The organism is Neptuniibacter sp. QD37_11, assembly GCF_047778105.1.
In the GTDB taxonomy this organism is placed as follows: Bacteria; Pseudomonadota; Gammaproteobacteria; order Pseudomonadales; family Balneatricaceae; genus Neptuniibacter.
Genome location: NZ_CP180552.1, coordinates 2,709,186 through 2,824,528 on the forward strand (window position 1 = coordinate 2,709,186; position 115,343 = coordinate 2,824,528).

Annotated in this window: 105 protein-coding genes, 4 tRNA genes, 6 rRNA genes and 2 riboswitches (2 of these 117 cut by a window edge); of the genes, 33 read left to right on the forward strand and 82 right to left on the reverse strand. The window is 44.5% G+C overall.

Features of this window, described 5'->3' with window-relative positions:
* Together ACMXYT_RS12605 and ansA are read left to right on the forward strand one after the other, a co-directional pair.
* On the forward strand, window positions 1–161 hold the final stretch of the coding sequence (locus ACMXYT_RS12605) for an EAL domain-containing protein (RefSeq protein WP_415911510.1). It extends 2,308 nt beyond the left edge of the window; 161 of the gene's 2,469 nt are visible here — the last part of the coding sequence; the start codon falls outside the window, past its left edge; it ends in the stop codon at window positions 159–161.
* 60 nt (window positions 162–221) lie between these two features.
* Complete coding sequence (ansA, locus tag ACMXYT_RS12610; protein ID WP_415911511.1) at window positions 222–1,238, forward strand: asparaginase; 1,017 nt, start codon at window positions 222–224, stop codon at window positions 1,236–1,238.
* 3 nt (window positions 1,239–1,241) lie between these two features.
* Here the strand turns inward: ansA and ACMXYT_RS12615 are convergent, their stop codons facing one another.
* Both ACMXYT_RS12615 and ACMXYT_RS12620 read right to left on the reverse strand, forming a co-directional pair.
* Entirely contained in the window at window positions 1,242–1,646 is a 405-nt protein-coding gene (locus ACMXYT_RS12615) for a phnA protein (RefSeq protein ID WP_415898967.1), read from the reverse strand.
* A 190-nt stretch (window positions 1,647–1,836) separates the two neighbouring features.
* Complete coding sequence (locus tag ACMXYT_RS12620; RefSeq protein ID WP_415896778.1) at window positions 1,837–2,361, reverse strand: hypothetical protein; 525 nt, start codon at window positions 2,359–2,361, stop codon at window positions 1,837–1,839.
* Between the two features lie 118 nt (window positions 2,362–2,479).
* Between ACMXYT_RS12620 and purT the strand changes: the two genes are divergently transcribed.
* Both purT and ACMXYT_RS12630 read left to right on the forward strand, forming a co-directional pair.
* Window positions 2,480–3,661 (forward strand): formate-dependent phosphoribosylglycinamide formyltransferase, encoded by a 1,182-nt coding sequence (gene purT, locus ACMXYT_RS12625; RefSeq protein ID WP_415911512.1) that lies wholly within the window; start codon window positions 2,480–2,482, stop codon window positions 3,659–3,661.
* 114 nt (window positions 3,662–3,775) lie between these two features.
* Window positions 3,776–3,976 carry a transcriptional regulator gene (locus ACMXYT_RS12630; protein WP_415898969.1) on the forward strand — a complete coding sequence of 67 codons (201 nt, stop codon included), beginning with the start codon at window positions 3,776–3,778 and terminating at the stop codon, window positions 3,974–3,976.
* 15 nt (window positions 3,977–3,991) lie between these two features.
* Here ACMXYT_RS12630 and ACMXYT_RS12635 read toward each other — a convergent pair whose 3' ends face one another.
* The 6 genes from ACMXYT_RS12635 to ACMXYT_RS12660 form a co-directional block, all read right to left on the reverse strand.
* Complete coding sequence (locus tag ACMXYT_RS12635) at window positions 3,992–4,924, reverse strand: nucleoside recognition family protein (RefSeq protein WP_415898970.1); 933 nt, start codon at window positions 4,922–4,924, stop codon at window positions 3,992–3,994.
* A gap of 103 nt (window positions 4,925–5,027) precedes the next feature.
* Complete coding sequence (locus ACMXYT_RS12640) at window positions 5,028–5,573, reverse strand: DUF3299 domain-containing protein (RefSeq protein ID WP_415898971.1); 546 nt, start codon at window positions 5,571–5,573, stop codon at window positions 5,028–5,030.
* A gap of 11 nt (window positions 5,574–5,584) precedes the next feature.
* Window positions 5,585–6,844: an ABC transporter permease gene (locus ACMXYT_RS12645; protein ID WP_415898972.1), complete on the reverse strand. Its 1,260-nt coding sequence runs from the start codon at window positions 6,842–6,844 to the stop codon at window positions 5,585–5,587.
* Window positions 6,841–7,542 (reverse strand): ABC transporter ATP-binding protein, encoded by a 702-nt coding sequence (locus ACMXYT_RS12650; protein ID WP_415898973.1) that lies wholly within the window; start codon window positions 7,540–7,542, stop codon window positions 6,841–6,843. Before ACMXYT_RS12650 ends, ACMXYT_RS12645 begins: the two co-directional genes overlap by 4 nt.
* A 13-nt stretch (window positions 7,543–7,555) precedes the next feature.
* Entirely contained in the window at window positions 7,556–8,182 is a 627-nt protein-coding gene (locus ACMXYT_RS12655) for a ZrgA family zinc uptake protein (protein ID WP_415898974.1), read from the reverse strand.
* A gap of 76 nt (window positions 8,183–8,258) precedes the next feature.
* On the reverse strand, window positions 8,259–9,689 hold the full coding sequence (locus ACMXYT_RS12660) for a PLP-dependent aminotransferase family protein (RefSeq protein ID WP_415898975.1): 1,431 nt from the start codon (window positions 9,687–9,689) through the stop codon (window positions 8,259–8,261).
* 109 nt (window positions 9,690–9,798) lie between these two features.
* Between ACMXYT_RS12660 and ccoG the strand changes: the two genes are divergently transcribed.
* Window positions 9,799–11,205 (forward strand): cytochrome c oxidase accessory protein CcoG, encoded by a 1,407-nt coding sequence (ccoG, locus tag ACMXYT_RS12665; protein WP_415898976.1) that lies wholly within the window; start codon window positions 9,799–9,801, stop codon window positions 11,203–11,205.
* Window positions 11,206–11,362: 157 nt separating this feature from the next.
* Here the strand turns inward: ccoG and ACMXYT_RS12670 are convergent, their stop codons facing one another.
* On the reverse strand, window positions 11,363–11,599 hold the full coding sequence (locus ACMXYT_RS12670) for a GIY-YIG nuclease family protein (protein WP_415898977.1): 237 nt from the start codon (window positions 11,597–11,599) through the stop codon (window positions 11,363–11,365).
* A 523-nt stretch (window positions 11,600–12,122) separates the two neighbouring features.
* On the opposite strand from ACMXYT_RS12670, the gene ACMXYT_RS12675 reads away from it, so the two are divergent.
* Window positions 12,123–12,404 carry a hypothetical protein gene (locus ACMXYT_RS12675; protein WP_415898978.1) on the forward strand — a complete coding sequence of 94 codons (282 nt, stop codon included), beginning with the start codon at window positions 12,123–12,125 and terminating at the stop codon, window positions 12,402–12,404.
* A 22-nt stretch (window positions 12,405–12,426) separates the two neighbouring features.
* On the opposite strand, the gene nth is transcribed toward ACMXYT_RS12675, so the two are convergent.
* The 14 genes from nth to cysD form a co-directional block, all read right to left on the reverse strand.
* On the reverse strand, window positions 12,427–13,062 hold the full coding sequence (nth, locus tag ACMXYT_RS12680; RefSeq protein WP_415898979.1) for an endonuclease III: 636 nt from the start codon (window positions 13,060–13,062) through the stop codon (window positions 12,427–12,429).
* 21 nt (window positions 13,063–13,083) lie between these two features.
* Window positions 13,084–14,052 (reverse strand): diguanylate cyclase, encoded by a 969-nt coding sequence (locus ACMXYT_RS12685; protein ID WP_415898980.1) that lies wholly within the window; start codon window positions 14,050–14,052, stop codon window positions 13,084–13,086.
* Window positions 14,049–15,029 carry a response regulator gene (locus ACMXYT_RS12690; RefSeq protein WP_415911513.1) on the reverse strand — a complete coding sequence of 327 codons (981 nt, stop codon included), beginning with the start codon at window positions 15,027–15,029 and terminating at the stop codon, window positions 14,049–14,051. The genes ACMXYT_RS12685 and ACMXYT_RS12690 overlap by 4 nt, the downstream gene beginning before the upstream one ends.
* Before the next feature lie 119 nt (window positions 15,030–15,148).
* Window positions 15,149–15,712 carry a PsbP-related protein gene (locus ACMXYT_RS12695; RefSeq protein ID WP_415898982.1) on the reverse strand — a complete coding sequence of 188 codons (564 nt, stop codon included), beginning with the start codon at window positions 15,710–15,712 and terminating at the stop codon, window positions 15,149–15,151.
* Window positions 15,713–15,727: 15 nt separating this feature from the next.
* Window positions 15,728–16,858 carry a M48 family metallopeptidase gene (locus ACMXYT_RS12700; protein ID WP_415898983.1) on the reverse strand — a complete coding sequence of 377 codons (1,131 nt, stop codon included), beginning with the start codon at window positions 16,856–16,858 and terminating at the stop codon, window positions 15,728–15,730.
* A gap of 1 nt (window position 16,859) precedes the next feature.
* Window positions 16,860–17,624: a hypothetical protein gene (locus ACMXYT_RS12705; protein ID WP_415898984.1), complete on the reverse strand. Its 765-nt coding sequence runs from the start codon at window positions 17,622–17,624 to the stop codon at window positions 16,860–16,862.
* Between the two features lie 78 nt (window positions 17,625–17,702).
* Window positions 17,703–18,404, reverse strand: coding sequence for an electron transport complex subunit E (locus ACMXYT_RS12710; protein WP_415898985.1), 702 nt, complete (start codon window positions 18,402–18,404; stop codon window positions 17,703–17,705).
* Entirely contained in the window at window positions 18,404–19,057 is a 654-nt protein-coding gene (gene rsxG / locus ACMXYT_RS12715) for an electron transport complex subunit RsxG (protein WP_415911514.1), read from the reverse strand. Before rsxG ends, ACMXYT_RS12710 begins: the two co-directional genes overlap by 1 nt.
* Complete coding sequence (gene rsxD, locus ACMXYT_RS12720; protein WP_415898987.1) at window positions 19,057–20,118, reverse strand: electron transport complex subunit RsxD; 1,062 nt, start codon at window positions 20,116–20,118, stop codon at window positions 19,057–19,059. Before rsxD ends, rsxG begins: the two co-directional genes overlap by 1 nt.
* A gap of 14 nt (window positions 20,119–20,132) precedes the next feature.
* The gene (gene rsxC / locus ACMXYT_RS12725) at window positions 20,133–23,306 is read right to left on the reverse strand and encodes an electron transport complex subunit RsxC (RefSeq protein WP_415898988.1); all 3,174 of its coding nucleotides are present in this window, start codon (window positions 23,304–23,306) and stop codon (window positions 20,133–20,135) included.
* Window positions 23,303–23,899: an electron transport complex subunit RsxB gene (gene rsxB / locus ACMXYT_RS12730; protein ID WP_415911515.1), complete on the reverse strand. Its 597-nt coding sequence runs from the start codon at window positions 23,897–23,899 to the stop codon at window positions 23,303–23,305. Before rsxB ends, rsxC begins: the two co-directional genes overlap by 4 nt.
* Before the next feature lie 9 nt (window positions 23,900–23,908).
* Window positions 23,909–24,490, reverse strand: a complete 582-nt coding sequence (gene rsxA / locus ACMXYT_RS12735; protein WP_415882090.1) for an electron transport complex subunit RsxA — start codon at window positions 24,488–24,490, stop codon at window positions 23,909–23,911.
* Window positions 24,491–24,643: 153 nt separating this feature from the next.
* Window positions 24,644–26,314 carry a sulfate adenylyltransferase subunit CysN gene (gene cysN / locus ACMXYT_RS12740; protein ID WP_415898990.1) on the reverse strand — a complete coding sequence of 557 codons (1,671 nt, stop codon included), beginning with the start codon at window positions 26,312–26,314 and terminating at the stop codon, window positions 24,644–24,646.
* A 121-nt stretch (window positions 26,315–26,435) separates the two neighbouring features.
* Entirely contained in the window at window positions 26,436–27,353 is a 918-nt protein-coding gene (gene cysD, locus ACMXYT_RS12745; RefSeq protein WP_415885517.1) for a sulfate adenylyltransferase subunit CysD, read from the reverse strand.
* A gap of 317 nt (window positions 27,354–27,670) precedes the next feature.
* Here cysD and ACMXYT_RS12750 point away from each other — a divergent pair, with 317 nt between their 5' ends.
* The 5 genes from ACMXYT_RS12750 (at window position 27,671) to cysG (ending at window position 33,155) form a co-directional block, all read left to right on the forward strand.
* Window positions 27,671–28,456, forward strand: a complete 786-nt coding sequence (locus ACMXYT_RS12750; protein WP_415889003.1) for a sulfite exporter TauE/SafE family protein — start codon at window positions 27,671–27,673, stop codon at window positions 28,454–28,456.
* Between the two features lie 53 nt (window positions 28,457–28,509).
* Window positions 28,510–30,168 carry a nitrite/sulfite reductase gene (locus ACMXYT_RS12755; RefSeq protein ID WP_415898991.1) on the forward strand — a complete coding sequence of 553 codons (1,659 nt, stop codon included), beginning with the start codon at window positions 28,510–28,512 and terminating at the stop codon, window positions 30,166–30,168.
* Entirely contained in the window at window positions 30,152–30,625 is a 474-nt protein-coding gene (locus ACMXYT_RS12760) for a DUF934 domain-containing protein (RefSeq protein ID WP_415898992.1), read from the forward strand. The genes ACMXYT_RS12755 and ACMXYT_RS12760 overlap by 17 nt, the downstream gene beginning before the upstream one ends.
* Before the next feature lie 26 nt (window positions 30,626–30,651).
* Complete coding sequence (locus tag ACMXYT_RS12765; RefSeq protein WP_415898993.1) at window positions 30,652–31,374, forward strand: phosphoadenylyl-sulfate reductase; 723 nt, start codon at window positions 30,652–30,654, stop codon at window positions 31,372–31,374.
* A gap of 356 nt (window positions 31,375–31,730) precedes the next feature.
* The gene (gene cysG, locus ACMXYT_RS12770; RefSeq protein ID WP_415911516.1) at window positions 31,731–33,155 is read left to right on the forward strand and encodes a siroheme synthase CysG; all 1,425 of its coding nucleotides are present in this window, start codon (window positions 31,731–31,733) and stop codon (window positions 33,153–33,155) included.
* 378 nt (window positions 33,156–33,533) lie between these two features.
* On the opposite strand, the gene ACMXYT_RS12775 is transcribed toward cysG, so the two are convergent.
* Window positions 33,534–33,713 (reverse strand): PCP reductase family protein, encoded by a 180-nt coding sequence (locus ACMXYT_RS12775; protein ID WP_415882098.1) that lies wholly within the window; start codon window positions 33,711–33,713, stop codon window positions 33,534–33,536.
* 184 nt (window positions 33,714–33,897) lie between these two features.
* Here ACMXYT_RS12775 and ACMXYT_RS12780 point away from each other — a divergent pair, with 184 nt between their 5' ends.
* Window positions 33,898–34,338, forward strand: a complete 441-nt coding sequence (locus ACMXYT_RS12780) for a BLUF domain-containing protein (protein WP_415911517.1) — start codon at window positions 33,898–33,900, stop codon at window positions 34,336–34,338.
* Here the strand turns inward: ACMXYT_RS12780 and ACMXYT_RS12785 are convergent, their stop codons facing one another.
* Window positions 34,339–35,628: a DEAD/DEAH box helicase gene (locus ACMXYT_RS12785; protein ID WP_415911518.1), complete on the reverse strand. Its 1,290-nt coding sequence runs from the start codon at window positions 35,626–35,628 to the stop codon at window positions 34,339–34,341.
* Window positions 35,629–35,664: 36 nt separating this feature from the next.
* Window positions 35,665–37,113, reverse strand: a complete 1,449-nt coding sequence (locus ACMXYT_RS12790; protein WP_415911519.1) for a PLP-dependent aminotransferase family protein — start codon at window positions 37,111–37,113, stop codon at window positions 35,665–35,667.
* A 109-nt stretch (window positions 37,114–37,222) separates the two neighbouring features.
* On the opposite strand from ACMXYT_RS12790, the gene ACMXYT_RS12795 reads away from it, so the two are divergent.
* Window positions 37,223–37,819 carry a pyridoxamine 5'-phosphate oxidase family protein gene (locus ACMXYT_RS12795; protein WP_415896800.1) on the forward strand — a complete coding sequence of 199 codons (597 nt, stop codon included), beginning with the start codon at window positions 37,223–37,225 and terminating at the stop codon, window positions 37,817–37,819.
* 68 nt (window positions 37,820–37,887) lie between these two features.
* On the opposite strand, the gene ACMXYT_RS12800 is transcribed toward ACMXYT_RS12795, so the two are convergent.
* Window positions 37,888–39,105, reverse strand: a complete 1,218-nt coding sequence (locus tag ACMXYT_RS12800) for an alpha/beta fold hydrolase (protein WP_415911520.1) — start codon at window positions 39,103–39,105, stop codon at window positions 37,888–37,890.
* Between the two features lie 241 nt (window positions 39,106–39,346).
* Between ACMXYT_RS12800 and ACMXYT_RS12805 the strand changes: the two genes are divergently transcribed.
* The 3 genes from ACMXYT_RS12805 (at window position 39,347) to ACMXYT_RS12815 (ending at window position 42,850) form a co-directional block, all read left to right on the forward strand.
* Window positions 39,347–40,312, forward strand: coding sequence for an ABC transporter substrate-binding protein (locus tag ACMXYT_RS12805; RefSeq protein WP_415911521.1), 966 nt, complete (start codon window positions 39,347–39,349; stop codon window positions 40,310–40,312).
* A 563-nt stretch (window positions 40,313–40,875) separates the two neighbouring features.
* Window positions 40,876–41,643: a class II aldolase/adducin family protein gene (locus ACMXYT_RS12810; RefSeq protein ID WP_415899001.1), complete on the forward strand. Its 768-nt coding sequence runs from the start codon at window positions 40,876–40,878 to the stop codon at window positions 41,641–41,643.
* A 31-nt stretch (window positions 41,644–41,674) separates the two neighbouring features.
* Window positions 41,675–42,850 (forward strand): mandelate racemase/muconate lactonizing enzyme family protein, encoded by a 1,176-nt coding sequence (locus ACMXYT_RS12815; RefSeq protein ID WP_415899002.1) that lies wholly within the window; start codon window positions 41,675–41,677, stop codon window positions 42,848–42,850.
* Between the two features lie 60 nt (window positions 42,851–42,910).
* Here the strand turns inward: ACMXYT_RS12815 and ACMXYT_RS12820 are convergent, their stop codons facing one another.
* The 14 genes from ACMXYT_RS12820 to rpoE form a co-directional block, all read right to left on the reverse strand.
* Window positions 42,911–43,762: an amidohydrolase family protein gene (locus ACMXYT_RS12820; protein WP_415899003.1), complete on the reverse strand. Its 852-nt coding sequence runs from the start codon at window positions 43,760–43,762 to the stop codon at window positions 42,911–42,913.
* Window positions 43,763–43,802: 40 nt separating this feature from the next.
* Window positions 43,803–44,531 carry an SDR family NAD(P)-dependent oxidoreductase gene (locus ACMXYT_RS12825; RefSeq protein WP_415895683.1) on the reverse strand — a complete coding sequence of 243 codons (729 nt, stop codon included), beginning with the start codon at window positions 44,529–44,531 and terminating at the stop codon, window positions 43,803–43,805.
* An 8-nt stretch (window positions 44,532–44,539) separates the two neighbouring features.
* Entirely contained in the window at window positions 44,540–44,914 is a 375-nt protein-coding gene (acpS, locus tag ACMXYT_RS12830) for a holo-ACP synthase (protein ID WP_415899004.1), read from the reverse strand.
* Complete coding sequence (gene pdxJ / locus ACMXYT_RS12835; RefSeq protein WP_415901124.1) at window positions 44,911–45,681, reverse strand: pyridoxine 5'-phosphate synthase; 771 nt, start codon at window positions 45,679–45,681, stop codon at window positions 44,911–44,913. The genes acpS and pdxJ overlap by 4 nt, the downstream gene beginning before the upstream one ends.
* A gap of 13 nt (window positions 45,682–45,694) precedes the next feature.
* Window positions 45,695–46,384, reverse strand: coding sequence for a DNA repair protein RecO (recO, locus tag ACMXYT_RS12840; RefSeq protein WP_415899005.1), 690 nt, complete (start codon window positions 46,382–46,384; stop codon window positions 45,695–45,697).
* A gap of 6 nt (window positions 46,385–46,390) precedes the next feature.
* On the reverse strand, window positions 46,391–47,326 hold the full coding sequence (gene era / locus ACMXYT_RS12845; protein WP_415882154.1) for a GTPase Era: 936 nt from the start codon (window positions 47,324–47,326) through the stop codon (window positions 46,391–46,393).
* Window positions 47,327–47,328: 2 nt separating this feature from the next.
* Window positions 47,329–48,009, reverse strand: coding sequence for a ribonuclease III (gene rnc, locus ACMXYT_RS12850; protein ID WP_415899006.1), 681 nt, complete (start codon window positions 48,007–48,009; stop codon window positions 47,329–47,331).
* Window positions 48,006–48,383, reverse strand: a complete 378-nt coding sequence (locus tag ACMXYT_RS12855; RefSeq protein WP_415899007.1) for a DUF4845 domain-containing protein — start codon at window positions 48,381–48,383, stop codon at window positions 48,006–48,008. Before ACMXYT_RS12855 ends, rnc begins: the two co-directional genes overlap by 4 nt.
* A gap of 11 nt (window positions 48,384–48,394) precedes the next feature.
* Window positions 48,395–49,207, reverse strand: coding sequence for a signal peptidase I (gene lepB, locus ACMXYT_RS12860; RefSeq protein ID WP_415899008.1), 813 nt, complete (start codon window positions 49,205–49,207; stop codon window positions 48,395–48,397).
* A 22-nt stretch (window positions 49,208–49,229) separates the two neighbouring features.
* Window positions 49,230–51,029 carry a translation elongation factor 4 gene (gene lepA, locus ACMXYT_RS12865; protein ID WP_415899009.1) on the reverse strand — a complete coding sequence of 600 codons (1,800 nt, stop codon included), beginning with the start codon at window positions 51,027–51,029 and terminating at the stop codon, window positions 49,230–49,232.
* Window positions 51,030–51,139: 110 nt separating this feature from the next.
* Window positions 51,140–52,546 (reverse strand): DegQ family serine endoprotease, encoded by a 1,407-nt coding sequence (locus ACMXYT_RS12870; protein WP_415911522.1) that lies wholly within the window; start codon window positions 52,544–52,546, stop codon window positions 51,140–51,142.
* Between the two features lie 33 nt (window positions 52,547–52,579).
* Window positions 52,580–53,014 carry a SoxR reducing system RseC family protein gene (locus ACMXYT_RS12875; RefSeq protein ID WP_415904288.1) on the reverse strand — a complete coding sequence of 145 codons (435 nt, stop codon included), beginning with the start codon at window positions 53,012–53,014 and terminating at the stop codon, window positions 52,580–52,582.
* Window positions 53,011–53,838, reverse strand: coding sequence for a MucB/RseB C-terminal domain-containing protein (locus ACMXYT_RS12880; RefSeq protein ID WP_415911523.1), 828 nt, complete (start codon window positions 53,836–53,838; stop codon window positions 53,011–53,013). The genes ACMXYT_RS12875 and ACMXYT_RS12880 overlap by 4 nt, the downstream gene beginning before the upstream one ends.
* 29 nt (window positions 53,839–53,867) lie before the next feature.
* Window positions 53,868–54,449, reverse strand: a complete 582-nt coding sequence (gene rpoE / locus ACMXYT_RS12885) for an RNA polymerase sigma factor RpoE (RefSeq protein ID WP_415885542.1) — start codon at window positions 54,447–54,449, stop codon at window positions 53,868–53,870.
* Between the two features lie 280 nt (window positions 54,450–54,729).
* On the opposite strand from rpoE, the gene nadB reads away from it, so the two are divergent.
* Complete coding sequence (gene nadB, locus ACMXYT_RS12890) at window positions 54,730–56,325, forward strand: L-aspartate oxidase (RefSeq protein ID WP_415899014.1); 1,596 nt, start codon at window positions 54,730–54,732, stop codon at window positions 56,323–56,325.
* On the opposite strand, the gene ACMXYT_RS12895 is transcribed toward nadB, so the two are convergent.
* The 10 genes from ACMXYT_RS12895 to ACMXYT_RS12940 all read right to left on the reverse strand — a co-directional run bounded on the left by ACMXYT_RS12895 (window position 56,306) and on the right by ACMXYT_RS12940 (window position 67,053).
* Complete coding sequence (locus ACMXYT_RS12895) at window positions 56,306–56,761, reverse strand: protein YgfX (protein WP_415911524.1); 456 nt, start codon at window positions 56,759–56,761, stop codon at window positions 56,306–56,308. The genes nadB and ACMXYT_RS12895 overlap by 20 nt on opposite strands.
* Entirely contained in the window at window positions 56,745–56,999 is a 255-nt protein-coding gene (locus tag ACMXYT_RS12900; RefSeq protein WP_415896833.1) for a succinate dehydrogenase assembly factor 2, read from the reverse strand. The genes ACMXYT_RS12895 and ACMXYT_RS12900 overlap by 17 nt, the downstream gene beginning before the upstream one ends.
* Window positions 57,000–57,199: 200 nt before the next feature.
* Window positions 57,200–57,315 (reverse strand): 5S ribosomal RNA (gene rrf, locus ACMXYT_RS12905).
* A 142-nt stretch (window positions 57,316–57,457) separates the two neighbouring features.
* Window positions 57,458–60,342: ribosomal RNA gene (locus ACMXYT_RS12910) — 23S ribosomal RNA — on the reverse strand.
* Window positions 60,343–60,558: 216 nt separating this feature from the next.
* Window positions 60,559–60,634, reverse strand: a tRNA-Ala gene (locus ACMXYT_RS12915).
* Window positions 60,635–60,657: 23 nt separating this feature from the next.
* A tRNA-Ile gene (locus ACMXYT_RS12920) sits at window positions 60,658–60,734 on the reverse strand.
* A gap of 68 nt (window positions 60,735–60,802) precedes the next feature.
* Window positions 60,803–62,342: ribosomal RNA gene (locus ACMXYT_RS12925) — 16S ribosomal RNA — on the reverse strand.
* Together the 16S, 23S and 5S rRNA genes with 2 tRNA genes alongside form the textbook arrangement of a ribosomal RNA operon.
* 604 nt (window positions 62,343–62,946) lie before the next feature.
* Window positions 62,947–63,372, reverse strand: coding sequence for a universal stress protein (locus ACMXYT_RS12930; RefSeq protein WP_415904292.1), 426 nt, complete (start codon window positions 63,370–63,372; stop codon window positions 62,947–62,949).
* Window positions 63,373–63,375: 3 nt separating this feature from the next.
* Entirely contained in the window at window positions 63,376–65,910 is a 2,535-nt protein-coding gene (locus ACMXYT_RS12935) for a TRAP transporter permease (RefSeq protein WP_415912203.1), read from the reverse strand.
* Window positions 65,911–66,072: 162 nt separating this feature from the next.
* Complete coding sequence (locus ACMXYT_RS12940; RefSeq protein ID WP_415893493.1) at window positions 66,073–67,053, reverse strand: TAXI family TRAP transporter solute-binding subunit; 981 nt, start codon at window positions 67,051–67,053, stop codon at window positions 66,073–66,075.
* Window positions 67,054–67,424: 371 nt separating this feature from the next.
* Here ACMXYT_RS12940 and pfkA point away from each other — a divergent pair, with 371 nt between their 5' ends.
* Window positions 67,425–68,432: a 6-phosphofructokinase gene (gene pfkA / locus ACMXYT_RS12945; protein WP_415899017.1), complete on the forward strand. Its 1,008-nt coding sequence runs from the start codon at window positions 67,425–67,427 to the stop codon at window positions 68,430–68,432.
* Between the two features lie 18 nt (window positions 68,433–68,450).
* Here pfkA and ACMXYT_RS12950 read toward each other — a convergent pair whose 3' ends face one another.
* Window positions 68,451–69,080 carry an MBL fold metallo-hydrolase gene (locus tag ACMXYT_RS12950; RefSeq protein WP_415899018.1) on the reverse strand — a complete coding sequence of 210 codons (630 nt, stop codon included), beginning with the start codon at window positions 69,078–69,080 and terminating at the stop codon, window positions 68,451–68,453.
* Between the two features lie 162 nt (window positions 69,081–69,242).
* Between ACMXYT_RS12950 and ACMXYT_RS12955 the strand changes: the two genes are divergently transcribed.
* Window positions 69,243–69,503: a DUF5062 family protein gene (locus ACMXYT_RS12955; RefSeq protein ID WP_415899019.1), complete on the forward strand. Its 261-nt coding sequence runs from the start codon at window positions 69,243–69,245 to the stop codon at window positions 69,501–69,503.
* Window positions 69,504–69,514: 11 nt separating this feature from the next.
* A riboswitch (cyclic di-GMP riboswitch) is annotated at window positions 69,515–69,589 on the reverse strand.
* Between the two features lie 226 nt (window positions 69,590–69,815).
* On the forward strand, window positions 69,816–70,301 hold the full coding sequence (locus ACMXYT_RS12960) for a MarR family winged helix-turn-helix transcriptional regulator (protein WP_415899020.1): 486 nt from the start codon (window positions 69,816–69,818) through the stop codon (window positions 70,299–70,301).
* Window positions 70,302–70,315: 14 nt separating this feature from the next.
* Here the strand turns inward: ACMXYT_RS12960 and ACMXYT_RS12965 are convergent, their stop codons facing one another.
* From ACMXYT_RS12965 to mutM, 8 genes are all read right to left on the reverse strand, one after another.
* A complete protein-coding gene (locus tag ACMXYT_RS12965) occupies window positions 70,316–72,985 on the reverse strand; it encodes an EAL domain-containing protein (RefSeq protein WP_415899021.1) in 2,670 nt (889 codons plus the stop codon).
* Between the two features lie 271 nt (window positions 72,986–73,256).
* Entirely contained in the window at window positions 73,257–73,490 is a 234-nt protein-coding gene (locus ACMXYT_RS12970; RefSeq protein WP_415896839.1) for a hypothetical protein, read from the reverse strand.
* A 60-nt stretch (window positions 73,491–73,550) separates the two neighbouring features.
* Entirely contained in the window at window positions 73,551–75,443 is a 1,893-nt protein-coding gene (gene thiC, locus ACMXYT_RS12975; protein WP_415885555.1) for a phosphomethylpyrimidine synthase ThiC, read from the reverse strand.
* 43 nt (window positions 75,444–75,486) lie between these two features.
* Window positions 75,487–76,302 carry a bifunctional hydroxymethylpyrimidine kinase/phosphomethylpyrimidine kinase gene (thiD, locus tag ACMXYT_RS12980; protein ID WP_415899022.1) on the reverse strand — a complete coding sequence of 272 codons (816 nt, stop codon included), beginning with the start codon at window positions 76,300–76,302 and terminating at the stop codon, window positions 75,487–75,489.
* A gap of 55 nt (window positions 76,303–76,357) precedes the next feature.
* A riboswitch (TPP riboswitch) is annotated at window positions 76,358–76,449 on the reverse strand.
* 1,086 nt (window positions 76,450–77,535) lie between these two features.
* Window positions 77,536–78,573: an MJ1255/VC2487 family glycosyltransferase gene (locus ACMXYT_RS12985; protein WP_415911525.1), complete on the reverse strand. Its 1,038-nt coding sequence runs from the start codon at window positions 78,571–78,573 to the stop codon at window positions 77,536–77,538.
* 4 nt (window positions 78,574–78,577) lie between these two features.
* Window positions 78,578–79,117 (reverse strand): phosphatase PAP2 family protein, encoded by a 540-nt coding sequence (locus ACMXYT_RS12990; RefSeq protein ID WP_415882179.1) that lies wholly within the window; start codon window positions 79,115–79,117, stop codon window positions 78,578–78,580.
* An 86-nt stretch (window positions 79,118–79,203) separates the two neighbouring features.
* Window positions 79,204–80,136, reverse strand: coding sequence for an alpha/beta fold hydrolase (locus ACMXYT_RS12995; protein WP_415899024.1), 933 nt, complete (start codon window positions 80,134–80,136; stop codon window positions 79,204–79,206).
* Between the two features lie 12 nt (window positions 80,137–80,148).
* Window positions 80,149–80,961 (reverse strand): bifunctional DNA-formamidopyrimidine glycosylase/DNA-(apurinic or apyrimidinic site) lyase, encoded by an 813-nt coding sequence (gene mutM, locus ACMXYT_RS13000; RefSeq protein ID WP_415911526.1) that lies wholly within the window; start codon window positions 80,959–80,961, stop codon window positions 80,149–80,151.
* A gap of 133 nt (window positions 80,962–81,094) precedes the next feature.
* On the opposite strand from mutM, the gene ACMXYT_RS13005 reads away from it, so the two are divergent.
* Window positions 81,095–82,678, forward strand: a complete 1,584-nt coding sequence (locus ACMXYT_RS13005) for a cation:proton antiporter (RefSeq protein ID WP_415911527.1) — start codon at window positions 81,095–81,097, stop codon at window positions 82,676–82,678.
* A gap of 70 nt (window positions 82,679–82,748) precedes the next feature.
* On the opposite strand, the gene rpmG is transcribed toward ACMXYT_RS13005, so the two are convergent.
* The 3 genes from rpmG to radC all read right to left on the reverse strand — a co-directional run bounded on the left by rpmG (window position 82,749) and on the right by radC (window position 84,052).
* A complete protein-coding gene (gene rpmG, locus ACMXYT_RS13010) occupies window positions 82,749–82,916 on the reverse strand; it encodes a 50S ribosomal protein L33 (RefSeq protein ID WP_415885565.1) in 168 nt (55 codons plus the stop codon).
* An 11-nt stretch (window positions 82,917–82,927) separates the two neighbouring features.
* Window positions 82,928–83,164 (reverse strand): 50S ribosomal protein L28, encoded by a 237-nt coding sequence (gene rpmB / locus ACMXYT_RS13015; protein WP_415885566.1) that lies wholly within the window; start codon window positions 83,162–83,164, stop codon window positions 82,928–82,930.
* 213 nt (window positions 83,165–83,377) lie between these two features.
* Window positions 83,378–84,052: a RadC family protein gene (radC, locus tag ACMXYT_RS13020; protein ID WP_415911528.1), complete on the reverse strand. Its 675-nt coding sequence runs from the start codon at window positions 84,050–84,052 to the stop codon at window positions 83,378–83,380.
* Between the two features lie 215 nt (window positions 84,053–84,267).
* On the opposite strand from radC, the gene coaBC reads away from it, so the two are divergent.
* The 5 genes from coaBC (at window position 84,268) to ACMXYT_RS13045 (ending at window position 89,359) form a co-directional block, all read left to right on the forward strand.
* On the forward strand, window positions 84,268–85,500 hold the full coding sequence (gene coaBC / locus ACMXYT_RS13025) for a bifunctional phosphopantothenoylcysteine decarboxylase/phosphopantothenate--cysteine ligase CoaBC (protein WP_415911529.1): 1,233 nt from the start codon (window positions 84,268–84,270) through the stop codon (window positions 85,498–85,500).
* A 42-nt stretch (window positions 85,501–85,542) separates the two neighbouring features.
* Window positions 85,543–86,931: a phosphomannomutase/phosphoglucomutase gene (locus ACMXYT_RS13030; RefSeq protein ID WP_415911530.1), complete on the forward strand. Its 1,389-nt coding sequence runs from the start codon at window positions 85,543–85,545 to the stop codon at window positions 86,929–86,931.
* Between the two features lie 65 nt (window positions 86,932–86,996).
* Window positions 86,997–87,896 carry an acetylglutamate kinase gene (gene argB / locus ACMXYT_RS13035; RefSeq protein WP_415885571.1) on the forward strand — a complete coding sequence of 300 codons (900 nt, stop codon included), beginning with the start codon at window positions 86,997–86,999 and terminating at the stop codon, window positions 87,894–87,896.
* A 9-nt stretch (window positions 87,897–87,905) separates the two neighbouring features.
* Window positions 87,906–88,499 carry a nucleoid occlusion factor SlmA gene (gene slmA, locus ACMXYT_RS13040; protein ID WP_415911531.1) on the forward strand — a complete coding sequence of 198 codons (594 nt, stop codon included), beginning with the start codon at window positions 87,906–87,908 and terminating at the stop codon, window positions 88,497–88,499.
* Window positions 88,500–88,576: 77 nt separating this feature from the next.
* Window positions 88,577–89,359: a sulfite exporter TauE/SafE family protein gene (locus ACMXYT_RS13045; protein WP_415911532.1), complete on the forward strand. Its 783-nt coding sequence runs from the start codon at window positions 88,577–88,579 to the stop codon at window positions 89,357–89,359.
* A gap of 4 nt (window positions 89,360–89,363) precedes the next feature.
* On the opposite strand, the gene ACMXYT_RS13050 is transcribed toward ACMXYT_RS13045, so the two are convergent.
* From ACMXYT_RS13050 to gpmI, 4 genes are all read right to left on the reverse strand, one after another.
* Window positions 89,364–90,209, reverse strand: coding sequence for a divergent polysaccharide deacetylase family protein (locus ACMXYT_RS13050; protein ID WP_415911533.1), 846 nt, complete (start codon window positions 90,207–90,209; stop codon window positions 89,364–89,366).
* A 1-nt stretch (window position 90,210) separates the two neighbouring features.
* A complete protein-coding gene (locus ACMXYT_RS13055; RefSeq protein ID WP_415911534.1) occupies window positions 90,211–91,512 on the reverse strand; it encodes a S41 family peptidase in 1,302 nt (433 codons plus the stop codon).
* Window positions 91,513–91,531: 19 nt separating this feature from the next.
* Window positions 91,532–92,533 carry a murein hydrolase activator EnvC family protein gene (locus tag ACMXYT_RS13060; protein WP_415911535.1) on the reverse strand — a complete coding sequence of 334 codons (1,002 nt, stop codon included), beginning with the start codon at window positions 92,531–92,533 and terminating at the stop codon, window positions 91,532–91,534.
* 197 nt (window positions 92,534–92,730) lie between these two features.
* Complete coding sequence (gpmI, locus tag ACMXYT_RS13065) at window positions 92,731–94,281, reverse strand: 2,3-bisphosphoglycerate-independent phosphoglycerate mutase (RefSeq protein ID WP_415911536.1); 1,551 nt, start codon at window positions 94,279–94,281, stop codon at window positions 92,731–92,733.
* A 227-nt stretch (window positions 94,282–94,508) separates the two neighbouring features.
* On the opposite strand from gpmI, the gene ACMXYT_RS13070 reads away from it, so the two are divergent.
* Genes ACMXYT_RS13070 through secB form a run of 3 tightly spaced genes read left to right on the forward strand, consistent with a single transcriptional unit; the run spans window position 94,509 to window position 95,702 of the window.
* Window positions 94,509–94,922 (forward strand): rhodanese-like domain-containing protein, encoded by a 414-nt coding sequence (locus tag ACMXYT_RS13070; RefSeq protein ID WP_415882194.1) that lies wholly within the window; start codon window positions 94,509–94,511, stop codon window positions 94,920–94,922.
* An 8-nt stretch (window positions 94,923–94,930) separates the two neighbouring features.
* Window positions 94,931–95,188 (forward strand): glutaredoxin 3, encoded by a 258-nt coding sequence (grxC, locus tag ACMXYT_RS13075; protein WP_415911537.1) that lies wholly within the window; start codon window positions 94,931–94,933, stop codon window positions 95,186–95,188.
* A gap of 22 nt (window positions 95,189–95,210) precedes the next feature.
* On the forward strand, window positions 95,211–95,702 hold the full coding sequence (secB, locus tag ACMXYT_RS13080) for a protein-export chaperone SecB (RefSeq protein WP_415882196.1): 492 nt from the start codon (window positions 95,211–95,213) through the stop codon (window positions 95,700–95,702).
* A gap of 62 nt (window positions 95,703–95,764) precedes the next feature.
* Here secB and ACMXYT_RS13085 read toward each other — a convergent pair whose 3' ends face one another.
* The 6 genes from ACMXYT_RS13085 to glnA all read right to left on the reverse strand — a co-directional run bounded on the left by ACMXYT_RS13085 (window position 95,765) and on the right by glnA (window position 101,824).
* Window positions 95,765–96,646 (reverse strand): M14 family zinc carboxypeptidase, encoded by an 882-nt coding sequence (locus tag ACMXYT_RS13085; protein WP_415911538.1) that lies wholly within the window; start codon window positions 96,644–96,646, stop codon window positions 95,765–95,767.
* A gap of 52 nt (window positions 96,647–96,698) precedes the next feature.
* Window positions 96,699–97,049, reverse strand: coding sequence for a hypothetical protein (locus tag ACMXYT_RS13090; RefSeq protein ID WP_415911539.1), 351 nt, complete (start codon window positions 97,047–97,049; stop codon window positions 96,699–96,701).
* 66 nt (window positions 97,050–97,115) lie between these two features.
* On the reverse strand, window positions 97,116–97,586 hold the full coding sequence (gene trmL / locus ACMXYT_RS13095) for a tRNA (uridine(34)/cytosine(34)/5-carboxymethylaminomethyluridine(34)-2'-O)-methyltransferase TrmL (RefSeq protein WP_415911540.1): 471 nt from the start codon (window positions 97,584–97,586) through the stop codon (window positions 97,116–97,118).
* Between the two features lie 79 nt (window positions 97,587–97,665).
* Entirely contained in the window at window positions 97,666–99,099 is a 1,434-nt protein-coding gene (glnG, locus tag ACMXYT_RS13100) for a nitrogen regulation protein NR(I) (RefSeq protein ID WP_415885582.1), read from the reverse strand.
* The gene (gene glnL, locus ACMXYT_RS13105) at window positions 99,083–100,165 is read right to left on the reverse strand and encodes a nitrogen regulation protein NR(II) (protein ID WP_415911541.1); all 1,083 of its coding nucleotides are present in this window, start codon (window positions 100,163–100,165) and stop codon (window positions 99,083–99,085) included. Before glnL ends, glnG begins: the two co-directional genes overlap by 17 nt.
* A 252-nt stretch (window positions 100,166–100,417) precedes the next feature.
* Window positions 100,418–101,824 carry a glutamate--ammonia ligase gene (gene glnA, locus ACMXYT_RS13110; protein ID WP_415901891.1) on the reverse strand — a complete coding sequence of 469 codons (1,407 nt, stop codon included), beginning with the start codon at window positions 101,822–101,824 and terminating at the stop codon, window positions 100,418–100,420.
* Window positions 101,825–102,270: 446 nt separating this feature from the next.
* Here glnA and typA point away from each other — a divergent pair, with 446 nt between their 5' ends.
* From typA to dtd, 3 genes are all read left to right on the forward strand, one after another.
* Window positions 102,271–104,082 (forward strand): translational GTPase TypA, encoded by a 1,812-nt coding sequence (gene typA / locus ACMXYT_RS13115; protein WP_415893465.1) that lies wholly within the window; start codon window positions 102,271–102,273, stop codon window positions 104,080–104,082.
* Window positions 104,083–104,205: 123 nt separating this feature from the next.
* Entirely contained in the window at window positions 104,206–105,156 is a 951-nt protein-coding gene (pip, locus tag ACMXYT_RS13120; protein ID WP_415899044.1) for a prolyl aminopeptidase, read from the forward strand.
* Between the two features lie 27 nt (window positions 105,157–105,183).
* Window positions 105,184–105,621 carry a D-aminoacyl-tRNA deacylase gene (gene dtd, locus ACMXYT_RS13125; protein ID WP_415899045.1) on the forward strand — a complete coding sequence of 146 codons (438 nt, stop codon included), beginning with the start codon at window positions 105,184–105,186 and terminating at the stop codon, window positions 105,619–105,621.
* 14 nt (window positions 105,622–105,635) lie between these two features.
* Here dtd and ACMXYT_RS13130 read toward each other — a convergent pair whose 3' ends face one another.
* Window positions 105,636–106,319, reverse strand: a complete 684-nt coding sequence (locus tag ACMXYT_RS13130; RefSeq protein WP_415899046.1) for a tRNA-uridine aminocarboxypropyltransferase — start codon at window positions 106,317–106,319, stop codon at window positions 105,636–105,638.
* Window positions 106,316–106,813 (reverse strand): hypothetical protein, encoded by a 498-nt coding sequence (locus tag ACMXYT_RS13135; protein ID WP_415911542.1) that lies wholly within the window; start codon window positions 106,811–106,813, stop codon window positions 106,316–106,318. Before ACMXYT_RS13135 ends, ACMXYT_RS13130 begins: the two co-directional genes overlap by 4 nt.
* A 153-nt stretch (window positions 106,814–106,966) precedes the next feature.
* On the opposite strand from ACMXYT_RS13135, the gene ACMXYT_RS13140 reads away from it, so the two are divergent.
* Complete coding sequence (locus ACMXYT_RS13140; protein ID WP_415899048.1) at window positions 106,967–107,809, forward strand: HDOD domain-containing protein; 843 nt, start codon at window positions 106,967–106,969, stop codon at window positions 107,807–107,809.
* A 193-nt stretch (window positions 107,810–108,002) separates the two neighbouring features.
* Here ACMXYT_RS13140 and rrf (ACMXYT_RS13145) read toward each other — a convergent pair.
* The 7 genes from rrf (ACMXYT_RS13145) to der form a co-directional block, all read right to left on the reverse strand.
* Window positions 108,003–108,118, reverse strand: a 5S ribosomal RNA gene (rrf, locus tag ACMXYT_RS13145).
* A 142-nt stretch (window positions 108,119–108,260) separates the two neighbouring features.
* Window positions 108,261–111,145: ribosomal RNA gene (locus ACMXYT_RS13150) — 23S ribosomal RNA — on the reverse strand.
* 216 nt (window positions 111,146–111,361) lie between these two features.
* A tRNA-Ala gene (locus tag ACMXYT_RS13155) sits at window positions 111,362–111,437 on the reverse strand.
* Between the two features lie 23 nt (window positions 111,438–111,460).
* A tRNA-Ile gene (locus tag ACMXYT_RS13160) sits at window positions 111,461–111,537 on the reverse strand.
* Window positions 111,538–111,605: 68 nt separating this feature from the next.
* Window positions 111,606–113,145, reverse strand: a 16S ribosomal RNA gene (locus tag ACMXYT_RS13165).
* 603 nt (window positions 113,146–113,748) lie between these two features.
* Entirely contained in the window at window positions 113,749–114,594 is an 846-nt protein-coding gene (gene murI, locus ACMXYT_RS13170; protein ID WP_415899049.1) for a glutamate racemase, read from the reverse strand.
* Window positions 114,591–115,343, reverse strand: the 3' portion of a protein-coding gene (der, locus tag ACMXYT_RS13175) for a ribosome biogenesis GTPase Der (RefSeq protein ID WP_415899050.1). The gene runs 693 nt beyond the window's last position; the window shows 753 of its 1,446 coding nt (coding positions 694–1,446); its start codon lies off the right edge, out of view; the stop codon is at window positions 114,591–114,593. The genes murI and der overlap by 4 nt, the downstream gene beginning before the upstream one ends.

The following is a 115,343-nucleotide window of genomic DNA, read 5'->3' on the forward strand; positions in this document are numbered from 1 at the left end:
GTGTAGAAACTCAGCAACAACGAGGTTTCCTGCTAACCCAAACCTGTGATGAGCTACAAGGTTTTTACTTTAGTAAACCACTTCCTTCTCACGAAATATCCAAACTCATCAACCAATCTCGCTACCTCACCCCTGATGATAGAAGCCAAAAATCCGATTGAACCGCTTTTAATCTTCTACCGTTCAACGTATATATAACGGGTTAATTCTGGAGATTTAAAATGAGCCAAAACGTTCTACTCATCTACACTGGCGGCACAATCGGCATGCAAGCCTCTGATAAAGGCTATGTACCTATGGGTGGATTTGAGGATGTCATTCGCAGCAGACTGGCACATTCTCACCATTCAGCCCTGCCTGATTTTGAGATGATTGAACTCAATCCGCTCATCGATAGTGCTAACCTTGAACCATCACACTGGAACAAGATCGCTGATTTAGTTATCCAACACTATGATAAGTATGATGGTTTTATCGTCCTGCATGGCACTGACACCATGGCTTACAGTGCCTCTATGCTGTCATTTATGCTTCAAGGGTTAAACAAACCTGTGATATTTACAGGTTCGCAAATCCCTCTGTCTGAGTTACGTAATGATGCGCTAGATAATCTAATCACATCGATGATTTTGGCGGCATTTCATCCTGTAAATGAAGTTTGCATCTACTTTAGCGGAAGACTTTTACGCGGAAACCGCGCGAGTAAAGTGAAAGCAACTGGACTAGATGCCTTCGATAGCCCTAATTTCCCTTGGCTTGGTCAGATCGGTTTACATATTGAGTTACACAGCCGGCTTTTTATTCCTGCAGATAAAGAGAATTTTGTCTCACCAACTTTTGATCCTAAAGCGGTGTCTATCTTGCCGATCTATCCTGGCATCTGTGGACAACTAGCATCTAGCATTCTCGAAAGTGAAGGATTAAAAGCAATTATCCTTAGAAGCTATGGCGTTGGTAATCTGCCCGATAGCAACAAAGCGTTATTGAGTGCTTTACGTAAAGCTCACGAAAATGGGATTGTTATCGTTAATATCAGCCAATGCTTACAAGCGGATATTCTCCAAGGACAATATGCCTGCAGCGAAGCTTTAAATGAGATCGGTGTTATTTCTGGGGAAGAGATGACCTTAGAAGCAGCCTTCTGCAAGCTTCATTATCTGTTAGCAAACAAGTTATCTGCGGAAGATATTCGGAAACAGTTCCCTAACAGTCTGTGTGGTGAAATAGATACTGATTAGCAATTAGGGGATATCAATTTCCTCTAACCATGCTTGTTCATCAGGCTCTAAATATACCTGCTCAAGCAGTTCAACCGCCCAACGTTCCTGCTGAGCAATGTTTTGCAACATAGCAATCGCCATCACTTTTACAGCAGGTACAGGGCTCCAAATAGAACTATTAAGGCAGCGCCAGTGATTATTATCACGTATTTTAGGACGCTCAATCTGTTGCGTGCAAACATCACAAATCATGATGCAATGTTCAAAGTTTGGCTCCGTCAAAATAGGAGGCACCTCAAATATGCCTAATTTAACGCCTTGGGCATTACATAATTCACAATGAGAACTGCAACGGCGCACCAGATCTTTGCCAAATAACGATAAACCGTGATGTCTCTCCTGATATCGTGCGTGACCTCTGGACATAATACATCTCCTTCTCCTTCCCTATTTAAGAAATAGCATAAACGCTGTTATATGAAAGAAATCTAAAGAAATAATGGCGAGAGTCTCTGAGCCTTAAATAACAAGGGGCGATACCATGAACGGTATCGCCCCTTTCTGCCGGATGGATACTCCGACTAATCGGCCTTCTCAGGCAAAAGGTCTATCTATATCATGCAGCCTGTTGATGATCCCAGTGCAGGTGAATAATCTCGACTAACGCTTTAGGGCAATGCTGCCGTATCAACTTATGAGTTTCCGTCATTCGCTCTGCGGGAATATCCACCATGACTAGCACACCCCCTTGCTGTAAAGCATGCTTATACTTTGCCAACAAATGTACCGGAGTGTCTTCACCAACCAGCTTTCCGAGCCATCCTCCTAAACCTATTCCAAGGATGCTACTTATGACCACTGTGCCACCGCTGACTACTGAGCCAACCGGACCTAGCACTGTGGTTGCCACAAGGCCAGCTGCGAGGCCAAAACTGCCTCCTGCAACCATGCCCCAATCTAGATCATTTTCACGTTCAGTTGTTTCTATGTCGGTCGCGGCGCGCGCTGATATTTTCTCGATTAGAGATGCGTCTTCAGCAATAAAGTGAATAGATTCGTCTTCGATCCCAACCGCCAGAAAGTCAGCCACAACAGAATTTACTTGTGACACCGTAGGGGCGAGAAACACTAGCCTTCTCATAACCCTTAACCCTAGAAACAACACTTTTAGAGTATAGTTTATACCCTTTTTTCTGCTGGTGATTAGCGCGATTTGCACCGTATAATGCTTGAAATTTTTTCACGCAGAGGATTGGACAATGCTGCACATAGGGACCCCTTTATCAACTTCAGCTACCCGTGTATTAATGTGTGGTGGTGGCGAACTAGGTAAAGAAGTTGTCATCGAATTACAACGTTTGGGAGCGGAGGTTATCGTTGTAGATCGCTACCCAAATGCGCCAGGAATGCAGGTAGCTCATCGTAGCCACGTTATCTCCATGCTAGATGGCGAAGCACTTCGTAAAGTGATCGAAGAAGAGAAGCCAGATCTTATCGTTCCAGAGATCGAAGCGATCGCTACAGATACACTGGTTGAGCTAGAAAACGAAGGCTTCAAAGTAGTACCTACGGCTCGCGCTGCTCAACTGACGATGAACCGTGAAGGCATCCGTCGCCTAGCTGCTGAGGAGTTGGATATTCCAACATCTCCATACCAGTTTGCAGAAACCTACGAAGAATACAAAGACGCGATTACAAACGTAGGGATCCCATGTGTTGTCAAACCTATCATGAGCTCTTCTGGTAAAGGTCAAAGCACGATTAAATCAGAAGGCGAAGTAGAAGCAGCTTGGCAATATGCTCAAGAAGGCGGTCGCGCTGGTAAAGGTAAAGTGATTGTCGAAGGCTTTGTCGATTTCGATTATGAGATCACGCTTTTGACTGTTCGCCACGATAGCCAAACAAGCTTCTGTGAACCCATTGGTCACGTTCAAGTGGGTGGTGATTACCGCCAGTCTTGGCAACCTCAAGAGATGAGCGACAAAGCGCTAGAAGTCTCTAAAGATATCGCAGAGAAAGTCACAGCAGCACTTGGCGGTCACGGCATCTTTGGTGTTGAGCTATTCATCAAGGGCGATCACGTTTACTTCAGCGAAGTATCACCTCGCCCACATGACACAGGCATGGTAACGATGATCTCTCAAGATCTATCCGAATTTGCGCTACATGCACGTGCAATTCTAGGTTTGCCAATCCCGAATATTCATTTCCACGGCCCTTCTGCATCCAGTGTTATTTTGGTTGAAGGTGAATCCAAACAAGCACGTTTTGGTAACCTTCAACAGGTACTTGCAGAACCTAACACTCAACTACGTTTATTCGGCAAGCCTGAAGTAACAGGCCAGCGCCGCATGGGTGTGGTATTAGCGCGAGACAACAGCGTGACAGAAGCTAAAGAGAAAGCGATTCGTGGTTCTACCGCGATGAATGTTGAGCTTTAATAGTTCAAACTTTCCTAATTCAGGCAGATATTCGTATCTGCCTGAATTTTATGGAACCTTTAGCGTTTCTGGATTACTAAGTACAAACGCTCAAAACTAATAAGGATAAGCGAAATGGCTGAACCAAAATGTCCAGAATGTATGGTAGAAGGTATTGAACACATTGTCTCTAAAGACAGTACCGAACAAGCCAAAGACAGCCATGCTTGGTTCCAAGTCGCTTATTGTGACAGCTGTGGACATATCTACGGCGTATTTGCAAAACACACCATTCCAGCAGGCAAGAAAGGTCCGCAACTTGTCCTGAACCGCTAAAAAAGTGGACCTGATTTAGAAAATAATCAGGTGCATGATTCCCCTAACTGTCATACCAAACAAACCACCGTATACGGCATATCTAATGACTTGCCCAATACGTTTGCCGGCAGCTGCAAAGATAGCGACACCGAGAACATCAAGTGGGTTAGTTGCAAAACCAGCCATACGGTTTAGCTCATTGATGGTGATTAAGCCCTGATTGACCAAATCGATCGTCACGCCCATAAAGGCCGTGCCACCAGCAATAAACTTAGTCACCAATGGAAGTACTGTGGCCTCAGGTAAACCAATCAAACCCAGCACAGGCGCCAGTGCCGAGCTAAGCAAACCAATCGCTCCAGTTACCTTTAAGATATTGACGAAGCAGATCGCTAAAATCAGCATAGGCAGCATATCGAGAACAAGCTTCATCCCCTCTTTACCACCTTCGCCAAGTAGCTGCATAACCGACTTTTTACTGCCTGCATCCGCTGCTATCTCAGTTTCTTGAGTATCTGGATCGGTCAGGTTTCGCGTTAAAAGGTAATAGGTAAACGCTGCAGCGGCTAAGCCCCCCACAACAGAGGTAAGCAGAGTAACACCCAAATCCAAACCCACTGCACTTAGCGGAAAAGTCGCATTAGCTTGTGACATGGCTAACACCATCGCTAATGTAGCTGCGATATAACGGCGCGAAGTACCGTTTTTATCCATTAAAGTTAAGGTGGCTAAAGGCGCGATAAAGCTGACAAACAGTAGCTTCAACATCGCCAAAACACCTAGACCCGGAATACCAAAGATGCGAGAAACTGGGGCCAACATATTAGAGATCCAGCAAAGTACACCTTTTGCCTCTAACAGCTTCATGAGTGACAACATCACAACCATGATAGGCAGTAGGATATACAGCCCCATATCTAAGCCAGAACGGCCAGATTCAAGAATTAGCTCAACAATTTGATCCACAAGGGCAAGGTCTCTGAAAAGTGGTTAGGTCGGGAATTTTACCTAGCCCTTACCCCTTAAACCAGCTATTCCTAATATTTTTTGTCAATTGGTAAGACCAATATTAAAGATCGTAAGGTTCGATCTGGAAAGCTTCCATGATATAACCCGAAGTAGCCATATCATTGCTGACGGTCTCAGTGTTAATACGCCCAGTTACCCAAACGGCATCATAAAGGTTTTCAACATGAGTGCCCGGCTCAAAATTGACGTGGATGATTTGGTTCGACGGTGGTGGTGGAACATGAATACAGGCTCCAAAATAAGGCACCAAAAAGAAGGTCGTTACGGTTTGGCCTTCCGATTCTAGAGGTACAACATACCCAGGAATTTTAATCATTTTCCCATCGACCTCAGGAACGACTGGGGCAGACTGCATTGCAGCCATCATCTGATCCAACAACTCCTGCGCCTTGGGATCAAAATCATCGATCATGGCCATCTCATCAGTGATACCCAAAAGCTCATCTAACGAGAAGTCCGCAGGCATTAATTGTTCCCACTCAACCTCTTCTACTTTCTCACCATTCAGCATATTTGCTGTGGTCGCATTACTTAACGCCAACAAAATTAGGCTAAATAGCCAAACGGGGAATCGCCCACTGAGCATTACACTCTCCACTAAATTTTAACTGCTACACCATCCGCTAGGGATTGTTTGTACGCTCGATATCCAGGTACAGCACCAACCACTGTGCCAGATACCAATAGCACAGCAATGAGCTGCCATTGCCATAAGGTAGGCCCAGTAATACTTAACCAAACACCAAATTCTGTCTGGAGCCAAGGTGCTAATAATAGCAAGTTTAAGTACAACAAGAGCATGCCCAATATAATACTGATCGCTGTAACGAAAAAAGATTCCAAAATTAGTAAAGATAATATTTGCCAGAGACGCGCACCAACCGAACGAAGGATCGCTATCTCCCTGCGTCGCTCATTAAGGCTGGCTAGCAGCAAGGTCATCAAACCTAGCATGCTGGATATAATCACAAGGCCAGACACCACCAGCAAAGCTTGTTCTGCCAAAGAGAACATCTGCCATAAAGACTGTAAGGCCAACCCGGGAATAATCGCTTGTAATGGTTCTTTTGGGAATTGATTGATAGATCTTTGCAGGTGGAAAGTAGAAAAGCGGGATGTTAGCCCGAGCATAAACGCAGTGATCTGCTCTGGCTGTAGCTTGCTGAGTTGCTCTTCCGTGTAAGCCCCGCCAGATCCGGGTATTTGCACCCCTGCTTTCCAATCGATATGAATCGCTTCAATAGCCGCTAAACTCACATGCAGTGTTTGATCTACAGGGGTCCCTGTAGACTCAAGAATACCAACGACTTTGAAAGGCTTATCATCATGCTCAACCAGAGAGGCGTTACCGCGACCATGAGCGATCACAACAGAATCGCCTAACTTGTATTGCAGTTTCTCGGCGACATCAGAACCAATGACAACATCAAACACGCCCTCAAACTCTTTGCCTTGCTCCAAAGCTAAAGGTTGTTTTTTGCCGTAACGAAAGTACTTAAAGTAATCAGATGAAGTTCCTAATACTGGGTAACCACGATGGGAATCACCCAATGAAAAAGGAATGCTCCAAGCAACCTTTGAATGACGACTAATTGCCTGATAGCTACTCCACGAGAGATTATTGGTCGCATCGCCTAAGCGGAACACCGAATAGAGCAATAAGTTTATGGAACCACCCTTAGCCCCAACAATCAGGTCGGTACCAGATACAGTGGAGGTGAAACTACTTTTAGTTTGAGTCCTCAGCGTGTCTACCGCCATAACCAGCATGATACTTACGCTGAGCGACAAGACTGTGAGTAGGATAGTACTCTTACGATTAAGTAAGCTCTGCCAAGTTAAACGAAATAAGATCACAACGCGAAGCCCCCTTCAGTACTAGGAACTAATCGTTCAACCCTCGAGAAGTACTGCTCTAAGTTTGGATCATGACTTACCATCATCAAGGCAGCCCCAACCGATTCACACTGCTTACATAAAAGCTGCATAAACATATCTCTATGTTCAGTATCTAAAGCAGAGGTTGGTTCATCCGCAATGATCAGCTCGGGCGAGCCAAGCATCGCCCTAGCCACAGCCACACGTTGCTGTTGACCTGTTGAAAGCGCTAGCACCTTGCGTCCTTTGGTAAGGCTATCGCCCAACCCCAATTCCTGCAGAAGATAGTTAGCACCTTCGCTAACGCTGCCGTATTTTTCTTCGGCTCTCGTTTTACGCGAAGCGGAGAAATGACAGGGCAACGCGACATTGTCGATCAGATCAAGATGAGGTAACAGATTAAACTGCTGAAATATAAAACCGATGTGGTCGGCACGAAAACGATCCATCTTCCGAGACGTAAAAGTGCCCACATCTTGCTCTAGTATTTTGATAGAACCAGAAGATGGAGCAATCATACCGCCCAACAGATTGAGCAATGTACTCTTACCACTTCCTGAAGGGCCTTTAATAAAGACACTTTCAGCCTGCTTTAACTCAAAATAAGGAACCGTGATCCCGTGTGTATGACGGTTCCATCTAAAAGTTAAGGCATCAATTTCAACAGCGCTTGGCATTTTGATTCCTTGATTAAAGCTCTAAGACCCTCTGCATAGGCGTGAGTTCCACAGAGCGGATATCGGCACCATTTAGCACGTTTACTTTCACAGTTTCCATATGAGGGAAATGGCTAAAGAAATCTAATGTTACTGCATTTATTTTCGCAGGGTTAACACATTGGAAGTGATAATGCGCTGTAATGTTGCGATGCTTTTCATGGTCATGATGATCTGCGTGATCGTGGTGCTTATCGTGGCCATGATGGTCTTCATGTTTATGATCGTGGTGCTTATCATGATGAGCTGCATGTTCATGATGTGCGTGCTCATCTTCCTCTTCACCGATCGTTACTTTAGTGTCATCAACAATACATAGCGCATCGTCTGGAAATTTAATGCGAGCATAAGCATCTTTTAGCTGCTTAGTGGCACTCTTAATTTTTTGTTTGTCTTCAGCACTGACCGCTTCGTGCTCAAAACCGGCAATGTTCATTAGAGGGGAACGTAGTTCCATCTCCGCAACGTTACCTTCAATAACAAAATTTAGCTCAGCAATACCATGAACATGAGCTTCATGTTGATGGCTTTCAGCCATAACAGAACTTGCTAACACGGCTGTAGATACCGCCGCTAAACGAAAAACTTTATTTAAAATCATTCTAAACCATCGACACAGTTAAAGTTGTTATAACATAACAATATACTATAATTACTCAGCTTAAATCCATGACCGTTTACTCGGTACCCTCATCAGTTTGAGTCTGTTTAATTAAGCTAGCTAAACGAATCAAAGCGCCGCGACGAGCCTCATTCCAAGCATGAGCAAAACTTAAACGTAAACAATTACGGTACTGATTTTGCGCTGTAAACAGATTACCCGGGGTAATTAATATGCCTTCACTTCGAGCTTTTAAATACACCGAAGTCAAATCGTAGCTATCTTCCAATTCTACCCATAAGGTCAAACCACCTTGCGGTTGGCTCACTCTAATCACACCTAATTCGCCCCACTCCTGAGAGAGTAACTGAATAAGCTGATCTCTCTGCTGCTGCAAAAGCATCTTTTGCTTTTTCAGATGTTTCTCATAAGCACCCTCTTTGAGGAAATCGACCAAACCTTGTTGAGTAAATTTATTTAGGGCGAGAAGGTTCACCATTTTAAGGCGCATCAACTGCTTCTGTTCAGCTGCAATAATCCAACCCAAACGAAGCTCTCTTGAAACGGACTTAGAGTAAGAACCACATAGAATCACACGGTTTTCACGGTCCATACTTTTTAATGGTGGGACGCGCTGACCAAAGGCTAAGTCGCCGTAAATATCATCCTCAACCACAACAAAATCGTGTTTACTCGCCAAAGATAAAAGATGCTCACGCGCAGAGACCGACATCAAAGCGCCACTCGGCGTCGCAAATGACGGCGTCACTATGCAGGCTTTAATCTCCCACTCTTCTAACGCCTGTTCCAGCGCCTCTGTCGACATGCCAGTATGGGAAGAGACGGGGATTTCCAGCACTTTTAACCCCATGCTTTCGATAAGTTGTAACACGCCATAAAAGCCTGGTGATTCAACCGCAACAATGTCTCCAGGTTCACAGCTTAATTGCAAAGCCAACGAAAGCGCATGCTGACAGCCAGCGGTAATAGTGACGTCTGCGGCACTAAAATGACAACCAGTCCGACGATATCGTTCCGAGAGATGCTCTCTCAACTCCAATAAGCCAGATGGTTCATCATAATATTGATGGTCATTACATTTCTGTCGGCGTAACGCTCTGCCAATACTGCGATTCAGCTCAGTAATACCCACCGGCATATCCATATAGCCTTGCTCTTGGGGAAAGATATCGAAAGCCGCATTACGCTCCATAATGTCGCGAATAAGATCACTCATATCGACAAGCTGAGGCGCTACGGAGAGTTCAGGGCGAGAGGGTGTAGGATGGGCTTTAGGCAAACTACAGACATAAAAGCCTGATTTAAAACGAGACTCGATCAAACCCGCCGCTTCCAAGCGCTGGTAAGCATGAATCACCGTTGCTTTAGACAAGCCTTGTTGTTCACACTGAACGCGAATCGAAGGCAGTTTACTCCCCGCGGGCAGATCGCCATTTTTTATCGAATCAGCCAACGTCTGCTCTAAGTTTTGGTACAGAAAATCCATAATCCCTCCACTATCTGTACCTATTATAATTATTTTTTTTAAACCTGCCCCTATAATTTGCATTCCTGTACAGTTGTTCACAATCACCGATGAGCAAAGTGAGCACAACATGCAACAACAAGGTAACAGTGAGATTCCTGTCACTATGATTCAGGAAGCTCCCCCTCTTCCCGGCAACGGAAAATTTCATGTTCGTCTAGTCGAAGGCTTCTATCAAAACCTAAGGCGTTTCACCAGTTGGCCAATGCTGGCACTCTTCTTTGGACTTGTATGGGTTCGTATCAATGGTGATCCACTAGTTTTATTTGACTTTGAAAGCCACCGTATTTTCCTTTTTGGTGCAGAATTTTCTTGGTATGACCTACCGGTATTAGCGGGGTTATTGATTGCGGGGGCCAGCCTGTTGTTTTTTATGGCCGTCGGCTGGGGGCGTATTTGGTGTGGTTTTGCCTGCCCTCAATCAATCTGGACTTGGATCTTTATCCGCATTGAAGATTGGACCGAAGGGCGCGCCGCACTACGATCAAAATCTGAAGAAAAATCCCTAACCGGTATTCGACTGGTTCGACGCGTTCTGAAACATGCTCTTTGGCTTCTCGTTTCAGTCGCTACAGCGATTACGTTTAGCGGTTATTTCGTCCCTATCGAGCAGCTTCTGCAATCGATCTTCAGCTTGGAAGCTTCGCTCTTTGTATTTACGTGGATTATCTCCATGGCACTGCTCACTTACTTCAATGCAGGCCTTGTCCGCGAAAAAGTCTGTTTGCATATGTGTCCCTACTCCCGTTTCCAAGGGGTAATGTTTGACGAGGATACACGTACCGTCGCTTATAACTCGCTACGCGGAGAACCACGTACCCACCTTCGCGGTAAAGAAGATAATCCTGGCGATTGTATCGACTGTGGTATCTGCGTGCAGGTTTGCCCTACTGGAATAGACATTCGAGATGGGTTACAAGCCGCATGTATCGATTGCGGTGCCTGTATTGATGCCTGTGATAACGTCATGACTAAGTTAGGTCGACCAACTGGACTCATTGAGTTTTATTCTGAAAAACAGCTACAAGCTATTGAGACGAATACACCGAAAGAAGCACCGCCGAAACAACCAATCCTGCGCCCAAGATTGATTGCTTATATGACCATTCTGATTATTACCGTATGGGGTGTTGTTTACGGTATGCATAACCGCACAGAGTTGTTAATTGAAGTAGCTAGGGAACGTGGTCAGCTTTACCAAGTGGTAGGTAATGAGGTCTGCAATAGTTACCAAATCGAGTTGGAATCCTTCTTGCCTGATTTGAAACAGCTCTCTGTTAGCGTTCAAGGTGTGGATAGCGATCAGCAGTTCAAACTTAAAGGTCCTGCAAAAATCGAGCTAAACCAACAAAATGCGATCAAGATTTATCAAGTCTGTGCGGTACCGAGCAACTTAGATAAAAGCACGCAGATCCAGTTTAATTTTAGAAACGAGACTTTCTATACCTATAAAGCGAGTACTTTCCTTACTCCCTAATGTAGGACAACCTCTTCGATCATAATCAGGTGAATTTTAGGGTGCCTACCAACCCTACCCCACAGCGGTTGGTAGGATCTACAGTTCGAGAGGGCCTGATTATGATTTTCCCCAATTGCCGGTAATCACTGCCGGCAATTTTTTTATTTTGTTCAAACTACCCTTCAGCTAAACGTTCTTTTTTCTGACGTGACAGACGTTTGATTTCGTACTCGCGCTTAGATGCACTGGAACGATCAATATGTTCCTCTTGCCAATAAAGTGATACTGGCCTGCGTACCCTTGTGTATTTAGCCCCGCCCACCAGCTCGCCATTATGCTGGCGAATGCGACGTTCAAGATCTGTCGTGATACCTGTGTATAGGGTTTCATCCGCACAACTCAGAATATACACATACCAATTGCTCTCTTTATCCTTCAAAAATTCACTCTCACTCTAAACACATAACCTAAGCAGTATATTTTCCCCATGAGTTTCTTAAAACCAGAAAAGCATTCAAACACAAGACGGCTATAGGAAGCACCAATGTAAGTACCTACATACACTATAGATCCAATAATACCTAAGCTTTATTTTCCCTTTCTACATAAATTAAAACAATGATTACACACAATGAAAATCTACGTAAAAACGATGTGGACAGAATCTGCTAGCTCTTTTTGCTGGAGAATCAAGTGGAAATTAACCGATTGAAAAATAAGCATTTTAAATAGTGAATAATTTTACAACAACTAACGCAAACTCCGCGCCTATGCTACTTGCAGCAAGCTACCCAAAACTTATTAAGAAAGTTATCCACAGATTTTATGTATAACTAAATATGACCGCCATCGGTTTATTCTCATCCCTAAAAATACTTCTACGAATAACTGCTAGTCTAAAAATAACTGGATCATTTGTTTATAAAGGCATAGCGATGAAACAAACAACCTTAAGCGCTGACTGGCAAAGCTGGGTCGAGGAAAATAGAGCTCGTAACTGTGACCTTGATGAGATGGTTGAGATTCTCAAACAAAATGGGTTTAGTAGTGAAACTGCTATGAGTGCCGTTTATAAGCAACAAGACAAGGCTAATTCATCACCAAAACCACTATTTACTGGAATCGTTTTCTACACAAGCAGAGCGATGGTGCTCATCTCTCTGTTGTTTAAGATAGAAAACTTAGCTAAGGGAGCTACTTCCATTTGTTGGGTGTAGGAGGAGATAAAAAGAAAAACCTTTAAAAATCAGTCTTTTCTTTGTACTCGCACAAATCTTCGATTAGACAAGAACCGCATTTAGGCTTTCGAGCAACACAGGTATAACGACCATGTAAAATGAGCCAATGATGCGCATCGATCAGAAACTCTTTTGGAACAAAACGCATAAGCTTCTGTTCAACTTCATTCACGTTTTTACCTGGTGCTATCTTAGTACGGTTTGAGACCCGAAAAATGTGAGTATCTACAGCCATGGCTGGCTGACCAAAAGCGGTATTTAAAACCACATTTGCTGTTTTACGCCCTACACCAGGCAGCGCTTCTAAATCAGCACGGTTATCTGGTACTTCTGACCCATGCTTGTCGACCAAGGCCTTACAGGTCTTGATCACATTCTCAGCTTTAGTGTTAAACAAACCGATGGTTTTAATATATTCCTTTAAACCATCTACACCCAAGGCATAGATCGCCTCTGGAGTATTCGCTATGGGGTAAAGCTTGCGAGTTGCTTTGTTCACGCCCACATCCGTCGCCTGAGCAGAAAGGATAACGGCAATCAGAAGTTCAAATGGGGAGCTGTATTCTAGCTCAGTCGTAGGATGAGGGTTATCTTCACGCCAACGGGTGAAGATTTCGTGCCTTTTTTGCTTGTTCATTACTAAATATCTTGAAGTGCTTTAGTTGTAATCACCGAAAAGACTGACCCAATTACGGCCGCTCTGTTTAGATTTGTAGAGCGCCTGATCAGCTTCTTCTAGCCATTGCGTAGGCGTTTGTTGCTCGTAATTTAGCTCAGAAACACCCAAGCTAATGGTAACTTTTAATTGATGTTCGGCATAAGGCACAACGAGGCTCTCTATACGAGAACGTAGGCGCTCAGCAAAGATCATAGCATTTTCACCATTCGTACCCGTCAAAATCGCTCCAAACTCTTCACCGCCATAACGCCCTAGAAAATCGGTTTTACGCGCCTGATCTTTTAAAGCTTGAGCCACAGCACGAATGATTTCATCGCCGGCTTGATGCCCATAGGTATCGTTCACTCGTTTGAAGTGGTCGATATCAAACATCACTAAACTACTAACTTCCTGACTGCGATTGAAGCGCTCAAACTCTTGATTAAGGCACTCTTCCCAATAGCCTCGATTGTTTAAGCCGGTTAACCGATCTTCTCGGCTTAACGCTTTTAACTGATCGTTAGCCTGCTGCAATTCGATCTGACCAACCGCCGTATCTGTTACGTCATAAATCAAGATACCAACATGATCCACTTCACCAGTGGGTGACGTTAGCGGGATCAAAGTAACATTTTGATACATGAATGGCGCACTGCCTGTAATCGGGCGATTACTCTTGAAATGGAACAGATAGGGTCGTTGTTCCCAAGAGATATAAGCAGGGTTCTTTAACAGAAAAACTGACTCTAATTTTTGCTTTAACCAACGACAAGGAAGCTCAGGAAATTTAGCAAATATAGAATGATCTGCTAGCTTGACTCCGGATATACCTGAATGGTTTTCCATAAAACCATTCCACAGCTTAATAAGGCCCGCTCGATCAACAACCACCAAGCCCACTTCAAGGTTTTGAATCAGCCCTAAAGTCCAATGTAACTCATCGATCTCTTGGAAATTCTGACTATTCATTCAAAATAACTCGCAATCTTCTGTAGTACAGGTAAGGAATCAGGGGTAAACGCCAAAATCAGCTCACACTGAAAGTCATATTCAGGTAGCTGATAATCAACTGAAATAGTCATGGTTTGGCCTAAAGATCCTACTTGATCACAAACCCTTTCAACATCATGCAAAATACTAGGGGTTGCTCGACTAAATACAAGGTCCAACTGTTGCGCAAAACCAGAAATAAATGCACCAACAAGTGCATTCGCAAGTGACATTAATAAATCAGATTCTGAATATTCCCCATTCTCTGTCATCCCCATCAGCCTTGCCACACGGTCTAAATTACCCGTTTGCAGCAATAACAATGCCTCACCTGCTACACCCGAGCCAATAAAGCCCTGACTAATGAGTTCATGCTGATTATCTGACGCAATCTTAAGCTGATTCGCTAGTTCTGAAGTTGCAACCATTTTCACAACAGGAATAGGCAGATGGACGAAAGTCTTTAATAAACTGCCTAGCATACTGCCCGCTTGGCCCATCGCAACATTGGCGATCTCTTGATAATACTCAGGCAAAGCAAGCGGAGTGTCGATCTGCTCTTCAACAATGACTGGATGTTCCAGCTCGCTTAACAAACCAAAACGTTGGAGAACTTCAGAGATCACCTCTGGAGATGTGGGCTTTTTGATAAAAGCCAGTGCACCTAACTCTTCTACCCTTGATTGCGCTTCCGGCTGAATATCACCGGAGACAACTATCACCATTGTGGGAAGATCATCTTGGCGGATACGCTCAAGCGCCTGATAGCCATCCATAATTGGCATGGTTAGATCAAGGAATAGAATATCACCCTTGCCGGCTCTAATTGCTTCAAGCCCTTCTAGACCATGTTCAGCAAACGTTACTTCGACATTCCACCCACGAAGAGCGGATGCCATTTGTTTACGTGCTAAACGGGAATCATCACAAATAACTACAGGAACAGGCTGGCTCACAATCCTTCCTAAAGAATAATAACCAAGGAAAACAGTAAGCTAACAGCCTAATGTATGCCTTAGCAGAAAACAATTCTGCTAAGGCAATAGAAAGGAAATAAACGAGATTTAAGGTTTGTTTATTTTTGACTTAGGATCTGGAAAGAGTTTGCCATCGTTTCAAATTCAGGGAGCTCTTTGTCAAAGAAATACAACGCTGGCGATTTATAGCTTAAAATGTAGAGACTTTTTTCCATAATGGTGCCGTAGACCAGCACCTTAAAAACTAAGCCGTTGGGGTTAGTTACATTTAATGTCAATTTAAACCCATCATTTCCATTAATATCCATAGGAACTAATTGGTTTTTCTCAACCGTTAAACCAGATTGTTGTGCTTTGAGGTTTTCTACGAAATGATCCGCGACCTCATTCACTAGAGTATCAGACTTTAATTTCACATCGATAAATTCAAAAGGCTTGTCTAAAGAGCTTTCACGAAAGTTTACCCATTGAAGTGCAGGCCCCTCTTTTGTTAATACAATAGTGTTTTCTTTGGAATCATTGTATTCAACCCACCCTCCAGGGATAGTTACTTCAAAATCTTTGCCTTTATTTTGTACAGTAGACTGCGTCTCTGGCAAGCGTGTAAAGACTTGGCACCCCGCTAGTACAAACATTAAACTAAGGATGACTAACTTCTTCATAATACGATTCCTTTCTTACTGCATTTTCTTTAAATAGTATTCCGCAAAGGCTGTATCAGCCGTGGCAGATGCAAATTTTAAATATTGTTCTAAATGATTTTTGGCTAATTCATTTTGTTTACGTTTAATAAAATGAAAACCAAGTGCTTTATGTGCCTCAGCAAACTGCGGTTTCTTTTCGACTTCAGCAATCAATAGCTGTTCCGCCTTATCAGAACTGGCATCATCTGCCTTCTTTAGTAACGCTAGTGCCTTCAGAAAGTTTAACCTATCCTGATAGATTCTTTCCGCACCTTGGTCTTCCAAGGTAGCTAATACAGCATTAACTCGACCTGCCGCTAACTTTTCCTTTATAACTGGCACTCGGATTCCACCAACAATTGATTGATAGCGTTCAAAGCCAATCTCACCTTTGGTTTGATCAGTTAAATCGGCATTTAATGTTTTAAAGTTACCAATACGCTCTTGCAGCTTAGGGTGACTTGCAAAAAAGTAAGGCTCATCAATATCGTTAGCTTTGACTTCACGAGCTAGAATTTCAAAAGCTCTGGTTGCTTCAGATGTTGCATAGCCTGCCTTTCTCAAACGTTCAAAACCCAAATTATCAGCTTCCGTTTCATGCTCTTGTGAATAACCACTTATAGAGTTCATCGCAACAAGTTGACCAGCAAGCGGGATACCAATCATAGAAACAGCAAGCGCCCACCCCTGACTATTCTGGTTATAAATTCTCTGCTTAGCACTGTGTTTTTGTAAAAAGTGAATGCCTTCATGGGCTAGAACAGAAGCAATTTGAGCTTCATTTTCCAATGAAGCCAGCATACCCAAATTGATATAAATACTTCCATTAGGCAAAGCGAAGGCATTTAAAACTGGTGCACGATGTAAATCGACTTTAATGTGCCCTTTAAATTCCGGGTAAAGACGATCCATGATTTCCTGCAAATAAACTTTTATTTTTGGAAGATCTGGAATTTGTCGCCCTTTCTGCATTGCAGTATCAAACTTGTCAGCCTGAAACCAAAGGCGATTCTCACCTTTGGTTTTAGCCTCAATTTCATCACCCGCCTCAAAGGACTTTATGTTAGTCGCCTTGCACCCCACCATTAGGAATACAAAACAACATAACAACACATGACGCCACATATTACTTTTCCGCTAACTGCACTACGGTTTTACCGACCGACTCCGCAGGTAGGGTTTCTAAAGCCTTAGTCACTGCTTGAGATACTTGCTCTTCTTCCAAGAAACCAACTTCTTGAGAGAATACAAAGTTGTTCCACACCACATTGCCGGTCTCTGTTTCGACAATACCGACAGTCAGGTACGAAAATCCCATCGGGATACCAACACCAAACAGGGCTGCTGCAATCATAGCAGCCTTCCGACCACCGGTACTGATATAGTCCTGCCCAGATACAAACACAGCGTAATCAACATTGTATTTATTCTTTAAGAACGAAAGTCCCGGCCCTAATGTCGTTTTTGTTTTAAGTTCATCATGCTTCCAAGCTGGAAAGCGACTTCTAATGATTTCGGAATCAACAACAGGATAATAAAGTTGAGTATATTGCTCTAACAGGTTTTCCTCTTCATCTGTTAAAGCAGGCTTATTAATCATATGAAAGCGTTCAAATGCTCCAAACTCTTTGTTAACCGCTTTATCGACTAACTTGGTTCCTGTCTCAGTCCATTCTGGAACTTCTTCCGAGTCACTGACTCCTAGTTCGAATATCTGAACATCGGCAGAGGTAACCAATAATTGGTGGGTATCTTTTGATTGTAAGGAACTTTCTAGTTGCTCGTGCTGACCTTTGTGAACAGACGTAACACAGCCTGAAAGCTTGAGAACACAAAGAAAAACTGAGAGGAATTGCAGTAAGCTAAACTGCTTGGAATTAAGGTATGCCATTAGCCCCATCCTTGAAACATTTCAGAAAATGGGGCAATGATACGGATTATTTATTTAGGTTTTCAATAGGCAATTTGCCTAACCTGTAATACGAACACGTTCAGGTTTAGTCCCTTCATCAGGCGTCTGCTGAGCCAAACGCTCTTTTGCACGGGCATCAATGATGTTTTTAAGCGCAATTAATAAACCCATGCCAACAAAGGCACCTGGTGGTAAAACGGCAAACAGGAAACCAGTGTAGTCATCAACAACGGTAATTTTCCAATCAGCTGCCATTGGACCAAATAGCAGATGCATATCGCTAAATAGCGTACCTAAACCTAGTAATTCGCGCATCGCACCTAAGATCACCAATACTGCGGTGAAGCCAAGCCCCATCATTAAGCCATCTAACAAAGACTCTTTAACAGGGTTCTTACATGCAAAAGCATCAGCACGCCCCATAATGGCACAGTTAGTTACAATCAATGGGATAAAAATACCTAAGATTAGGTATAACTCGTAAGTAAATGCCTTCATCAATAACTCAATTGCAGTAACAAATGAGGCAATGATCATTACAAAGATCGGAAGACGAACAGAATCGGGTACAAATTTACGGAACGCCGATACCGTGAGGTTAGAACCCAGTAATACCAGAATACTAGCAATACCCAAACCGATAGCATTAACAACTGTACCAGTTACTGCAAGCAACGGGCATAGACCAAGTAATTGAACTAACGCAGGGTTATTGTCCCACAAGCCATCCAAAGAGATTTTCTTATAATCAGCAGCCATTAGTTAGATACCTCCTGATTGTTATCTTGCTGTTCGGGCTTAACTTCTAGCAATGCAATGCGGTTGTCTTCAAAGTAATCTAGTGCTCGACCTACCCCGTTTACGATCGCGCGTGGCGTAATCGTGGCACCGGTAAACTGATCAAACTGACCGCCATCTTTTTTAACTGCCCAAACACCGCTGTTTTCTGTCGCTTTAGCACGGCCGTTAAAACTGTAGATCCAATCAGACTTCTTGGTTTCGACTTTATCCCCTAAGCCAGGTGTTTCTTTATGCGCTAATACGCGAACACCAGCTACAGAGCCATCAGCATTGATGCCAACAATAAAACTAATATTGCCACTGTAACCATCAGGTGCAACAACCGGCAAAATAACGGCTTTAACTAAACCATCTTTGCGCGCTCGATAAGCCGTGACCGGCATTTTATGCCCTAACTCAGCGACCTGAATATCCAAAGTATCTTGTAGTAACTGATTGTCGATCGTGTCACGAGGAACGATTTCATACAGAGCTTTTGCTTTAAACTCGCGCTCGTTATCAGCAATTTTATCTTGAGTAGATGCTTGTGTAATCGCGATGACCGCCGCACAGACAACAGCAAATAAACTAATCGCAACCGTACTCGATTTAATCGCACTAAATAACTGCATTATGAGCCCCCCTTCATGCCACGCTTAGCTTTTGCATGGCCATAAGTTCGAGGCTGGGTGTATTGATCAATAAAAGGCGCTGACAAGTTCATCAGCAATACAGCAAATGCAATCGCATCAGGGTATCCCCCCCAACCGCGAATAATATAAACCAATACGCCAATACCGATACCAAAATAGATCTTGCCACGATTACTAGTTGCAGATGTTACTGGGTCCGTTGCAATAAAGAACGCACCTAGCATGGTTGCTCCCGCCGTTAGGTGGAAAAACGGTCCAGCAAACGAAGATGGATCAATAATATGAAACAGCGTTGATATAACCGCTAGCGAACCTAACACAGCCATAGGCGTGTGGATGGTAAAAACTTTACGGTAAATTAAGAAGATACCACCCATCAGATAAGCAGCACTTACTGCATGCCACGCACCCATCCCTTCAGATAGGACAGGAACCGAGCGCCAGACTTCCTCTGTTGTTAATCCACTACGATGGCGCATGGCATCAAGCGGTGTCGCACCGGTGTAAGCATCTATTAGCGCAGGATCAACCGATCCAAAGATCACACCAAGTGTTTGTCCAAAACTTAGGACATTCCAGCTTCCTTCTGGGCCATTGAGCACAAAAGGCTCTGTCCAACTCGTCATCTGTACAGGGAAAGAAACCAGCAGCAACGCATAAGCAACCATTGCTGGGTTGAAAGGGTTCTGCCCCAGACCACCATACAAGTGCTTAGCAATCACAATAGCGACGAATACACCGACCATTGTCACCCACCATGGCGCAAATGGAGGTAAGGCTAGACCTAACAGCAACGCCGTAACGATTGCACTGTAGTCTTTTAGGTAAAAACCTAATGGGCGCTTACGTAGTTTAACTATGGCAGCTTCAAAACCTACTGCAAGCAAACATGCCCAGATAACATTGATTAAGGTGCCCCAACCAAAAAAGAACGTCATCGCAGCCAAACCAGGTAAGGTTGCGAGTATCAATAAACGCATTACATCAGCCGTACTGCTGGCCTTATGTAAATGGGGGGAGCTAGTGCGTATTAACGCCATCTGCTAACAAATCCTTAATCGCTAAAACGACTTAACGTCTGGTTTAATTTCTCTGCTTCTTGTTGAGCGGCTACTAACTGCTCTTCCATAGTAGGCAGATCATCAACATTATCTTCTCGAGCTTTAGTTAACGCTCTTTCCGCTTTGGTAACGGCCGCGCGAGCCATCGCAGCATCAATCTTTAACTGTTTAAGATCGATACCCTCTCCTGCAGCTTTCTCTATCAGCTGAATTTCATAAGCATCAAACGCCCCTTTAGCTTCATCGTGCAACTTAGTTAAACGCTGCACTTCTGCTTCCAACTCAGCTTGATCCGATTCTTCTGCATCATCTAAAGCATTCTGCGCCTTCTTCAGCTTGGTACGCATAATGGAAACATTCTGCTTCAAAGCTTTAGGGTCAACAGGTTCTGATTTTGCAGGCTCTTCTAACTCACCACCTGCTTGTAGATATTCCTGCTTCAGCTCTTCATGCTTACCACGCAGTTTTTCCACACCGGCTTTCATCTTCTCAGCCGCTGGGCTACCAGATTGAATCGCTTTGTCTAAAGCAACTTGAGCTTTATCTACTTTGGCCTGCATTGCATCCATATCAGCTTTAAGCTCATCTAGATTAACTGCTGGAGCGACAGGAGCAGCCGCAGAAGCTAGAACCGCTTTATCATATTCAGCTTTAGCTTCTTCGTATTTACCTTGCAGCTTCTCGACACCGGCTTTCATTTTTTCAGCCGCTGGGCTGCCAGATTCAATCGCTTTATCTAAGGCAATTTGAGCTTTCTTAACTTTGGCCTTGATAGCCTCCATATCTTCTTTAAGCTCATCTAGATTGACTGCAGGGGCTACGGGTGCAGAGGTTGGCGTTTGAGCCGCCTTATCATATTCAGCCTTAGCTTCTTCGTATTTACCTTGAAGCTTCTCTACACCTGCTTTCATTTTTTCTACAGCTGGGCTACCTGAAGCAATAGCTGCATCTAAGGCTTTTTGCGCTTTTCCCACCTTAGCCTTCATTGCAGCCATATCAGCTTTCAGCTCATCTAGATTAACAGCTGGAGCTACAGGTACAGAGGCTGGCGCTTGAGCTGCTTTATCATATTCCGCTTTAGCTTCTTCGTATTTACCTTGAAGCTTTTCTACACCCGCTTTCATTTTTTCTACAGCAGGGCTGCCTGAAGCAATAGCGGCATCCAAAGCTTTTTGCGCTTTTTCAACTTTGCCCTGCGCTGCATCCATCGTCTCTTTTAGCTCAGCTAAATTAACCGCTGGTTGTGTCGGCGCTGGTGCACCGCCAGATTCAGCTTGATCATACGCAGTTTGAGCCGCTTCAGTTTTAGCTTTCTGTTCAGCAACTTTGGCTTTAAGCGCTTCGAGATCACCATCACCAGACTCTTCGGCTTTGGCTAGCGTTTTTTCAGCTTGCTTCAACTTGGTTCGAGCAACGGCTGCATTGGTTTTAAGCTGTTTAACATCTACAACTGGTGCAGACGCGCTCGCTGGATTCTGAGCCTGATCGTAGGCCTCTTGTGCAGCCTTAGCTTTCGCTTCTAGCTCAGTCACGGTTTGACGTAACTGCTCAATACCATCTAACCCTTTAGACTCAGCATTTTCTAGTGCTTTCTGTGCTTTCTTCAGTTTGGTACGCGAGACTGCAGCAGCTGTTTTAAGCGCTTTAATATCTGGCTCACCCGATGGTTTAGCAGCTTCAGCAGTTTTACCTGACGCTAGTTTGTCTTTCTTAACTGCTTGCGCCTTCGCAGCTTCTTCTGCTCGTTGTTTACGACGCAGTTCTTTCTCTAACTTCTCTTGCTCCAAGCGAGCCTGACGAGCTTCGAAACGCTGACGTGCATGATCTGCTTTACGCTGCTCAGCTTCTTCTGCGCGGATCTCAGATTTAGCAAAACGGTAGTACTGTACCAACGGGATATTACTTGGACAGACATAAGAACAAGCACCACACTCTATACAATCAAATAAGTTATGGTGTTTGGCTTTTTCAAACTCTTTACCTTTCGCAAACCAATGCAATTGTTGCGGTAGTAACTCAGCAGGACATACCTGCTCACACATACCACAACGGATACAAGGGTTCGCTGCCGGTGCAGGCGGCATTTCGTCGTAAGTTGCGGCAATAACACAGTTGGTGGTTTTGATCATCGGGATAGATTGACTATCCACGGTATAGCCCATCATTGGACCACCAATAACTAAACGATAAAGCTCAGACTGACGTACTTCAGCAGCTTCCAACAAGCTTTCTAGTGGAGTACCGATCAATGCACGCATATTATGCGGATGACCTAAAGCGTCGCCTGTAACCGTCACAACACGGGAGATCAGAGGTACACCGTTATAAACAGCATCATAGATAGCAGAAGCTGTACCTATGTTTTGGCATACGATACCGACATCGGCAGGGATCTTTCCGCTTGGAACTTCGACACCTGTCAGCAGCTTAATCAACTGCTTTTCACCGCCCGATGGATAAACAGTTGGAACAACGACAATATCAATATCTTGCTTGGATTCTGCTACAGCAAGCTCGAGCGCACGGATAGCCTGAGGCTTGTTATCCTCAGTGCCAATCATAATGTGATGCGGTTTTAACAGGTGCGCGATAACCTCAATACCTTTGACGATGTCGTCTGCACGTTCACGCATCAACATATCGTCAGCAGTGATATAAGGCTCGCACTCCATCGCGTTGATAATCAACGTATTAACAATATGATCATCACCCAGATGAAGTTTCACATCGGTTGGGAAACCTGCGCCACCCATACCACTGATACCGTGATAGCGGATAAAATCGATCAACTCTTGTTTATTGATCGCCGTATAGTCTTCCAGACCTTTATGATCGCACCACTCATCTAAACCGTCGGTTTTAATCACCACACACGGGGCTGACATACCGGACATATGCGGTACAGGGCGAGACTCAATAGCCTCTACTACACCAGAGCTCGGCGCATGAACGCTAACACTTATGCGACCTGCTGCCTCAGCAATAACCTGACCTTTAAGCACTCGATCACCAACGGATACAACAAGCTCTGAAGGCGCACCGATATGCTGTGATAAGGGTACAACAAGCTGTTCAGGGATTGGCGCTATCTGAATCTGACCGCCGGTAGACTGATGCTTATTTTCAGGTGGGTGCACACCACCGTGGAAAGAATGCTTAGTACTCACGCTGCACCTCTCTCCACAACTTCACCACGCTGATCCGTTGCAATAAGTTGAACACCCGGCTTAGGCATATCCCACTTCCACGTTTGTAACGTGGTTTCAACTGGTAACATATCAATACAATCTACTGGGCAAGGCTCTACACAAAGGTCACAACCTGTGCATTCAGATGTAATAACCGTGTGCATCTGCTTAGCTGCACCTAAAATGGCATCAACTGGGCACGCCTGAATACATTTAGTACAACCGATACATTCATCTTCACGGATATAAGCTACAGCTTTAACGGGCTCTTCTTCCGCGCCACCTTCAAGAGGAATCGCTTCCACATCCAGAAGGTCGGCTAAAGTTTCTACTGTGCTTTGGCCACCTGGAGGGCATTTATTAATTGCGTCACCCTCTGCAATTGCCTCTGCGTAAGGACGACAACCAGGGTAACCACACTGACCACACTGGGTCTGCGGCAAAATACTGTCGATTTGATCGACTAGAGGGTTACCTTCAACTTTGAAGCGTACTGAGGCAAATCCCAATAGCAAACCAAAAGCTAAAGCTAAGCCTAAGAGAGCTAATACGGCGATGATTACGATATCCACGGTCGGCTCCTAAATCTGTACCAGACCGGTGAAGCCCATAAATGCCAAGGACATCAGACCAGCAGTCACCATACCGATCGCAGCCCCCTGAAATGGCATAGGGACATCAGCCACCGCAATACGCTCACGCATTGCAGAGAAAAGAATCAAAGCAAGTGAGAAGCCGATTGCAGCGCCAAAACCGTAAACAATAGAATCAATAAAGCCATTCAGCTTTTTGATATTTAGTAACGCAACCCCTAGAACTGCACAGTTAGTGGTAATCAACGGCAAGAAGATACCTAACACTTTGTACAAAAGCGGGCTGGTTTTACGAACAACCATCTCAGTGAACTGTACAACAACCGCTATCACTAAGATAAATGTAATCGTTTGCAGATACTCTAACGCAAGAGGCTGCAGGAGATATGTGTACGCAAGATAACTACATACGGACGACAGAGTCAGTACAAACGTGGTCGCCAAGGACATACCCATCGCGGTTTCCAGCTTATTGGAAACCCCCATAAATGGACACAATCCAAGGAATTGAACCAGTACAAAGTTGTTTACCAGCACAGTGCTGATAACAATCAGAAGATATTCTGTCATAAGATCCGTATAGCTATCGAAACCTACCCCTAAAAGAAAATTAGTAAAATCTAATCTTACTATCTCTTATAAGGTTTCGGTATAGCGATATTCTGATTTAAAACAATAAACCGGGAGATCAAGCTCCCGGTTTTTCCATTCGAGAATGGTCTTTTATTTCAATAGCTCTAGTGCGCTTGCTAGTTTCTCAACGTCAGTAGACCCCTGAAGTTGATCAACGTTCAACGCAACTGCACCTTCAACTGCATCGTCAGTTTCAAGCAGAGAAATAAGACCTGCTTGATTTAGAACAGCAGACGCATTCTGAGCACCGCCCTGAAGTTGTTCAGCGTTAAGCGCTACAACTGCACGACCTTGTTCGAACAATACTGACTCTAGGCTAAACAATAGTGTTTGACGCTGTTCAGCACTACCACCAGCGATAGTCGCTGTAGCAGCCTGCTGACCGAAACGAATTGTACGATCAGATGTTGTAACTGCAGAAGCACTAACTAGCTTAGATTCCAGATCAGTCTGCTCATCACCACCCTCGATGATCATACCCGCAGCAACAGTTGCATTAGTTAGACGATCAACGATGATGAAAGAACCTGTACCATGGTGAGCACGGTAATCATCAGCAACAACTGGACGCTCTAGCGTAATCTCACAACGTGCGATTTCGTTTAGCTCTAGAGAGTCAGCAGCAGACTGTTCTAGGGTATTAACGTCTACACGGTGACGAACGTTACTGATACCACCAGCAATACGCGTAGTGTTCAGTTTAACTTCGTACTGACGACCTTTCTGCAAAGGTTCCTCAGACATCCATACGACCATGGAGTCAAAACGGTTTGTTGTTTCTGGAACATCGTTGCTGTGAACAAGAATATCGCCACGAGAGATATCAATCTCATCTTCCAAAGTTAGCGTTACTGCCATTGGTGGAAATGCTTCTTCAATTTCACCTTCGTAAGTAACAATCGACTTAACCTTGCTGGATTTACCAGAAGGCAGCACAGTTACTTCGTCGCCTGGGCGAACGATGCCGGAAGTCAAAGTACCGCAGTAACCGCGGAAGTCTAGGTTAGGACGGTTAACGTACTGCACAGGAAAACGTAAGCTATCGAAGTTTTGGTCGTTAGCCAGCTCAACTGTTTCCAGTGTTTCCATCAATGGCTCGCCTTTAAACCAGCTCATTGGTTCAGAAGGTGTTACAACGTTATCACCCTTCAATGCAGAAATCGGTACAAACTGAATATCAGGCAGATCTAGCTGCTTAGAGAACTCAAGGTAATCAGCTTTGATCTCTTCAAAACGCTCTTCACTGAAATCAACTAGGTCCATTTTGTTGATAGCAACAATAGTGTGCTTAATACCTAGTAGAGAAACGATAAAGCTGTGACGTTTAGTCTGAACCTGTACACCGTGACGTGCATCGATAAGGATGATCGCAAGATCACAGGTAGATGCACCTGTTGCCATGTTACGTGTGTATTGCTCATGGCCCGGAGTATCCGCGATAATGAACTTACGCTTAGATGTAGAGAAGTAACGGTAAGCAACGTCGATAGTGATACCTTGCTCACGCTCTGCTGCAAGACCATCAACTAGAAGCGCAAGGTCAAGCTCTTCACCAGCATTACCAACACGCTCATTATCCTTCTGGATAGCAGCAAGCTGATCTTCATAAATCATTTTAGAGTCATGTAGTAGACGGCCAATCAATGTAGATTTGCCGTCATCCACGCTACCACAAGTCAAAAAACGTAATAGCTCTTTGTTCTCGTGCTGGTGCAGATATGCTTGGATATCAGATTCAATCAGTTCGCTTTGGTGACTCATTTTTTTCCCCTTAGGAAAGCGGCAAGCTGGTCATTTAGATAGCTTGTCGCTGAATATTCTTTTCAATATGGATGTAAGGTGTGGCCTATAAACTCATACCGCCACGTTTCTAAGTAGAGTTCTAGAAATAACCTTCCATCTTTTTCTTCTCCATCGAACCAGAACTATCATGGTCGATCGCACGGCCCTGACGTTCAGAAGTCGTTGTCAGCAACATCTCCTGAATAATGTCCGGCAAAGTTGCCGCGTCAGATTCCACTGCACCTGTTAGTGGGTAGCAGCCAAGAGTACGGAAACGTACGCTCTTCATTTCTGGCACTTCGCCCTCTTCCAATGGCATACGCTCATCATCAACCATGATCAACATACCATCGCGCTCAACCACTGGGCGCTTAGCAGAATAGTAAAGAGGAACGATAGAGATATTTTCTAGATAGATATACTGCCAGATATCCAGTTCAGTCCAGTTAGATAGAGGGAATACACGGATACTTTCACCTTTATCTACACGTGTGTTGAACACGTTCCATAGTTCAGGGCGCTGGCTCTTTGGATCCCAACGGTGATTCTGGTCACGGAAAGAGAATACACGCTCTTTCGCACGAGATTTTTCTTCATCACGACGAGCACCACCAAACGCAGCGTCAAACTGGTATTTGTCTAGAGCCTGCTTAAGTGCTTGAGTCTTCATGATATCAGTGTGCTTTGAAGAGCCGTGAGTAAACGGACCTACCCCCATATCAACACCTTCTTGGTTGATATGAACTAGCAGCTCCATACCCGCTTCTTTTGCCATCTTGTCACGGAATTCAATCATCTCTCTGAATTTCCATGTAGTATCAACATGCAAAAGAGGGAAAGGAGGTTTACCTGGCGCAAACGCTTTACGTGCAAGATGAAGCATTACCGCTGAATCTTTACCTACAGAGTAAAGCATAACTGGGTTATCAAACTCAGCTGCCACTTCACGGATGATATGGATACTTTCAGCTTCAAGCTGCTTAAGGTGCGTCAAACGGTGTTCAGGCAAAGCACTCATTAGAAAATACTCTCTTTATATAAACAGTTTGGATACCAAGCATGACCACCTCCCGCAGAAGCCTACATAAAAGGTCGAATTAATATACCTAGCTATCCTATAATGCGGCGCATTATCGCAGCCCTCTCAATAAAACGCAAAAGAATATATAATTACTTTTTTATAGCCTTTAGCTATATAAGATAACCTATCTATTACTTTTCAAATTGTTACCTCTCGTTATCACCAAAAGAAATAACAAGATTCCCAATTATTATTTTGAGTTATAACAAACCTCCTTTATCATGCCGCCAGTTTATTCTTGGACAGGTCTATCTATGGAACTTGCGTACAGTTTTGCAGGATTAGTTGTTGGCTTTATCGTCGGCCTCACCGGTATAGGTGGTGGTGCTTTGATGACGCCTATCCTGATTGTTGTATTCGGAATTCCGCCAGTTACAGCTGTAAGCACCGATTTACTGTATGCAGCGGTTACAAAATTCGGCGGTACTTTCTCTTATGCAAGAAAGAAACTTATCGAGTGGAAAGTCGTTCTTCTTTTATTACTAGGCAGTATTCCTGGCAGTTTGCTAACCCTAAGCTACCTAAAAGGTCTAGATGGACTAGAACAAATAGAACACATAATGAACATGACGCTAGGCGTATCATTAGTGTTAACGTCCATCGCTGTATTCTTGCGTAATCAAATTCGCAATCAAGCCATGAAATGGCAGCATACATCAGCAGCAAGCCACGCAAAAAAATGGCGTCCCGCTATTACGGTGTTGATGGGTATTCTACTGGGAGGTCTGGTAACATTGTCGTCAGTTGGCGCAGGGGCCCTTGGTACAGCTATTTTAATTTTATTGTATCCACGTATGAGTATGCCAACCATCGTGGGTTCCGACCTAGTTCATGCGGTAGTGCTTACATCAGTTGCAGGCGCAGGTCATTATGGAATGGGCAATGTCGATCTTAGCCTGCTCCTATACCTATTAATCGGCTCTTTGCCGGGTGTATTTGTGGGTAGCCATCTCGGCACACGATTATCACCAAAAATTATGCAGCCTATTATGGGCTCAATATTATTAGCCATCGGTCTGCGCTTCGTAATCGCAGGTTAAAACCCGAAAAGTGAGGTGTTGCACCCGATTAAGGGTCCAACAAGGGAAAAGTTATGTATCAGTATAACTCTGTCGACCAGAAACTGGTTGACGAACGTGTTGAGCAATTTAGAGATCAGACTCGCCGCTTCCTAGCAGGCGAACTGCCAGAAGATGACTTTCTAGCACTACGTCTGATGAACGGTTTGTATGTACAACGTCACGCGCCAATGCTGCGTGTAGCGGGTCCATACAACATGTATAACTCAACCCAATTCCGTAAACTGGCTCATATCGCACGTACTTATGACAAGGGCTATGCGCACTTTACTACGCGTACTAACCTGCAGTTTAACTGGCCGAAGCTAGAAGAAGTGCCTGATATTCTTGCTGAGCTTGCTGAAGTTCAGATGCACTCGATTCAAACGTCTGGTAACTGTATCCGTAATACAACGACGGATCAGTTCGCAGGTGTAATCCCAAATGAGATTGAAGATTCTCGTCCGTACTGTGAAATCATTCGTCAGTGGTCATCACTTCACCCTGAATTTGCGTATCTACCTCGTAAGTTCAAGATTGCGATCTCTTCTTGCGCAAATGACCGTGCAGCAACACAAGTTCATGATATCGGTCTTCACATCGTTAAAAACGATGCTGGCGAAGTTGGTTTTGAAGTACTTGTAGGTGGTGGCCTTGGCCGTACTCCTATGATCGCTAAGCAGATCAATCCGTTCCTAGCTAAGGAAGATCTACTTTCTTACCTAGAAGCTATCATCCGTGTTTACAACATGAATGGTCGCCGCGATAACAAATACAAAGCACGTATCAAAATTTTGGTACAAGCTGTAGGTATCGATAAGTTCCGCGAGCAAGTTGAGGAAGAGTGGGCGCACATTCGTGACACTGACCTTAAACTACCAATGGAAGAGATCGAGCGCGTAAAAGCATTCTTTAAACCATTCGATTACGATGCATCAGCTGCTGCAGATACTTCACTTGAAGCTAAACTTGCAGAGAATGAAGATTTCAACACTTGGTATGAGCGTAACACTGTAGAGCATAAAGTAGATGGTTACCGCATCGCTTATGTATCGCTAAAACCATACCTAAAACCTGCTGGCGATATCACTGCTGATCAACTAGATCTAGTAGCTGATCTTGCTGACAAGTTCAGCTTCGGCGAAATTCGTGCTACTCACAACCAAAACTTGGTTTTGGCTGATGTTAAGAAAGCTGACCTATACGCAGTATGGGAAGTGCTTGCAAATGCAGATCTAGCACGTCCAAACATCGGTACACTTACAGACATGACTGTTTGCCCGGGTGGTGACTTCTGTGCTCTAGCTAATGCTCGTACTCTGGGTGTAGCAGATCAGATCAACAAGAAATTTGAAGACATGGACTTTGTTCATGACCTTGGTGATCTGAAACTGAACATGTCTGGCTGCATGAACGCTTGTTCTCACCACCACGTTGGTCACATCGGTATTTTGGGTGTGGATAAGAAAGGTGAAGAGTGGTACCAAATTACCCTAGGTGGTGATGATGGTTCTGATGCAGCATTAGGTAAGGTTATTGGCCGTGCTGTAGCTTCTGACGAAGTCGCTAACACCCTAGAAAAAGTGCTGGAAGTATACGTTCAACAGCGCTTTGAGAACGAACGTTTCATTGATACATTCCGTCGTATCGGTATTGCACCATTTAAGGAGTACGTATATGCCCCTGCTAATTAATCGTGAAGTTGTTGCTGACAACTGGACTCTGATCAACGAAGAATCACTTGATCAAACGGGTGACATCATCGTACCGCTAGCGCTTTACTTGGAAAACCAAGACGCACTTACTAACCGTGAAGGCCAAGTAGCTGTGAAAGTGAATGGTGATGACGATATCGATTTTCTAGTTGAGAACTTAGACAAATTCCCACTAGTAGCGATCGACTTCCCTGCTTTCCGTGACGGCCGTGGATTTAGTATTGCACGCTTACTTGTTCGCGCTGAGTATAAAGGTGAAATCCGTGCAACGGGTGATATTGGCCAAGACCGTTTTGCTTATCTAGAGCGTTGTGGCTTTACAGCTATTGAAGTTGCTGATGACGTATTTAAGCCTGAAATGCTTAAGTCCTTCGATGAGATGAGCAACTATTACCAAAGCGCTGCGGATAAAGTTCGCGCAGTTTATCACCAGTAATTAATAGTGACGGTGAGGTCCTATTTATGAGTGAGCAAATTACTGCAGAGCTACAAGCAAAGGTTGAAGCCGTTGCAGCTCTACTAAAAAAAGGCTATCAGGATCACGAGGGATCCCTAGTCTTCGCAAACAGCCTAGGTGCTGAGGACGTAGTTATTGCTGATCTGATCAGCAAATTCTGCCCTGAGATCAGCAACTTTGTATTGGACACAGGCCGCCTGCCAGAAGAAACACTTAAGCTTCTTGCGGACGTGCAAAAACAATATCCTAATGTAACATTTAACGTTTACTACCCAGAGGGTGCGGACGTTGAAGCTTATGTTGCAGAGAACGGTGTTAATGCATTTTACGAGTCACAAGAACTACGTAAAGGCTGCTGCTTTGTTCGTAAAATCAAGCCACTAAAGCGTGCACTTTCTGGCAACAAAGCTTGGATTACAGGCCTTCGCCGCGAACAGTCAGTCACTCGTGACGAGATCCAGTTCGAAGAGTGGGATGAAGGTAACAATATGCACAAGCTAAATCCTCTGGCGGATTGGTCAGAGAAAGAGGTTTGGGCATACATCAAAGCTAATGATGTTCCTTACAACGAACTACATGACAAACACTATCCAAGCATCGGTTGTGCACCATGCACACGCGCGATCTCTATGGGTGAAGATGTACGTTCTGGCCGCTGGTGGTGGGAAAACCCAGAAAACCGTGAATGCGGTTTACACCCAGCAACGCCGCTAAATTTCAAAAAGTAATACCTAGAGAGAGCAGGACGCTTTCTCGTACAGGAGATCCCCCTGCGCCATTCAGTAGATCTGTTTGGTGCAGGATCATCTTAATTCTAAGACGCACCATTTTTAAGCACCGAAAATATGCACGCCCCAATTCGGTGAATTAACTCCCTTTCTATACGCCCAAAACTTAAATCTACTGGTAAACTAATAGATATAAATACGGTTGGTTGCAGCTCTGTATAGCTATGCACTTGGCTTTAAATAGATAGCTATTAAACCAATCATTATTAGGCATATAGGTTGCATAACTTATTCATAAATAAAGACAACCGACCTATCAGGCATATAAAACCTGAGTCATTTTCTGGAGAGATTTTGTGGATTACCTACCGCTATTTTTTAAGCTGACCAATCAGAAAGTCTTGCTTGTAGGTGGAGGAAACATAGCCTTACGTAAAGCTAAATTACTGTGCAGAGCAGGTGCTCATGTCACCGTTATCTCTCATAAGATATGCGACGATCTACAAGACCTTTTAGATGAAAATCAAGGTACCGCGATCGTTGGTGAGTATCATACCGCCCTTTTAGATGACAAAATCTTAGTCATCGCTGCTACGGATGATAACCCACTGAACGAGCGGGTTCATTTCGATGCAGTCGAAAAGAATATTCCGGTAAATGTTGTCGATAGCCCTAAACTTTGCACCTTTGTATTCCCAGCTATTGTCGATCGCTCTCCTATCGTCATAGGCGTGTCATCTGGTGGTAGCGCACCTGTTCTTGCTCGATTGCTAAGAGCTCGATTAGAAACATGGATTCCCAAATCCTATGGTAAGCTTGCGAGTATCGCGAACCATTTCCGCGATCAGGTGAAAGAGACGTTCAGTACGGTTAACCATCGACGTGTTTTCTGGGAAAACGTGCTGCAGGGCCAAATCGCCGAAAAAGTATTCGCTGGGCGTGATGAAGAAGCGGCGAAAATGATCGCGGATAAACTTGCCAATGAAGATCCCGAACATCAGGTAGGCGAAGTTTACCTAGTCGGTGGAGGCCCTGGAGATCCGGAGTTATTAACATTTAAAGCACTACGCCTGATGCAACAAGCCGATATCGTCCTCTACGATGCGCTTGTTTCCCCAGAAGTGTTAGATCTTTGCCGTCGTGATGCCGATCTGATTTTTGTCGGTAAAAAACGTGATAATCACGCTGTACCACAAGAAGGTATCAACGAACTTCTAGTAAAGCATGCCAAACTGGGACAGAGAGTTGTACGTTTAAAAGGTGGTGATCCTTTTATCTTTGGCCGCGGTGGCGAAGAGCTACAAACTCTTAAAGAACATAATATCCCTTTCCAAGTGGTACCAGGCATCACAGCTGCTAGTGCTTGTTCAACTTTTGCGGGCATTCCGCTGACGCACAGGAACTATGCACAGTCGGTTAAATTTGTAACCGGCCAGCTTAAAAACCGTACGACCGATCTGAACTTTAACGAGTTAGTTCACCCTAACCAAACGGTCGTTTTTTACATGGGTCTACATACCTTGCCTCAACTCGCTGCTAAGATGATTGAGCATGGCAAACCGGCATCTACACCTGCAGCAATCATCTCCCGTGGGACATCAGCAGATCAAAAAGTACTGACCGGTACTTTGGAAACGCTACCTCAGCTACAAGAAGAAGCTCAACTCCCAGCCCCTGCACTGATCATCGTGGGTGAGGTTGTTGAACTACATGAAAACCTAAGCTGGTTTGGCGAAGAAGTCTTAGCTCAAAACCTAACGCCAGTTAAAGCCGAACCTTAATTTTCTATAGGAAATACGATCAAACCAGTTACCCCCAAATTCTGGGGGTAACTCTATTTACAACCCGTGGATATCTTTGGTTTAGATCGCTAAGGCCCTTGTTATATCTAGCCTCAAAGCAAATGCTGCTTTTCTAAACACTTTGCCAACAACATCACTTCCTTAGCTATTATTCAACCAGATAGACGACATTGTGAGTAAATTACAAACGAAAATCTGCACTGATATTTATCAGGGAGACGGGGCTATCGCTGACTGAGGTTATCGAGGGGATAAAAAACATAGAAGGAAGAAAGTTTGGTCACAGGCAGAATAACCTGCTTTGAGATAAGCGGTTGAGCAATAGCATGGTCAACCGCTCTTATTGAGGCTAACCGCTTACTTTTGGCTATCCATCTGCTTTTTCTTGACCTTATCAAGCAACTCTTCAGTGATACGCTCTAAGCCTTGCTGACGAGCAGCCTTCTCTACCTTATGACGAATTAGCTTACGTACAAAGAAAGGTGCTGCATCTACACGCTGTTTCGCAGCTTCGTCCCACTCTAGTTTGCCTGACATTACTTTTTACCAATTAAGAATTAAAGCCGCACATTATACGCACTCTGGCCTGAACAGAAAACAAACAATGCCTTGGGGTTTTGTTTACTGGTTTGTACTCGCTAGCCCTAGAAAAAGACTATGCTGTAGATGAATCAATAGATCAGCACTTGTCGTAAAACGCAGATATTAAGTGGAGCTTTCTATGTACCGCCTCATCTACAAAAGTGAACCCATTAGCAAAATGGATTGGGAACAAGTCCGCAACATTCTGCACCAAAGCGAGAAAAATAACGAAACAAATGAGATAACAGGTGTCTTACTGGCATCTCAACAAAACTTTCTTCAAGTAATTGAAGGTCGCTATGAATCTGTAAATAAACTTTTTATGACATTAGTGCACGATCCAAGGCATACAAATATTCAACTTATCTCTTTTGAAATAATCGACAGCCGGCTTTTTGCAGGGTGGGGCATGAAAGGCCTAGGTCTACTCGACTTTAATACCGATCAAGTCGAGCAACTAAAAGCAAAATACGGCGAAGATAAGGGAGATATTCGCTTCCCTCTCGAAGGCTGGAAAGCACTTGCTTTAATCGATGACCTTAAGATGATGCAAGCGCTCCCCGAATGGAAACAAAGCTAATTATTTCTTAAATAAACCCGGTCTAATAGCACGTTTGGATGTATCAGGCTGGTAAGCTTCTACTTGTTCACGCTTAACTTGTTTTTTACCTTTTACCGGCCGCTTTTTCATTGGTCGGTCTGCAAAGTCTTCGATCTCGATGCGTTTACCATTCTCGATTCTAGGTACCGGCCTTAATCGAATTTTCTGTTTAATCAGTTGCTCAATACGCTTAAGAAAGTCTCGTTCTGCCGGCGCAACTAGCGAAATCGCTTCACCACTCTCCCCCGCTCGTCCTGTACGGCCGATACGATGCACATAAGCTTCAGGGACATTAGGCAAATCATAATTCACGACATAAGGAAGCGCTTCAATGTCTAACCCTCGCGCCGCAACATCGGTAGCAACCAGAACATGCAATTCACCACTTAAAAACTCTTTGAACATGCGCTCTCGTTCACGCTGAGTTTTGTCGCCATGAATTGCAGCGGCGTAGATATCTTCTTTATTCAGATACTGAACAAGTTCATCAACGCGCTTTTTAGTTCGTGCAAATACGAGGGTTTGGCCCCACTTCTCTTCCTGAATCAGATAACTCAGGATCTCAGACTTATCGCTGTTATCTACGGCATAAGCGATCTGTTTGACCTGCTTTGCAGTCGAGTTACGCGGAGAGACTTTGATCTTCTGTGGATTATTGAGGTAAAAGTCGGCCAGTACTTCGATGCTTTCATCTGCAGTCGCGGTAAATAAAAGTGTCTGGCGAGGCTCTGCAGCATAATCCATGATCTTTTGAATTGGATCGATAAAGCCCAAATCAAGCATTCGATCCGCCTCGTCCAAAACTAAAAATTCTAGATGATCGAGGTTAATTACTTTTTGCTGCAATAGATCCAATAAACGCCCCGGCGTTGCAACTAGGATATCGGCACCGCGTTTCAACTTACGAATCTGGTTATCCAAACGTACGCCGCCATAGATAGACATCACACGCATACCTAAAGCACGACCATACTCCAACGTATTATCTGCAACTTGAATGGCCAATTCACGCGTAGGTGCTAAAACCAGTGCTCTAACTTGACGATAGTTTTGTTGCGGCGGTGTTTTACTTAACTTCTCAATGATAGGCAACGCGAAACTAGCCGTTTTACCTGTACCCGTCTGCGCTTCCGCTAGTAAATCTTCACCTTTTAACACTAAAGGGATTGCTTTAGCTTGAATTGGTGTTGGCTGGGTATACCCGAGTTTTTCCAAACCAGACAGCAGTTCAGGGCATAAATTCAGATCAGAGAAAGCAGGGGTAGTCATCGCAACAAAGTACTCACAAGTTATTAGCTATTCATTTTAACCTAACTTAGAGTGGCTCCGAACATTTTTGTAGTGTTTACCAATTAACTGAATACCTTGGCTAATCTGCTCTTCAGATTCCGCACAGTACCCAATCACCAAACCATTTAGCTTTGGCCCCTCTTGGGTATAACCCGATAATGCTCTTACGCCCAGACCATCTTGTTTTAACTGCTCAACCAGTCGCTTGTCTTCTATCTCATCTGGCAACCCCAATACCAGATGCATTCCTCCTTCAGCACCCAAAATAGGCAAGTCAGACAAACAGCTAGCTTTAACCTCTTGAGATAGAACGCTAAGCCGCTTCTGATACAAACCACTCATCTTTTTAATATGCCGTGCAAAATAGCCTTGCTCCATAAACTCAGCCATGACCACTTGAGTCACGCCGGATAAACCACCATCCATATAGCGGCGCGCTCGATTAAATAAAGGCACCAAAAGTTCAGGCAGTACCACATAACCTAAACGTATTGCAGGAAACATCGATCGACTAAAAGTCCCGGTATAGATGACCCGTTGATAATCACTGATTGCAAATAGTGAAGAAACAGGATGACCTAAGGCAAACTCTGAATCGTAATCATCCTCTAAAATCCAAGCATCTTCTGCTTCAGCCCAACGAATAACCTCCAACCTTTCTGCAAGCGATATCGTATGCCCTAAAGGAAAGTTACGAGAAGGCGTCAAACTCAATAACGCAGCCTTCTGTTTTAGCGCATCAATTAGAGGAAACTGAACCGTATCAATCTTGCACCCCGCTGCTTTAAAAGCACCAGATATGCCTGGAAACCCCGGAGTTTCAACCACCACCCGATCACCTGAATTAGTGAGTAACTGAGCAACCATATAGATCGCTTGCTGGGAGCCGGAGGTCACCAAAATCTGATCGGCTTTTACCTCTATTCCTCGGTGTCGCAATAAATATTTTGAGATCTCCTCCCGCAGTCTTAAATCACCTGCCGGAGGCGATGACTCTAGTAACTTAAACGATGCGGCTCTCGCTAAACAGCGTTTCCATTGCTCTATCGGAAACTGATCGATTGCGGGTATTCCCGGTTGCAGTAACTTTCGCGTATCTGGATTTAAAGGCGTAAAACCTAAGAATTGCTTTGCATATTCCGAAACCGACAAACCGGGGTCTTGCTTCGTTTTCGAAGGCTTATTTCTCAACACTGACTCAGGTAAGTGAGCGACATAACTCCCTGAACCTGTTACCGTTTCAACATAACCCTCGGCAACTAACATTTCATAGGCAGTTTTAACTGTATTACGGGCAACACCAAGCGCACTCGATAACTCTCGCGTTGCAGGTAAACGAGTACCACCCACCAGCGCCCCCTGCAAAATAGCCAACTGCAGACGTTTAAAAATAACCTGATAACGAGCCCCCTCATCAACGCTTTCAGGGGACTTAAGAATGTTTAGCAGCTGCGCACTCAACAAAATTGGGCCCATTAAATATACAAATATTGGATCTTATGTAGACCAATTATAACCATTACTCTTCCACCATCTAAACCAATCAACCCATAAATATGAGGAGGACAAGCAGATGAGTCACTTTACCCCTACGCCAAAAACACAGGTTAAACGTGGGTTGAAAAAAGCGACCTATAATCAAGAAACAATTTATCAGATCATGGATGAAGCACTTGTCTGCCATGTTTCATGCAATTGGCGCGAGCAAACAATGATTCAACCAACACTCCACTGGCGCGAAGGCGATTACCTCTATATCCACGGTTCAAGTAAAAATGGTTTGTTCCAAGCATTACTCGCCGGAGAGGAAGCAGCAATAGGAATTACCTTGCTGGATGGATTAGTGTTTGCGCGCTCTGCTTTCCACCATTCAGTCAACTTTCGAAGTGTAATCATGTATGGCAAGGCTAAGCTAATCGAAGAAGAACAGGAAAAGCGCCGACAATTAGACTTGATGCTAGAAAAGGTCAAAACCGGAAGATCACAAGAAGCGAGACAGGCCAATGATGTCGAGCTCAAAGCCACTGCGGTTTTGGAATTTAAAATCGAGCAAGTCTCAGCAAAAGTTAGAACCGGAGCACCTGTGGATGAACCTGAAGATATGGAATTGGATGTTTGGGCGGGTGTTCAACCAATCCGCCAAGTATTCGATGAGATTATTTACGAATAGGTAGATCTATATGAAAGGTTTTACAGCGCTATGCTGTAAAACCTTCACTTACCTAGCCATTTGAATGGCTAGCTAGATAACGCGGTCTTAATATTGATCTCACCTTCCAAGGTTTTATGAACGGGGCATCGATCTGCAATATCAAGCAAACGTTGTCGCTCTTCCTCAGATAAGTCACCGATCAGCGTTATACGCCTCACAAACTGATCTACTTTGCCCCCTGATTGTTCACAGCTAGAACAATCCTCTGCATGGATTTTGTCATGGATAACATCCACCTGCACATGCTCCAGTGGCAACTGTTTATGACGCGCGTACATGCGAATCGTCATTGAGGTACAAGCCCCTAAACCAGCAGCAACTAATTGGTAAGGTGTGGAGCCTAGATGATTACCGCCATAACTCACCGGTTCATCTGCAATTATATGATGACCTGCTGCGCTGATATCCTGAGTAAAACTGTCCGGATCAGCTTCACTTACCCGAACAACACCCTCAGGGGCATTCATCTGTTTTGGTAACAGTTCAACGTCTATATAACGCTGCACCCAAGTTGAAATCACTTCAGCGGTATACTCGGCATCCTCAACACGCGTAAGCAGATGATCAGCATTATCTAGGGTGATAAAGCTTTTGGGGTGTTTAGCCATTTGGAATATACGTGCGGCATTATCCAAACTTACGGTTACATCCATGGGTGCATGCAGCACCAGTAGCGCTTTTTTCAGATGCTTAACCTTAGTCTCTATGGATACATCTGAAATATCTTCAATAAACTCACGGCGAATGGTAAATGCCCTACCACCCAGCTCCACTTCTGCCGAACCTTGGTTACAGATTGTATTTACATGATCACCAAAATTATGAATAACATGTCCAGGTTCAGCTGGAGCACCAATCGTAACTACAGCTTTCGCCTCTCCTATTCTATCTGCCGCAGCTAAAACGGCAGCACCACCCAGAGAGTGACCTATCAACAATTGCGGTGCCTGATAGTTGTCTCGTAAATAATCAGCCGCTAATGCCAGATCGGCTACGTTAGAACTAAACCCCGTATTTGCAAATTCCCCACCCGAATGCCCCAAACCGGTAAAATCAAAACGAAGCACAGCGATCCCTAAAGATGCTAGACGTTGAGCTATTCGCCTAGCGGCAGGTATATCTTTGGAACAGGTAAAACAGTGCGCAAACAATGCATAAGCAGCAGGTTTGCCAACGGGTAGATCCAAGCGAGCCGCTAGCACTGATCCATCGTGGCCTTTAAATTCTAAACGCTCTGTTTTCATGTTCATTCCTCACAAACTCAACCAATATAGAAACAGTATTCATCAAGCATTCAACAAGCTCCATTTGCTTCTCTCTATAGATTGGATAGGTAAGATTTATGACCTAAGGCTTTAAAGATTGTTCAAGCACTTAGGCTAAAGAGACTGAGAAAAGCTCACTATTAAATAGTAATAGCTAAATGGAAGGCTTCTAGATACCTGCCTATATTGAAAATAACACTCGCAGGTAGATGAGTCAGAGATGAAGCTATTTACAGGGATCTTACTTTGTTGCTTTTGCTTACCAGCATATTCACTCGATGTGTTTTTTGTTCATAGCTATCACCATGCCTACCCTTGGGTTCAGGAATACTACACCGCATTCAAAGATCGTTTAGGGACCGCAAGTTTAGAAGATTATCAAATGGATACTAAACGTATCCCACATCAAGGTTTTCAAACGAAAGCAAACGAGGCAATCCAACTTATCCAACAGAAAAAGCCCAAAGTGGTTGTGGTATCAGATGACAACGCACTTCGCTTAGTTGGCAAACCGGCCCTGCAACAAGGTTATAAGGTTGTTTTTCTCGGGATAAATGGAAATCCAAGGCTTGTCCTTCCAATAACATCCAACCTTGCTGGCGTACTAGAGCGCCCTCTTCTAAAACGTTCTGTAGCAGAACTAACTCGCATAGTGCCTGAATTAAGAAGAATCCTAGTGTTGATGGATGATGGTCCTACAACTACAGCAATTATTAATACATCTTTCGATTCTAAAATGCGCCAGGAAATTGCAGGTGTTCAAGTCAACGTCAGACGCTTAAAACACCTTCAGGAATGGCAAGCGGAGATTGAACAGAGCAAAGCTAAAGGCTACGACCTAATTATTATCGCTAATTACGCAAAGTTATTGGATAACAATGGAGTCGCTGTTGAGCTTGATATAACGAGCCACTGGAGTAGCCAACACACACAAATCCCCTTATTTGGGTTTTGGGGATACTCGATTGGTAAAGGAAAAGCTGTCGGCGGCCTCGTTTTATCGGGGGCCGATCAAGGCAGATCCAGTGCAGATATAGTCAATCATTACCTTAGAGAAGAGCGTTTCCCTAATCCTTCTATCGTTACCCCAAAGAAAGGGCGATATCTATTTTCAAATTCTGAATTAGAAAGATGGCAGCTGGAGTTACCCTCTGATGTTTATAAACAAGTTGAGTGGTTGGAGTAAAACTGCCTATCAGCCTCCATTGTACTCATAACAGGCTTATGCCTTGTATTTAACCTTATCAGCAGAATTGCAGGCTTTTATGGAAGCGATGGTGGGTATGAATGAGCAATGCTATGCCTAGGTGGAAGCCAAGCAATCATGCTACTTGGTGAGGGAAACTTTTCTCTATCGACTTTAGTTAGAGCTGTAAGCACAGAACAAAGTAGATCGATCTAAAAGAAAGAGCTTTAGCTAGCTCACAACAACCAAACTAGAATTTAGTCGTTTAGCTAAAGAAAATATTAGCCAACAAATGGAAGAAACATAAAGCCTAGTGCGACAGCACCAACAAGCGCAATTACAGGAAATTCCAAAACAGATTTGTTCGCTGGGTTATTCATAACAATCCCCTTACCAGTAATAGGAATCATTATTATCTAACAAAAAAACAAATACAAGTGATTCTTATTTATTGATATTCATTTCATTGAGCATCATATTCTTTATTTCGTGACTCCCTGTATAATTCCCTCGATAACTCACATTCTTCAAATGGCACGTCTATTAAAGCCAGAGGATTTAATATGTTGGAACTTCCACAACTCGATCTCAAAAACAAAGTTTCCCCAGAGGAATGGCAGGTACGGATAGATCTAGCTGCCTGCTACAGGCTAGTGGAAGATTTAGGCTGGGGAGATCTAATCTATACCCATATTTCAGCAAAAGTACCTGGAACAGATCACTATCTGGTAAATGCATTTGGCCTGACATTTGACGAAGTTACTGCATCAAACTTAGTTAAGGTTGATCTTGAAGGGAATATTCTCGACGATACCCCTTTCAAAATTAACCCTGCTGGTTTTACTATACATAGCGCCGTTCACTCTGTGCGTAGTGATGCGCACTGTGTTCTTCACCTACATACCAAAGAATCCATTGCGGTAGCTTCCCTAAAATGCGGGCTATTACCCCTTAGCCAATATTCCTGTTTCCAATTGGCTTCATTGGGTTATCACCAGTATGAAGGGCTAGCTGTAAATCAGGATGAGAAAGCGCGTTTAAAAGAAGACTTAGGTAATAAGAACCACCTTTTACTTCCTAACCATGGCGCACTCACCGTTGGTCCGACCGTAGGTGATGCATTTATGCGCATGTATGACCTACAACGTGCTTGTGAAATTCAATTATTAATTCAATCAACAGGTCAAGATGCTATAGAAGTGGCTCCAGAAATCGTTGATGGCATATCTAAACAAGCAAATGTCGTTCATTCAGGAACTACCGGTGGACAGAAGTCATGGCCTGCAATGCTTCGTAAAGCCTACCGACTTGATCCAAGCTTTGCGCAATAATCTGAAAATTACCGAATAATAAGGCTGATTCATGAAAATAAATCGCGTAGAAATTTTTGATATTCACTGCCCGGACCGTCCTGTTTGGAATCCGGTATTTGTTCGCGTACACACAGATGAAGGCATCAGCGGTGTAGGTGAAGCTGGCTTAGCTTACGACCTAGGGCATAGCGCTGCAGCTCATATGATTAAAGAGTTTGCAGAAGAGATGCTGCTTGGTCGTGACCCATTCCAAACTGAAGACCTTTGGAACTTGATGCTGCGTGGTAGCTTCTGGGGCTTAGGCGGAGGCCCAATTATTTATTCAGCAATGAGTGCTATCGATACAGCTCTCTGGGATATTAAAGGTAAAGCTCTAGGACTTCCTGTTTACCAACTGCTTGGCGGTAAAGTTAACGATAAACTACGCACTTATGCCAGCCAGCTGCAATTTGACTGGGATTCTGAGTTTAAAGCTCTGACTGATCCTGAAGATTATGCAAAAGCAACTGAAAAAGCGCTAGCAGAAGGTTATGACGCTGTAAAAGTCGATCCGATCATGTACAACGAGAAAGGTGAAACATTCTTCGACCGCACCAAACTCTTTACTAATAAAGAGATGAAGATGTTCCGCGACCGACTAATGGCTATTCGTGAAACCATGGGTGATGACGGTGATATCATTTTTGAATGTCACAGTTTGCCGGGCGCTTCAACCGCAATCCAATTAGGTGAGCTGGTCGAGGAAGCGCGCTGCATGTACTTCGAAGAGCCGGTAAATTACCTAAACTCGGAGCTACATAAACGCGTAGCTGACAAAGTGAATGTTCCTATTGCTGGTGGTGAGCGTTTGTATAATCGCTGGGGGGTACGCCCTTATCTAGAAGATCAAAGCCTAGATGTACTGCAGCCAGATATCGGTTTATGCGGTGGTTTCACAGAAACTAAAAAGGTTTGTGATTACGCTGATGTATACGATGTTCGCATTCAGGCACATGTTTGTGGCGGCCCAGTAGCAACAGCTGCATCTCTACATTTAGAAACGGCTATTCCAAACTTCTTAATCCATGAACATCATACCTATGCTATTAAGCAGTGGAACCGCGAGCTTTGCGTTCAAGACCCGCAGCCTGTAGATGGTTTCTTCCAAGTATCAGAAGAACCAGGCATTGGCATCGAATTGAATGATGAAGTAGTAAAGCGCTCTCCGCGTATTGAAGTGAAGTAATTTTCACACTCCATACAAAAGGGCGCTATATTTAGCGCCCTTTTTAATTTGGTCATCATATTATTCAATATCTAACTGATAGATACGCTTTGCATTTTCAAATATCAGCATATCCTTTTCAAAACCCTTCCACTTCATCTCTTTGAGATACCTTTGCCACACTTCAGCATAGGTGCAAGCTAATTCAGAAACAGGGAAGTTACTCGCTAACATCACGCGCGTAAGCCCAAACTGCCTGATTGCAAAACTTATAATGGGTTTAGCTTGTTCCACACGCCAATCACGATTGAACATCTCCCAACCAGAGCACTTGATATAACACTCAGGATGATGCGCAAGCCGGGTAATCGAGTTCATCCACTGCTCATTTAGTTGTAAAGGAGAACCACAATGATTAATCACGACTTTCAAATTGGGCAACTGCTGCATCATATCAGCAAGCGCACAAGACGCACCTTGATCTGGCAAAGATAGTTGGGCCTCAAAAATCAGCTGATTATCAGACAGCATTTCAAGACGCTTAAGTACATTCGGATCGGACAACACTTCTTGAGCGGCATTATCTAAGATATATCTCACACCAACTAAGGATGTGAACCCTTTAAGCTTTTCAAGATGCTCGCCAAAACGATCAGAAGTCAGATCTAGATAAGCGATGGATCGGAAAGGTAACTCACAATGGCACTCAAGCCACTCCAGTTCTCGCCACGGTGAAGAGTTATCAAAACCAGCCTCTATATGAACAAAACCAACAATATCTGCTGAGCCAGATTGATTTAAATCGCTTTCGTTATAACTGCGTCTAATTTTATTTTTATCAGACCATTCAGGCTCATGCCCTTCTTGCAACCAGTGGTAATCTCCATCTTCAAGATTAAACAGGTGCACATGCGGGTCTATCACTCTACTCATATACCGCCTTTAGATCGCAAGTTTTACTTCTACAGCTCAATTACTGGGTTGTATATCCACCATCAATTAACTGCAAACTACCGGTAATAAAACGAGCATCATCACCAATCAACAATGCAACGAGTGCAGCAACTTCTTCAGGCTGACCTATGCGCCCTAATGGCTGCAAAGCTGCTTCTTCTTGATGTATAACACTTTTTTCACTTCCACTTCTTTCACAATAGCGGTCAATCGCATTATGGTAAAGCGGTGTTTCGATTGTTCCCGGGCAAACAGCATTAGCTCGAATACCAAAAGATGCGTAATCTAATGCTGTGGTTTTAGCCATTGAAGCTAAAGCAGCTTTACTCATGTTATAAGCAAAAGAGTTTCTTTTAGCTACGACCGACTGATCAGAGCCTAATAATACGATTGAGCCAGCGCCCTGCTCTCGCATTTGAGGAAGCACAGACTGTAAAAGAAAATAAGCACCTTTGACATTAATAGCCATCACTCGATCAAAGTCCTCTTCCGAGGTATCTTCTAAGTTTGCAGAAAAATGCACACCTGCATTAGATACAACGCCATCGATCCGACCAGATTCCTTGATGACCTGATCAATAGCTTGTGAGACCTGAGTAGAATCGGTCATGTCACATTGAATAAATTCGCCGACCTCAGATTCATTTAGGTCTAAGTTATAAACCTTGTAACCATCATCTAATAAACGTTCAACGACAGCTCTACCTATACCAACAGAACCACCTGTAACTACACAAACCCTAGTCATAGAACTCTTCAACCCTCGGCAACAACAAACGCAACGATATAATCTTTCTCGTCACTGTAACTTAGATGCATAGATGTAATTTCAAGCCTTTCGGCACGCTCTGCTGCACCTCCTGATAGGCTCACTTCAGGACGACCATTCATATCTTTGGTAATTTCAATATGTTTCCAACTAACGCCTCGCCCAATACCTGTGCCTAAAGCTTTAGATACCGCTTCTTTGGCACAAAAACGTTTAGCTAGAAACAGAGGAGGATTGGATACTTTGAGGAACTGTTCATATTCGGAAGTAGATAAGATACGTTGCGGCAAGGCAGGCGTTCTTTCCAACGCCTGCTCCATGCGGCTGATCTGAAGAATATCGGTCCCGATACCTCGAATCATCGCTTCAATGCATCTCTTTGCGGCTGAATTCGAGCTTGAGCCTGAAGCATCTGTTGCTTAATTTCAGATACAGCTTCTTTTAAACCAACAAATAAAGCGCGAGCAATAATACCGTGGCCAATATTTAGCTCATTCATCTCAGGGATTTCAGCAATCTGCTCAACATTATGATAATGCAAACCATGACCAGCGTTTACTACTAGCCCTTTTTGATAAGCATAAGCAGCAGCTTCACGAATACGCTTCAGCTCTTCGGCCTGTTCTGCAGAAGATTCAGCTTCTGCGTAGGCACCTGTATGCAATTCAATCACAGGAGCACCACAACGAATAGTTGCATCAATCTGTGCTGGCTCCGGATCAATAAATAGAGACACCTCGATACCTGCCCCAGCTAATCGATCACAGGCTTCTTTCACCCGCCCTTCTTGACCAGCGACATCCAATCCACCTTCGGTCGTCAACTCTTCGCGCTTCTCTGGAACCAAACAACAATGAGCAGGCTTTACATCTTCAGCAATGGCAATCATCTCTTCAGTAACAGCCATCTCAAAGTTCATACGTGTCTGCAATGTCTCTTTGAGCAAATAAACATCACGATCTTGAATATGGCGGCGATCTTCTCGCAAATGAATAGTAATGCCATCCGCACCGGCCTCTTCCGCTAGCGCAGCAGCCTGAACAGTATCTGGGTAGCGTGTACCTCGCGCTTGGCGAATCGTAGCCACATGGTCAATATTGACCCCTAATAACAAACGGGACGGTTCAATCACACCACTTTCCTCACATTTTTTGAAATAGCTCTCGGCTACGCAAGGGCTTATGCCCTAAAGCACGATCAATTAAATTTCGCATCAACCGCTTAGCGGCTCTGCGAACTTGAATGTCTGAATAATCATCGACAGCAATCGCTGATAACTGCCAACCATAAAAGCAAGACGCCTTGTTTTTCTCCGTTACTTCGCTAACAGGAACAAAGCCATGCTCAGGGTTAAAACAATATACTGACTCTGCAGATGTCTGCTCCAGTTCCGGTAACACCCCAAGCTCATCAAGCAAACGATGCTCAAAGGTGCGTAGTGCCCCCTCTATATCTTCTCCAGATACTAACTCATTTAAAACATACTGATAATAAACATAGAGCTTAGGGTGACCATCAAAAGGCTGCAACAACCGCTCTAGCAACTCATTGACGTACAGGCCACAGAGTAATGCATCGCCATTCAAGAACAGCATAGCAGCCACAGGTTCAGCTTGAGTCAATGTTTTGAGGTCGTTACGCCCACGCCAACTAACTTGAATGGGCACAAAAGGCTGTACCGATGCACGTAATTTAGATTTGGGCCTACGCGCGCCCTGAACAACAGCGGAGACTTTACCATGTTCTAGAGTGAAGAAATCAACGATAAGGCTAGTATCGCGATAAGGGCGGCTATGGAGGACATAAGCCGCCTGCGGATCAGAATGACTCATGCTGTGTTAGGTGTTGTCATAACCCAAACTACGCAATGCTCTTTCATCATCCGCCCAACCACGACGAACTTTAACCCATAGGTTAAGCATTACTTTAGCATCAAACATACGCTCCATATCCATGCGAGCATCACGACCAATTGTTTTGATGCGCGAACCTTTATCACCGATAACGATTCGTTTCTGTCCATCACGTTCCACAAGAATAAGCGCACTCACATGAAGAACACCGTTTTTGGCGTATTTAAACTCTTCGATCTCTACGGTAGTACCATAAGGAATCTCATCGCCTAAATTACGCATCAACTTTTCACGAACCATCTCCGCAGCCATAAAGCGTGAGCTTTTATCTGTTAGCTGGTCTTCAGGAAAGTGATGCATACCCTCAGGAATATGCTTGGCGATTAGCTCTTCAAGTTGCTCGACGTTATGCCCATCTTTAGCAGAAAGAGGAATCATTTCAGCAAAGTCCATACGCTCAGAATGCGTCTGCATCTGAGGTAATAACGCCGTTTTGTCTTTAAGTTGATCGACTTTATTTACAGCTAAAATAACCGGACAACGAGCATGTTTGACCTTGTCCAGTACCATCTGGTCTTCTTCAGTCCAAGCAGTACGGTCAACAATAAAAACAACAACATCAACATCACGTAATGCGTCTGATGCAGCTTTGTTCATATAACGGTTTAAAGCTTTTTTCCCGTCATCTTTATGTAAACCTGGAGTATCCACATAAACAATCTGTAGATCATCTTCCGTTTTGATACCCATAATCTGATGACGAGTTGTCTGAGGCTTACGCGAAGTAATACTCAACTTCTGTCCCAATATATGGTTCATCAATGTCGATTTACCAACATTTGGACGACCAACAATCGCTACGAATCCACATTTTTGATCTGGATTGCGAGGTTCCAGCAGGTGCATTAAATCTTCAGCCATAACTATTTCTCCACCTGCAGCTCTATCAGCGCATGTTTTGCGGCTTCTTGTTCAGCTTGACGGCGACTGCTACCAATACCTTTAGCAGGCTTAGCTAACCCAGTCACTGTACAATCAATGTAAAAGGTTTGATCATGAGCTTCGCCTTCTACATTGATTAACTCATAAGTTGGCAAAGCTAAACGGCGCGATTGCAAAAACTCCTGCAAACGTGTTTTAGAGTCTTTAAGAGTCTCATTTAGGTCTAATTTTTCTAAACGAGCTTTAAACCAAGAAAGAATAAATCCACGGGCCGTTTCCATATCGGAATCTAGATAGATGGCGCCGATAATAGCTTCTACAGCATCAGCTAAGATTGAATCTCTACGGAAACCACCACTCTTAAGCTCACCACTACCTAAACGCAGGTAATCTCCTAAACCTAATTCACGTGCGACTTCGGACAAAGTAACACCTTTAACCATACGTGCACGCAAGCGGCTTAATTCGCCTTCTTTAGCCTGCGGGAAGCGCGCGAACAGATCATCAGCAATAACAAAGTTCAAAATTGAATCACCTAGAAACTCTAGACGCTCATTATTCTTCTTACCGCAACTACGATGCGTGAGAGCCAACTCAAATAATGATTCATCGGCAAATGGGTGCCCTATACGACGGGCTAGATCGGATACAGGTTTAATCAAGGGGTTTCAGCTTCATATTCATTTGTAAAAAATACAACTGCATCAATATTTCCAAACATTGGAACACGAACTTCATAATCAAGTATTGCAGTAATAATGCCGTCATCTTCAAAGACTGTTAACGAATCTTTTTGCGGTAAATTCAGTTGATTTATCACCAGTTTTTTCCTGACACTAGCTTTTATACCTTTAGGCCCTTTAGCAAGTTCTTCAGGATCGTTCATAGCGTCAACTAGAACCGAATTAAAAGTCCTATTATCTACGTATGCAGGAAATAACTTGAATGCAATAGAAAACAAAAAACCAGCTACAATAAGTACTAACAAATTAGCAAAAATTGACGCACCAGCTTGTTTCTTAAGAGTAGATCTCATAAGAGCCTCCATTACTCAATTACGCGAACATCACCAAATGACGGTATACTTAAAAAGGTAGGCCAATGCATCCAAACTGCAAATGCCTTACCTACTAGAAGATCTTCAGATACAAAACCCCACCTGCGACTATCATTACTATTATCGCGATTATCTCCAACCATAAAGTAATGACCTTCAGGTACAGTCCACTCCATATTCTGAGCTGGTCTGCGAACATCTCTATACATTTGATGTTCAACACCATCTAAATTTTCATTAATTAACAAACGCTGTGGATTATGTGGTGGTAATTGAGCCAACAACTGTTGGGATTGCTCTTTTCCGTTTATAAACAACTTCTTGTTTTGGTAACTAATTACATCACCCGGAAGCCCCACTACTCTCTTAATATAGTTAATAGATGGTTTTTCAGGGAATTTAAATACAACCACATCACCACGCTCAGGATCATTAATCTCAATAAACTTAGTATTCAAAACAGGTAAACGAAGCCCGTAGTGAAATTTATTTACCAAAATAAAGTCGCCAATCTTCAACGTCGGCAACATTGAGCCAGATGGAATCTGAAAAGGCTCTACTAGGAATGACCTTAATACCAAAACGATGAAAAGCACTGGAAACATTGATCGACCCGTATCGACCCAACCCGATACACGATTAATCTGTTCAATGGCTTCATCAGGAAGCGGGCCTTCCGCCTGGGCAGAAGCAACTCTCAGCTGTTCATCTCTTTGTGGTTTCAAAGAGATTCGGTCGTAAAACCAAACGATGCCGGAGATGAAAGTTAACGCAACCAGCACTAATGCGAAATCAAAATCCATCTAACAATGCCCTTCCTGATAATTAGCTATCAACTTTAAGTACTGCAAGGAACGCATCCTGTGGGATCTCTACACTACCCACCTGCTTCATACGTTTCTTACCTTCTTTCTGCTTCTGTAGCAGTTTCTTCTTACGGCTTACGTCACCGCCATAACACTTCGCGGTTACGTTCTTACGCAATGCTTTAACTGTTGTACGAGCAATGACCTTACCACCAAGAGCAGCCTGAATTGCCACATCAAACATCTGACGAGGAATAACCTCTTTCATCTTTTCACATAGCTGACGGCCACGGAATTGAGCATTATCACGATGCAGAATAACGGCTAAGGCATCGACCTTATCACCATTGATAAGAATATCCATACGCACCAATTTCGCTGGATCAAAGCGTACGAAATTATATTCAAGAGAAGCGTAACCACGACTTACAGACTTCAAACGGTCGAAGAAATCCAAAACAACTTCCGCCATCGGTAGTTCATAAGTAATCTGTACTTGGTTACCTACGTAGTTCATCTGTTTTTGAATACCACGCTTCTCAACACATAGTCCGATCACCTGTCCTAGATAATCTTGTGGAACAAGGATATTCGCTTCAACAATTGGCTCACGCATCTCGTTGATTGAACCAGGATCAGGAAGCTTAGAAGGGCTATCAATCTGTATAACATCACCATTATTCATCTCCAACTCATAAATTACAGTTGGAGCTGTAGTGATCAAATCCAGATTATATTCACGCTCAAGACGTTCTTGAATGATCTCCATGTGCAGCATACCCAAGAAGCCACAACGGAAACCGAAACCAAGTGCATCTGATGTTTCGGGCTCAAAGAACAACGAAGCATCATTCAAGGTCAATTTATCTAATGCTTCACGGAAATCTTGGTAATCATCAGAGCTTGTTGGGAATAGACCAGAGTAAACCTGAGGTTGTACTTTCAGGAAACCAGGTAGGCTTTCGACATCTGGCGTTTTAACATGGGTCAATGTATCACCTACAGGTGCACCATGAATGTCTTTAACACCCGCAACAATAAAGCCTACTTCACCTGCATGCAAAACACCGGTTTCTTTCTGCTTAGGTGTAAAAATACCTACCGATTCTGCTTGATAGTTTTGACCCGTAGATTTAACTAGAATTTTGTCTTTCTTACGCAATGTACCCTGAGTTACACGCACCAGAGAAACAACGCCTAGGTAATTATCAAACCAAGAATCAATAATTAGGGCTTGTAGAGGAGCATCAACATCACCTTCAGGCGGTGGAATTTCCTTAACTAACTGTTCAAGAACGTCTTCTACACCCATACCGCTTTTAGCAGAACAAGCTACTGCGTCGGTAGCATCAATACCGATAACTTCTTCAATCTCGACACGAACTCGCTCCGGCTCAGCCTGAGGCAGGTCCATTTTGTTTAGAATTGGGACAACCTCTAAACCTTGCTCGATTGCTGTATAGCAGTTAGCAACTGACTGAGCTTCTACACCCTGCGCAGCATCAACGATCAAAAGCGCACCTTCACAAGCGGCTAAAGAACGAGAAACCTCATAGGAGAAATCTACGTGGCCCGGTGTATCGATAAAGTTAAGCTGGTAAGTTTCACCATCTTGCGCCTTGTAATTCAGAGTAACACTCTGCGCTTTAATGGTAATACCACGCTCACGTTCCAAATCCATGGAATCAAGAACCTGAGCTTCCATTTCACGGTCACTTAAGCCACCGCACATTTGGATAAAACGATCGGCCAAAGTCGACTTACCGTGGTCGATATGGGCAATAATAGAAAAATTTCGGATATTTTTAAGGTTGCTCACGTGCAGGCTACCGCTACTCTAATACTCGCTGGAAAGGCGCAAGTTTACAGCATTTGCTTAAACTGGGCTACGAAAAAGGGGGCCTTAGCCCCCTTAGAATTTTATACAACTTAATCCGATACTCGTAATGGAATAAATAACGGACTTCCTCGCCTAACAATCCGCATCGGAACCGACTTTCCAGATGCTATATCGGTAGATACTCTATTGAAGTCAGAAACACTGGAGATCTGTTCGCCATTTAGCATAGTGATGACATCACCAACCATCAAACCTGCATCTGAACCTGGCCCTTGTAGAACTTTACGAACAACAACGCCTTTACTCACTTGCCATTTTTCTTTACGTTTTTGGTCAAGTTCAGCGACCTGAATATTTAGACGATTGCCTTTATCCTCTTTTGGCTTTCGAACGTTAGTTTTAGCAAGTTCATCCTGCGTTGGTAATGCCTCGATTTCGACCTTAATGGTCATTTCACGCCCCGCACGAATGACTGAAACCTTAGCTTTTTTACCTGGTTTAACTCGACCTACATGGTGAGGTAAATCTGAAGATCGAATAATATCCGCACCTTCAAATTTAAGAATAATATCGCCCTCTAGAAGACCAGATTTTTCTGCTGGACTATTAGGTAACACTTTTGCCACTAAAGCCCCAGCCGGCTTTTCTAACCCAAATGATTCAGCAAGATCACGGTTAACCTCTTGAATGACCACACCAAGCCAACCGCGGGTAACATAACCATGTTTCCTTAATTGATCCGCAACATCCATCGCGACATCAATAGGTATAGCAAAGGATAGCCCCATAAAACCACCGGAACGAGTGTAAATCTGAGAGTTAATTCCAACAACTTCACCATCCAGATTAAATAATGGACCTCCAGAATTACCCGGATTAATAGCTACATCAGTTTGGATAAACGGAACATAAGTATCTCCTGCTAATGCACGTTCTTTAGCACTAACAATCCCTGCTGTCACACTATGATCAAATCCAAATGGAGAGCCTATCGCTAGTACCCACTCACCGACATCAAGCGCTTTAGACTCTCCCAGCTCAACTGTCGGTAGATCCTCAGCATCGATTTTTAACAACGCTACATCAGAGCGCTCATCAGAACCGATGACTTCAGCTTCTAACTCCCTACGATCAGCTAAGCGCACGATAACCTGATCAGCTTCCGCAATAACATGATGATTTGTTAGTAAATAACCATCTTCAGAAATAATAAAACCAGACCCTAAGGATTGAGGAGCCCTACGACGTGGGCGCTCACCCTGTTCAAATTCAGGCATACGAAAGAAATGACGAAAGATTTCCGGAATTTCTTCTCCATTTGGTCCCTGAAATGGGTGCGACTGCCCCTGATGCGGTTTGTTTTGAACAGTACTAATATTCACCACTGCAGGTGAAGCCTCTTTTACCAGCGATTTAAAATCAGGCAAGCTTGCAGCATGAATAGGTAGTGCAATAAGGATAATCGTTGCGACAATGAATTTTGATATAGATTTCATAAAACAAACACCTATGTCTATCAAAAAACGGGGTTAGATAACTTTAATTAGCGTCGGTTGATATTGGCAGGAACTAAAGAAAGCGGAACTACTAAAGCGAACAAAAACAAACCCTGCGATAAGAGAAATAAAGGAAGATGCGATCACAACCAGCTCATCTCCCCAGATAAAATCCCCTATCACGGCCCCAAGAAATAGCGCTAGCAATGGCAACAAATACATAAAGACAGTTGCTTTAACAAATGCTCCTTCCTCTATGCCTAAAAGCACACTATCGTCAGCTTTTACGTGAAGAGAAGTTGGATTATTAACGAGAAAAATAAACCGTTTCTCTTGTCCAGCCTGCACTAACAGCTTTTGTCCACAACCATTTCGAGCAGCACAACTAGCACAAGCGCTCTGGCGCATGGTTTCAACCCATACGCCTTGCTCATTGACCTCTACAACTTTCCCGCTTTCTTCAATCATTTACGTTCTACTGAAGTAGCAATACGTTCCGCAATCATTAGAGGAACATCGCCAACGACTGTTACAAATTGATCACCAATACGCTTACCTACAGTCACCATACCGTCTGACTGAACAGCACCTTCAGGAACGGACTGACGACCATATTTTTCAACACAAACGGTAAATGAATGACGTCCATTGCTGAACATTTGTACTTCAGCGTGCGCCATCACATCTCTACGTTTACCCGAAAAGCCTTCTGGCAACCATGTTGCTTCCCAACCAGATTCTTGGTGTGAAAGCATATGTTTATGCTGAGATACATAACGCTCTACACCTTCAGATAAACGAATAATTTCAGGCTCTTGCCCCTGTGATGAAATCATCGAACGGTTACCAAACTGCGCTCTGACTAGATCATCGGAAACTGTATTGCCTGGAAGAACATAGTTCGGGCGATTATCAGCAATCGTATCGTTCTCAGGCTGATTATAAGTTTGAGCGCCCAAGATCACCATTGCCGTCACAGAAGCGGCTGCAGTCATGCTAGCAAGCGGCTTCCAAAAAGAATTTCCTTTAATTTCGGACTTAACTTCGGGTGCCGCAGTATCAACTTCTAAATCAGGCTCTTGTTCCAGAGCCTGCATAACCTGACTACTAATATCAAAATTACTTAATTCAGCTTCTTCATTTTTCATTACTGAACGGACTAAATGATATCGTTGCCATTGTTCAGCCAATTCTGGCTCCTGCTCTATGCGATCAAGAGTACGTCGTAACTCAAAGTCTGCAACTTCGCCATCCATCAATGCCGAAACAGATTCTGTAGATCGATCATCCATAGAATTTACCTCAATTTACCTTTGCAGGATCAGCTCGCTAAAAGCGGCATAATTTCTTTATCAATTGCTTCACGTGCTCTAAAGATACGTGACCTCACAGTGCCTACGGGACAATCCATAACCCCAGCAATCTCCTCATAACTCATACCTTCAAACTCTCTGAGTGTTAAGGCCACCCTCAAGTCTTCAGGTAGTTTATTCAGAGTTTTCCGAATCACTGCTTCCAGCTCATCCTTGTACAATTTGTTTTCCGGTGTCTCAATATCTTTCAAAGCATTATCACCTTCAAAGAACTGCGCATCGTCAACATCCACATCAGCAGGACGCCTACCACGAGCGACAAGGTGATTTTTGGCTGTGTTGATAGCAATTCTGTAAAGCCATGTATAGAAAGCACTATCTCCGCGAAATTTAGGTATCGCTTTATAAGCCTTAATGAAAGTTTCTTGCGCCACGTCCAATGCTTCATGTTGGTCGTAAACATAACGACCAATCAACGCAACAATTTTATGTTGGTATTTTTTTACCAGAAGATCAAAAGCACGTTTATCGCCCGCTTTTACCCGCTCGACTAGCTTTTGATCAACTGCTGTCTGACTTTCACTCGACACTCAATATTCCTTAAACTGTCCTTAATACCTATCTCTATAAATATAGAAGCTAAAGCAGCAATAACTTTCAACTAATACAACATATTACCTCATCAGAGTGCCGGAACACTTCTATGAGCATTCAAAACTGCTTAAGTTCCCTAAGTCCAAAAAAAAATGCAAAATTGTTGCCCAATTCCGATGAAACGCATCTAATAAGCTAGTTTTATCCTCAAACTTACCACTAAAATATACACTCACTTTTTCAAGCCAAGAACCCTCTAGTTAAGAAGAGCACAGCATGACGCAACACTATCACTACGACGCTTTAATTATTGGCAGTGGCGCTGCTGGACTCAGCATGGCCCTCCACCTAGCTCAAAATGCGCGTGTTGCAGTTCTTAGTAAAAGAGAACTTAAGAGTGGTTCCACATGGCTAGCTCAAGGTGGTATCGCAGCAGTACTCGATACTGAAGATAGCACACAAGCACATATCGAAGACACCATGTCTGCTGGCGGACACCTTAGTCATAAAGACGCAGTGGAATTCACAGTCGAACACGGCAAAGAAAGCATTGACTGGCTAATTGAACAAGGCGTTCCTTTTACCCAAGATAGTGACGACTACCATCTAACCAAAGAAGGCGGACACTCTCATCGTCGCATCATCCATTCTGCAGATGCGACAGGAAAAGCGCTTCAGCAAACATTGATAGAGAAAGCCAAAGCCTCTGAAAATATCGATCTATTCGAACACCATATTGCGGTCGACTTAATCACACGAAAAAAACTAGGCTTAGCACACAACCGCTGTGTAGGTGCATACATTCTTAATGACGAAACAGGACACGTAGAGGTGTTTCAAGCTCCTCATGTTGTGTTAGCTACAGGCGGTTCATCGAAGGCCTATCTTTACACGAGTAATTCAGATGGCGCCACGGGGGATGGCATCGCCATGGCTTGGCGTGCTGGCTGCCGTGTCGGTAACATGGAATTTAATCAGTTCCACCCTACCTGCCTGTATCACCCACAAGCCAAATCCTTTTTGATTACAGAAGCCGTTCGCGGTGAAGGCGGAAAGCTTTTACTGCCTGATGGCCAGCCGTTCATGCATAACTTCGATGAACGAGGCGAATTAGCACCGCGAGATATCGTTGCTCGCGCAATAGACCACGAGATGAAAAGGCTAGGTAGTGACTGCTTATTTTTAGATATCAGCCACAAATCTAAAGAATTTATTAAGTCTCATTTCCCAACCATCTATAAGCGTTGCAAAAGCTTAGGCATCGACATCACTAAAGAACCAATTCCAGTTGTACCTGCTGCCCATTACACTTGCGGTGGTGTCGTGACAGACGAAAAAGGCCGCACCGATATTCCGGGGCTTTATGCTATTGGCGAAACTTCATTTACGGGGCTTCATGGCGCCAATCGATTGGCTAGCAACTCTCTTCTTGAATGCCTTGTCTATGCAAAATCCGCTTCAGACGATGTCGTACAATCTCTAACGGCACCTCTAGACGAATCAATCATACCAGCATGGGATGAGTCTCAAGTAACCAATTCAGATGAAGATGTTATTATCTCTCACAACTGGGATGAAATACGTCGTTTCATGTGGGACTACGTAGGCATTGTGAGAACGACCAAACGACTACAACGAGCTAAGCATCGCATAGATCTTTTACAGCAAGAGATTAGCGAATATTACAGTAACTACAAAATCAGTAACGATCTACTGGAGCTTCGTAACTTGGCCGTCGTTGCTGACTTGATTATTCGCTCAGCGATGCTAAGGCAGGAAAGTCGTGGACTCCACTACACACTGGATTTCCCAGATCAGGGACCTGAAGCACTAGATACAATTTTAACGCCAATCAATTTTCATTGGAATTAAGGCCATAAAGCGGACTGTATAACAACAGAACCCGTAGCCGTCTAAAAGCATTTTCATTGAAGCTCTGACGCATTATTACAACAGGTATAGTGTAAAAGCGACTGTCGCTGTTGCACAACATGACGATCACAAAGGGAGTGATCACCTTTTGCTTAATTCGGGTCACATCAATCCGTTGCTGGTTTCTCTGGAGTAATGAAATCACTCCCTCTTCCCCATTCCAAGTAATAGCAACAATGGACAGAGGGGATGTTAATAGCACCCTTTCATTTAAATAAAACAGAAAACTACATAGAAGTGCCAATGTAGCTAAAACAGCTATGTGTAAAGGAATCGCAGAGTAAAAAAGAGCAAAGCACGCACTAAGATGCACCCCACTATATATAACCAGCAGGGTACAGGAAGGAGAGATAGGTTCGTTATTTAGGCTGAACACGCTCCAGAATAATCCTCACAATCCTTTGCAAGTCAGGATCAGCTGGTACTTCTCGCTCCATAAGCCACACAAATAGATCCTGATCTTCCTCATCTAATAACTTAACAAAACGATCTTGATCAGCCTCGTCTAAGTCCGCAAAAGCCTCTTCCACAAACGGAACAAAAAGAACATCAAGTTCCAACATACCACGTCGACTCTGCCATTTAAGGCGGCGAATATCATCTTCAGTATACATCTATCAATTTTTCCTTAGAGGTTTCGCATTGCGCGCTAAGCATACCAGAAATGAAGAGTAAGACACTAGCGACAAGAGTCTATAGCAATTGTTAGTTGCTAGTTGTGGATTAAGCTTGGTTAAATACTTGGTTAAGTAGTTTTATCCCAAAACGAAAAAACCCCGATCACAGCGTGACCGGGGTTTTCTCTTAATTAAATGCTTGGCGATGACCTACTCTCACATGGGGAAGCCCCACACTACCATCGGCGATGTTGCGTTTCACGTCTGAGTTCGGGATGGATTCAGGTGGTTCCACAACTCTATGGTCGCCAAGCAAAACTGTTACAACTTAGATCTGATTCTTCTTTTATTTGATCTAGATAGTTTATCGACTGTAGCTTAACTACGCGCTAATTCGTTACTCTCTATCGTCTTACATATCTTACAAGTCACTTGCCAAACGCCTTGGGCGTTATATGGTCAAGCCTCACGGGCAATTAGTATTGGTTAGCTCAACGCCTCACAGCGCTTCCACACCCAACCTATCAACGTCGTAGTCTTCAACGGCCCTTTAGGGGAATCAAGTTCCCAGTGAGATCTCATCTTGAAGGAGGCTTCCCGCTTAGATGCTTTCAGCGGTTATCCCGTCCGAACGTAGCTACCCGGCAATGCAATTGGCATCACAACCGGTACACCAGAGGTTCGTTCACTCCGGTCCTCTCGTACTAGGAGCAACTCTTCTCAAATCTCAAACGCCCACGGCAGATAGGGACCGAACTGTCTCACGACGTTCTAAACCCAGCTCGCGTACCACTTTAAATGGCGAACAGCCATACCCTTGGGACCGGCTTCAGCCCCAGGATGTGATGAGCCGACATCGAGGTGCCAAACACCGCCGTCGATGTGAACTCTTGGGCGGTATCAGCCTGTTATCCCCGGAGTACCTTTTATCCGTTGAGCGATGGCCCTTCCATACAGAACCACCGGATCACTAGAACCTACTTTCGTACCTGCTCGACGTGTCTGTCTCGCAGTCAAGCACCCTTCTACTCTTGCGCTCATTGCATGATTTCCGACCATGCTGAGGGTACCTTCGTGCTCCTCCGTTACTCTTTGGGAGGAGACCGCCCCAGTCAAACTACCCACCACACAATGTCCCCGATCCCGCTTAGGGAACTGGGTTAGAACCTCAACATTACCAGGCTGGTATTTCAAAGGTGGCTCCACCTGAACTGGCGTCCAAGTTTCAAAGCCTCCCAGCTATTCTACACAAGTAATGTCAAAGTCCACTGTGAAGCTGTAGTAAAGGTTCACGGGGTCTTTCCGTCTAGCCGCGGGTAAACTGCATCTTAACAGCTATTTCAATTTCACTGAGTCTCGGGTGGAGACAGTGTGGCCATCGTTACGCCATTCGTGCAGGTCGGAACTTACCCGACAAGGAATTTCGCTACCTTAGGACCGTTATAGTTACGGCCGCCGTTTACCGGGGCTTCGATCAAGAGCTTCGCACAAGTGCTAACCCCATCAATTAACCTTCCGGCACCGGGCAGGCGTCACACCCTATACGTCCTCTTTCGAGTTTGCAGAGTGCTATGTTTTTAATAAACAGTCGCAGCCACCTGGTATCTTCGACCGGCCTCAGCTTAGGGAGCAAGTCCCATCACCAAAACCGGCGCACCTTCTCCCGAAGTTACGGTGCCATTTTGCCTAGTTCCTTCACCCGAGTTTTCTCATACGCCTTAGTATTCTCTACCTGACCACCTGTGTCGGTTTAGGGTACGGTTAGTCATAACCTGAAGCTTAGAGGATTTTCCTGGAAGCATGGCATCAACTACTTCAGTCCATAAAGGACCTCGTCATCGGTTCTCGGTCTTAAGGACCCGGATTTGCCTAAGTCCTCAACCTACTACCTTAAACGCGGACAACCAACGCCGCGCTAGCCTAGCCTTCTCCGTCCCCCCATCGCAGTTATGAGCAGTACAGGAATATTAACCTGTTTCCCATCGGATACGCTCTTCAGCCTCTCCTTAGGGGCCGACTCACCCTACCTCGAATAGCGTTGGATAGGAACCCTTGGTCTTCCGGCGGGGAGGGTTTTCACCTCCCTTATCGTTACTCATGTCAGCATTCGCACTTCTGATACCTCCACGGTGCCTTACAGCTTCCGCTTCAACAGCTTACAGAACGCTCCTCTACCATGCACAAAGTGCATCCGTAGCTTCGGTGTTATGCTTAGCCCCGTTATATCTTCCGCGCGGGCCGACTCGACTAGTGAGCTATTACGCTTTCTTTAAAGGGTGGCTGCTTCTAAGCCAACCTCCTAGCTGTCTAAGCCTTCCCACATCGTTTCCCACTTAGCATAAACTTTGGGACCTTAGCTGACGGTCTGGGTTGTTTCCCTTTCCACGACGGACGTTAGCACCCGCCGTGTGTCTCCCGTGATTGAACTCATGGGTATTCGGAGTTTGCATCGGGTTGGTAAGTCGGGATGACCCCCTAGCCGAAACAGTGCTCTACCCCCATGGTTAGACACGAGGCACTACCTAAATAGTTTTCGAGGAGAACCAGCTATCTCCGAGTTTGATTAGCCTTTCACTCCTATCCACAAGTCATCCGCTGGCTTTTCAACGACAGTCGGTTCGGTCCTCCAATGCATGTTACTGCATCTTCAACCTGCCCATGGATAGATCACTCGGTTTCGGGTCTACTCCTAGCGACTGGACGCCCTATTAAGACTCGGTTTCCCTACGGCTCCGCAAATGCTTAACCTTGCCACTAAAAGTAAGTCGCTGACCCATTATACAAAAGGTACGCAGTCACCGTCCGAAAACGGCTCCCACTGCTTGTACGTACACGGTTTCAGGGTCTATTTCACTCCCCTCACAGGGGTTCTTTTCGCCTTTCCCTCACGGTACTGGTTCACTATCGGTCAGTCAGGAGTATTTAGCCTTGGAGGATGGTCCCCCCATATTCAGACAGCGTTTCACGTGTGCCGTCCTACTCGATTTCACTTTAAAAGACCTTTCACATACGGGGCTATCACCCACTATGGCCACACTTTCCAGAGTGTTCTGTTAAATCTAATAAAGCTTAAGGGCTGGTCCCCGTTCGCTCGCCGCTACTTAGGGAATCTCGGTTGATTTCTTTTCCTCTGGGTACTTAGATGTTTCAGTTCCCCAGGTTCGCCTCTAATAACCTATGTATTCAGTTAAAAGATACCTATAAATAGGTGGGTTTCCCCATTCGGAAATGTCCGGATCAAAGGTTGTTTACCACCTCCCCGAACCTTATCGCAGGTTACAACGTCCTTCATCGCCTCTGACTGCCAAGGCATCCACCGTGCACGCTTAGTCACTTGACCATATAACCCGAAGGCGTCTGGAATCACAGTAACTTGTATTGCTAGTAACGATAGATTTCGCCGAATTGGCGCATGCAGTAAAACTACATGTCTTAAATCTAAATCAAATGAATCAAATCCAAATTGTTAAAGAGCGTTTAAAGCAAAAAAGCTTTAAAAGATAATGTCTTAACCGACAATATGTTTTAAAACTCTTCCTTCTCATCCTTAGGATGATGGTGGAGCTATGCGGGATCGAACCGCAGACCTCCTGCGTGCAAAGCAGGCGCTCTCCCAGCTGAGCTATAGCCCCAAAGAAAACAGTAAGGCTATTATTGGTAGGCCTGAGTGGACTTGAACCACCGACCTCACCCTTATCAGGGGTGCGCTCTAACCAGCTGAGCTACAAGCCTACACCGTTGCTCTTAACTTCTCTGATCAGATAATTCGTGTGAACGCTTGCCGAGAATCGGCTTTCGTTTAAGGAGGTGATCCAGCCCCAGGTTCCCCTAGGGCTACCTTGTTACGACTTCACCCCAGTCATGAACCACACCGTGGTAACCGCCCTCCCGAAGGTTAAGCTAGCTACTTCTGGTGCAATCCACTCCCATGGTGTGACGGGCGGTGTGTACAAGGCCCGGGAACGTATTCACCGCGACATTCTGATTCGCGATTACTAGCGATTCCGACTTCATGGAGTCGAGTTGCAGACTCCAATCCGGACTACGACCGGTTTTCTGAGATTAGCTTACCCTCGCAGGTTCGCGGCCCTCTGTACCGGCCATTGTAGCACGTGTGTAGCCCAACTCGTAAGGGCCATGATGACTTGACGTCGTCCCCACCTTCCTCCGGTTTGTCACCGGCAGTCTCCTTAGAGTTCCCACCCGAAGTGCTGGCAAATAAGGACAAGGGTTGCGCTCGTTACGGGACTTAACCCAACATTTCACAACACGAGCTGACGACAGCCATGCAGCACCTGTCTCAGAGTTCCCGAAGGCACGAAACTATCTCTAGTAACTTCTCTGGATGTCAAGAGTTGGTAAGGTTCTTCGCGTTGCGTCGAATTAAACCACATGCTCCACCGCTTGTGCGGGCCCCCGTCAATTCATTTGAGTTTTAACCTTGCGGCCGTACTCCCCAGGCGGTCTACTTATCGCGTTAGCTGCGCCACTAAAAGATCAAGTCTCCCAACGGCTAGTAGACATCGTTTACGGCGTGGACTACCAGGGTATCTAATCCTGTTTGCTCCCCACGCTTTCGCACCTCAGTGTCAGTATCGGTCCAGGTAGTCGCCTTCGCCACTGGTGTTCCTTCCTATATCTACGCATTTCACCGCTACACAGGAAATTCCACTACCCTCTACCGTACTCTAGATTAGCAGTATCAGGTGCAGTTCCAAGGTTGAGCCCTGGGCTTTCACATCTGACTGACCAATCCACCTACGCGCGCTTTACGCCCAGTAATTCCGATTAACGCTCGCACCCTCCGTATTACCGCGGCTGCTGGCACGGAGTTAGCCGGTGCTTCTTCTGCAGTTAACGTCACAGCTAGCAGGTATTAACTACTAACCTTTCCTCACTGCTGAAAGTGCTTTACAACCCTAGGGCCTTCTTCACACACGCGGCATGGCTGCATCAGGCTTGCGCCCATTGTGCAATATTCCCCACTGCTGCCTCCCGTAGGAGTCTGGACCGTGTCTCAGTTCCAGTGTGGCTGATCATCCTCTCAGACCAGCTAGAGATCGTCGCCTTGGTGAGCCATTACCTCACCAACTAGCTAATCTCACGCAGGCTCATCCAATAGTGCAAGGTCCGAAGATCCCCTGCTTTCCCCCGTAGGGCGTATGCGGTATTAGACCAAATTTCTCTGGCTTATCCCCCGCTACTGGGTAGATTCCTACGCGTTACTCACCCGTCCGCCACTCGTCATCAACTAGCAAGCTAGTCATGTTACCGTTCGACTTGCATGTGTTAGGCCTGCCGCCAGCGTTCAATCTGAGCCATGATCAAACTCTTCAGTTTAAATCATTTGTGTTACCAGGAATGTGGTAACGGGCTCTAGTACTAAACAACCGGATAACATTCTTAAGAACGTTAAACCTTTGTAAATCGCTTTAAATGAATTCACTTGGTTGCTTGTCTAGAAAAAGTTTGCTTCTTCTCAACAAGCGCCCACACGAATTATCTGATCAAATTGTTAAAGAGCGTTGCTTTTTTGACTCTCCGCTGACTCAGCGTTTCGTCTCAAGCGAGGCGCATATTCTACTGTGCGCTCATTCAAAGTCAACCGTTTATTTTGCAATTTTGTAAAATTTTTTACTCAGCAACCGGACTTTGAATCCTGCCCCGTAAGCAATCTAAAAAACCAATATTTTCAATCACTTACTAAGCACCTCACTTAGCTCAATAAGCCCCGTTTTGGCGGCCTCCCTAAGCAAGGACGGCGAATTCTACAGACATCTGAAAAAGGGTCAACACCCAATCTTAAAAAAAGTGCAAAAAGTTGAAAAAAACTTACAAACCACCACAAATCGATCAAGCATTAATCAACAGCGTTTAAATAGTAGTCAACAGATACAAAAAAGGCGCTGAGTTTTACCTCAACGCCTTTTACTTAGACTTTAATTTAGCCTTTTAATACTAGAACAGAGCATTTTGCTCTCTCCGTTACCTTTGCAGTAACAGAACCCAGCATTACCTTTTCAACAGCTCCGTGCTTTTGCGCACTCATGATAATTAGATCGGCCTCTATTTCTTTAGCACGCCTAACAATCTCTTTGTGCGCTTTACCCTCTCTAACATCAACTTCAAAGCCTCTATTATCTAAAGCTTTTGCACCGATTGTTTGCAGCTCTTTACGCATAGCCTCCAATGCTTTCTCAACTGCACCTTTAGGAAAGTATGACGCCACCATTGGCATTTGATAGCCAGATAGAATAGTCATCAGATGAAGCTCGACACTTTCATCTATATATTCTTTTACAGTCTGTAACGTTTGCTCAACAGCTTTCCCGTCTTGAAGGTCTAGTGGTACCAATATTTTTTTAAACATTGTTTAGCAACCCTGTTCTGCCTTACGGCGTCTGTTTTGCATCCATCCCATTGCTATTAGTAGTAGCAACACTGGAATCCACACTAGCTGTTTCGGTGGTCGATCGGCCTCTACCTCAAGTGTTTTGATCTCCCAATCGAAATCCAAGCCTACTTTCTGAGCATCTGAATCAAAGGTAACGAGGTCGACAATTACACGCTCACCCTCTTCCCGTAACATTAGTCCTGCAGCTTCAATTTTCTCAGCGCCTGTACCTTCATTGGCTAGCGGTAACTCAACCGTTTTATTCACAAAATCACCATCAATAGTTTCACCGGCCACAATCATTCTTAACGGTCTACCATTTGGCATATCTTCTGCGACTTGCTCTAGCTTGGTTGGGGATACTTGCTCAATAGCAGGATAAATTTCATCCCATATTGCTCCGGGCCTAAACATCAAGAACGCGATAGCTAATAACAGAACGGTTTCATACCAACGAGTTTTCACTATCCAGTATCCTTGTGTCGCCGCTGCAAACACTAACATTGCCACTAATGCGCCAAAGATAGTAAGCAGAAGGTGCATTGGCCCTTCGATACCTATCAATATCAATTCAGTATTGAAGATAAACATAAACGGCAATACCGCTGTACGAATATCATAGGTAAAACCTTGAACACCCGTCTTAATAGGGTCTGATTGCGCTATAGCGGCACCTGCAAACGCCGCTAAGCCAACGGGTGGTGTATCATCCGCGAGAATACCAAAGTAAAAAACAAACAAATGAACAGCAATTAAGGGGACGATCAAGCCATTTTCAGCACCAAGCGTGACAATAACTGGAGCCATTAACGATGACACTACGATGTAGTTTGCTGTAGTTGGTAAACCCATACCTAATATCAAACTGATAATCGCTGTAAACAACAGCATCAAAAAGATACTACCGCCTGAGATAAACTCCACAAACTCAGTCATCATTTGCCCTAGGCCTGTCAAAGTGACTGTACCTACAACAATACCCGCTGCAGCAGTTGCCACACCGATTCCAATCATATTTCTTGCGCCGCCAACAAGACCATTCAATAGATCTTCGACGCCATGCACTATCTGGCTACTCCAAGCGAGTGGCTCTCTGAAATAGGTTTTGATTGGCTTATGGGTTAACACAATGAAGATCATAAACACCGTTGCCCAGAAAGCAGACAAACCTGGCGAAAATCGTTCAACCGTTAAACACCAAACCAGCACAACAACGGGTAGGAGATAGTACAAACCTGATTTAACTGTAGGCCCTACTTCTGGCAGCATTACAACTTCAGAATTCGGATCGTCCATATGCAGATCAGGAAACTTAGCCGCATATCGCACGAGCCCAATATAAGCTATAAGAATCACAAGACCAGCAATTAGATATGACCAATTCCCCATGTAACTCTTAGTCCAACCTAATCCGTGATACACGGTCAATGAAATGACACATACACCCACGATAATCATTGCCCACACTGACAGCTTTTGTGCCAACGAGGCATGATTTCGAGTCGGTAAGCCTTTCATTCCAGCCTTTACCGCTTCTAAATGAACAATGTAGATCAAAGCGATATAAGAAATCAGCGCGGGTAGGATTGCATGCTGAATTACTTCGATATAAGAAATACCAACAAACTCCACCATCAAGAATGCTGCCGCACCCATAATTGGTGGTGTTAACTGACCATTGGTTGAAGCAGCAACCTCAACCGCACCTGCTTTATACCCTGGAAAACCTACACGTTTCATCAGCGGGATAGTAAAAGTACCTGTAGTTACTACATTGGCTATAGATGAGCCTGATACCAACCCACTCAAGCCGGAGGAAACAACAGCAGCTTTCGCAGGACCGCCGCGCATATGCCCTAATAGTGAAAAGGACACTTGGGTGAAATAATTACCAGCGCCCGCTTTATCCAGCAAAGCACCAAATAAGACAAACAGAAATACAAAACCTGTCGATACCCCAAGCGCTACCCCAAATACACCTTCGGAGGTTAGCCATTGATGCGACATAGCCTTATTTAAACTTGCACCTTTATGCGAAATTACATCCGGCATATAAGGTCCAGCAAAGGTATACAGCATGAAAATGCCAGCCACGACCATCAATGGTGGCCCTAACGCCCTTCTTGTCGCCTCCAACAACAAAATCATACCGCTGACGGCAACAACAATATCCATTGTTATTGGTGCACCCGCCCGTCCAGCTAGCTCCGCGTGAAATATGACTAAGTAACTAGCGGCAAACGCTGCTACTCCAGCAAAAATCCAATCATGCCATGGCACAACCGATCTAGAAGATCGTTTAAATGCTGGAAATGCGGTATATGCCAAAAAGACTGCAAAGCTAAGATGAATGGCTCGAGCCTGAGTATCATTGAATACACCAAAATCGAGCATAAAAGGTAGAGGCGAAGCATACCAAAGCTGAAAAAGAGCCCAGCAAAGCGCTACACCCCATAGCAATTTACCAGGAAGCCCTTCTGGAGCACGCGCCCCAGAATCTGCCTGAGCAACCATCTCCTGTACTTCTTGGGAAATGCTAGCCGAAGAACTGTTCTGATTATCCGTCACACAATCACCGTTTGAAACAGCTTATAATAGTTTTGTAGAGCCAAGCCTGAGCAAAAGCCGTAAAGCAAAACGGGGACATTAAGTCCCCGTTGCCTATCAAGCCAACTCTTATAGAAGACCTGCTTCTTTGTAGTACTTAATTGCACCAGGATGCAGAGGCGCAGACAAACCATCTTTAACCATCTGCTCTTTCTTCAGGTTAGCAAAAGCTGGATGTAGTTTGCGGAAAGTATCGAAGTTTTCAAAGACAGCCTTAACTACCTCGTAAACCACTTTTTCTGGCACTTTTGCGGAAGATACAAACGTTGCACCAACACCGAACGTTTGCGTATCAGCATCATTACCGCGATACATACCTGCTGGAACAGTTGCTGTACGATAGTAGCTGTTATCGCTGATCAGTTTTTGAACTGCTGCACCATCCACATTTACAAGCGTACTGTCACAAGAAGTTGTCGCTTCTTTGATTGCACCACTTGGATGTCCTACTACATAAACCATGGCATCGATTTTATTGTCACATAGAGCACTAGCTTGCTCAGACGCTTTAAGTTCAGAAGTTAAAGCGAAATCATCCATCGTCCAGCCTTTAGCTTCCATCAGCACTTCGATAGTACCGCGCTGACCAGAACCTGGGTTGCCGATATTTACACGCTTACCTTTAAGGTCATCAAAGTTTTTAATACCAGAATCAGCACGAGCGACAACAGTGAAAGGCTCAGGGTGTACAGAGAAAACTGCGCGTAGATCTTTGTTAGCACCTGTATCTTTAAATTTGCTAGTGCCATTATAAGCATGGAACTGCCAATCAGACTGAGCTACACCCATATCCAATTCGCCGGCGCGGATAGTATTCAGGTTGTAAACAGAACCGCCTGTAGACTCCACAGAGCAGCGGATACCGTGATCCTTACGGTTTTTATTCACCAATCGGCAAATTGAACCACCTGTAGGGTAATAAACGCCGGTTACACCGCCTGTGCCGATAGTGATAAATTCTTGTGCTGATGCTGCAGTCGAACCACCCATGGCAGCTAAACCAACACCCATCGCTAACAAACTAGAGGTAACCGTCTTACGAAATACCATAACAAACTCCATCTATTATATTTTTATAATTCGAGCTTTGCTTCGAGCTCTTTTTAAACCCATCTCTCTTGATACTAGTATCACCACTCGTATGTTTCAAAAAAAACAGAGACGGTAAAACAACAAACCAAGTAAAGGCTGATGATAGATAACATGCCTAGGAACACTTCATCAATACGAACTAATACTTAGAGACAACTTCAACTGATTATTCTGTTAGACCAATAGAAAAAAGTGGATATCCCTGCAATCACATAGATAGACCACTCATCTTTGATAAAAAATCAACTAGTCTGCATCCAGATACAATCTGAGCTCTTAGGAAGTACGCTAAACTTAACTGCGATAAAGCAGCTAATAGGCTCGATACTATGTCCACAGAGTTAACTACGCTTACTAAAGAAGACAAACCAACAGCTATTGCAGTGCTGACCAGCGGAGGGGATTCACCCGGGATGAACCCAGCCATTCGAGGCGTAGTTCGTTCTGCTCTGCATAAAAACATTCAAGTGTATGGCGTAAACAAAGGTTACAGCGGCTTAATTATCGGAGATTTATTTGAAATGAACTCCGCATCTGTAACCAACATTGTCCAACGAGGGGGGACATTACTCAAAAGTGATCGCTGCCTAGCTTTTCTTGATCCAGCGGTTAGGCATCAGGCAGCCGAGGTTTTGCTCAAAAAAGGTATTGATAGCCTAGTCGTAATTGGCGGTGATGGCTCTTTAACTGGGGCTCACATGCTAGCCTCGGAAAGCTCGATTCGTGTGATTGGTCTGCCTGGCACTATAGATAACGATATCTACGGCACTGATGACACAATTGGTTTTGACACAGCCGTTAACACTGCTCTCGATGCTATAGACAAAATCCGTGATACAGCCCTATCTCACGAGAGCTTGTTTTTAGTAGAGGTCATGGGCCGAAACTCCGGCTTTATAGCTACCCATGTAGGGATAGCCTGTGGTGCAGAGTTGGTCGTTATTCCTGAGTATGAAGTTAAAGTAGACGCTATCTCATTTCAGCTTGCCAACAACCGCGCACAAGGCAAAGGATCAAGCGGGATTATTGTTGTAGCGGAGGGACCTACCCCGGGCCTTACATACAATTTAGCTAAACAATTAGAGCAGCATGGCCAGCAACCTAAGGTCTGTATTTTGGGTCACATACAAAGAGGCGGCCGCCCTACAGGGCATGACCGAGTACTTGCATCCTGTCTAGGAGCTGCGGCTGTAGATTATCTTTGCGGTGGTTATAACGATGTAATGATTGGCATAAAAAACGGAGCCATCAATGAGACTCCGTTACAACATATTATCGACAAAAAGAAACAACTAGACGCTCAACTATTTGAGCATGTGCAACTGCTGCACAAATAATAAATCAGGCTATCAAGCCTATCGAACATACGGGTTGCTTTGCATCTCTCGACCAAAGGTTGAGCCCGGTCCATGCCCTGGAATAAACTCGATCGACTGACCTAGCGGGAACAGCTTCAACTTAATTGAATCGATCAATTCTTGGTGATTTCCCTGAGGAAAGTCGGTACGACCAATAGAACCATTGAAAAGAACATCCCCCACCAGCGCCATCTGATCTTCTACATGATGAAACACAACGTGACCTGGCGTATGACCTGGGCAGTGAATAACGTTTAGCGTTGATTCACCTACCTGAACAGTATCACCATCATCTAACCAGCGATCCGGAGTAAAGGTTTCACAAGGCGGAAAGTTAAACATATTGCACTGCTGTGCCATACCTTCAATCCAAAATCGGTCGCCTTTATGAGGCCCCTCGATTGGTAATTTTTTGGATGCAGCTAATTCAGCCGTTCCACCAGCATGATCGATGTGCGCATGAGTCAAAAGAATTTTCTCTAATTCAACACCCTCTTCCTCTGCCGCAGCTAGAATTCGATCTAGATCACCGCCTGGGTCAACCACCGCTGCTTTCATGGTTTGTTCACACCAAATAAGGGAACAATTCTGCTGAAACGGAGTAACCGGAATAATTCTGTATTTCATACGATCGCCAATGGAAGTAGATACTGATAAACCGCAAGTATATCAGGCCTGAGTTAAAGGCAAAGCTTTACGCACCAAAGCACTAGAGCGACCGCTTGTCTTTTTAGAAATTTAGATTCAAAGTTAGTAGATATTTATCTACAAGGACTTTGGGAAGAAGCCATGAAAAAACATAAGCATGAAGCAGAGCTAGTAAAAGAAGCCCTTAAGATAGGTGCTATCTACTTTGAAAAGCGCGGTGCAGGCCACTTTGAAGCCACTGATAGTGCTTCAAGCAAAATTAAAGCAATTTATCGCTTACTAGTGAATGACGGACTTATTCAAGCCTTAGCAAAGGATCAAGTCTCTGAGCCCAACATGAAACATAAATTAGCTTTATGGGTAGAAAGGCAGTTACCGGAGAATCATCCGCTGAAGAAATAAAAAATCTCTCTTTCGATAGCCCAGCCATCCACGTGGGATCTGTGACTTTGCGTCCCAGAATTGCTTCTGGTTTGCCTTTATCGAGAGAGGATCTATTCGCTGGAAACAACTCAACAATCCAAAAAAACCAAAAGGTTAGTCCAGATCTCATTGAGCCTGACTGTAATAGTAGCAGCATTATTTGTAATTACTAAATACGTATTTGAAATTATGCGCAAACAAACGCTCATTAATGTGCTTTTTCTTTGCTATTACGACAGATTCAGGATTACTATTTAAAATACGAATATTGATATCAAGGCTTACAATTCAATGAGTTCACAACAATCAGAACTAAGTTCAAACAATAAAACGGATTTCCTAGATTGCTTGAGACTGATCGAACGGTTACACCGTAGAATCCTTGATATTCTTAAATATCGCCTTGAAGCGTTAGGCTATACCGATATAAATAGCGTTCAAGCTCTCCTACTGCATAACATCGCTGATCGAGAAATGACAGCCAGCGAGTTAAGAACACGAGGCTATTATCTAGGCTCTAATGTTTCATATAACTTAAAGAAAATGGTCGGCAACGGTTATATCAAGCAAGAACGTTCAGAACACGACCTACGTTCAGTCCGTATAAAGCTCAGTCAAAAAGGCTTAGCTGTCCACAACCTGATTGCAGAGCTGTTTGATCAACAATTGGAAGAGATCAGTGCAGAGCGCTTAATGGAAGAAAACGATATGTCTACATTGAGGTCTAACCTGCGACAACTGGAACGCTTCTGGGATCAGCAGATGAACTCTTATTAAACCCTATTGCAGGTTTAACTTGCTAAGGGCTTTTTAGAGCTGGCAGTTTCAAATTCATCCACAGGCAACGGTTTACCAAAGAAGTAACCCTGGTAATCTGTACAATTATGTTCCGCTAGGAACATACACTGCGCCTCAGTTTCAACACCTTCCGCTATAACATTTAATCCAAGATTATGACCCATGGCGATTATTGCTTGGACAATCTCTGCATCATCTTTGTCTTGAATTACATCACGAATGAAGGAGCGATCAATTTTAATTTGATCCAGCGGTAAACGTTTCAAATGTAACAGTGAAGAATACCCTGTACCAAAATCATCTAAAGAGAAACGGATACCCAACTTACGCAGCTGATGCATTTTATCAACCGTGTCTTCGATGTCTTGTAATACAAGGCTTTCTGTTAACTCCAACTTCAAAAGATCAGGTTGAATACCATAGCGGTGGATACAATCAGCAACTTCAGCAACAAAGTGCTCCTGCATAAACTGGCGCGCACTGACATTCACAGCAAGACTCAAAGTGGGCAGATTGGGATCAGTTTGCCATTTCTTAAGCTGCTGACAAGCTTGGGATAGAATCCAATCCCCGATAGGTACAATAAGGCCTGTATCTTCCGCAAGAGGAATGAACTCAGCAGGTGAAACTAAACCTCGCTCTGGGTGGTGCCAACGCACCAATGCTTCAGCACCAATCAATTCGTCTTTATGGTACTGAGCCTGATAATGCAGCTCTAACTGCTGTTCAGATAAAGCTTTACGAAGATCTGACTCCAACGCCGCCATACTACAGAGCGCCTTTTCAGCTTCTGGATCATAAAATCTATAGGTATTTTTACCTGACTCTTTCGCCTGATACATCGCCATATCAGAACGTTTCATCACACTGTCTACCACATCGTCGCTATCAAACAGTGTTATACCAACACTACATGCAGTGTGGTATTGAATACTATCGAGAGAGACTTGTTGCTGTATCGCTACAATTAACTTATCCACAATCCCACCAACTTGAGCTAAAGCGATGCTTTCTTCTATACCCAAGTTTTCCAATACGATAATAAATTCATCACCGCCCAAACGAGCGACCATATCGGCATTACGAACACAGTTATTCAGCCTGTTTGCTACTTCGATCAACAGCAGATCGCCTTGATCATGGCCTTGAGTGTCATTCAAATTTTTAAAATTATCTAGATCAATAAAGAGAACAGCCCCCAATTGATCTGTTATCCGGCAAGAATGAATGGCACTACTTAAACGCTCTTGCAATGAACGCCGATTAGGCAGCCCCGTAAGCACATCATAAAAAGCCAATTTATGGATGTTTGCTTCATCTCTTTTTCTCTGAGTGATATCCGTAAACGCTCCAACGTAGTTGGTAATTTCTCCTGCATCCCCTTGTACAGCGGTTATCGTCAGATACTGTGGATAAATTTCCCCTGATTTACGCTTATTCCAAATTTCGCCCTGCCAGTACTTTTCTTCGTGTAACTGCCCCATCATATCTTTGTAAAATGAAGCCGAATGCTGCCCTGACTGTAATATCGAAGGTTTTTTGCCTATCACCTCATCAGGTTCGTAGCCAGTAACACGTGTAAAGGCGCTATTAACCCTAAGAATGGAATACTCGGAATCTGTAATTAACATTCCCTCTTGCGAATCAAAAGCCGTTGCCGCTATATGCAGCTCTTTTTCAGCACGTTTACGCTCAGTAACATCTCTAGAGAGCACAATAAAATGCGGTAGTTCATGACCAGCACCTACCTTTAACGACACTGATAACTCAAACTCCCTTTCCCCTTTTGCTAAAGGTAAGCGTATTTGGTGACCTCTGGATAGACCATTTTTTTCTGCATCATTCAAAGCTTGCACCACTGTTGTAGCAGCAGCAAAAGGCATGACATCAAACACAGTCTTACCAATAAGCTCTGACTCTGACGCGATTAGCTCATCTTTCTGGGCACTATGGCAGGCGTAATAACGCCCCTGACTATCCATTTCAAATAACAGGTCAGGAATCGCCGCAAAAATTGCTTCTAATTTTTGCCGGGAAAGATCACTTTCATATTCACTCTGTTTCAGCGCTAACTCAGCTTTACGGCGTTCTATCTGATGCGTTAATAAAATCCCGAGCAACACCGTCACTATAGGGAACATCAGCATAATAGGTAATGCTAACTCACTCAGTAACAGATCCACCGTCGAAAACGGAAGAACCAGCAGAGAAAACAACATCACGATGTGGACAACTACACCCAATAAATACAACTGCCACCAAGCGACCGCCCTACTCTCATTTAGGTTCACCCGCCAATAGTGGCACAACAACCCTAGGCCTGAAGAACTGACAATAATGAGAAATCCTGCAAAGATGCCTTGTCCACCTTCGAACAATCGAAAAGCAACCGTAATCGCTACAGCGATAACTGTGGGGATAAAACCGAAAAATAAGCCGGTTACAGAGAGGAGAATGGAACGCGCATCAATCAACACACCACTAACAATGGATAGCGGCATCGACATAATTGCGATCCCGATTACACCTATTAGAATTCCACTGATAACTTTCTTAAGAACAGATAACCGCTTGTGTTCAAAAGAAAAAATATCATACAACGCACCCATCGCTAGCAACAGAGCAACGTTATTGATCAGTGGAATAAAAATACCGTCATTCATCAGTCAAAAGAACCGACCAGACAGTTTGCATTCTTTACCCCAAAATGCGTAAAACGATTAAACATAGAGCGAAATCACATTATTAATGGTAAACGGGATAAATGCTAACCACTAGAAAACGTATACGCTATAGGATATTTAGGGAGAACGGCCTGCAATTGTTGATATACATCAAGAAAATCAGCATCAAAATTTTAGGCCGTGCGATATAGGTCAAATTAGGCATTACAAACCTGCTTTTCACCTAACTTGATAAGAATTGACATCAATTCTATTTTTTAGATTTTTTCTCTTCCTGCGCCTTTGCATACTCTTCGTCTAACTTACCATATTGGCGCTGATATGCTTCTGGGTCCGAACGCCATAATCGGTAAAGTTTACGATCATTCGCTGCCATGGGCGGTGGGTTTTCGCGGGATCGGCGAATCGCATTCAAGGTAACAGGAATAAAAGCAAACAGTACTAATAATCCCACCAGCAGATATTTAAGTAGTTCATCACTCATCAGTGATTCCTCTAATATACAAAAAAAGCCGCACGAGCGGCTTTTTTATAAACTCAGTGGCTAGACCTTATGATAGATCTCAGCGCCTGTTTCTTTAAATTCAGCTGATTTCTCCTGCATCCCTTGATCAGCTTTCGCATTAATTGCTGCTACTTCCTCATCATCCAGCTCACGAACCTCTTGCGAGATTTTCATAGAACAGAATTTAGGTCCGCACATAGAACAGAAATGCGCTACTTTCGCAGACTCTTTAGGCAGAGTTTCATCATGGTAAGCACGCGCCGTATCTGGGTCCAAGCCAATGTTGAACTGGTCTTCCCAACGGAATTCGAAGCGAGCTTTAGACATCGCATTATCACGAATCTGAGCACCTGGATGACCTTTCGCTAAATCGGCAGCATGAGCAGCAATCTTATATGTGATGATTCCTTCTTTTACATCAGCCTTGTTAGGTAGACCCAGATGCTCTTTAGGCGTCACATAACATAGCATGGCACAGCCGTACCAACCGATCATCGCAGCACCAATACCTGATGTAATGTGGTCGTAACCCGGTGCAATATCGGTCGTCAATGGACCCAGCGTGTAGAAAGGCGCTTCGTGACATTCTTTCAACTGCTTATCCATGTTCTCTTTGATCATATGCATAGGTACGTGACCTGGGCCTTCGATCATTACCTGAACATCATACTCCCAAGCGATCTTAGTAAGTTCGCCTAAGGTTTCTAGCTCTGCAAATTGCGCTTCATCGTTCGCATCATAAACAGAACCTGGACGCAGGCCATCTCCCAAAGAGAAAGATACATCGTATGCCTGACAGATTTCACAGATCTCACGGAAGTGCGTGTACAGGAAGTTTTCTTCGTGATGCGCCAAGCACCACTTCGCCATGATAGAGCCACCGCGAGATACGATACCAGTCATACGCTTAGCAGTCATAGGTACATAGCGTAGTAGTACACCCGCATGGATCGTGAAGTAATCCACACCCTGCTCAGCTTGCTCAATAAGCGTATCTTTAAAAACTTCCCAATTTAGGTCTTCAGCTACGCCATTAACTTTTTCAAGAGCCTGATAGATTGGTACCGTACCAATTGGGACTGGCGAGTTACGCATGATCCACTCACGTGTTTCATGAATATTCTTACCTGTGGACAGATCCATGATGGTATCTGCACCCCAACGTGTGCCCCAGGTCATTTTCTCTACCTCTTCTTCGATAGAAGAAGTTACAGCAGAGTTACCAATGTTACCGTTGATTTTAACCAAGAAGTTACGACCGATAATCATCGGCTCAACTTCAGGGTGGTTAATATTGGCAGGGATAATCGCACGGCCTTCAGCAACTTCCTGACGTACGAATTCAGGCGTAATCTCTTCTGGAAGGTTTGCACCAAAATTAAAACCTGGATGCTGTTCTGCAACCACATTACCTTCCGCTTTTGCTTTCGCTAGCTTCATGTTTTCGCGAATAGCAATATATTCCATTTCAGGAGTAATAATACCTTTACGAGCATAATGCAACTGCGTCACATTTTTACCCGCTTGAGCGCGGCGCGGCTTACGCGTTAGCTCAAAACGCAACTCATCAAGGCGCAGGTCAGCTTCACGAACACGACCATATTCAGAAGTCAGCTTGTCCAACTGCTCAGTATCTTCACGCTCTAGAATCCAAGCCTCACGAACAGGCTGTAAACCTTTACGTACATCGATAGCTACTTCTGGATCAGTGTATGGACCTGATGTGTCGTAAACATAAAGTGGATCATTCTTCTCACCACCAAAACCTGTTGGCGTGTCATCTAAACTAATTTCGCGCATTGGAACACGAATATCAGGTCTAGAACCTTCAACATAAACTTTGCGCGATTTAGGAAACGGCTGTACAGAATCTGTATCCACCTTAGCCGTCTGGCTCAATGCCTGATTTTGCTCTGAATTATTATCTACCATCGTTCAACCTGTTCTTATATTGCTTTCATCAGCGTCGATACAACTACGACCAATACGCATGAAAATGATTAACTGGGCCATGACCTGCACCCACGTTCAGTTTGTCCGCCCCTCGCAAAGCAGATGTAATATAGTCTTTAGCCAGTTTTACCGCCGTTGCAGGCGACTCCCCTTTGGCTAGGTAAGCGGTAATAGCCGCTGCCAATGTGCACCCTGTACCATGGGTGTTGTTCGTATTTACCCTAGGACTAAGGAACTCGATGAACTCCTGCCCATCATAGTAAATGTCCGGGCACTCTTTACCCTGCAAATGTCCGCCTTTCAACAGCACCTGCTTAGCGCCTAATCCCAGCAATTCAGCAGCCATGTCAGCCATACCCGTGCGATCTTTAGGTTCGGATTGGCCAAGCATTGCAGCTGCTTCAGGCAAATTAGGCGTGATAATGTCCGCTATCGGAATCAAATGTTTTACTAAGCTATCAATACCATCATCGCTCAGAAGTTTGCTGCCACTAGTCGATACCATAACGGGATCAATAACCAGCGGAACATTTTTACTTTTCAAGAACGACGCAACAGTCAAAACCATATCGGAATTACCCAACATCCCCGTTTTAACCGCATTGATTTCAATATCATCAAATACAGCATCTAACTGCTGTAATAAAAAATCAGCCGAAACAGGGTAGACACTTTTAACTGACTGAGTATTTTGTGCAGTTAAAACGGTAATAGCGGATGTGCCGTAAGCCCCTATTGCTGAGAAGGTTTTTAAATCTGCTTGAATACCTGCACCACCACCGGAATCAGACCCAGCAATAGTAAGCACATTAGGGATTGCGGAAGAAATATTAGCCATCATAACCCCTTATAGCAGGAGCTACATGAACCAAATTTAAAATACATAAATACATAGAAATGAAATCTCGATTTCCTACGCCGGAACAAACCGGATCAGGTTCAACGGGTTTACTCTCAGCCCCAAAGGGCACCCCGACCAAGACAAAATCCAAGTTTAAAGACTCACCTGTATTCTGTCCAGAAAAGCACCTGAAACTCCTTCATCTAGACAAAAATCAGATAAAAAAATATACAAATAAGAAAAATTAGGAATTTTTCTTATTTTTTTTAGCGTATATACGTTCATAATGAGTTACATGGATCTCCTGTTCATGGAAAGAATACAAGGAAGGCCTCGATAAGCGGAACGGATGGCATTGATGCCCTAGGACAAAGACCGCAAGGATTATGGAAGCCATAGAAAAGGGCGCCTCATTGGAAGAGGCGCCCTTTTCGTATCTACCCTACACAAAACAAGCATCTTACCCATCAAATACAGAATTCTTTAAATTAAGAATTTTTCTTATTTCTTTTCCCGTATTTCCAGCCATACTTGATGACATGGATCTCCTGTTCACGGAAAGAATACAAGGAAGGCCTCGATAAGCGGAACGGATGGCATTGAAGCCCTAGGACAAAGACCGCAAGGATTATGGAAGCCATAGAAAAGGGCGCCTCAATGGATGAGGCGCCCTTTTTGTTTATATACACTTCTCCACTTCCCCTACAATTCCCACTATTCGGGAATTATTCCCTGAATTTTCGGGATGACAGAAATTAAGAATAATTCTTATTTTTTTTTACGTATTTCCAGCCATAATTAGCTTCATGGATCTCCTGTTCACGGACTGAATATAAAGGACGGCCTCGATAAGCGGAAAGGATGGCATGACGCCCTAGGACAAAGACCGCAAGGATTATGGAGCCAAAGAAAAGGGCGCCTCATGGATGAGGCGCCCTTTTTGTTTATATTGTGATCATTCCTGCGGGCATATTGCCCGAGTTAGACCTTACAAATGAAATTAAGAATTTTTCTTATTTCCTTTCCAGTGGCAGAAGGCATAATTAGAAACGTGGATCTCCTGTTCATGGAACGAATACAAAGGACGGCCTCGATAAGCGGAAAGGATGGCATTGATGCCCTAGGACAAAGACCGCAAGGATTATGGAAGCCAGCAAGGGGGTTGCTTCACGGAAGGAGCAACCCCTTACTTTTTCCCTACAAATATTCCCGCTCTCTTTACTAAAAACCTTATGCCGTTACGTAAGTAGGCTGCGCCAACCACGTTTCTTCAATAAGATTCTCAATAGATACATTACAACCTGCTTTAATCCATTTAGCTAATGGAGTCGCAACATCAGGAATGTAGAAAGGTTCTGGTTGTGGCGATTCAAGCCAAGCTCCTATCTTTTGACAGTCTAAAGCGTCTACGACTCTACCTAAACCAAGGATTTCCAATATCTCAGCATTGGATTCTTGCTCAGCCTGACCTTTTTGCGGCAAGGTCATTATCTTTTTTCCATATTGCAAAGCTTCACTTAACAAGCCAAAACCGGAATTACAAATCACCCCTTCACAATCAGATAGGTCTTGCTGAAACCCCATTCGCGAAAAAGGCCTGACATGGCAGTTTCCTTGATCCAAGGGCTGATCAACTGAAGAATAGATAAAGAAGTGGGCATGACTGTATTGTTTAAAGGCAGGCATCATAGACTCAAGATCATCATGAGGCAGGTAGACCACCACTTTCTTCTCGGTAAGGATTGGACTAAACAAAGGCTTTTGAATTAATGGTGGGCAGATATCTTGATCGAAACGATCCCAATGCAAACCAATAGGAATATTAGCTGGCGCAAATGACTTTACCTGAGCCTTGAGTAAAGGCCCTGATTTTTTATCGGGCAAATCATGCAGAAAAGCATATTGATGAGCAATACCAACACTCTTAACGCCTTTCAATTTCGCCGCCCACGCAGTTACCGGTTCGAAATCAGTAATCACAAGGTCATATCCCGTAAGGTCGAGCGCCTTAATATCTCTTAGCAGTTGAAAAACATTGTTTTTCGTAAATGTTTTCCAATGATCGACCTTACTACCCTGCATATAAAAGGTTAAGCCCCTTCGGCATTGGTAATCACCAAAGGGTTCCATATTGAAAAGCTTCTCAGGTTCTCGGCCACTAAACAGATAATCAACTTTGATGCCTTCCTTCTCTAATGCCGGAGCCATCACCCGTGCACGAGTGATATGACCATTCCCTGTAGCTTGTACACCATAAAGAATACGCATCAGCTCAGACCATCAAGGACAAGAAAGGAATTAGCGAAATCGCAGCAGCTGCAGAGCTTAAGCCCAGTACTGCACCAGCTAGAATATCTGTTGGATAGTGCACACCAAGAAGAACCCGAGACATACCTATAGCGACAGCTAAAACATAGGATACAACCGCAAATTCAGGATAAAAATGTGCGACAAGCGCAGCAAATACAAACGCAGCAGCAGAATGACCAGATGGGAAGCTAAATTTATCAGACGGAACTATATAAGCTTCAAACGGCAACGAATCACAAGGCCGATCACGCTTTATAGTATTTTTAAGAATAAGGTAGAGCGGCAGTTCAATGGCATAAGCAAATAGCCCCACCAACAAAAACAAAAGACCAAACTGCTGCTCAAAAAGAGCAAGGGCAAAGCCAATGAATAGGTATAAAACACCATCACCTAATCGAGAAACTTGCCGACTTACCGAAGCAATTTGAGCTGCTTTAGGAAGGCCCAAACACCAATTAAAGGTGAGTAAATCAAACGCTGTTACTAGTCGAATAGCACTCATTGTCAGTATCTCCCAATACTTTCATCATGCTTTCAGATGATGGAAGTACTAGGTGACAGCGAAATGAACACTTTTTGACAGTTCAATTACAAAACTGCAGCAGCCATCTCTTTAGAAAACTCCTGCTCGAACCATTGCGCGGCCATAGTCACAACTAGATCAGGTTGCAATAAAGGCACCATATGACCTTGGCGTTTCATTACCAACAACTCCATAGGTTGCTCACAATAATTCATCAAGCGCTGAGAATAGCTCACGGGTAAAACTTCATCTTTATCTCCATGCAAAATAGCAGCAGAGAAACGGTGTACTCTATTCACAATGTTGCAGCGATGGTTAAACAGACTAGACAACGTTTTGAGTGGGTAATCAAAAACAATTAATGGATCATTATTAATTGCGGCACCTGCAGGATGCCCCTTTAACAACTGCTCAAAATCAACGAAAGATTTTAATGGCACTTTATACCCTGGCAGCATTAAGGACGATGCCCATGTCCAGTTCCAACCCATTCGATAAGTAACATCGGGAGCTAAATCAGGTACCAATAACGTCCCGCAAAGGACTGTAGATAGGCGCTCATCCTTTTCAGCTGCAGCAACAGCAAGCAATGCACCTATTGAATAACCGTAAACACCAAATGGGCCTTTAAAGCGCTGCTGCAATACATCTAAAACGTCCGATACAGCATCACACATCTGATCTACAGTGTAATGCCCCCTAGACCCGCCTGAATAACCATGCCCTAGAGGATCAACACCAATAACATTAAAGCCTTGCAGAGATAACTTACACAGTAACTCTGCATAGAGTTCACAGTAGGTACCAATTCCCGGTAGAAAAATAATCGTTGGCGCATCGGGAGCGTACTCGTACAACTCACAATGAACAGCATTTGCACCAACACAAAAGGCTGTACGGTGTTTTAAAAACTGCTCTAAATTCAGCTTGTCACGCAGATCAACACGTAAACTACAACCTTCTTGGGACAAAATAGGCGGTCTGATTTGAACACTCATAATCAACTCAACTTATCGCTGGCAGTGTTTACAAAACACTGTGGAGCGCTGCCCCAAGCGTACTTCTGTTAATGGAGCCATACACTGTACACAAGGCTCCCCTTTTCGACCGTAAACATTGAGCTTTTGCTTAAAGTATCCCGGCTTACCATCACCGCCAACAAAATCTTTCAGCGTAGTACCACCTTGCTCAATTGCAGCAGCCAACACTTTTTTAATATTCTCAACTAAACACGCTAAGAGTTCATAAGAAATATTACCTGCTGCTCGCCTCGGATCGATACCTGATAGAAAGAGCGCTTCGGTGGCATAGATATTTCCAACCCCAACCACAACTTTACTATCCATAATCACTTGTTTGATAGCCGCTTTACGTCCAGCACAGATTGCATGAAGATGCTTAGCATCAAATTGCTCACTAAGAGGCTCTGGGCCTAACTTATATAGCAGTTCATGATGTTCATTAAGCGGTTGCCATAATACCGACCCAAAGCGACGCGGATCCGTTAACCGTAAAGCCTTGCCATTCCCAAAACAGAAATCAACATGGTCATGTTTAAGCACGGGCTCATCTTGCTCAACAATTCTTAAGCTGCCTGACATCCCCAGATGCACCATCACTTCGCCAGTAGATATTTTGAGAAGAATGTATTTTCCGCGGCGACCAACAGACTCGATCACCTGCCCTTCTATCTCATCCGCTAAAAAATCAGGAATCGGCCAACGGAGGTTCGGATTTCGAATCAGCAAACGGGTTACTTTTTGCTTATCAATATGAGGGCTGATACCTCGACAGGTCGTTTCTACTTCTGGCAATTCAGGCATGAATTTCAACTGTAATACAACATTGAAAGCTTAGACTAACATAAAATCAATGAATTAAGGGTCTATCTCAATGCCGACGTTAGTCAAGCTATGCTACATTCTAGGTCTAATTTAGTAAGGTGATTTGTACTCAATGGATTTTATCTGGATCTTATTTGCATTCGTCTGCGGTTATACACTGCGATTGATTGAGATGCCCCCTCTTATAGGGTACCTATTTGCAGGTTTCTTCCTGCATTTTATTGGTGTTGAACCTGTAGATAGTTTACAAACTTTGGCTGACCTGGGTATCACCTTGATGCTTTTCACCATCGGCCTTAAATTAAATGTAAAAGATCTATTAAAAACCGAAGTATGGGCCAGCACCCTGTCTCATATGACCCTATGGACTCTTTTAGCCGGCTCCGCTTTTTTACTGCTCGCAACCCTTTCAATTCCGTACTTTTCAGATCTAGATCTTAAATCTGCCGCATTGATCGGTTTCGCCCTTAGCTTCAGCAGTACCGTATGTATCGTGAAGCTCTTAGAAGAAAGCGGAGAAATGAAAACCCGACATGGTCAACTCGCTATTGGCGTTTTGGTTATGCAAGATATTGTTGCCGTTCTGTTCCTTGTGGCAGCCACGGGGAAGATTCCATCGATATGGGCCCTAGGCCTGTTCGGCTTAGTCTTCATTCGCCCTCTACTTAATCATTTACTCATGCGTGCTGGTCATGGTGAATTGTTGCCTTTGGCCGGCTTCTTCCTAGCACTAGGTGGTTATGAACTCTTCAGCCTAGTAGGCGTGAAAGGTGATTTAGGTGCACTAGTCTTCGGCATGCTACTCAGCACTCACCCTAAAGCCAGCGAGCTAACAAAGTCACTCTTAAGCTTCAAAGACCTTTTCCTGATTGGCTTCTTCCTATCCATCGGATTCACAGCTTTACCTGATTGGTCGATGCTGGGCATGGCAGCTATCCTTGCGGTTCTAATTCCATTGAAATACATCATGTTCTTTGGGATTTTCACCCGTTTAAATCTGCGCGGACGAACCTCTTATCTATGTGCCTTAGCACTGAGTAACTTCAGTGAATTCGGATTAATTGTTGCTTATCTTTGTGTAGATAGCGGCTGGCTAAGTAAAGAGTGGCTCGTTATTCTAGCGCTTGCTGTTTCACTGTCATTTATCCTGACCAGTGTAGTCTATCGATCTGCTCACTCTTTCTATTTACGTCATAAAGAGAAGATTAAAAGTTACGAATCAGACACACCACTTCCAAGCGATATTTTTGTTCAGCCGAAAGACTCTGAAATATTGGTGATTGGACTTGGCCGTGTCGGCAAAGGCGCGTTCAACGCCCTACATAGTATTGTTGGAGACAAAGTATGGGGGATGGATGCAGACCGCAGCCGTATTCAGAAATTTCAACAGAAAGGGCTTCACGTCTTCTATGGCGATGGTGAGGATGCAGACCTTTGGTGCAATATGGACGTCAAAAACATCAAGCTAGTCTTATTAGCATTACCATCAATTGAAGACAGTCTGAACATTGCAGAACAGCTACATAGCGCCAACTATCCAGGAGAAATAGCAGCGATTGCTCGTTTCCCAGATGAACATAAACAGCTGGTAGACGGTGGCATTCATACGGTATTTAACTTCTACACAGAAGCGGGCTTCGGTTTCGCTGAAGAGAGTTTACAGTTAATCAACCACCCTAAGGCAGCCGCAGATTAATCTGCGGCTGCTACACAGCGGACAATAAAAAACCCAGCCTAGGCTGGGTTTTTTATGAAAAGAAAATCAATTACTTGATTTTAGCTTCTTTGTACTCAACGTGCTTACGTACTACTGGATCGTACTTTTTGAACACCATCTTTTCAGGAGTGTTACGCTTGTTCTTGTCAGTAGTGTAGAAGTGACCTGTGCCAGCAGAAGAAACTAGCTTGATCTTTTCGCGTGCGCCTTTAGCCATGATTCAGCTCCTTAAACTTTGATGCCGTTAGCACGAACTTCAGCTAGAACTGCGTCGATGCCTTTTTTGTCGATGATACGCATACCTTTAGAGGAAACACGTAGACGTACGAATTTGTTTTCGCTTTCTACCCAGAAACGGTGCCAGTGCAGGTTTGGAAGAAAACGACGGCGTGTTTTACGCTGTGAGTGGGAAACATTGTTTCCTGTAACTGGACGCTTACCAGTTACCATGCAAACTTTAGACATATTATAAAGCCTTTAAAATTAAGGGTTACGAATCTATCCTTTATTCTCTTTTTTTATTGAAACGGCGTAAGGAAAAGCCTCTGTACTCTCCAGAGTCCAAACCGTTTCTCAGGCGGAGCGTCCCGTAACTAGACAAGATACCGTACCGGAGTATGGATAGAAGGCCGCGAATTATACACAAGAGCATACACATTCACCAGCACTTAATAACTTTTATAATAATCCTCGCTCAGCAAACGAAACGATCTCAAGATCCCCAACTATCATATGGTCTAAAACCCTAACTTCGATCACCTCCAATGCGTTTTTAAGTCGTTCGGTTATATGCTGATCAGCCATACTGGGCTCAGCAACACCCGATGGGTGATTATGAGCAAGAATGACCGCGGCAGCATTATGTTCCAATGCTTTTGCGACAACCTCTCTAGGATACACTGCTGCTGCGTTAATCGTGCCGAAGAATAAGGGTTCATATTTGAGTACGCGGTGCTTATTATCCAAAAAGAGACAAGCAAACACCTCTCTTTGATGATGACGCAGTTGAGAAGCCAGATAGTTTTTAACCTGCTCCGGTCTCTCCATCGCATCGCCTTTTTCAATAGAGGCTTGAAGATGCCTGCGACTCATTTCCAATACGGCCTGCAATTGAACAAATTTTGCGGAACCTAAACCATGCGCAGCACAAAATGCTTTTTGATCACTTTCAAGAAGTGCGCGCAAAGAACCAAATGTAGTTAATAGATCACGAGCCAGATCAACTGCACTTTTCCCTTTTACCCCTGTACGCAAAAAGATAGCTAAGAGTTCGGCATCTGACAGCGCAGCCGCGCCTTGAAGTAAAAGTTTTTCCCGAGGCCGTTCGGCTTCTGGCCAATGCGAAATAGACATAAGAAGTCTCCATTTTATCTCTTCTCTATTTACCTCATACGGAGCACAGGCATTCAAACATTGAGAAGAGTCATCATCCTTGATGAATTGCATTAATTTAACGCCATACAATCTACGAAACTTTACTCGAAAATGGTATGGTATCGATCCTTTTTATTTCCGCGTCATTTATATTCAAGACGCTACAAACGCAAAGATTACAGTAGTTAGCCAGTATGCAGAGACTTACTAACAAACAAATTATTCTTGGAATCACCGGCGGTATTGCAGCTTATAAAAGCGCAGAGTTAACTCGAATCCTCAAAGGAGCCGGTGCTGAAGTTCGCGTTGTAATGACAGCCTCTGCAACCGAGTTTATTACCCCCCTGACTTTACAAGCACTCTCAGGCAATCCCGTCCACCAGCATCTTCTGGATGCTGAAGCAGAAGCAGGCATGGGGCATATTGAATTGGCCAAATGGGCTGATTTGATCCTAATTGCACCAGCAAGCGCTAACTTTATGGCTCGCTTAGCCTCAGGCCAAGGCGATGATCTACTTACAACGATCTGCCTAGCGACAGATGCACCTATCTGTTTAGCCCCTGCAATGAATCAAGCGATGTGGCGTGACGAGGGCACACAAAAGAATGCAGCAACACTAAAATCTCGAGGCTTTAAGCTGTTTGGACCTGGTATAGGTGAGCAAGCCTGTGGCGATACTGGCCCAGGCCGTATGCTAGAACCGACAGAAATAGCAGAACTAACAGCAGCCCAATTTGACCGGGGTAGCCTGACAGGTAAAACCGTCTTTATTACCGCAGGTCCTACACGTGAACCATTAGACCCTGTGCGATATATATCCAACCATAGCTCAGGAAAAATGGGCTACGCTCTTGCAGAAGCTGCAATGGAAGCGGGTGCTAAAGTTAAATTAATTAGTGGCCCTGTAAATCTTCCTGCACCGGCTCGCATTGGCAGAACGTCAGTGGAAAGCGCCGAAGAGATGCTTAACGCCTCTCTGGAAGATCTCTCTTTATGCGACATCTTCATCGCAGCGGCGGCAGTAGCAGACTACCGCCCTACGGCTATAGCTGAACAAAAAATAAAGAAAGGCTCAGAAGAGATCATGGAACTTCATCTGGTTAAAAACCCAGATATTGTTGCCACTGTAGCGAATAGTTCACCAAAACCATTTACGGTGGGTTTTGCTGCAGAGACACGTGATGTTATCAGCTACGCCAAAAGCAAACTTGAGCGTAAAAACCTCGATCTCATCATCGCAAATGATGTTTCTCGCTCAGATATTGGTTTTAACAGCGACGAAAATGCGGTTACGGTTATTTCAGCGACAACAACTGAAACCTTACCCCAAGCCTCTAAGCGCCAGTTAGCCAGCAAGCTGATCGAAAAGATTGCAGCTCAGTATCATGGAAGTGCAGTAACGGAAAAAGAGATCGAAACTGCATAACTTATTTTGGATTTCAAACTTTGTGAACATTAAAGGATTAACATGCGTTACCCTCTAAACTCTCTAGACCACGCAATTTTCCGTGCTTACGATGTCCGAGGCATTGTCGGTTCCGCTTTAACAGATGATACGGTCTACCACCTAGGCAGAGCTTTTGCTGCCGAAGCAAAATCACAAGGTGTTGAAAACGTTAATGTTGCTGCCGATGGCCGCTTATCCAGCCCGCACCTTAAACAACTATTTAGTGAAGGTTTAATGGATGGTGGCTGCAAAGTTATAGATACAGGCTATGTACCAACCCCTACCCTTTATTACGCAGCACATCAGGATAGTCAATGCACCGGCGTAATGATCACTGGTAGTCACAACCCTGCTGATTACAACGGCTTTAAGATGATGATCGACGGCCACACATTGTCTGGCGATGAGATCCAAGCTCTTAAAACACGTATTATTGAGCAAAACTACTCAGAAGGTGAAGGCTCTAAACGCGATTTAGATATCCGTGAAAGCTACCTTGAGCGCATCCTTTCGGATATCAAACTAGATAAAAAGCTAAAAGTTGTTGTCGATTGCGGTAACGGCATTCCAGCTGAGCTAGCGCCTAAGTTAATTGAACAACTAGGCTGTGAGATTATCCCGCTTTACTGTGAAGTCGATGGCACTTTCCCTAACCACCACCCTGACCCGGGCAAACCTAAAAACCTGATCGATGCTATCGCAAAGGTAAAAGAAACGGGTGCGGATTTAGGCCTAGCATTTGACGGTGATGGCGATCGCGTAGGCGTAATCACTAACGAAGGTAATATCGTATATCCAGATCGCATCATGATGCTGTTCTCTGAAGAGATCCTTAAGCACAACCCAGGCGCAGAAATCATCTTCGACGTAAAATGCTCACGCCTACTCGCCAAAGTAATTACTGAAGCTGGCGGTAAAGCGACTATGTGGCGTACAGGCCACTCTTTGATCAAACAAAAAATCAAAGAAACCGGCGCACTGCTTGGCGGCGAAATGAGTGGTCATATCTTCTTTAAAGAGCGTTGGTACGGTTTTGACGATGCGCTATACAGTGCAGCACGTCTGCTTGAAATTTTAGCAAATACAGATCAAACCGTTGAAGAGCTATTCGCTCAATACCCTGAAGATGTAAGCACACCAGAGCTAAACATCACGGTTACCGACGAAAATAAATTCGATATCGTCGCAGCCCTTCAGGAAAAACACTTTGAAGGCGGTACTGCCAACCATATTGATGGTGTACGCGTCGACTACCCTGATGGCTGGGGCTTAGTTCGCGCATCCAATACAACACCTGTGCTTGTTCTTCGTTTTGAAGCAGAAACAAACGATGCGTTAATGCGCATCCGAAACGATTTCGAGCAAAAACTACATGAAGTGGATAGCAGCCTCGTTATCCCACACGAATAAAGCCCAAACGGCAGGAGTGCACCGATTAAATCGGTGCACTCATATAATAATTTTAAGGAAAGACTATGCCTCTAACACGTAAAGATGCCATGACTACCGCTCATGTATTGAGCGAGGCTATGCCATATATTCAGCGCTTTGTCGGCAAAACCATTGTCATCAAATATGGCGGTAACGCCATGATTGATGAAAAGCTGCAAAACAGCTTTGCCCGTGACATTGTGATGATGAAGCTGATTGGTATTAACCCAATTGTTGTTCACGGAGGCGGCCCGCAGATCGGGCAACTGTTAGAAGATCTGAAAATCGAATCACACTTTATCAACGGTATGCGCGTAACCGATTCCAAAACCATGGATGTTGCCGAAATGGTATTGGGCGGCACGGTTAACAAGCAGATCGTAGGTCTGATCAATAATAATGGCGGCCAAGCTATCGGCTTAACAGGTAAAGATGGTCAGCTTCTACGTGCTAAAAAACTACGTGTTGAGCACAAGACTCCTGAAATGGAAGCACCGGAAATCGTAGATATTGGTCATGTAGGCGAAGTAGAAAGCGTTAACGTTAAAGTCTTAGATATGCTGGTTAACTCCGACATCATTCCAGTGATTGCACCGATTGGCGTGGGTGAAGACGGCGCGTCTTACAACATCAATGCAGACCTAGTTGCCGGTAAAGTTGCTGAAGTACTGCAAGCTGAAAAGCTGATTCTATTGACCAACATTGAAGGTCTAATGGATAAAGACGGTAATATCCTAACTGGCCTAACAACCAAACAAGTAGATGATCTAATCGAAGATGGCACTATCTACGGCGGGATGTTACCTAAAATCGGTTGTGCATTAAGTGCAGTTAAAAGCGGCGTAAACAGCGCTCATATTATTGATGGCCGTGTAGAGCACTCCTGCATGCTGGAAATCTTTACCGATGAAGGTGTTGGTACTCTGATCACCAACCGCGGATAAGGACGAACCATGAGCGAAACAGTCAAAGTATCCCGCCGCGAGCAAATCTTACAAAGCCTTGCTCGCATGCTGGAAAACCCAGGGCAAAAAATTACGACTGCTGCCCTCGCTAAAGAAGTAGGTGTATCCGAAGCAGCACTTTATCGCCACTTCCCAAGTAAAGCACGCATGTTTGAAGGCCTAATCGGCTTTATCGAAGATACAGTGTTTAGTCGTGTTACTGCGATCACACAAGTTGAACCGAGCGCAATCAAACAATGCGAGCAAGTACTTACTTTGGTATTAGCATTTGTTGAACGTAATCCAGGCATGGCACGACTGCTTACAGGCGATGCTTTAACCGGTGAAACAGATCGCCTAAGACAGCGTATCAATCAATTCTTCGAACGCTTAGAAACACAGATCAAACAGATCTTGCGCGAAGCAGAAGTTAAAGAAGGCTTACGTACTGAAACAACTGCTGGAGCAACTGCCAACTTGATGCTTGCGTGTTGCGAAGGTCGTATCCGTCAATTCGTAAGAACAGAGTTCCGAAGAACGCCGACCGAGCAGTGGAGCGAGCAATGGCCGCGCATTGCTGCCGGCGCTTTCCGTCCAGCCTAATTGACGTTTGGCACAATGATTCTTTAAGGGGAAGCTAGCTTCCCCTTTTTTATTCCTACGGAGCCACCAGCACAACTATGGATCAACTTATTGAACACGGCGGATTGTTTGTTCTCTCATTTTTCGCCAATGCCTTATCAGCAATGGCCGGAGGCGGAGCAGGCTTACTGCAACTCCCAGTACTGCTATTCCTTGGCTTAAGTTTCAATACAGCACTAGCCACCCATAAAATCGCCAGCGTAGCACTAGGTATTGGTGCAACCATTAGACATCTGCGTGAAGGCAAACTGGACTATAAATTCTGTGGATTTATATTGCTATGCGGCCTGCCCGGTGTGGTTATCGGGGCTGATATCATCATCGATATCCCCGAAGGTTGGACAATACTCAGTTTAGGCCTGTTAACGACTGGATTAGGCATCTATTCCTTCCGCAAGAAGGCGCTTGGACTTACCGCGGACCCACGTAACAGAGATCGGTTAGGGCTTATCATTGGGGGCGGTGTACTGTTCGTTATTGGTGCCTTAAACGGCTCTTTGACTTCAGGCACTGGCTTATTTGTAACACTCTGGCTCGTTCGCTGGTTCGGTCTAGACTACAAAACGGCCGTCACCTATGTCTTGATTCTGGTAGGATTGTTCTGGAACTCCACCGGCGCTATTACCGTAGCACTGCAAGTCGACCCTCGCTGGGAATGGTTACCTGCACTGCTGATCGGCGCCACGATCGGCTCGTACACAGGTGCACACTTAGCCATTACTCAAGGTAATCAGCTGATAAAAAGAGCATTCGAAACGCTCACAGTTTTGGTAGGGATAAAACTGACGGGTGATGGGATCGGAATATTAATGGCTATCTAAAGCCTTAATGTTTAATCGCTACAGGTAAAGCTTGGCAGTGTCCTTCGCTACGATCGCAAGGCTCCACTTTCGGTTGAGCCATTAGCAACTGAGTACGAGATCGAATATTAAGCAACTCAGAGGCCGACACTAAGCGGATACCTAATTGCTCGAGAATAGGCAGTGCTTCAGATAAATACTCAACAGTTGCTGGATAAGGGTGTCCTATTACGACAGCATGCCCCTGAGTCACAGCTAAACTTAAAGCTTGTTTGAACTGGTTGTGGATATAATTCCAATTCTGCTTATTATCTAAAAAAACATCCCTTACTAGGTAGGGTATCTGGTACTCATGGGCTACCTTCCAAGCCACACTTCGGCCTGTTGTCACACTATCGATAAAGAAGATATTACGCTGCTTTGCCACAGCCATAATCTCTTTCATCTTTTGACGGTTTTCAGTCAGAAGGCTCCCCATATGATTGTTCATTCCAACTACATGGGGAATCGAATCCAAACTATTATGCAGTACCTGCTGAATCTCTTGCCTAGACAACTGCTCAGTTAACGCGCCAGGCCCTAGACGAAGTCCCGCTTTATTTTGCATTGGCGCATGCAATATAACCTCTTTTCCCTGCTTGTATGCTATTTCTGCTAAATCATAGGAGTGTGGGGTATGGGGCAGAAATGCATAGGTAATCGCACCAGGTAGGTTGATCGCAGCCAAACCTTTTTTACGGTTATCACCAATATCATCAATAACAATTGCCATCACCGGCTGGTTATCTGTAAACACTGGGTCGGCATAACTCGGACTAACTAAAGCACCTAAAGTAATGACCGCTGAGCAAATCCGCCTAAAAAGCTGCATATCACTTACGCACAATTGCCAGAGCTTTGAGCAAGTTTAAAGCTTCGTACAGCTGATAATCTCTTGCTGCAAGATTATCTTTTTTCGCTTCTTCCGCAGCCTTCTTATCACCATTTTCAAGATGGCCACTTAGATCTTTTTCTTTCAAATATTCAGGGCCGCCTTCGCGTAGAGTTAACTCAGCATCATTAACTTCAATATCTGGTTTGATGCCTTGCGCCTGAATGGAACGACCATTAGGGGTGTAGTATCTAGCCGTAGTAATTTTCAGCGCACGCTCTTTTGTTAAAGGCAGAACCGTTTGAACCGAGCCCTTACCAAAACTATCGACCCCCATAATAACTGCACGTTCTTGATCTTGAAGCGCGCCTGCGACAATCTCAGAGGCCGATGCCGAACCACCATTGATCAAGACAACAAGTGGAAGCTCTGGCAGTAAAGTATCGCTAGTCGCGCTAAAGCGCTGTTCAGATTCAGCTAAACGACCTTTGGTATATACGATCAATCCATCCTTTAGGAAGGTATCACTGATATCCACAGCGGCCTGTAACACACCACCCGGGTTATTACGCAGATCCAACACCACACCTTTCAGCTCATTTTTCATCAAACGTTTAAGGTGTTTGTTAACTTCTTTGCCTGAATCCACTTGGAATTGGGATACACGCAAGTAGCCGAAACCCTCATCCAACATGCGACTCTTAACACTCGCTACTTGAATAATGTCTCGTACCACTTCAATTTCTAACGGCTTTTCTTCGCCTTCACGCACAATCGTTAGAATGAGCTTACTGCCAGGCTTACCACGCATCAGCTCTACAGCTTCGCTCAGCGGCATGCCTTGTACCGGTGTATCATCCAGCTTAGTAATCAAGTCTCCCGCTTTAACCCCGGCACGCTGAGCGGGCGTATCATCAATTGGCGTGATAACACGAATAAAGCCATCTTCAGAGCCTACTTCGATGCCTAAACCACCAAATTCACCACTGGTATTGGCTTGCAGACTCTCAAACTCATCGGGTTCTAAATACGCAGAATGAGGATCTAGCCCTGCGATCATGCCTCGCAGAGCATCTTCAAGCAGACGCGCATCATCCACAGGCTCAACATAAGAGGATTTAATACGCTGGAACACTTCGGTGAATAATCGAAGTTCATCTAGAGGTAATACTTTTTCGTCTGTAACAGCAGGTGTATCTGCAGGCTTCGGATCCGCTGCATGAAGTGGGAAAGAGACAAGCGAACTAACAACCATACCAAGCAAGGTACGTTTGAACCCGCCCGAACATAAAACTGACTTCATAATTTCTTCCCTAATAATGTTAGCGCTTCAACCAGCTTTTTGGATTGCTCGGCTTACCTTTATAACGAACCGCAAAATAAAGACCTGTTTGAGTACGGCCCCCACTCTGCCCTGCCGTTGCGATAGTATCACCCGCGGCTACCCAGTCGCCTGTTTCTAATAACAAGCTTTGATTATAACCATACAAACTCAGATAACCGGAGCCATGATCAATAATCAATACTAAACCATAACCTCTAAGCCAATCTGAAAATACTACGCGCCCATGATGAACCGCTTTTACAGGCTGAGCTTCTTGCGCCTGAATCCAGATTCCATCATAGCGGATATTATTTCTGACAGTACCATAATTCTGCTTTACCTTACCTTTTAACGGCCAAGGCAGCTTACCTTTTAATTGTTTAAAGGTTTTATCGTCTTTAACAAGCGTGGCGAAGTTTAAACTTTTCTCAATTTCAGTCAGCACCGCACGTAAACGCTTTTGGTCCAGCTTGAGCTGCTTAAGTTTCTTTTTGTCTGTGGAGAGGGCTTTTGTTAGCCGAGCAAGGGTATCTTTTCGCTTCGCTTGAGAGGCCCTCAGAGCAGTGACCTCTTTACGTAATTCTTCGCGCTTGAGGACCATTTTTTGCTCGGTATCGGTTAACTCTAATTCAGTTCCGGAAAGATCCGCCAGTTTGGTTTTGAAAAGAATTAGGTCCTGGCGCAACTCTTCATTAACGAAGTCATAATAGCGAATAGCTCGATCTAAAGTTTCAGGATCTCGCTGAGTAAGCAGTAGCTGTAGGCGCGCTTGGTTGCCCATTTTATACTGCTGGGCTATCTGTTTAGCGATTAGTTCAGAACGTTTCTTAAGCTCGACTTTTAAAGCATCTCGCTTCTTTTCAAGGGAATCAGCGTGAGAGCCAAGACCACTCAATTGCTTATCCAGTGATTGGATCTGACGGGCTAACTTGCCAATTTTGACTTCACTGTCACGGAGTTCTTTACTCAATTCACGAGATTCACCCTCTTGCGAACGCATGTTTTTTTGCAAGGAAGCTATACGTGAATTGAGCTGCTTTATCTGCTTTTCAGTTAATGCTTGTTTGTCCTCTGCTAGCACCACAGATGACGCAAGCAAGCTAAACAGTATGAAAATAAAGGCAGGTAAAGATCGCACCATAATTTTTCTGCACAAAATAAAAAGGGATAAACGAGTTATCCCTTTTTAAAGCCTCTTTAGAAGGATGCTAAAGATCTGCCTGTCATTTCAGCAGGCACTTCAATGTCCATCAAGGACAGCAGGGTTGGTGCTAAATCACACAGCGCGCCGTCTTCTAGCTTAAGATTTTCTGCACGTGGGCCATCGTAAATCAACGCCACTGGCCAGATTGTGTGAGATGTATGAGGCTGGCCTGTTTCTGGGTTAACCATCAACTCGACATTGCCGTGATCAGCTGTGATCAATGCTTCACCACCGACTTCGCGTAGCGCTTCTAGCACCTGTTTAACGCTGTCATCAACAACTTCACAAGCTTTAACAGCGGCATCAAATTTACCGGTATGGCCAACCATATCACCGTTCGCATAGTTACAAACGATCAAGTCATACTTACCACTTTTAATCGCTCCAACTAACTTTTCAGTCACTTCCGGCGCACTCATTTCAGGCTTCAAATCATAAGTAGCAACATCTGGAGAAGGAACCAAAATACGATCTTCACCTTCGTAAACTTCTTCCTGACCACCATTGAAGAAGAAAGTCACATGAGCATATTTTTCAGTTTCAGCAATACGCAGTTGGGTTTTGCCCAAACCAGATAGGTATTCGCCGAGATCATTTCGAATAGCTTGCGGAGGATAAGCGCAGGCAGCATCAATATCAGATGCATACTGAGTCATCATTACATAGGCAGCTAGCTCTGGAGCTTTTTCACGTGTAAAACCGTCAAAGCTCCCACCTTCAGTAAATGCGCGAGTAATTTCACGGGCACGGTCTGGACGGAAGTTGGCACAGATTAGCGCATCACCGTCAGCAACTAGGCCTTTCGCTTCGCCAGAAGCATCAGTAATTACGGTTGCTTGAACAAATTCATCATTCTCGTCACGTGCATAAGCTTCATTCAGCGCTTGAATAGCAGATTCAGCTTTGCAAGGCGCTTGACCAATAGTCATTGCATCGTAACCGTTCTGCACGCGATCCCAACGGTTATCACGATCCATTGTAAAATAACGGCCCGCGACAGAAGCAATGGAACCCACACCGAGTTCGGCTAGCTTCGCTTCCGTACGTTGAATCGATGGCTCCGCAGAACGTGGCGGCATATCACGACCATCAAGGATGGCATGAACATAAAGCTTTTTCGCACCACGTTTAACAGCCATCTCTAACAGCGCAAAGATATGTTCTTCATGGCTGTGAACGCCACCTGGAGATAACAAACCCAAAATGTGAACCGCTTTGTTTTGTGAAATGGCAGCATCCATCGCGTTCACAAGCGTTTCGTTTTCGAAAAAATCACCATCTTCAATCGCTTTGGAGATACGCGTGAAGTTTTGATAAACCGTGCGCCCTGCACCAATGTTCATATGGCCAACTTCTGAGTTACCCATCTGTCCATCCGGCAAGCCAACAGCCATACCTGAAGTTTCGATTCGAGCATTTGGATTATCAGCAAGTAGTGCATCCCATACAGGCGTATTAGCTGCCTGAATTGCTGAAGATTCTGAACTTTCTACACCGTAACCATCAAGGATGATCAAAGCTTTTGTCGCGCGCGTTTGTGTCATATCTGTAGGATTCTGTTGCAACGGTTATAAAATTGCCGCCAATTTTACTTGGAAAGCCCCTTTAAGGCTAACGATTGAAGGCCCGAAGCAGAATAATTGCCACTAAATAATCATTTTCACCTTATCTTCCCCTTATACCGTCAAAAATCGCGAGGTATACTATTGCTCCTCAATCGTCGATCAACAGTTTTTAATGGTCTTCAGGTAAGACCTTATTTGGATTAGAAATGGATCAATTTATCGAATTTATCGGCAACCACCCATTCTTGGTTGGTGCTTGGCTTTTAACTCTAGTGATGTTCGTTCTTTATGAACGTAGTAAAGCAGGCAAAGCCGTTACTCCGGCGCAAGCAACAAACCTAATCAACAAAGAAGACGCAATCATCGTTGATATCCGCCCTAAAAAAGAGTGGGCAACAGGTCATATCACCAATGCAAAGCACATCCCTCTTTCTGATTTAGATCGTCGTATGGACGAGCTAACCAAGTACAAACAACGCCCGATTATCGTTGTATGTAATTTAGGTCAGGCAGCGAGCGCTGCTACTCGCAAACTTAAGGCTGAAGGCTTTGAAAATGCAGTGCGCTTATCTGGCGGCATGACCGAATGGAAAGGCCAAAGCCTTCCGATTGTTAAGTAATAATCGCAATGAAAGAAGTTACCATCTATACAACCGCGTGGTGCCCGTTCTGCATCCGAGCAAAAATGCTGCTGGATCATAAGAGCGTTCCTTACACTGAGATTAAAGTCGACGGCGACGCAGAAAAACGTCGTGAGATGACAGAACTCAGTGGAGGTCACACAGTGCCGCAAATTTTTATCGGCGAAACACCTATTGGCGGTTGCGATGATATGTTTGCCCTTGAACGTCAAGGCAAACTCGACACCCTACTTAGTGCAAACTAATTTTTAAAAATAAGGATAAATCATGGCTGAGAACGATCAGAACACAGCGTCCCAAGAAGAACAGCAGGGACCTCAGTTTGCGGTACAACGCGTATACATTAAAGATGCCTCTTTTGAATCTCCAAACGCTCCTGAAATTTTCATGAGCCCATGGCAGCCAGAAGTTGGCCTAGAGATGAACACTCAAACTGCTCAGCTAGGTGACAACGCTTTTGAAGTAACTCTAACGCTAACAGTTACGGTTAAAAACGAAGACAAAACTGCATTCCTAGTTGAACTACAACAAGCAGGTATCTTCTCTATCGCTGGTCTAGGCGAGCAAGAGATGCACCACACACTAGGTGCTTTCTGCCCAAGCATCCTGTTCCCATATGCACGTGAAGCAATTGATGCAATGGTTGTTAAAGCTAGCTTCCCAGCACTAATGCTTGCTCCAGTTAACTTTGATGCACTATATGCTCAACAGATGGCTCAAGCTCAGCAAGAAGCTGCTCAAGGCGAAGCTCAGCACTAAGCTGATCGTTGTCGCATAAAAAAACGGAGCTTTAGGCTCCGTTTTTTTGTTTTTGGATCTATCTATTTGGATGATTCAGACGCAGCCAACTCACTGCGGTTGCGTTTCGATTTATACTTCAACCAACCCACCAAATCTGTCCACATCTTATCAATATCCTTTTTCGGCGGCATGATCCCAGCATATGGAAGCTCAATGGTTACTACAGGTATATTCTTAACAAACCAGCCATAGTTGCCTAAAGAACCCGGGTATGTCCCTAACTGGCGTAGGTGCAGCGGTCCAAGTTTACGCGGCGGTTGAATACCACCGTCAAAGTCCAAAATACCGTGCGGCGCATGTACAGAGACAATTACCGTCGGCTTGTACTCATCAATCAAATTGTGGATAACACGACTTTCAGGCTCACTTAAAGGCGCATGCCCAGGAAAATAACGCAAACGCTTTTTCGCACTTTTTTGCCAATGAGCTAAAGGCTCAGGAAATTCTGGCGCTGGGGTAAAGTTTCGATTCAGATCAACCTTATTAGCATTCACTCGGCTAGATTTACGCTGCAATAGGCCATCCGGATTCACAACCGGTAAGAAATACCAATCGTAAGCACCACTATGATGTTTACGCAAGGTATTCAGCCATTTAAAGGTTACGCTAACACTGGAGTACTCATCACCATGGATACCACCAATAAATAGGACCCTTGGTGCGCCTTTATTCTCATCCGAAGCCTGAAAGTGCGCCTCTAAAATTGCACGACCCTGGACCGAATAAAAACGAGGTGGAAGATAAGGATTACTTAAACATTCATTAACAGAAACACTGGCTAGCTTTTTACCAACCTGTTTACAGACACTTGTCACCTCTTCTGGGTGATTCGTTCCATGAGTAAAAGAAGAGATTAAAACTAAAAAACTCCCAAGAAAAAGGGAGCTATATTTTTTCCACATATGCTTTCCGAACAACACTCTTAACTGTACATTTATTAATCAGCAGCGCATTCTAGCATGATTTTAAGGAAAGACTTTGCAGAATTTCATCAGCACGGCCTAATTCAAGGACCTGCTGCAATGAAGCCGCTGGCAACGGCACAATACTTACAAGCGAGCTTGCTGGAATAAGAAATTGACCTTCACTGCTAGACTCTAATTGATCAGAGATCAGAACTACCGGAAGCTGTTGATTCTTAAGTGTTTGGATATTTACTTGCTGATCAAGCCGACCTAACAGCCATACTGCACGCTTCCTATAATCGGTAACATGCAGTTTAAAAACCTCACCCGCCTGCTCGGTTAAATAAGCTTCAATCTTTGTCACTATGAAAGCGTGCTGCATAGAATTACTGACCGTCATGTAGTTCCTTTCACTATAGTCGTTATAGCAACATTTAAGTATCTATATGTAGAACCGCTTTTAAAACTAACTATCGATAGCGCCTTCAAACCCCAGTTGACGCCATGCTTCATAAACAACAACAGCGCTAGCATTAGAAAGGTTCATACTACGACTCGCCTCTTTCATCGGCATTCGCAACCACTGTTCGCTAGAGAAGCTCTCTCTCACTTCAACCGGCAAACCTCTAGTTTCTGGCCCCAACAACAAAACATCGCCCGCTTGGTAATCCGCTTTGGTGTAGCAAGTTTTACCTTTTGTGGTTAACGCCCAAACCTTTCTAGGCTGTATTTCAGCCAGACAGGTGTCTAAATCAGGGTGAATTTTAACTGCAGCAAACTCATGATAATCCAAGCCTGCACGACGTAACCGTTTATCATCAAAGTCAAAACCTAAAGGCTCCACAAGATGAAGATGAAAACCTGTATTGGCACAAAGCCTAATAATATTGCCGGTGTTTGGCGGTATTTCAGGTTCGAATAAGACAACATGAAGCATAAAAAATCCCCGCAGATTAAAAGCTGCAGGGATTATATATGAAATCAAAAAACGAGGTTATTACTGTATAAGTAATAACTTAGGCAACTTCCTGATCATCACCTTTATCTTCATCCATACCCAATTCTTTGATTTTCCGCGTAAGAGTATTACGCCCCCAACCTAGAAGCTCTGCAGCATCGCGTCGACGTCCTGCGGTATGTTTGAGTGCAGTCTCAATCATAATTTTTTCAAAAGCAGGCACTGCGGTGTCTAATAGATTTCGATGACCAAGCCCCAACTGCTGATCAGCCCAATTGCGCAAAGACAGCTCCCAATCACCAGCCACAGCAGTCTCTGATTCACTACTCTGCATAAGCTCTGGCGGTAAATCATCGATCAACACTTCTCGCCCGGTCGCCATTACCGTCAACCAGCGACAAGTGTTTTCCAACTGCCTAACGTTACCCTGCCAAGCCAAATTACACATGTAACTTTCAGTGTCAGTAGCAAGTACTTTTGGCTCCACATCTAACTCTTCAGCAGCCATGTTGAGGAAATGGCGCGCTAAACGCGGAATATCTTCACGCCGTTCAGCTAACTTAGGTAGATGAACACGAATGACGTTAAGACGATGGAATAAATCTTCGCGGAAACGACCTTCAGCTACCAACTTTTCTAAATCCTGATGGGTAGCCGCGATAATACGAACATCAACCTTCACAGCGGTATGGCCGCCAACACGATAGAATTCACTATCGGCCAACACCCTCAACAATCGTGTTTGAGCATCAGCAGGCATATCACCAATTTCATCTAGAAAAAGCGTACCGCCATCGGCTTGCTCAAATCGACCACGACGAGCCGCTGCCGCACCGGTAAAGGCACCTTTCTCATGACCAAACAATTCTGACTCAATCAGATCATGAGGGATAGCCGCCATATTCAGTGGAATAAAAGGCCTATCTCTACGCGGGCTATGCTTATGCAGCGCGTGTGCAACAAGCTCTTTACCCGTCCCCGACTCACCATTAATGAGAACCGTAATATTGGATTGAGATAATCGACCAATCGCACGGAAAACCTCCTGCATAGCAGGCGCTTCACCAATAATCTCTGTACCTTCTTCAGCAGCTTGCTCAGCTACCTGCTCTCGTTGCTCAATCGCATGCGCCAAAGCGCGTTTGGTTAGTGCAACAGCATCATCTACATCAAACGGTTTTGGTAAATACTCAAATGCACCACCCTGATAAGACGCAACTGCAGAATCTAAATCGGAGTGTGCCGTCATAATAATGATCGGAACTTGTGGATGAGTTTCTTGAATTTTCTCCAGCAACTGCAGTCCATCTGTTCCCGGCATGCGAATATCACTAATAATCGCATCAGGCACTTCACGCTCTAGTTGAGCCAATAAAGCATCTGCACTATCAAAAACTTCGGTTTGAAGCCCTTCTACTGCCATAGCTTTTTCAAGCACCCAACGAATTGAACGATCATCATCGACAATCCAGATTTTACCTGACAGGTTCATGACTTATCTCCAAAGGTATGAATAGTTGAAATTTAGTTTCCCCTGGCTGAGTTTCGCACTCAATCAATCCTTGATGCTGATTGATGATCGATTGTGCAATCGACAAGCCAAGGCCGGTTCCTTCTGCACGCCCGCTTACCATAGGGTAGAAAATCTTACTAAGTATCTCTTCTGGGATACCTGGGCCGTTATCTACAATTTCGACGCTACATACCAAACGGTGTTTTTCAGCGCCCAATGTAATTTGACGGAAAGCCCGTGTTTTAATCTGAATGGTTGGCTCAACAGTTCCTGCACCCTGCATCGCTTGCATACTGTTACGCAGGATATTTAATATCGCTTGGATAAGCTGCTCTGCATCACCTGTAAACTCAGGGATACTAGGATCGTAATCTCGCAATAGGGTTACAGAACCCTTAGTTTCAGCCTCAATAAGCTGGCAAACACGTTCGAGTATGGCGTGGATATTAACGTCTTCAAGCTTAGGTAACTTACGCGGCCCCAACAGACGATCAACCAAGTTCCTTAAGCGGTCAGCCTCTTCAATGATTACGCGGGTATAATCATGTAAGGCAGGATCTGGCAGCTCTCGTTCTAGCAATTGCGCGGCACCACGAATTCCACCCAAAGGATTCTTAATTTCATGTGCCATGCCACGGACTAGAGATCTGGCAGTATCATGTTGAGTTAGAAGATCCTCTTCACGCTCGATTCTCATCAAACGGTCTCTCGCTTCTATCTCAATCAGGAGCTGTCGACCACTCAACCAGAACAAAGGATTAATCGAATAATCCACCGTTAGTACACTGCCACTTTGAGTCACCAATTTAGCTTCACGGCGCGTGTAAGGATGACCCGTCTCAATACAAGCACGCAGGTCTTCAATGCCATGTTCCTCTGGTGAGAACCACTCCGCCACAGACACTTGAGACAAACGACGCAAACTCGCCTCTAACAGCATCTCAGCTGCAGGATTGGCATATTCCACATCAAGGTTGCCATCCAGCAGAACCACCGCTGTAGAAAGGTTTTCTATTATCTGTTTATGAAAATCTATTACTGGCATCGACCTACACTCTTTTACTTAAGTTTACTTCTGCAAAAAGTAAACCAAGTTTTACCACTGCCCTAAATTGCTCTCAGGCAGCACCATTACTGTCTATTCTAATATTGAGTGTAGCTGCTTAAAAATGATGGCGCACCATTTTAGTGCATTAAATATTATTAAGATATTAATCGTCACTAAATAAGTGCATAACGGTAAGATTTAAAAACAAAAAAGCCTCCACAAGGGAGGCTTTTTCAGAAGAATTAAGACTTATACAGAGTAGTACAGGTCAAATTCAACTGGGTGAGTAGTCATGTTCACTTTCTCAACTTCTTCACGCTTAAGCGCGATGAACGCATCAAGCATGTCATCAGTGAATACACCACCTTGAGTCAAGAACTCACGATCTTCTTCAAGAGCGTTTAGAGCTTCTTCTAGAGATGAAGCAACCTGTGGGATCTCAGCAGCTTCTTCAGCTGGTAGATCGTAAAGGTCTTTGTCTGCAGCATCGCCAGGGTGGATCTTGTTCTTGATACCGTCAAGACCAGCCATCATTAGTGCAGAGAAACATAGGTATGGGTTCGCAGATGGATCTGGGAAACGCGCTTCTACACGACGTGCTTTAGGGCTAGTCACGTATGGGATACGGATTGAAGCAGAACGGTTACGTGCAGAGTAAGCAAGCATAACTGGAGCTTCGAAACCTGGTACTAGACGCTTGTAAGCGTTAGTAGAAGAGTTAGTCAAAGCGTTAAGCGCTTTAGCGTGCTTGATGATACCGCCGATGTAGTAAAGAGCAGTTTCAGACATGCCCGCGTATGCATCACCAGCAAACAGGTTAACACCGTCTTTAGATAGAGACATGTGAACGTGCATACCAGAACCGTTGTCACCAACTAGTGGCTTAGGCATGAATGTAGCTGTTTTGCCGTAAGCGTGTGCAACGTTGTGTACACAGTACTTAAGAACCTGAACTTCGTCCGCTTTAGCAGTTAAAGTGTTCGCACCAACACCAATTTCACACTGACCAGCAGTTGCTACTTCGTGGTGGTGTACTTCAATTTCAAGATCCATCGCTTCCATCGCGTCACACATAGCGCCACGTAGGTCGTGAAGAGAATCAATTGGTGGTACTGGGAAGTAACCGCCTTTAACACGTGGACGGTGACCAGTGTTACCACCTTCGATCTTGTGGCTAGACGCCCAAGATGCTTCTTCAGAAGCGATTGTGTAACCACAACCAGAGATATCTGCATGCCATTTCACTTCGTCAAATACGAAGAATTCTGGCTCAGGACCGAACATAGCTGTGTCAGCAATACCTGTAGACTTAAGGTACTCTTCTGCGCGCTTAGCTACAGAACGTGGGTCACGCTCGTAACCTTGACCAGTAGCTGGCTCAACGATGTTACAACGAACGATTACAGTAGTAGCTTCAGAGAATGGATCCAGCAGAGAAGCGCTGTCGTCCGGCATCAGGATCATGTCGGAATCGTTAATACCTTTCCAACCTGAGATGGATGAACCATCGAACATTTTACCTTCTTCAAAGAAGTCATCGCCCATGTCGGAAACTGGGATAGTTACGTGCTGCTCTTTACCGTGAGAGTCGGTGAAACGTAGGTCAATCCACTTAGCATTGCTTTCTTTGATCAGATTCAGAGTCTTCTCTGACATGAGACTTTCTCCACTTAGTAATTACCAGGCTGAACATTGTCAGCCTAAAGAAATCAGAATTAATTATCGGCTTAGGACAAAGCAACAAGCGTGCCAGAATAGAAAACCCAGCATTCCTCAACATTTAGAGGCACTTGCAGCATAAATGCACCAAAAGCACCGCACCAAAATCGAACACAAGCAACTTTAATGCACCATAATAGTGCAAGCTTCATTGAATCAATTTTTATGCACCGTTATGGGCCTATAATATACTCCAACCTTATTCAAAACGCCCACCTATAATGTGTCTGTTTTTAACTTAATTCCTACTCAGATCAATCTGCTCATGTAGATAGAAATAATAAAAACAAAAACTCTATCGATTTGATTAAGAAATATGCAGTAATTTATCTATAAACACGTATAATTCCGCATTCGCAAAAATATCTCACAGGTATACACACGTGATCGAAAAGCTAAGAAACATCGCTATCATCGCGCACGTTGACCACGGTAAAACAACCCTGGTTGATAAGCTGCTTGCACAATCCGGCACACTAGGCCGTCGTGATGAAGGCACTGAGCGCATCATGGACTCCAACGACCAGGAGAAAGAGCGCGGCATTACCATTTTGGCAAAAAACACTGCTATCAAATGGAACGACTACCGCATCAACATTGTGGACACTCCTGGGCACGCCGACTTCGGTGGTGAAGTAGAGCGCGTACTGTCTATGGTTGACTGTGTATGCCTACTAGTTGACGCTGTTGATGGCCCAATGCCACAAACACGCTTCGTAACTCAGAAAGCATTTGACCAAGGCCTACGCCCAATCGTTGTTATCAACAAGATTGACCGCCCTGGCGCACGTCCAGATTGGGTTATCGATCAAGTATTTGATCTATTCGATAGCCTAGGTGCTACTGATGAGCAACTAGACTTCCCAATTGTTTACGCATCTGCACTAAACGGTATTGCAGGTCTAGAGCCAGACGATATGTCTGAGGATATGACACCACTTTTCGAAGCGATCGTTGAGCATGTAGATCCACCAAAAGTAGACGTTGATGGCCCACTACAGATGCAAGTATCTGCACTTGACTACAACAGCTACCTTGGCGTTATCGGTGTTGGCCGAGTTACTCGTGGTACTATCAACACGAATACGCAAGTAAAAGTTATTGATCGTGAAGGCGCTGTTCGTAGCGGCCGTATCCTGAAGATCATGGGTTATCACGGCCTAGAGCGTGTAGAAGTAGAAAGCGCAACTGCAGGGGACATTATTTGTGTTACTGGTATTGACGCTTTAAACATCTCCGACACTATCTGCGACCCTGATAAAGTTGAAGCTCTACCTGCACTAAGTGTAGATGAGCCGACAGTCTCCATGACCTTCCAAGTTAACGACTCTCCGTTCGCAGGTCAGGATGGTAAGTTTGTAACTAGCCGTAACATCAAAGAGCGCCTAGATCGTGAACTTATCCACAACGTTGCCCTACGCGTAGAAGATGGTGAAACACCAGAGAAATTTAAAGTTTCTGGCCGTGGTGAACTTCACCTTTCTGTATTGATTGAAACAATGCGCCGTGAAGGCTTCGAGCTAGGTGTATCTCGTCCAGAAGTAATTCAGAAAGAAGTCGATGGTGAAATCCACGAACCATACGAAATGGTTATGATCGACGTTGAAGACGAGCACCAAGGTTCTGTTATTGAAGAACTAGGCAAGCGTAAAGGTGACATGACAAACATGGAAGTAGACGGCAAAGGCCGTGTACGTCTAACGTTCATGATCCCATCTCGCGGCCTTATCGGCTTCCGTTCTCTGTTCCTGACAATGACTTCAGGTACAGGCATCATGACTTCTATCTTCGACCACTATGGTCCAGTTAAAGAAGGTGAAGTTGTTAGCCGTATCAATGGTGTTCTTGTATCCATGGTTACAGGTAAAGCTCTTGGTTACGCACTATGGAACCTACAAGACCGTGGTCGTCTATGCATCGAACCAAACGTTGAAGTTTACGAAGGTATGCTACTAGGCATCCACAGTCGTAATAATGACCTAGCTGTAAACCCAACTAAAGGTAAGCAGCTAACTAACGTTCGTGCTTCTGGTTCTGATGAAAACATCCAGCTAACACCTCCTGTGAAATTCACACTGGAGCAAGCGCTAGATTTCATCGAAGATGATGAATTGGTAGAAGTTACACCTAACTTCATCCGTCTACGTAAGAAGCTTCTTAAAGAGAACGAACGTAAACGCGCGAAGAACAAATAAGAGATTATCTCTATCTTAAAAAGGCAGCCTTGAGCTGCCTTTTTTATTTTCTAATACCGTAGCTCTGACACAACTAGCTCACTATACTTACAAATTAGGACGTCAATCTGTGCCGGAGGCCATATGCGCATTCCCTACCCTGAAATACACCCCTATAACGAATTTCAGCTAAAGGTATCTGATACCCACAGCCTTTATGTAGAGGAAAGTGGCAACCCTCAAGGTATGCCAGCACTATTTGTTCACGGAGGCCCCGGCGGCGGAACTGCGCCAGCACATCGAAGCTTTTTTGATCCAGAGAAATATCGAATCATTTTGTTTGATCAACGCGGTTGCGGCAAATCTACACCTCATTCAGATCTCACAGATAATACGACCTCTGATCTAATAGCAGACATGGAAGCAATCAGAAAATATCTGAATGTGGATAAATGGTTACTATTCGGTGGTTCTTGGGGCTCTACTCTAAGCATTCTCTACGCTCAAGCTCATCCCGGTCGAGTATCCGGCATGATTCTCAGAGGCATTTTTCTCTGTCGAGAACAGGATATCCAGTGGTTTTATCAACGTGGAGCGAGTGCAATTTTCCCAGACTATTGGAAAGAGTACGAACAGATCATTCCAAGAACTGAGCGTGACGACATGCTCAAAGCCTACTACAAGCGCTTAACCTCATCTAATGAGATCGCACGCATGTCTGCAGCAAAGGCATGGTCAATATGGGAAGGTCGTTGCTCTACGCTAGATCCAAACAACGATATAGTTGATCATTTTGCAGATCCCCACGTAGCGCTTGCAATGGCGAGAATAGAAGCGCATTTCTTTATAAATAAAGCCTTTATAGAGCCCAACCAAATCATTAATAATTGTTCCAAAATAGAAAAAATTAAAACAGTGATCGTACATGGCCGTTACGATATGGTATGCCCCATCGAACAAGCTCAAGCTCTCTATGATGCTTTACCAGAATCAGAGTTTCACATCGTACGAGACGCCGGTCATTCAGCGTTTGAGCCTGGTATTACTGACAATCTAATTCGTGCAACAGATAACTTCGCCATATCATTGGCATAATACATACAGACACAAGCAAACCTGAATATGAAAGCACTGATCCAAAGAGTAAAATCAGCTAGCGTCGAAGTTAACGCAGAAACCGTAGGCAAAATTAACCAAGGCATTTTATTACTACTGGGTATAGAGAAAACTGACACTGAAGCAGACGCCAACAAACTGCTAAAAAAAATACTCGGTTATCGTGTTTTTGCTGATAACGAAGGGAAAATGAACCTCAATCTACAACAGATCAATGGCGGATTGCTCATAGTCTCTCAATTCACGATTGTGGCAGACACTAAAAAAGGTTTACGACCAAGCTTCTCTTCAGGCGCATCACCAGAGCACGGTGAAAAACTATATAACTACTTTGTACAGCAAGCCAAACAACAGCACACAGAGGTTGAAACAGGTATTTTTGCTGCGGATATGGCCGTCTCATTAACCAATGATGGGCCAGTTACCTTTTGGCTGGAAAGCTAAAGTTACAGGGCCTATCAAACCTCCGATGAGAGCTGATAGGCCTTTAATCGCTTCTTCTCTTCTACCTCATCATCAATCGGTCTATTTAATCTCGCCGCCCGATAATGGTTATTAAAGACAGAAAAATAATCTGACATTATTTCTGCCCCTTTTTGATCACCGGCTAGCTTTAACATTTCTGCAGCCACCTCAGCTGTACACAATTGACCAGCAACAGGCGCCTTGCGCAGCTTATATTGAGAGGTAGAAGTTACATGGGGCTGGATGACCGGTAGGTGATCTAAATAGCGGCTATGCCGAAACATACGCCTAGCTTGACGCCAAGTACCATCGAGGATGATGAAAACTGGCTTTTTCCCAGGCTTGAGCTCGAAATCAACCATCCTACCCATATAGTCATCACCCTCCGGAAAAACAATGTAAGGGTCTATGTCCTCATGATTTATTGCCTCAAGCAACTCCTGACTAGGCTCAGTCCTAGACCATTTAAATCGTTGCGTGTCGGCAATACAGTCCTCAATGAGTCGCCCCGTATTGGTAGGCTTGAATGTTTCATCATGATGCATAAGTAAGTAAAAACTCGCTAAAGCATCGTACTGAAGTTTGTAATCACAAATACAAGCGCGAATAGACAATAAGCACGACTTACAACGCTCGGTTTTAGACCCGCGAGCAATGAATGGTTTGGATTCAATCATTGTAATGTTTGAGGTTGATTAGAAGATTGGAACAGCTCCGCGGCGACACCCCAGTCTAAACCGACGGCTCCACGGTGTAAGAGATGAAATATTTGATGAAGCTCTTGATAACTTAGAACACTAGCCGCGACAGGTTCGTCACCACCGGAAAAAAATAAAAGCTTATACTGCCCGTCGTGATGACTAATATCTAATCGACTTAGTAGCAATGCACTTTCAGCCATAACTTGAGTGCTTTCTCGCTGAACCTGGAGAGCTTGTTGAGCGTCCTCATGATGAAACTGAGCCATATGCATCTTTTGCTGAACGGGCGCATCGGCTATTTCAGTTACCGTCTTTTCGAGCAACCCCTGCACAGCATCGAGCAAACGCAGCACTAATTTTCGTGTCAGCCAAAAATCGATTCTCTGCTGTCCATTACTAAGATTACCGACAAGAAGAATTCGATCTTCCAGTTGATCATAATTAAAAGTAAAAGCAGCAATATTTAACATCGAATGCCTCATTTAGCTGAAAAAATTTAACGTAACCACAAAATAGGTTAGCCAGATAATTAGTCTAAGCTAAGCTTTTGAATACAATTAAAAATTGTCAGCTATCATTGAATAAAGTAAGTTGTATTTTAACAACTATTTGAGAAGGACTGTATGCCTCCTGTTTCAGAACAATCAACAAGTTATGTGATCCCAGCGCGCCCAGAAGTACTTATAAGTATCACTGAGGCTCTGAGACAATCAGATCCTGACATCAAAGGCATCTGTAATTTAATCAAACAGGACGTAGCCTTATATAGCTCAGTTATCGCTACTGTTAACTCATCATATTTTGGAATACGGACAGAAATAACATCCGTTGAACGAGCGGTTGCACTTTTGGGTATTAAACGGGTTTTTAATATCGTGCAACTGGCAGCATTAAAGAACAGCCTCTCAGCAGTAGGCCCAATGGAGAGGTTCTGGGATACAGCCACAGAAGTAGCTCGAATCACCGCCGCTTTAGCAAATCAATTCACCAATCTAGATCCTGACGAAACCTACACACTAGGCATGCTACATGACAGTGGCATTCCACTATTAATGCAAGCCAAGCCCGAATTCAAGGACAAACTTAGGGAGCTCAATGGAGCAAGCCTAACAGAAATTAATGAGCAAGAGCTCGCTCTATATGGCGTTAGTCATTATCAACTAAGCGCAGAACTCGCTAGAAAGTGGAATATAGGCGAATCCACAGCAGAAGCTATTGCTCGACAGCCCTACTACGAAAAGACCTTCCAAGAGCCAGCTGACGAAAAAGAGGCAATGCGCTTAAAACTATGCATGCTTCTTTTAGCAAGAGACATTAGTGATGCTTACAGGCACTTCTGGCGAATTCCAGATCCTAAAGAAGAAGCAATCAAGATTATGCCGGTCTTGAACTTCCTCGGAATTAGCGACTTTGACTACGCCGATCTGAAAGAAGACATAGTTAATACACTTAGCCTGCAGCAATGAATATCTTCAGTTGCTAGTTGCTAGTTGCTAGTTGCTAGTTGCTAGTTGCTAGTTGCTAGTTGCTAGTTGCTAGTTGCTAGTTGCTAAAGAGGGTATGCGGATAAAACCTGGTGTAAATACTTGGTTAAGTAGTTTTATCCCAAAACGAAAAAACCCCGATCACAGCGTGACCGGGGTTTTCTCTTAATTAAATGCTTGGCGATGACCTACTCTCACATGGGGAAGCCCCACACTACCATCGGCGATGTTGCGTTTCACGTCTGAGTTCGGGATGGATTCAGGTGGTTCCACAACTCTATGGTCGCCAAGCAAAACTGTTACAACTTAGATCTGATTCTTCTTTTATTTGATCTAGATAGTTTATCGACTGTAGCTTAACTACGCGCTAATTCGTTACTCTCTATCGTCTTACATATCTTACAAGTCACTTGCCAAACGCCTTGGGCGTTATATGGTCAAGCCTCACGGGCAATTAGTATTGGTTAGCTCAACGCCTCACAGCGCTTCCACACCCAACCTATCAACGTCGTAGTCTTCAACGGCCCTTTAGGGGAATCAAGTTCCCAGTGAGATCTCATCTTGAAGGAGGCTTCCCGCTTAGATGCTTTCAGCGGTTATCCCGTCCGAACGTAGCTACCCGGCAATGCAATTGGCATCACAACCGGTACACCAGAGGTTCGTTCACTCCGGTCCTCTCGTACTAGGAGCAACTCTTCTCAAATCTCAAACGCCCACGGCAGATAGGGACCGAACTGTCTCACGACGTTCTAAACCCAGCTCGCGTACCACTTTAAATGGCGAACAGCCATACCCTTGGGACCGGCTTCAGCCCCAGGATGTGATGAGCCGACATCGAGGTGCCAAACACCGCCGTCGATGTGAACTCTTGGGCGGTATCAGCCTGTTATCCCCGGAGTACCTTTTATCCGTTGAGCGATGGCCCTTCCATACAGAACCACCGGATCACTAGAACCTACTTTCGTACCTGCTCGACGTGTCTGTCTCGCAGTCAAGCACCCTTCTACTCTTGCGCTCATTGCATGATTTCCGACCATGCTGAGGGTACCTTCGTGCTCCTCCGTTACTCTTTGGGAGGAGACCGCCCCAGTCAAACTACCCACCACACAATGTCCCCGATCCCGCTTAGGGAACTGGGTTAGAACCTCAACATTACCAGGCTGGTATTTCAAAGGTGGCTCCACCTGAACTGGCGTCCAAGTTTCAAAGCCTCCCAGCTATTCTACACAAGTAATGTCAAAGTCCACTGTGAAGCTGTAGTAAAGGTTCACGGGGTCTTTCCGTCTAGCCGCGGGTAAACTGCATCTTAACAGCTATTTCAATTTCACTGAGTCTCGGGTGGAGACAGTGTGGCCATCGTTACGCCATTCGTGCAGGTCGGAACTTACCCGACAAGGAATTTCGCTACCTTAGGACCGTTATAGTTACGGCCGCCGTTTACCGGGGCTTCGATCAAGAGCTTCGCACAAGTGCTAACCCCATCAATTAACCTTCCGGCACCGGGCAGGCGTCACACCCTATACGTCCTCTTTCGAGTTTGCAGAGTGCTATGTTTTTAATAAACAGTCGCAGCCACCTGGTATCTTCGACCGGCCTCAGCTTAGGGAGCAAGTCCCATCACCAAAACCGGCGCACCTTCTCCCGAAGTTACGGTGCCATTTTGCCTAGTTCCTTCACCCGAGTTTTCTCATACGCCTTAGTATTCTCTACCTGACCACCTGTGTCGGTTTAGGGTACGGTTAGTCATAACCTGAAGCTTAGAGGATTTTCCTGGAAGCATGGCATCAACTACTTCAGTCCATAAAGGACCTCGTCATCGGTTCTCGGTCTTAAGGACCCGGATTTGCCTAAGTCCTCAACCTACTACCTTAAACGCGGACAACCAACGCCGCGCTAGCCTAGCCTTCTCCGTCCCCCCATCGCAGTTATGAGCAGTACAGGAATATTAACCTGTTTCCCATCGGATACGCTCTTCAGCCTCTCCTTAGGGGCCGACTCACCCTACCTCGAATAGCGTTGGATAGGAACCCTTGGTCTTCCGGCGGGGAGGGTTTTCACCTCCCTTATCGTTACTCATGTCAGCATTCGCACTTCTGATACCTCCACGGTGCCTTACAGCTTCCGCTTCAACAGCTTACAGAACGCTCCTCTACCATGCACAAAGTGCATCCGTAGCTTCGGTGTTATGCTTAGCCCCGTTATATCTTCCGCGCGGGCCGACTCGACTAGTGAGCTATTACGCTTTCTTTAAAGGGTGGCTGCTTCTAAGCCAACCTCCTAGCTGTCTAAGCCTTCCCACATCGTTTCCCACTTAGCATAAACTTTGGGACCTTAGCTGACGGTCTGGGTTGTTTCCCTTTCCACGACGGACGTTAGCACCCGCCGTGTGTCTCCCGTGATTGAACTCATGGGTATTCGGAGTTTGCATCGGGTTGGTAAGTCGGGATGACCCCCTAGCCGAAACAGTGCTCTACCCCCATGGTTAGACACGAGGCACTACCTAAATAGTTTTCGAGGAGAACCAGCTATCTCCGAGTTTGATTAGCCTTTCACTCCTATCCACAAGTCATCCGCTGGCTTTTCAACGACAGTCGGTTCGGTCCTCCAATGCATGTTACTGCATCTTCAACCTGCCCATGGATAGATCACTCGGTTTCGGGTCTACTCCTAGCGACTGGACGCCCTATTAAGACTCGGTTTCCCTACGGCTCCGCAAATGCTTAACCTTGCCACTAAAAGTAAGTCGCTGACCCATTATACAAAAGGTACGCAGTCACCGTCCGAAAACGGCTCCCACTGCTTGTACGTACACGGTTTCAGGGTCTATTTCACTCCCCTCACAGGGGTTCTTTTCGCCTTTCCCTCACGGTACTGGTTCACTATCGGTCAGTCAGGAGTATTTAGCCTTGGAGGATGGTCCCCCCATATTCAGACAGCGTTTCACGTGTGCCGTCCTACTCGATTTCACTTTAAAAGACCTTTCACATACGGGGCTATCACCCACTATGGCCACACTTTCCAGAGTGTTCTGTTAAATCTAATAAAGCTTAAGGGCTGGTCCCCGTTCGCTCGCCGCTACTTAGGGAATCTCGGTTGATTTCTTTTCCTCTGGGTACTTAGATGTTTCAGTTCCCCAGGTTCGCCTCTAATAACCTATGTATTCAGTTAAAAGATACCTATAAATAGGTGGGTTTCCCCATTCGGAAATGTCCGGATCAAAGGTTGTTTACCACCTCCCCGAACCTTATCGCAGGTTACAACGTCCTTCATCGCCTCTGACTGCCAAGGCATCCACCGTGCACGCTTAGTCACTTGACCATATAACCCGAAGGCGTCTGGAATCACAGTAACTTGTATTGCTAGTAACGATAGATTTCGCCGAATTGGCGCATGCAGTAAAACTACATGTCTTAAATCTAAATCAAATGAATCAAATCCAAATTGTTAAAGAGCGTTTAAAGCAAAAAAGCTTTAAAAGATAATGTCTTAACCGACAATATGTTTTAAAACTCTTCCTTCTCATCCTTAGGATGATGGTGGAGCTATGCGGGATCGAACCGCAGACCTCCTGCGTGCAAAGCAGGCGCTCTCCCAGCTGAGCTATAGCCCCAAAGAAAACAGTAAGGCTATTATTGGTAGGCCTGAGTGGACTTGAACCACCGACCTCACCCTTATCAGGGGTGCGCTCTAACCAGCTGAGCTACAAGCCTACACCGTTGCTCTTAACTTCTCTGATCAGATAATTCGTGTGAACGCTTGCCGAGAATCGGCTTTCGTTTAAGGAGGTGATCCAGCCCCAGGTTCCCCTAGGGCTACCTTGTTACGACTTCACCCCAGTCATGAACCACACCGTGGTAACCGCCCTCCCGAAGGTTAAGCTAGCTACTTCTGGTGCAATCCACTCCCATGGTGTGACGGGCGGTGTGTACAAGGCCCGGGAACGTATTCACCGCGACATTCTGATTCGCGATTACTAGCGATTCCGACTTCATGGAGTCGAGTTGCAGACTCCAATCCGGACTACGACCGGTTTTCTGAGATTAGCTTACCCTCGCAGGTTCGCGGCCCTCTGTACCGGCCATTGTAGCACGTGTGTAGCCCAACTCGTAAGGGCCATGATGACTTGACGTCGTCCCCACCTTCCTCCGGTTTGTCACCGGCAGTCTCCTTAGAGTTCCCACCCGAAGTGCTGGCAAATAAGGACAAGGGTTGCGCTCGTTACGGGACTTAACCCAACATTTCACAACACGAGCTGACGACAGCCATGCAGCACCTGTCTCAGAGTTCCCGAAGGCACGAAACTATCTCTAGTAACTTCTCTGGATGTCAAGAGTTGGTAAGGTTCTTCGCGTTGCGTCGAATTAAACCACATGCTCCACCGCTTGTGCGGGCCCCCGTCAATTCATTTGAGTTTTAACCTTGCGGCCGTACTCCCCAGGCGGTCTACTTATCGCGTTAGCTGCGCCACTAAAAGATCAAGTCTCCCAACGGCTAGTAGACATCGTTTACGGCGTGGACTACCAGGGTATCTAATCCTGTTTGCTCCCCACGCTTTCGCACCTCAGTGTCAGTATCGGTCCAGGTAGTCGCCTTCGCCACTGGTGTTCCTTCCTATATCTACGCATTTCACCGCTACACAGGAAATTCCACTACCCTCTACCGTACTCTAGATTAGCAGTATCAGGTGCAGTTCCAAGGTTGAGCCCTGGGCTTTCACATCTGACTGACCAATCCACCTACGCGCGCTTTACGCCCAGTAATTCCGATTAACGCTCGCACCCTCCGTATTACCGCGGCTGCTGGCACGGAGTTAGCCGGTGCTTCTTCTGCAGTTAACGTCACAGCTAGCAGGTATTAACTACTAACCTTTCCTCACTGCTGAAAGTGCTTTACAACCCTAGGGCCTTCTTCACACACGCGGCATGGCTGCATCAGGCTTGCGCCCATTGTGCAATATTCCCCACTGCTGCCTCCCGTAGGAGTCTGGACCGTGTCTCAGTTCCAGTGTGGCTGATCATCCTCTCAGACCAGCTAGAGATCGTCGCCTTGGTGAGCCATTACCTCACCAACTAGCTAATCTCACGCAGGCTCATCCAATAGTGCAAGGTCCGAAGATCCCCTGCTTTCCCCCGTAGGGCGTATGCGGTATTAGACCAAATTTCTCTGGCTTATCCCCCGCTACTGGGTAGATTCCTACGCGTTACTCACCCGTCCGCCACTCGTCATCAACTAGCAAGCTAGTCATGTTACCGTTCGACTTGCATGTGTTAGGCCTGCCGCCAGCGTTCAATCTGAGCCATGATCAAACTCTTCAGTTTAAATCATTTGTGTTACCAGGAATGTGGTAACGGGCTCTAGTACTAAACAACCGGATAACATTCTTAAGAACGTTAAACCTTTGTAAATCGCTTTAAATGAATTCACTTGGTTGCTTGTCTAGAAAAAGTTTGCTTCTTCTCAACAAGCGCCCACACGAATTATCTGATCAAATTGTTAAAGAGCGTTGCTTTTTTGACTCTCCGCTGACTCAGCGTTTCGTCTCAAGCGAGGCGCATATTCTACTGTGCGCTCATTCAAAGTCAACCGTTTATTTTGCAATTTTGTAAAAAGCTTTTACTCAGCAACCGGACTTTGAATCCTGCTCCGTAAGAAATCTTAAAAACCAATGTTTTCAATCACTTACTAAGCACCTCACTCAGCTCTGCAGCCCCTTTAAAAGCGGCCTCCCTAAGCAAGGACGGCGAATTCTACAGACATCTGAAAAAGGGTCAACACCCAATCTTAAAAAAAGTGCAAAAAGTTGAAAAAACTTACAAATCACCGCAAATCGATCAAGCATTAATCAACGGAGTATAAATAGTAGTCAACAGATACAAAAAAGGCGCTGAGTTTTAGCTCAACGCCTCTTAATATAGTGAATACTAGTCTGGTGTACTGAAATGCTGGATATCTACTTGCTGTATTTCACCGACATCGATACTTTCAGAAAAAAAGTTCGTCGCAACTCGAGCAAACCTTAAAGGATCATCTGTAACAAGAAACTCAACTTCGCCTTTTTCCGATGAGAGATTTAGCAATTTTGATTGTGCTAATGTTTTCTCAACAGCATCTGCCGTAGTTTCTGCAGAATCAACTAAAGTAACCTCTTCCCCCATCACCGCAGCAATACTCGATTTTAAAGCTGGAAAATGGGTACAGCCTAAAACAAGAGTATCAATCTTACCTAAACCTCTATGTTTAAGTGGATGAAGGCACTTATCAACAATTCGCTCAACTAACTCACCTTCATGCCAACCTTCCTCTGCCAAAGCTACAAATAATGAACAAGCCTCTGCAGACACCGATGCTTCAGGATTTAGTTTAAGAATTGCGTTCTGATAGGCTTGGTTATTAACCGTACTCTCAGTTGCAATAACACCAATATTATTATTATGTGTTACTTTACAACCCGCTTCAGCTCCTGGCCCTATTACACCCATTACAGCAAGCTGCGGGAAAATGGCTTGCAACGGCTCAACAGCAACCGCTGAAGCAGTATTACAAGCAATAACTAGAAGCTTTATTTTTCGCTCTACTAATGCAGTTGCTGCTTGCTCAGCATATCGGGTTACTGATGCAGCACTTTTAGTACCATATGGAACCCGTGCTGTGTCACCTAGATAAAGAAGGTTTTCTGCAGGTAAACGCTGCCTAAGCGCATTTAATACAGTTAACCCTCCTACACCCGAATCAAATACGCCTATTGGAAGGCTACAGCGCTCGATCATCGTTTATTCTTATTTTTTTTCTTTTTGTTAGCTTTTTTCAACTGTTTCACGTGATCGCGGAAACGCTCTTTTTTAGCAAGCTGGCGGCTACTTAGCGGATTCTGCTTTCCTTCAAATGGGTTTTCGCTCGATTTGAATTCAAAACGAATAGGCGTGCCCTTAATACCCAAAACCTGGATGAATTTATTTTCTAAGTATCGTTTGTAAGAACCAGGTAGCGATTTTGTTTGGTTACCGTGAATTACAATCACAGGCGGGTTAGAACCACCTTGGTGAGCATAACGCAATTTAATACGGCGACCTTTGACCATTGGAGGCTGATGATCAGCGACTACATCCTCCAGTAATCGAGTCAATTTACTCGTTGACCACTTCGCCATTGCATATTCATATGCTTCATCGACAGAGTCGTACATATTACCGACATTACTGCCGTGTAATGCTGAGATAAAATGCATTTCCGCAAAATCGGCGAATTCTAATTTCCTTTCAATTTGCTCTTTTACCTTTGCCTTCTCTTCACCGGTCATGCCATCCCACTTGTTAAGCGCAATAACCATTGAGCGACCGCTATCGATGACAAAGCTAAGCATATGCATATCTTGCTCAGTCACACCTTCTCGAGCATCGATCACAAATACGACGACATGTGCATCATTTACTGCTTGCAATGTCTTAACGATAGAGAATTTTTCTGCCGCTTCTGTAATATTTTTCCGACGACGAACACCAGCCGTATCAATTAAGGT

What these genes read in the sequence shown, in the direction of transcription:
- cysD (WP_415885517.1), bottom strand. Translation starts at nt 27,353, where the DNA reads ATGAGTGCTTTGCCTGAACACCGTTTGACGCACCTTAAGCAGCTTGAA.
- ACMXYT_RS13005 (WP_415911527.1), top strand. Translation starts at nt 81,095, where the DNA reads ATGGATTTTATCTGGATCTTATTTGCATTCGTCTGCGGTTATACACTG.
- slmA (WP_415911531.1), top strand. Translation starts at nt 87,906, where the DNA reads ATGAGCGAAACAGTCAAAGTATCCCGCCGCGAGCAAATCTTACAAAGC.
- ACMXYT_RS12780 (WP_415911517.1), top strand. Translation starts at nt 33,898, where the DNA reads ATGTACCGCCTCATCTACAAAAGTGAACCCATTAGCAAAATGGATTGG.
- glnG (WP_415885582.1), bottom strand. Translation starts at nt 99,099, where the DNA reads ATGAACCTGTCAGGTAAAATCTGGATTGTCGATGATGATCGTTCAATT.
- ACMXYT_RS12800 (WP_415911520.1), bottom strand. Translation starts at nt 39,105, where the DNA reads ATGAAAACAGAGCGTTTAGAATTTAAAGGCCACGATGGATCAGTGCTA.
- ACMXYT_RS12655 (WP_415898974.1), bottom strand. Translation starts at nt 8,182, where the DNA reads ATGATTTTAAATAAAGTTTTTCGTTTAGCGGCGGTATCTACAGCCGTG.
- ACMXYT_RS12855 (WP_415899007.1), bottom strand. Translation starts at nt 48,383, where the DNA reads ATGAGATCTACTCTTAAGAAACAAGCTGGTGCGTCAATTTTTGCTAAT.
- ACMXYT_RS13030 (WP_415911530.1), top strand. Translation starts at nt 85,543, where the DNA reads ATGCGTTACCCTCTAAACTCTCTAGACCACGCAATTTTCCGTGCTTAC.
- ACMXYT_RS12675 (WP_415898978.1), top strand. Translation starts at nt 12,123, where the DNA reads ATGAAACAAACAACCTTAAGCGCTGACTGGCAAAGCTGGGTCGAGGAA.
- gpmI (WP_415911536.1), bottom strand. Translation starts at nt 94,281, where the DNA reads ATGACACAAACGCGCGCGACAAAAGCTTTGATCATCCTTGATGGTTAC.
- ACMXYT_RS12755 (WP_415898991.1), top strand. Translation starts at nt 28,510, where the DNA reads ATGTATCAGTATAACTCTGTCGACCAGAAACTGGTTGACGAACGTGTT.
- ccoG (WP_415898976.1), top strand. Translation starts at nt 9,799, where the DNA reads ATGCAACAACAAGGTAACAGTGAGATTCCTGTCACTATGATTCAGGAA.
- ACMXYT_RS12955 (WP_415899019.1), top strand. Translation starts at nt 69,243, where the DNA reads ATGAAAAAACATAAGCATGAAGCAGAGCTAGTAAAAGAAGCCCTTAAG.
- ACMXYT_RS12985 (WP_415911525.1), bottom strand. Translation starts at nt 78,573, where the DNA reads ATGCGTATTCTTTATGGTGTACAAGCTACAGGGAATGGTCATATCACT.
- thiD (WP_415899022.1), bottom strand. Translation starts at nt 76,302, where the DNA reads ATGGCTAATATTTCTTCCGCAATCCCTAATGTGCTTACTATTGCTGGG.
- ACMXYT_RS12880 (WP_415911523.1), bottom strand. Translation starts at nt 53,838, where the DNA reads ATGGATGATCGATCTACAGAATCTGTTTCGGCATTGATGGATGGCGAA.
- ACMXYT_RS12950 (WP_415899018.1), bottom strand. Translation starts at nt 69,080, where the DNA reads ATGAAATACAGAATTATTCCGGTTACTCCGTTTCAGCAGAATTGTTCC.
- ACMXYT_RS12750 (WP_415889003.1), top strand. Translation starts at nt 27,671, where the DNA reads ATGGAACTTGCGTACAGTTTTGCAGGATTAGTTGTTGGCTTTATCGTC.
- ACMXYT_RS13055 (WP_415911534.1), bottom strand. Translation starts at nt 91,512, where the DNA reads ATGAAGTCAGTTTTATGTTCGGGCGGGTTCAAACGTACCTTGCTTGGT.
- ACMXYT_RS12825 (WP_415895683.1), bottom strand. Translation starts at nt 44,531, where the DNA reads ATGACTAGGGTTTGTGTAGTTACAGGTGGTTCTGTTGGTATAGGTAGA.
- ACMXYT_RS12930 (WP_415904292.1), bottom strand. Translation starts at nt 63,372, where the DNA reads ATGTTTAAAAAAATATTGGTACCACTAGACCTTCAAGACGGGAAAGCT.
- ACMXYT_RS13090 (WP_415911539.1), bottom strand. Translation starts at nt 97,049, where the DNA reads ATGACGGTCAGTAATTCTATGCAGCACGCTTTCATAGTGACAAAGATT.
- lepB (WP_415899008.1), bottom strand. Translation starts at nt 49,207, where the DNA reads ATGGATTTTGATTTCGCATTAGTGCTGGTTGCGTTAACTTTCATCTCC.
- ACMXYT_RS12710 (WP_415898985.1), bottom strand. Translation starts at nt 18,404, where the DNA reads ATGGCTGCTGATTATAAGAAAATCTCTTTGGATGGCTTGTGGGACAAT.
- radC (WP_415911528.1), bottom strand. Translation starts at nt 84,052, where the DNA reads ATGTCTATTTCGCATTGGCCAGAAGCCGAACGGCCTCGGGAAAAACTT.
- era (WP_415882154.1), bottom strand. Translation starts at nt 47,326, where the DNA reads ATGGCTGAAGATTTAATGCACCTGCTGGAACCTCGCAATCCAGATCAA.
- ACMXYT_RS12640 (WP_415898971.1), bottom strand. Translation starts at nt 5,573, where the DNA reads ATGCTCAGTGGGCGATTCCCCGTTTGGCTATTTAGCCTAATTTTGTTG.
- glnA (WP_415901891.1), bottom strand. Translation starts at nt 101,824, where the DNA reads ATGTCAGAGAAGACTCTGAATCTGATCAAAGAAAGCAATGCTAAGTGG.
- argB (WP_415885571.1), top strand. Translation starts at nt 86,997, where the DNA reads ATGCCTCTAACACGTAAAGATGCCATGACTACCGCTCATGTATTGAGC.
- ACMXYT_RS12785 (WP_415911518.1), bottom strand. Translation starts at nt 35,628, where the DNA reads ATGACTACCCCTGCTTTCTCTGATCTGAATTTATGCCCTGAACTGCTG.
- ACMXYT_RS13130 (WP_415899046.1), bottom strand. Translation starts at nt 106,319, where the DNA reads ATGATTGAATCCAAACCATTCATTGCTCGCGGGTCTAAAACCGAGCGT.
- ACMXYT_RS12660 (WP_415898975.1), bottom strand. Translation starts at nt 9,689, where the DNA reads ATGGATTTTCTGTACCAAAACTTAGAGCAGACGTTGGCTGATTCGATA.
- ACMXYT_RS12705 (WP_415898984.1), bottom strand. Translation starts at nt 17,624, where the DNA reads ATGGCATACCTTAATTCCAAGCAGTTTAGCTTACTGCAATTCCTCTCA.
- ACMXYT_RS12810 (WP_415899001.1), top strand. Translation starts at nt 40,876, where the DNA reads ATGTTGGAACTTCCACAACTCGATCTCAAAAACAAAGTTTCCCCAGAG.
- ACMXYT_RS12775 (WP_415882098.1), bottom strand. Translation starts at nt 33,713, where the DNA reads ATGTCAGGCAAACTAGAGTGGGACGAAGCTGCGAAACAGCGTGTAGAT.
- ACMXYT_RS12990 (WP_415882179.1), bottom strand. Translation starts at nt 79,117, where the DNA reads ATGAGTGCTATTCGACTAGTAACAGCGTTTGATTTACTCACCTTTAAT.
- ACMXYT_RS12765 (WP_415898993.1), top strand. Translation starts at nt 30,652, where the DNA reads ATGAGTGAGCAAATTACTGCAGAGCTACAAGCAAAGGTTGAAGCCGTT.
- pip (WP_415899044.1), top strand. Translation starts at nt 104,206, where the DNA reads ATGCGCATTCCCTACCCTGAAATACACCCCTATAACGAATTTCAGCTA.
- rpmG (WP_415885565.1), bottom strand. Translation starts at nt 82,916, where the DNA reads ATGGCTAAAGGCGCACGCGAAAAGATCAAGCTAGTTTCTTCTGCTGGC.
- ACMXYT_RS13070 (WP_415882194.1), top strand. Translation starts at nt 94,509, where the DNA reads ATGGATCAATTTATCGAATTTATCGGCAACCACCCATTCTTGGTTGGT.
- ACMXYT_RS12965 (WP_415899021.1), bottom strand. Translation starts at nt 72,985, where the DNA reads ATGAATGACGGTATTTTTATTCCACTGATCAATAACGTTGCTCTGTTG.
- glnL (WP_415911541.1), bottom strand. Translation starts at nt 100,165, where the DNA reads ATGCCAGTAATAGATTTTCATAAACAGATAATAGAAAACCTTTCTACA.
- nadB (WP_415899014.1), top strand. Translation starts at nt 54,730, where the DNA reads ATGACGCAACACTATCACTACGACGCTTTAATTATTGGCAGTGGCGCT.
- grxC (WP_415911537.1), top strand. Translation starts at nt 94,931, where the DNA reads ATGAAAGAAGTTACCATCTATACAACCGCGTGGTGCCCGTTCTGCATC.
- pfkA (WP_415899017.1), top strand. Translation starts at nt 67,425, where the DNA reads ATGTCCACAGAGTTAACTACGCTTACTAAAGAAGACAAACCAACAGCT.
- coaBC (WP_415911529.1), top strand. Translation starts at nt 84,268, where the DNA reads ATGCAGAGACTTACTAACAAACAAATTATTCTTGGAATCACCGGCGGT.
- ACMXYT_RS12760 (WP_415898992.1), top strand. Translation starts at nt 30,152, where the DNA reads ATGCCCCTGCTAATTAATCGTGAAGTTGTTGCTGACAACTGGACTCTG.
- thiC (WP_415885555.1), bottom strand. Translation starts at nt 75,443, where the DNA reads ATGGTAGATAATAATTCAGAGCAAAATCAGGCATTGAGCCAGACGGCT.
- dtd (WP_415899045.1), top strand. Translation starts at nt 105,184, where the DNA reads ATGAAAGCACTGATCCAAAGAGTAAAATCAGCTAGCGTCGAAGTTAAC.
- ACMXYT_RS12650 (WP_415898973.1), bottom strand. Translation starts at nt 7,542, where the DNA reads ATGCCAAGCGCTGTTGAAATTGATGCCTTAACTTTTAGATGGAACCGT.
- ACMXYT_RS12900 (WP_415896833.1), bottom strand. Translation starts at nt 56,999, where the DNA reads ATGTATACTGAAGATGATATTCGCCGCCTTAAATGGCAGAGTCGACGT.
- ACMXYT_RS12970 (WP_415896839.1), bottom strand. Translation starts at nt 73,490, where the DNA reads ATGAGTGATGAACTACTTAAATATCTGCTGGTGGGATTATTAGTACTG.
- nth (WP_415898979.1), bottom strand. Translation starts at nt 13,062, where the DNA reads ATGAACAAGCAAAAAAGGCACGAAATCTTCACCCGTTGGCGTGAAGAT.
- purT (WP_415911512.1), top strand. Translation starts at nt 2,480, where the DNA reads ATGCTGCACATAGGGACCCCTTTATCAACTTCAGCTACCCGTGTATTA.
- ACMXYT_RS13140 (WP_415899048.1), top strand. Translation starts at nt 106,967, where the DNA reads ATGCCTCCTGTTTCAGAACAATCAACAAGTTATGTGATCCCAGCGCGC.
- ACMXYT_RS12875 (WP_415904288.1), bottom strand. Translation starts at nt 53,014, where the DNA reads ATGATTGAAGAAAGCGGGAAAGTTGTAGAGGTCAATGAGCAAGGCGTA.
- ACMXYT_RS12960 (WP_415899020.1), top strand. Translation starts at nt 69,816, where the DNA reads ATGAGTTCACAACAATCAGAACTAAGTTCAAACAATAAAACGGATTTC.
- mutM (WP_415911526.1), bottom strand. Translation starts at nt 80,961, where the DNA reads ATGCCTGAATTGCCAGAAGTAGAAACGACCTGTCGAGGTATCAGCCCT.
- ACMXYT_RS13045 (WP_415911532.1), top strand. Translation starts at nt 88,577, where the DNA reads ATGGATCAACTTATTGAACACGGCGGATTGTTTGTTCTCTCATTTTTC.
- recO (WP_415899005.1), bottom strand. Translation starts at nt 46,384, where the DNA reads ATGAGTCATTCTGATCCGCAGGCGGCTTATGTCCTCCATAGCCGCCCT.
- ACMXYT_RS12700 (WP_415898983.1), bottom strand. Translation starts at nt 16,858, where the DNA reads ATGTGGCGTCATGTGTTGTTATGTTGTTTTGTATTCCTAATGGTGGGG.
- ACMXYT_RS13085 (WP_415911538.1), bottom strand. Translation starts at nt 96,646, where the DNA reads ATGTGGAAAAAATATAGCTCCCTTTTTCTTGGGAGTTTTTTAGTTTTA.
- rsxG (WP_415911514.1), bottom strand. Translation starts at nt 19,057, where the DNA reads ATGCAGTTATTTAGTGCGATTAAATCGAGTACGGTTGCGATTAGTTTA.
- ACMXYT_RS12685 (WP_415898980.1), bottom strand. Translation starts at nt 14,052, where the DNA reads ATGAATAGTCAGAATTTCCAAGAGATCGATGAGTTACATTGGACTTTA.
- ACMXYT_RS12630 (WP_415898969.1), top strand. Translation starts at nt 3,776, where the DNA reads ATGGCTGAACCAAAATGTCCAGAATGTATGGTAGAAGGTATTGAACAC.
- rpmB (WP_415885566.1), bottom strand. Translation starts at nt 83,164, where the DNA reads ATGTCTAAAGTTTGCATGGTAACTGGTAAGCGTCCAGTTACAGGAAAC.
- ACMXYT_RS12795 (WP_415896800.1), top strand. Translation starts at nt 37,223, where the DNA reads ATGAGTCACTTTACCCCTACGCCAAAAACACAGGTTAAACGTGGGTTG.
- ansA (WP_415911511.1), top strand. Translation starts at nt 222, where the DNA reads ATGAGCCAAAACGTTCTACTCATCTACACTGGCGGCACAATCGGCATG.
- ACMXYT_RS12870 (WP_415911522.1), bottom strand. Translation starts at nt 52,546, where the DNA reads ATGAAATCTATATCAAAATTCATTGTCGCAACGATTATCCTTATTGCA.
- ACMXYT_RS12615 (WP_415898967.1), bottom strand. Translation starts at nt 1,646, where the DNA reads ATGTCCAGAGGTCACGCACGATATCAGGAGAGACATCACGGTTTATCG.
- ACMXYT_RS13050 (WP_415911533.1), bottom strand. Translation starts at nt 90,209, where the DNA reads ATGCAGCTTTTTAGGCGGATTTGCTCAGCGGTCATTACTTTAGGTGCT.
- ACMXYT_RS12995 (WP_415899024.1), bottom strand. Translation starts at nt 80,136, where the DNA reads ATGAGTGTTCAAATCAGACCGCCTATTTTGTCCCAAGAAGGTTGTAGT.
- ACMXYT_RS12805 (WP_415911521.1), top strand. Translation starts at nt 39,347, where the DNA reads ATGAAGCTATTTACAGGGATCTTACTTTGTTGCTTTTGCTTACCAGCA.
- rsxA (WP_415882090.1), bottom strand. Translation starts at nt 24,490, where the DNA reads ATGACAGAATATCTTCTGATTGTTATCAGCACTGTGCTGGTAAACAAC.
- ACMXYT_RS13060 (WP_415911535.1), bottom strand. Translation starts at nt 92,533, where the DNA reads ATGCGTTCGCAAGAGGGTGAATCTCGTGAATTGAGTAAAGAACTCCGT.
- ACMXYT_RS12815 (WP_415899002.1), top strand. Translation starts at nt 41,675, where the DNA reads ATGAAAATAAATCGCGTAGAAATTTTTGATATTCACTGCCCGGACCGT.
- rsxD (WP_415898987.1), bottom strand. Translation starts at nt 20,118, where the DNA reads ATGGCGTTAATACGCACTAGCTCCCCCCATTTACATAAGGCCAGCAGT.
- ACMXYT_RS12940 (WP_415893493.1), bottom strand. Translation starts at nt 67,053, where the DNA reads ATGGTATTTCGTAAGACGGTTACCTCTAGTTTGTTAGCGATGGGTGTT.
- ACMXYT_RS12695 (WP_415898982.1), bottom strand. Translation starts at nt 15,712, where the DNA reads ATGAAGAAGTTAGTCATCCTTAGTTTAATGTTTGTACTAGCGGGGTGC.
- cysN (WP_415898990.1), bottom strand. Translation starts at nt 26,314, where the DNA reads ATGAGTCACCAAAGCGAACTGATTGAATCTGATATCCAAGCATATCTG.
- ACMXYT_RS12935 (WP_415912203.1), bottom strand. Translation starts at nt 65,910, where the DNA reads ATGGTTGCTCAGGCAGATTCTGGGGCGCGTGCTCCAGAAGGGCTTCCT.
- trmL (WP_415911540.1), bottom strand. Translation starts at nt 97,586, where the DNA reads ATGCTTCATGTTGTCTTATTCGAACCTGAAATACCGCCAAACACCGGC.
- ACMXYT_RS12820 (WP_415899003.1), bottom strand. Translation starts at nt 43,762, where the DNA reads ATGAGTAGAGTGATAGACCCGCATGTGCACCTGTTTAATCTTGAAGAT.
- secB (WP_415882196.1), top strand. Translation starts at nt 95,211, where the DNA reads ATGGCTGAGAACGATCAGAACACAGCGTCCCAAGAAGAACAGCAGGGA.
- ACMXYT_RS13135 (WP_415911542.1), bottom strand. Translation starts at nt 106,813, where the DNA reads ATGTTAAATATTGCTGCTTTTACTTTTAATTATGATCAACTGGAAGAT.
- ACMXYT_RS12620 (WP_415896778.1), bottom strand. Translation starts at nt 2,361, where the DNA reads ATGAGAAGGCTAGTGTTTCTCGCCCCTACGGTGTCACAAGTAAATTCT.
- acpS (WP_415899004.1), bottom strand. Translation starts at nt 44,914, where the DNA reads ATGATTCGAGGTATCGGGACCGATATTCTTCAGATCAGCCGCATGGAG.
- murI (WP_415899049.1), bottom strand. Translation starts at nt 114,594, where the DNA reads ATGATCGAGCGCTGTAGCCTTCCAATAGGCGTATTTGATTCGGGTGTA.